A 113626-nucleotide genomic window follows, 5' to 3' on the forward strand; every position below is an offset into this window, starting at 1 on the left:
CGATGGCCAGCGGGTGACGCGTCGCCTCCGCCATCGCCATGCCGCCGTTGAGCTGCCATGCCGCGCCGTGACCGAGGCGGCGCAGGCAGGCGGCGGCGCGCGCGCTGCGGTTACCGCTGCGGCAGAAAAAGACCAGCGGGCGCTGCGGCTGCTGCAACCATTCAGCCACCTGTCCCGCCAGGCGGCTCAGCGGTACGCTGTGCACGGCGCAACCCTCGAATACCGTGCCGGCGCACGCCGCGTGTTCATACGCTTCGCGCACGTCGACGAGGATGGCGTCGGGATGCTGGCGCAGGAAGGTCGGCAAAGCGGCCGCATCGAGCTGCAGTTCGCTTGTGGACGCTTCGCCTTCGCCGGCGACGCGCACGGTGCTGCAGAGGCGGCCGTCGTCGCTTGAGCTGCACAGCACGGTGTCTTGCGTCACCAGCGCCGCATCCAGCAAGGGTGTCAACGCCTCGGGCGCCAGCGCGCCGATGAAGGCAAAGCGCTGCTCCAGCAGATACACATGGTTTTCACCACACTCGACGCGTCGCAGGCGCTGCTGGCCCAGTGCCAGCTCACCGTCGATATCGATGCGGCCCACCTGTTCGATGGCGAGTTCCTGCAGTAAGGCCAGGCGCGCCACGCCATGGTCGGCCGGGGCGGCCGTGTGCACGATGGCGCGCAAGGCCAGGTGCTGGCAGCGGATGTAGGCGGCCAGGCGCGGCACCAGGGCGGCGACGGGATCGATGACGACGCAACTGGCGCTGGCAGCGTCGCTGAGCAGCCAGGTGCACTGGCCATCGACGCTCAACTGGATTATGCCGTCCTGCGGCGATGGCGCCAGCGCCGATGGCAGCAGGCAGCTGCTGCGCAGCGCTTCGCCGCAACGCTCGATGCGCGCGCAGGCGGCCGTCACCGTCGCCGCGTCGATCAGGGGGCCGAACGACAAACGGATGGCCGAGCTGGCACGCCATTGCGGCACGCGCATCGCTTCCAGCACATAGCTGGGGAGCGCCTTGGCGGCGGAACAGGCGCTGCCCGAGCTGACGCGTACGCGCGCCGCGTCGAACAGGTCCAGCAGCTCTTTCGAGGACAAGCCGGGCACGGAAAAATTGAGCGTCGTCGGCAGCGACAAGTCAAACGGCATATTGAAGACGATGCCGGGGAAAGCGCGTTCCAGGCTGGCCACCAGCTGCTCGCGGAAGGCAGCCAGGTCGGCGTGGCTGCGGAAAGTCTTGCCATCGTCGAGCGCGGCCAGCACGGCGCCCAGCGCGGCGATGCCGGCCATATTTTCCGTGCCCGAGCGCAGGCCCGCTTCCTGGCCGCCGCCCATCATCAGGGGGGTGAACGGCGCGCCGGCGCGCACATACAGCATGCCGATGCCCTTGGGCGCATACAGCTTGTGGCCGGAAAACGGCGCGTAGTCGATGCGCGTGGCGGCCAGGTTCAGCTTCAGCTTGCCCAGCGCCTGCACGCAATCGACCATCCAGTACGCATCGGCACCCCGTTCCTGCAGCAGCTGGGCGATGGCGGACAAGTCGCTGACGACGCCCGTTTCATTATTCGCCGCCATCGTGCACAGCATGGCCGCGTCGCCGATCAGCGCATCGAGCGCCTGCAGATCGTGGCGCCCCTGCGCATCGACAGGCAGCTTGCGCACTTCCAGGTTCAGGCCCAGGAGCCGGTTCCAGTGCGCCAGGCTTTCCGGCACCGCCTTGTGCTCGGTCGCGCCATACAGCAGCAGGCTGCCGATGCGCTTGCCCGCGTCGCGCCGTTCGCGCAGCGCGCACAGGGCCGACAGCACGGCCGTCTGGATGCCTTCGGTGGCGCCGCTGTTGAACATCAACCGGCCTTCGCCCACGCCCAGCAGGCCACTGGCGCGCTGGCGCACGCCGTCCATCATGGCCTTGGCCTGCAATCCCGTCGCGTGGGTGCTGCTGGGATTGCCATAGCCCTGCTCCATCGCTTGCCGGGCGGCGGCAACGGCGGCGGGCAGCACGCAGGTGGTGGCATTGCTGTCGAGGTAGATTTCTTTCATGATGGCAGTCCGGGGATTCTATAAATAAAGGGGCAGCACCTGCGGCTGGAACGTATGAACAGTCTACCGGCACCCGCCCGTAAAGATATGCCAAAAGACACTGCAAACACGGTAATATGCAGCATGTTCATGCCATAAAAACAGGAATAGTAAAATGCATTCACCAAACAGCCCGCTCGACAAATTCGACTGCGCCATCCTGGCCGCCCTGCAGCAGGATGGCACCTTGTCGATCGCCGCCCTCAGCGAGAAGATCGGCTTGTCGAGCACGCCGTGCTGGAAACGGGTCAAGCGCCTGGAGGAGGAGGGCTATATCGAGAGCCGCGTAGCCATCGTCAACCGGCAAAAAGTGGGGTTGCCCGTGACCGTCTTCGTCAGCGTGCGCACTGGCCAGCACGATGAAAAATGGCTGCGCCGCTTCGCCGCCGCCGTCATCGTCTTGCCCGAGGTGCAGGAATTTCACCGCATGAGCGGCGATATCGACTACCTGCTGAAAGTCGTTACCACCGACATCAAGGGCTACGACACCTTCTATAAAAAGCTCATCAAGGCGGTGCAGCTGACGGGCGTGTCGTCCGCCTTCTCCATGGAACAAATCAAGTGCAGCACGGAATTGCCGCTGGAATTGATCGCCCACGGCTTGCCTGCCTGACCCATTTTCCCCGCATGGCGAACAAGCATGAAAAATCGGCATGATTGCCTGCTTCTTGCGTTGCTGCATTGCAACATAAATAGCCTGAAAGCAGCAATGGTGCAGTGAAACGCACGGCCCGGCCGGTATACTGCAGGCTTGCCTGCCCGCTTTTCTGCCGATTGTGCAGGCCATCATTCAAGGTCTTCCATGTCACTGCTCCGCCGTCTCTCCATCCAGAAAAAACTCCTGTTCAGCATGGGCTTGTGCCTGCTGCTCTTCATGGCGATCTCGTCCTTCCTCAGCGTGCGCATGAGCAGCGATTACGTGCGCGAACGCGTCGTCGGTCAGGAATTGCCGGCGCAGGTGGGCGAGATCCGCAACGACGTGCTGCGCCAGATCAGCCAGCCCCTGTCCGTGGTGCAAACCATGGCCAACGATGTCTACCTGCAAGACTGGGAAGACGCCGGCTTGCCCGACAGCGGTATCGCCACCTTCCAGCGCTACGCTACCGTCGTCAAGGAAAAGAACAAGGCGGCCTCGATCAACTGGGCGTCGGCCGGCACGGGCAAGTATTTCACCACGGAAGGCTTGCTGCGCACCCTGGACAAGAACCAGGCCGCCGACCAATGGTTTTATGGCTTGCTGGCCGGCGACAAGGCCTATACGCTCGACATCGACAAGGCGGAAAACTCCAGCGACCTGATGCTGTACCTGAATGCGCGCGGCCAGACGGCGGGCGGCAAGCAGATCGCGGCCGGCCTGGGCCTGTCCATCAATGCATTGGCCGACACCATCCGCAGCTACAAGATCGGCCAGACGGGGCATGTCTACCTGGCGCGCGCCAACGGCGTGCTGCTGGTGCACCGCGACACGGCCCTGGCCGACGGCAAGCATCAACTCAAGGATTTGCCCGGTTTTAGCGATACCCTGAGCAAAAGCCTGCTGACAAGCAACAAATACGCGTACGCCATCTACGACGCGCCGGCGGGACGCCAGTTCGTCGCCGCCTCCTTCGTGCCGGAACTCAATCTGTATGTGATGGCCGAAGTGCCGGAAGCGGAAGTGCTGGGCAATGTCACGCGTTCGGCCCTGATCGCCGCCCTGATCGCCGGCCTGGTGGGGGGCGGCATCGCCCTGTGCATCATTTATGTCATCAGCCGCGCCATCGCTGCCCCCGTCGCGCGCGCGGCCGACATGCTCAGCGAGATCGCCAGCGGGAATGGCGACCTGAGCCGCCGCATGCGCGTCGAATCCGAAGACGAGGTCGGCGCCCTGGCCGCCGCCTTCAACCGCTTCGTCGCGTCGCTGAATGTGACGATACGCGAAGTTCGCGACAGTACCGGGGCGATTGCCAGCGCATCGAGCCAGATCGCGTCGGGCAACCTGGATCTGTCGGCGCGTACGGAAGCCCAGGCGTCAAGTCTGGAAGAGACGGCGGCGGCCATGGAAGAGCTGACATCGACCGTGAAACAGAACGCGGACAACGCTCGTCAGGCAAACCAGCTAGTGGTGTCGGCTTCAAGCCACGCCGTCAAGGGCGGCGAAGTAGTCGGACAAGTCGTGCAAACGATGGGCGCGATTACGGAGAGTTCACGCAAGATCGCAGATATTATCGGTGTGATCGACGGCATTGCCTTCCAAACCAATATCCTCGCGCTGAACGCAGCGGTCGAGGCGGCGCGCGCGGGCGAACAGGGACGCGGCTTTGCCGTGGTGGCAACCGAGGTGCGCAACCTGGCGCAGAGGTCAAGCCAGGCGGCGAAGGAAATCAAGGACTTGATCGTCGACTCGGGCAGCAAGGTGGACGCGGGCAGCAAGCTGGTCGACTCGGCCGGCGCCACCATGCAGGACATCGTCGTCTCCGTGCAAAGAGTCGCCGACCTGATGGGAGAAATCGCTTCGGCCAGCCAGGAGCAAAGCCAGGGTATCGCGCAAGTCAATGCCACGGTCACGCAGATGGATGACGCCACCCAGCAAAATGCGGCCCTGGTGGAAGAAGCGGCGGCGGCGGCCCAGTCCCTGCAAGACCAGGCTGGGCGGCTGGCGCAGGTGGTCAGCGTCTTCAAGCTGGAAGAAACCGGGCATGCCGCGCAGCAGCCGGCCGGCAAGCCGGCGCTGCCCAAGCCGGCCCGCCCGGCACTGGCCAAGGCAGCGGCACCCGCAGCGCGCCCGAAAGCGCCGGCCAGCGATGCGTGGGAAGAATTTTAAAGGTGTTGGAAAACGCTTAAATCGCCGGCGCTTTCACGCTCGCCGCTTGCTTGAAGAAATCATAAATGCCGCTCTCGCTCATGCGGCGCGCATTCGCCAGTTCGCCGCCCTTGGTGGCGTACAGCACCTGGTTGTTGTCGCTCGATACGAGCACGGCAGCGGGAATGCCTTTCTTGAGCGGATTGCCATAGGCTTGCGCCACATCAAGGTTATGGTCGAAGTTACCCACGTCGACCTTGACGACCTTGAACTGCTGTTGCATCAGCTCGGCATTCTTGCCTTCCTTCAAGGCCTTGTCGAGCGCGCGGCAATCCTCGCACCAGTTGGCGCCAAAGATCAGCAGGACAGGCACGTGCGCCGCCTTGGCCTCGGCCAGCGCGCGGGCCACGTCGGCCTTGGCGTCGGCCGCCGCGTTGTACGGCAAATGCGGCGTGGCGACAGGGTTGGCCGGTGTGGGGGCGGCGGCAACGGCGGTGCCGGCAAGCAGCAGGCTGGCAAAGAAAAGGGAAACGAAACGGGAAACGCGCATGCGGGACTCCTGAGAGAGATCGTGAAGCCAGCTGAACAGCTGCCAGCGGGCGTGATTGTCTAGAATATGCGTACCTGTAGGAAATATCCACCATTTAATTGCACTGTGCTTATGCGAAAAACGTATAAGCACGCCAAGGATAAGCCGCTTGAACATGCCAGACAGCCTGCCGCCAACGCTATCCGGCGCCGCGCGCATGCTGTGCAGCGCCTATCCCAGCGGCATGCCAGACACGGCATATTTCGCCGTGCTGGCCCTGCTGCATGAACACTTTTCCGACCGCAACCTGGCCGAGCTGATGGCCGCCGTCACGGTCAAAGATGCGGCGACGGTCCTCAATGACATCTATGCCTGCGCCAGCAGCAAGCGGGAGCCGGCTGCCATCGCGGCTGCCAGAAACTTGCTGGCGCGGCACGGCCTGCACGCCGTCTGCGCCGGGGATTAATGCCCGCAGGCAGCGAAATGGAACGCATGGGATAATATCGGGCTCACACAGAGCAACGCGGCCCGAACGCGCCCTCCCCATGACGACTTCTTTCCTGGCACGCTGGCTGCCGCAACCAAACAACGGCAGCCGCCGCGAACAATTGCGCGCCTGCGCGGGCGCCATCTGCGGTCTGTTGCTCACTGGACTCATCTGCCATTTCCTGCTGGCTCCCGACAGCGCCAGTGTCTACCTGATCGCGCCCATGGGCGCCTCCGCAGTGTTGCTGTTCTGCCTGCCAGCCAGCCCGCTGGCGCAACCGTGGTCCGTGGTGGGCGGTAATGTCGTCTCCGGCCTGGTGGGCATGGCTTGCGTGAAGTGGCTGGGATCGAGCGTGGGCGTGGCGGCGCTGGCCGCCTGCCTGGCCATCGGCGCCATGTTTGCCCTGCGCTGTTTGCATCCGCCGGGCGGCGCCGTGGCGCTCACCACCGTGGTCGGCGGCGCCAGCGTGCATGCGGCCGGCTTTGAGTTCGTCTTCATCACCGTGCTGTTCAATTCCGCCGTGCTGGTCGCTTGCGCCGTGCTGTACAACAATCTGACGGGGCGTCGTTACCCGCACATCCAGCAACTGGTGGCACCGCATCCGCACGCCACCCGGGATGACGTGCCCAGCAACCGCCTGGGCTTTTCGCCGGATGACCTCGATGCCGTCTTGCGCCAGCACAGCGAAGTGCTCGACATCAGCCGCGACGATTTGCAAGCCATCTTCCTGCAAACGGAAATGCGCGCCTACCAGCGCCGTTTCGGCGTCGTCACCTGCGCCGACATCATGTCGAAGGATGTGCTCAGCGTGGAATTCGGCACGCCGCTCGATGTTGCCTGGCGTACCATGCGCGAGCACCAGGTGGGCGCCCTGCCCGTGCTGAACCGGGCGCGCCGCGTCATCGGCATCATCACGCAGACGGATTTCCTGCGCCATGGCGGCCTCGACGATTATCAAGGCATGCGCCAGCGGCTGCGCGGCTTGCTGCAGCGCAGCGGCCTGTCCCACGGCGACAAGCCGGAAGTGGTGGGCCAGCTGATGACGCCGTCGCCTCACACGGCCCGCCTGGGCACGCCCATCATCGACCTCGTGCCCCTGATGGCCGACGCCGGCTACCACCATATTCCCATCCTCGACGAGGATGAACGCCTGGCCGGCATCATCAGCCAGTCCGACCTGATGGCGGCCCTGTACGAAAGTCGCTTTGCCGAGGCCGCCGCATGACGCCATTCCAGGCACTGCTGACCGGTCCTGATGGCGGCCCGGCTGGCACGCCCGTCAGCGCACATTTCTTTGGTGCCCAACTGGCCATCGATGCGCCCGGCCACGGTGTCGACGTGGCGCAGCTGATCGTCAGCGTCGGCGGCGTCGACGGACCGGAACTGTTCCTGAACTGGCTCGACGAACAAGGACGGCAAGCGTCGCTGAAGCCGCTCGGCGCGCAGGACATCGCCATCGTCTTGCGCGAAGCGCCGGCGGCGCTGCAGCCGCAACTGCAGCGTTTGTGGGGCGAGCGCCAGCGCAACCAGCGGCAGGTGTCGGGCTGGCTGCTCGGTTTGACGGGCGCCACCGTCGTTGCGGCCGCCCTGCTGTGGTGGCAAGGCGGCCATGCCGTCGGCGCACTGGCGGGGCTGATTCCCCTGTCCACGGAAAAGCAGCTGGGCGAATTGGCCCTGGCGCAAGTGCGCGCGCAAGGCGGCATCAGCGAGAGCGGCGTGGCGCAGCAAACAGTGCAGGAAATCGGCCGCCAGCTGACGACCGGTTCGCGCTACCAGTACCGCTGGCTCGTCAAGCAGGACGACACGGTCAACGCGTTTGCCATGCCGGGCGGCATCATCGTTGTGCATACGGGCTTGCTGCGCCAGGCGGGGGATCCGGGCGAGCTGGCCGGCGTGCTGGCGCATGAAGTGCAGCACGTGGAGCAGCGCCATTCGCTGCGGCAAATGATCAGCAGCCTGGGCTGGGGCGCCCTGGTGGGCGTGACCATCGGCGACATCAGCGCCGTGGCCGCCATGCTGGCGCACCAGGCCGGCACCCTGTATTTCAGCCGCGACATGGAGGAAGAGGCGGATCGCCTGGGTTTGCTGGCCTTGCAGCGCGCGCAGATCCGCCCGGACGGCATGCTGCGCTTTTTCCAGAAACTCGACGACAAGGACAAGGCCAGCGTACCGGGATGGATTTCCTCACACCCGCAAACGGCGGCACGCGCGCAACAGATCCGCAGCCTGATCGCCGCCACGCCCTGCCCTGCCTGCGTCCCCTTGGCCAGCCAGCACTGGCAGGCGATGAAAGCCCTGGTCGCGTCAGCGGACAAATAGCAACATTTCTCCCGCACAATTTGTCCAAACGCACTGGGCAATGGCGTATGCTTACGCCCCGGCTGTTCCTTCTTGAATGGCCACCCCCGACCCCGCCAAGAACGCCTATCAAAACCTACTGCGCGTCGTAATTTGCGGTCTGCGATGCTCACTGTACCTTCGTACAGTTGCGCTTCTCGACCACAACTTCCTTCCGCTCACTACGGTTTTATTAGGCGTTGTAAGCCTCCGTTCATTCCCTCCTTACAAAGGATCTCGCGCATGAAGCATCGTTTTGCCGCCGGCACCCTCGGCACCCTGGCCATCTCCCTGTTGCTCGCCCATGCGCCCATGGCGCAAGCGGCCCAGCCCGCAGCCAAAACCGTGGCCGTCAGCGCGCCCAAAGCGAAGCAGCAGCTGAAAGTGCTGGCCGACCAATACTACGATGCGCTGGCCCGTTTCGAGCCGATCAATGCCACCGAGAGCGGCGACAACCGTTTTGACGACCAGATCGGTTCAGCCATCGTGCCCGCCGCGCGCGCAAAACAATTCGCGCTGTACCGCCAGTACCAGAAGACCCTGCGCAGCATTGCCCGCGCGCAGCTGTCGCACCAGGACCAGATCAACTACGATATCCTCGACTATGAACTGGCCACGGCGCTGAGCTTCGAACGCTTCCCCGAATACCTGTTGCCCTTGAACCAGATGGACAGCATGCCCGTCACCCTGGCCAATTATGCGGGCGGAGAGGCATCGCAGCCTTTGACCACGGTCAAGGAGTATGACGCTTACCTGAGCCGTATCGGCCAGTTGCCGGGCTGGATAGACCAGGCCATCGCCAACATGAAAGTCGGCATGCAAAAAGGCATCGTGCTGCCGAAGGCGCTGACGGAATCGGCCTTGCCGCAATTCAAGAAACTCGTCAGCGCCACGCCGCAGGACAGCGTCTATTACACGCCCATCAAGAACTTGCCGGCCAGCTTTTCCGATGCGGACAAGGCGCGCCTGACGCAAACCTACACCGTCATCATCGAGGCCAAGCTGATGCCTGCGCTGCAGCGCCTGTCCACCTTCATGGAACGCGATTACCTGCCGGCCGGCCGCACGAGCAGCGGCTGGAGCGCCCTGCCCGATGGCGCTAGCTGGTACCAGGCACGCGTGGCCAGCAGCACCACCACGGATTTGAAACCGGAGCAAATCCACGCCATCGGCTTGAAGGAAGTGGCGCGCATCCAGGAACAATACGCGATCGTGGGCCCGAAGATGGGCTACAACGGCCCGGCGGCCGGCTTGCCCGTGTGGGTGTCGGAACAGGCGAAATACCGCCCGTTCAAGACGGAGCAGGAAGTGCTCGACGTCTACCGCAAGCTGAACGTGCTGCTGGACAGTAAATTGCCAGCCCTGTTCACCCTGGTGCCTAAGGCGCCGCTGGACTTGCGCCTGGAACCTGAACTGAGCCGCGACACGGCCGCCGACCACTACACGGCGCCGGCCGCCGACGGTTCGCGCCCGGGCGTGTTCTGGTCCGTCGTCACGGATCCGAAACTGTATGGCGACACGGGCATGACCACGCTGTTCCTGCACGAAGGCAAGCCAGGCCACCATTTCCACCTGGCGCTGGTGCAAGAGATGGATTTGCCGAACTTCCGCCGTTTCGGCGGCAACAATGCCTTCACGGAAGGCTGGGCCCTGTATGCGGAAACCCTGGGCAAGGAAATGGGCCTGTTCGACGATCCGGCCCAGTATTTCGGCCACTTGAACGACGAAATGCTGCGCGCCGTGCGCCTGGTGGTGGACACGGGCTTGCACACCAAGGGCTGGACGCGCGAGCAGACGATCAAGTACATGCGCGACACCCTCGGCTATGACGCCGTGGCGAAAAGCGAAACGGAACGCTACATGGCCTGGCCGGGCCAGGCGCTGGGCTACAAGATCGGTTCGCTGAAAATCGTCGAACTGCGCCAGCGCGCGCAGCAAGCGCTGGGCGACAAGTTCAGCCTGCCGAAGTTCCACGAAGTGGTACTCGGCGACGGCACCCTGCCCCTGAAGCTGCTGGAAGCCAAGGTCGACCGTTGGATCGCGCAGCAGAAATAAGACGCAGCGCCTGAAGGCAAAACGGCAGCGCCCCGGTGGCGCTGCCGTTTTTTTTCGCCGCCGGCGTTTCCAGCTACACCAGCAGCGCGGCGCTCATCGAGTGCACTTCCTCGGCCGATTCGGCCAGGATGCTTTGCAGGGTCTCGTTGTCGATAATGAAATCGATGACGGAATCGGACGGCGTGAGCATTTCCACGTACGTCAGCTGCAAGGGCGACGGCACGGGCGACAGTTGCTTGGCCAACAACAAGGTATCGAGCAGGGAGTCGGGCGGGATGGACAGCAAGCCATCGCGCAAGCCTTCGATGGCTTCGCTCACGGCCAGCGGGATCAGCAGCTTCTTCATGACTTCGCGGGAAATGATCTCTTCAGCGGACTCCATCCAGTGATCCGTATCATCGTCGAGCAAGCCGGGGAACTCGTCGGCACGCGACAGCAAATAGAAGCCTCCCACCTCATGCACGATACCGGCGAACAGCGCCGTGTCGGCATCGACGTGCGTCACGCGGCGGGCCAGCACGTGCGCCAGCGCCGCCACGTGGGCCGTGTGCTCCCACAGCTGGGTCGCCTTCTGGCGCAGGACGGGGTCGATGATCTTGCTGCCGAACTGGCGCACCACCATGGCCGCCACCAGCGCGTACAGATTGCGGTACCCCATGCGCATGACGGCGGCGCGCACGCTGGTCACGGGCGCCGCATCGCCGCGGCTGTACACGGCCGAGTTGGCCAGCGCGACCGTGCGCGCCGCCAGCAAGGGTTCGCCCAGAACCAGCTTGATCGCATGGTCGATATGGCAGTCAGGTTCAGCCAGGGCCAATTGCAATTGCAATGCGGAATTAACACTCGTGGGAAACGTTAATTCTCCCCGTACTGCCTGGGAAACAATTAAACCAAAAGCCTGTAGTTTATTCATCATACGATCAATCCGCCTCAGATATTTTTCCAGCCAAAAATTTCATATGTCAGAAATTAAATGCCAGGCCCGGCCTTTAGAATACAGATGGCGTGTCATTCGCCTGCATGGAAGAATCTGGCAATGCCAGCGCATGCAATTGCGATTCATCGCCGATGACAAACAACTTCGGCTGCTGTAATACCTGCAGCAGAAATGGCTGGCCTTCACGCAGACGCCGGCGATAATCAGCCAGCGTATATAAGTTGGGATTGATTTTACGCCTCAAGGTTCGCTCGGCCGGCGCCAATCCCGTCAACAGATCGCCATAATTGGCTTCTTCGCCCACCAGCAGCAAATCGATGGCGCTGCCAGGCATGTCCTGTCCCTTCGCCGTGGCACCCGACACGAATGCCAGGTGCAACTGGGCACGCAAGGGCGCCAGAGTCATGCTGAGGACGCCAACGATGCCGAAAGTTTTCTGCACCAATCCGCTCAATTCCGGATACACGAGGCTTTCCTTGTTGGGCCAAAAGCGCCGCACATTGCCGATCCGCTCCGACGTGATCAGGCCGGACTCATGCAAGCGGCGCAGTTCCCGTTGCGCCGACGCGCTACCAAGGCCGGTCAGACGCATGATCTCGTTCAAGTGAAAGCCTTCATTCACGCGGACAAACAGCAATCCCAGCAGTTTCTGCTGGGCGGGAGTAAACAGGGCTTGGGCAATCATGCGCCAAATCTTAGCATGAATAAACTGATAATTGGCGTGGCCCGCCATGCCCGGACATTTGCGCAACACGTGTGCCGGCCGCGACCAGTGGCGGCCGTGCTGACGGCACTCGGTATCGCCAGACACGCCACGGCACGCCCCGTAACGGCGCCGAGGAGGAGAATCAATGTGAGTGCTTACTGCAAAGCGAACAGGGAAACAGTAAAAATTTGGGGAAAAAGGAAGGTGATTGAATATGCCCGGCCATCAAAATATATGGATGCCGGACAGATTAATTATATATACCTTGATTCGTTTTAATTTTTTCCCGCAAGCCGATCATAATCAAATCGAGACCCGCATTAAAACGGTCGTCGATTTCCGCATTAAAGATGGCATCCATAGAGGCGAGCACGTGCGGATAATGGTCGGCCGCCATGGCGGCGAAAGCGGCACGCCGGTTCGATAATGCATGCATCGCGGCACTTCCCGGTCCCGTACCTTGCGCTTCCATGACAAAACCGAGCACATAATAGAGCAGCGTAAATGCGCTCCAGCTGGCCAGTTTCTCCGATGCCCCGGCTGCACGCATCGGGCCGATTAACGCTTCGGCGACGCGAAACACGTTTTCCGATATCACATAGGTACCGCCAAAGACGCGCACGCCATCGCGGCGGGCCGATAACGCCGCGCGCAGTTGCGCCGCCACCTGGCGCAACTGCGCTTCCCAGTCCGCATCCGCATCGACGTTCCTTGCCACGTCTTCGATCAGCACGTCGGCCATGCCATCAAGCAAAGCCTGCTTGTTCGCAAAATGCCAGTACAGCGAAGCGGCCTTGATGCCCATCGCGTCGGCCAGGCGGCGCATGGTCAAGCCTTCGATACCCACTTCGTCCAGCAGCTCGAGCGCCCTGGCCACCACGGCTTCGCGTTGAATTTTCATTTTCCTGTCATTTCCCTTGAAACTCTAACGTCGTTAGTTTACCATTTTGCGCAGACTAACAACGTTAGATTGAGAGCGACATGCACAATAGCGATATCGAAGTCATCATCGTCGGAGCCGGCCCCGTCGGCCTGACCCTGGCCTGCGAATTGCGTCTGGCCGGCATCCGCGTGGCCATCCTGGAACGGCGGCCGCAACGCAGCGCGCATTCGCGTGCGCTGACCATCCATGGCCGTACCCTGGAAATGCTGGGCTTGCGGGGCCTGGACCAGCGCTTTGTTGCGCTGGGCACGTCCTTGTCCAGCGGCCACTATGCGGGGCTCGATACCCGGCTCGACTTTTCCGGCTTCGACACGCCCCACCCCTACACCTTGTTCCTGCCGCAAAACACGACGGAACGCCTGCTGGAAGAGCAATTGCTGGAAGACGGCGTGGCAATTGTTCGCGGCGCGCTCGTGGAACAGACACAGCAGGATGACGATGGCGTCACGGTGGCCGGCACGCACGATGGCGCCCCATTCTGCCTGCGTGCCCGTTACCTGATCGGCACCGATGGCGCTCGCAGCCTCGTGCGCCAGCAGGCGGGCATCGCCTTCGACGGCGTGGCGGCCACGTGCAGCATGCTCATGGGAGATGTGCGGCTGCGTCATCCGCCCGCGTCACCGATGCTGTCCCTGACGAACGCGGCGGGTAGCCTGATGATCGTGCCGCTGGGGCAAGACCGCTACCGCGTCATCACCCTGAATGCGCGCCGTCCCCAGGCTGCGGCGGCGGAAGCGGCCACCGTGGAGGAGTTGTCGCAGGCCAGCACGGCCATCGCGGACTACGATTTCAGCCTGCATGACGCCAGCTGGCTGTCGCGCTTCAACGACGAAACACGGTTGGCCCGGCGCTATCGCCAGGGACGCGTCTTCCTGGCCGGCGATGCCGCCCACATCCACATGCCGGCAGGCGGCCAGGGCATGAACGTGGGGATGCAGGACGCGATGAACCTGGGCTGGAAGCTGGCCGGCGTGCTCAAGGGTTATGCACCGGACAGCCTGCTCGACAGCTACCATGCGGAGCGCCATCCCGTTGGCGTGTCGTTGCAGCACAATACCCTCGCGCAAACGGCCATGCTGACGCGTTTTGACGCGCGCACCCTGGCCCTGCGCGCCACCATCAGCGACATGCTGGCGCAACCGGACGTCAACCGCGCGCTGGCCAGCGAGTTGTCCGGCTTTGGCGTGCGCTATCCCATCTCGCTGGGCTCTGACGCGAGCACCGGCAGCGCAGACTGGATCGGCCGGCGCGTGCCCGACTGGCTGCTGCGCCTGGCCGACGGCACGGCCGTGGGCATCCATGAACTGCTGCACGCGGGAAAATGGCTGCAGTTGGTCGTTGGCAATGCCGCGCACGCAGCACAACCGTACCGTTTCGATGCGGCCTGGCTCACTTCGTTGACCATCAAACCCGGCTGCCAGCCACTGGCCGGCATCAAAAGCCTGCTGATCCGGCCCGACGGCTATGCGGACCACGCGGTCTGATTGACTTATCTCAAGACGAAAAAAAACGGCACCCGAAGGTGCCGTTCTTGTCAGCTAGCAGCGCAGATTACGCTTCGTCGCCGTGGTGTTGCTGGGTTTCGATATCCTGCAGCGCTTCGGCAGCTTCGCCAGCCATCGAGGCTTTCTCGGCCAGCAGCAGTGCTTGACGCTCTTCCACTTCCCACGCTTCTTTCTCTTTGCGTGCGCGGTGGAAGGCCAGGCCCGTACCGCCAGGAATCAGACGGCCGACGATGACGTTCTCTTTCAGGCCGCGCAGACCATCGCGCTTGCCCATGATCGCCGCTTCGGTCAGCACGCGGGTGGTTTCCTGGAACGATGCGGCCGAGATGAACGAATCGGTCGACAGCGATGCCTTGGTAATACCCAACAAGACGTTTTCGTAGGTCGCTGGAATCTTGTTCTCAACGGCCATGCGATCATTCTCGTCCAGCAGTTCCGAACGCTCTACCTGCTCGCCAACGATGTAGTTGGTGTCGCCGGCATTGACGATCTGCACACGGCGCAGCATCTGACGCACGATCACTTCGATGTGCTTGTCATTGATCTTCACGCCTTGCAGACGGTACACGTCTTGCACTTCGTCAACGATGTAACGTGCCAGCGCTTCGATACCCAGCAGGCGCAGGATGTCTTGCGGATCGGCCGGGCCGTCCACGATCATCTCGCCCTTGTTCACGACTTGGCCGTCATGCACCAGCACTTGTTTGTCCTTGGTGATCAAGAACTCATGCTTGTTGCCGTCCATGTCCGTGATTTCCAGACGCTGCTTGCCCTTGGTTTCTTTACCGAACGCAACCGTACCCGTGACTTCCGCCAGCATACCGGCATCTTTCGGCGAGCGCGCTTCGAACAGTTCCGCAACGCGTGGCAGACCACCGGTAATATCGCGCGTTTTTTGCGATTCAGTAGGAATACGTGCCAGCACTTCACCAACCGATACCTGTTGACCGTCCTTGACCATGATCAGCGCGCCGACCTGGAAGCCGATCGCCACCGAGTGTTCGGTGCCGGCGATCTTGACTTCTTCGTTCGCGTCGTTGATCAGCTTGACTTGCGGACGCAACGTTTTCGTCAACGAACCGCGACGTTTCGCATCGATCGCCACCAGAGTGGACAGACCGGTCACTTCGTCGACCTGACGGGCTACGGTGACGCCTTCTTCGACGTTCTCGAAACGCACTTGACCGGCGTATTCGGTAATGATCGGGCGGGTCAGCGGATCCCACGTTGCCAAGGCCGTACCGGCCTTGATGACCATGCCGTCCTTGACGATCAGGGTCGCACCGTACGGTACTTTATGACGCTCACGCTCACGGCCATGGTCATCGGTGATCAGCACTTCGCCGGAACGGGAAATGACGATTTGCGCGCCCTTGCCGTTCGTCACGTAACGCATGGTTGCCGTGAAGCGGATGGTACCGTTCGACTTGGCTTCCACCGACGATGCCACTGCTGCACGCGATGCCGCACCACCAATGTGGAACGTACGCATGGTCAGCTGGGTACCAGGCTCACCAATCGACTGCGCTGCCACCACACCGACGGCTTCGCCGGCGTTGACCAGCATGCCGCGGCCCAGGTCGCGGCCATAGCACTTGGCGCACAGGCCGAAGCGCGTGTCGCAAGTCAGTGGCGTGCGAACCTTGACTTCATCGATGGACAGACGTTCGATCTCTTCGACCATGTCTTCGTCCATCAAGGTGCCGGCTTCGTACAGCGTTTCCTGGGTTTCAGGATTGACGACGTCATGCACCACCACGCGGCCGAGGATACGGTCACGCAACGGTTCGATAACTTCACCACCTTCGACCAGTGCCTTCATGACGGCGCCGTTCATGGTGCCGCAATCGTCCTCGATCACCACCAAGTCTTGCGTCACGTCAACCAGACGACGCGTCAGGTAACCGGAGTTAGCCGTTTTCAGCGCCGTATCGGCCAGACCTTTACGCGCACCGTGGGTCGAAATGAAGTACTGCAAAACGTTCAGACCTTCGCGGAAGTTCGCGGTAATCGGCGTTTCGATAATCGAGCCATCCGGTTTGGCCATCAGACCACGCATACCGGCCAACTGACGAATCTGGGCTGCGGAACCGCGCGCGCCGGAGTCGGCCATCATGTAAATGGCGTTGAACGATTCTTGCGTCGACTTGGTGCCGTCGCGGCGGATCACGTCTTCGACTTTGAGCTGGTCCATCATGGCCTTGCCGACTTCATCCGAGGTCTTGCCCCAGATATCGACTACCTTGTTGTAACGCTCGCCGGCGGTCACGAGACCCGAGGCGTATTGCTGTTCGATCTGCTTGACTTCCGATTCGGCCGTCGCGATCAGGGTCACTTTTTGAGGCGGTACCAGCATGTCGTCGACGCAGATCGAGATACCGGCGCGTGTCGCCAGGCGGAAACCCGATTGCATCAGTTTGTCTGCGAACACCACGGTGGCGCGCAGGCCGCACTTGCGGAACGACGTGTTGATCAGCTTGGAAATTTCTTTCTTTTTCAGCGCGCGGTTCAGGACGGAGAACGGCAGGCCTTTAGGCAGAATTTCCGACAGGATCGCACGGCCGATCGTCGTTTCGTAGCGGGTAACCGTTTTCTCGAATTCGCCCGTTTCGGCGTTTTTCGGGTATTCGGTAATACGCACGGTAACGCGGGTCGTCAGTTCGACTTCCTTGTTGTCGTAGGCGCGGATCACTTCCGATACGTCAGGGAACATCATCCCTTCGTTCTTCGCATTGATCGCTTCGCGGGTCGCGTAGTACAGACCCAACACGATATCCTGGGAAGGAACGATCGATGGTTCGCCGTTCGATGGGAACAGGATGTTGTTCGATGCCAGCATCAAAGTGCGTGCTTCCATCTGCGCTTCGATCGACAGAGGAACGTGGACCGCCATTTGGTCACCGTCAAAGTCGGCGTTGAATGCGGCGCAGACGAGCGGATGCAACTGGATGGCCTTGCCTTCAATCAGGACTGGTTCGAACGCCTGGATACCCAGACGGTGCAAGGTAGGTGCGCGGTTCAACATGATCGGATGTTCACGGATCACGTCTTCCAGGATGTCCCACACGACCGGCTCTTGAATCTCGACCAGCTTTTTCGCCGCCTTGATCGTGGTAGCCAGACCCATCAGTTCCAGTTTATTGAAAATGAATGGTTTGAACAGTTCCAGCGCCATCAGTTTCGGCAAGCCGCACTGATGCAGTTTCAATTGCGGGCCCACGACGATGACCGAACGACCGGAGTAATCGACGCGTTTGCCCAGCAAGTTTTGACGGAAACGGCCGCCCTTGCCCTTGATCATCTCTGCCAGCGATTTCAGCGGACGCTTGTTGGCGCCGGTCATCGCTTTGCCGCGACGGCCGTTGTCCAGCAGCGAATCGACCGCTTCTTGCAGCATGCGCTTTTCGTTGCGCGTGATGATCTCTGGAGCACGCAGCTCCATCAGGCGTTTCAGACGGTTGTTACGGTTGATGACGCGGCGATACAGATCGTTCAGATCCGAGGTCGCGAAACGGCCGCCATCCAGCGGTACCAGCGGACGCAGTTCCGGCGGCAGCACTGGCAGCACTTCCATGATCATCCAGTCAGGCTTGATGCCCGAACGTTGGAACGCTTCCAGCACTTTCAGGCGCTTCGCGTATTTCTTGATCTTGGCTTCGGATTTCGATTCCTTCAGTTCCACGCGCAGGGTTTCGGCATCGCGGTGGATGTCGATCGAGCGCAGCAGTTCACGGATACCTTCGGCGCCCATGAAGGCGGTGAAGTCGTCGCCGTACTCTTCGTACTTGGCGGCGTAGTCGTCTTCCGACATGATCTGGCACTTCTTCAGCGGGGTCATGCCTGGATCGGTCACGACGTATGCTTCAAAGTACAGCACGCGTTCGATGTCCCGCAGGGTCATGTCCAGGACCATGCCCAGACGCGACGGCAGCGACTTCAGGAACCAGATGTGCGCGGTAGGCGAGGCCAGCTCGATGTGGCCCATGCGCTCGCGGCGCACCTTGGCCAGCGTGACTTCGACGCCGCACTTTTCGCAGATCACGCCGCGGTGTTTCAGGCGCTTGTACTTGCCGCACAGGCATTCGTAATCCTTGATCGGGCCAAAGATCTTGGCGCAGAACAGGCCGTCGCGCTCAGGCTTGAAGGTACGGTAGTTGATGGTTTCCGGCTTCTTGACTTCGCCGTAGGACCACGAACGGATTTTCTCAGGCGAAGCGAGACCGATCTTGATTGCATCGAAGGTCTCGTTGGTCTGTACTTGCTTGAATAGATCGAGCAGTGCTTTCATGTATCACTCCAGAGGTGATTAAATTTCTATATTCCTGAGACTACATTGCCCGGCGTGGTTTCCCAGCCGGGCTTTGTGTTTCCCAAACCAAATGACAGGTGGCTGTCTTTTAGTTGCGTTCGAGGTCGATATCGATACCCAGCGAACGGATTTCCTTGACCAGCACGTTGAACGATTCCGGCATGCCGGCGTCGATCACGTGGTCGCCCTTGACGAGGTTCTCGTACACTTTGGTACGGCCATTCACGTCATCGGACTTGACGGTCAACATCTCTTGCAAGACATACGACGCGCCATACGCTTCCAGTGCCCAGACTTCCATCTCACCGAAACGCTGACCACCGAACTGGGCTTTACCGCCCAGTGGCTGTTGCGTTACCAGCGAGTAAGGACCGGTCGAACGCGCATGCATCTTGTCATCAACCAAGTGATGCAGTTTCAGCATGTGCATGACGCCGACAGTGACCTTGCGCTCGAACGCTTCACCGGTGCGACCGTCATACATGGTCACCTGGTTTTTCGAAGCGGTCATGCCCAGGTTCTTGGCGATGTCGTCCGGATACGCCAGGTCCAGCATGCGGCGGATCTCTTCTTCATTGGCGCCGTCGAACACTGGCGTGGCGAATGGAACACCTTTTTTCAGGTTTTCCGCCAGCTTCATGATCTCTTCGTCGTCGAAGTCGTTCAACTCTTCGGCACGGCCGTTGTCGTTGTAGATCGTCGTCAGGTACTTGCGCACTTGCTCGACCTTGGTTTGCGCCTTCAGCATTTCGCCGATGCGGATACCCAGACCCTTGGCAGCCCAACCCAAGTGAGTCTCGAGAATCTGACCAACGTTCATCCGCGAAGGAACGCCCAGCGGGTTCAGCACAACGTCGGCTGGCGTGCCGTCGGCCATGTATGGCATATCTTCCACAGGAACAATACGGGAAACCACACCCTTGTTACCGTGGCGACCTGCCATCTTGTCGCCCGACTGCAGGCGGCGTTTCACGGCCAGGTACACCTTGACCATTTTTTGCACGCCTGGTTGCAGCTCATCGCCTTGCGTCAGTTTCTTGCGCTTCTCTTCGAAGGCCAGATCGAACTGGTGACGCTTCTCGTTGATCGATTCCTTGATCGCTTCCAGCGCTACTGCTGCATCGTCGTCCGCAGGGCGGATGTCGAACCAGTGGTATTTGTCCAGATCGGCCAGGTATTCCTTGGTGATCTTGGCGCCTTTGGCCAGCTTTTTAGGGCCGCCGTTGACAACTTTGCCGATCAGCATTTTTTCCAGACGCTGGAAGGCATCGCCTTCAACGATACGCATCTGGTCGTTCAAGTCCAGACGGAAACGTTTCAGTTCGTCATCGATAATTTGCTGGGCACGCTTGTCGCGCACGATGCCTTCACGGGTGAAGACTTGCACGTCGATCACGGTACCGATCATGCCCGAAGGCACGCGCAGCGAGGTATCTTTCACGTCCGACGCTTTTTCGCCGAAAATCGCGCGTAGCAGCTTCTCTTCCGGGGTCAGCTGGGTTTCGCCTTTAGGCGTTACCTTACCGACCAGGGTGTCGCCGGCTTGTACTTCCGCGCCGATGTAGACGATACCGGACTCATCCAGACGAGCCAGCTGGTTTTCAGCCAGGTTCGAGATGTCGCGCGTAATTTCTTCCGCGCCCAGTTTCGTGTCACGGGCAACAACCGACAACTCTTCGATGTGAATCGAGGTGTAGCGGTCGTCCTTGACGACGTTTTCCGAGATCAGGATCGAATCTTCGAAGTTCAGACCATTCCATGGCATGAAAGCCACGGTCATGTTCTGGCCCAGCGCCAATTCACCCAGGTCGGTCGATGCGCCGTCGGCGATCACGTCGCGCTTGGCAACACGGTCGCCCACTTGCACGATAGGACGCTGGTTGATGTTGGTGTTCTGGTTCGAACGGGTGTACTTGATCAGGTTGTAGATGTCGACGCCCACTTCACCAGCGGTTGCTTCGTCATCGTTAACGCGAATCACGACACGGCCCGCATCGATGTAATCGACGATACCGCCACGCAGCGCTTGCACGGTGGTGCCCGAGTCGACCGCAACGGTGCGTTCGATACCGGTACCGACCAGCGCTTTTTCCGGACGCAAGCAAGGCACAGCCTGGCGTTGCATGTTGGCGCCCATCAATGCACGGTTCGCATCATCGTGTTCGAGGAACGGGATCAGCGAGGCAGCGACGGAAACGATCTGGCCTGGCGCCACGTCCATGTACTGGATGCGCTCTGGAGAGACCAGAATGGTTTCGCCGGCTTCACGGGCCGAGACCAGTTCATCGGACAGCATGCCTTCGTCGTTGATGGTCGCATTCGCCTGAGCGATGATGTAGCGGCCTTCTTCGATGGCGGACAGGTAGTCGATCTGATCGGTAATCTTGGAACCTTCGACCTTGCGGTACGGGGTTTCCAGGAAGCCGTATTCATTCAGGCGGGCATACAGAGCCAGCGAGTTGATCAGACCAATGTTCGGACCTTCCGGTGTCTCGATCGGGCAGACGCGGCCGTAGTGGGTCGGATGCACGTCGCGCACTTCAAAGCCGGCGCGTTCGCGTGTCAGACCGCCGGGTCCCAGAGCCGATACGCGGCGCTTGTGGGTAATTTCCGACAGAGGATTGGTTTGGTCCATGAACTGCGACAGCTGGGACGAACCGAAGAACTCGCGAATCGCGGCCGAAATCGGCTTCGAGTTGATCAGGTCGTGCGGCATCAGGTTGTCCGCTTCGGCTTGGCCGAGGCGTTCCTTGACGGCGCGTTCAACACGCACCAGGCCGGCGCGGAATTGATTCTCGGCCAGTTCGCCCACGCAACGTACGCGACGGTTACCCAGGTGATCGATATCGTCGACTTCGCCGCGGCCATTGCGCAGTTCCACCAGGATCTTGATCACGGCCAGCACGTCTTCGTTCGACAGGGTCATGGCGCCCGTCAGTTCATCGCGGCCAATGCGGCGGTTGAACTTCATGCGGCCCACGGCCGACAGGTCGTAACGGTCCGAGTTGTAGAACAGGCCATTGAACAGCGCTTCAACGGAATCTTCCGTTGGCGGTTCGCCTGGACGCATCATGCGGTAGATCGCCACTTTTGCAGCCATCTGGTCGGCGGTGTCGTCGATACGCAGGGTTTGCGAGATGTAGGCGCCCTGATCCAGGTCGTTGGTGTACAAGGTCTGGATTTCGGAAATGTTGGCATCGCGCAAGCGACCCAGCAAGTCTTCCGTCAGCTCATCGTTCGCGGACGCGACGACTTCGCCGGTGTCGCCATCGACGATATTCTTCGCCAATACGCGGCCCAGCAGGTAGTCTTCCGGTACGGAAATGTGCTTGATGCCGGCAGCTTCGATATCACGCACGTGTTTCGCGTTGATACGCTTGTCTTTCAGCACCAGGGTCTTGCCCGACTTGTCGACGATGTCAAAGCGCGCCACTTCGCCGCGCAGACGTTCGGAGACGAATTCCATTTCCGCGCCTTCGGAGCGCAGGTTGAAATTGTCGAAGACGAAGAAGTTCGCCAGGATTTGCTCATGCGACATGCCGATGGCTTTGAGCAGGATCGTCACTGGCATCTTGCGGCGGCGGTCGACGCGGAAGAACAGGATGTCTTTCGGGTCGAACTCGAAGTCCAGCCACGAACCGCGGTAAGGAATGATACGCGCGGAGAACAGCAGTTTGCCCGACGAGTGGGTCTTGCCGCGGTCGTGCTCGAAGAACACGCCAGGCGAACGGTGCAACTGGGAAACGATAACCCGCTCCGTGCCATTGATGACGAACGAACCGGTGGTCGTCATGAGCGGCAATTCGCCCATGTAGACTTCCTGTTCTTTCATTTCCTTGACGACAGGCTTGGTTGGCGATTCCTTGTCCAGGATCACCAGGCGCACTTTCGCGCGCAGCGGCGACGCGAACGTCAGGCCACGTTGTTGACATTCTTTGACGTCAAAGGCAGGATCGCCCAGAACGTACGACAAGAATTCGAGACGCGCAAAACCATTGTGCGAAACGATAGGGAAAATCGAAGTGAAAGCCGACTGCAGGCCATCATTCTTGCGGCCGGACGGTGCTATGTCCTCTTGCAAGAAACTATGATAAGACTCGAGCTGGGTCGCCAGCAGGAACGGAACGTGGTGAACGTTGGCGCGCTTCGCGAATGATTTGCGAATGCGTTTCTTCTCAGTAAATGAGTAGTGCATGGACACTCCGTGAGTGACAGAAAGGATAGAAAATTCAGGTTTTGCAAGTGTTCGTTTGCACCGCTGCGTGTGACACAGACGAAACCTCAAGGCTCTGCTTTCCGGCTTGAATCGAACAAAACTGCTGCTACAAATACGATACAGACGACAAAGGAGCCAAAGTCGGATTTCCCCCCTTGCGAGGGGAAACCTCAGACTTTGACTCGGGCGCTAACTGACGCCGGTACAGATATTACTTCATCGAAGCGGTTGCGCCGGCTTCTACCAGTTTCTTAACTGCTGCTTCAGCATCAGCTTTCGACACTGCTTCTTTCACAGTTTTTGGTGCGCCATCGACCAGGTCTTTAGCTTCTTTCAAGCCCAGGCCGGTGATTTCGCGAACTGCTTTAATGACGCCAACTTTGTTTGCGCCGAAGGTGTCCAGAACAACGTTGAACTCGGTTTGCTCTTCAGCAGCAGCTGCTGGGCCTGCTGCAGGACCGGCCGAAGCCATCGCTGCTGCGGACACGCCGAATTTTTCTTCGAATGCTTTAACCAGGTCGTTCAGGTCCATTACGGACATGGCGCTAACTGCTTCCAGGATATCGTCTTTGCTAATTGCCATTTTGAAACTCCTAAATTTATTACGTTAGTTACATCAGATTGGTACTGAGAGAAAAAAGCGCGCGCAATTAAGCGGCTGCTGGGGCTTCTTCTGCTGCTGCTTCTGCAGGAGCTTCGGCGCCTTCGCCTTTTTTCGCTGCCAGGGCAGCCAGACCACGTGCAAAGCCCGAAACCGGAGCCAGCATAACGCCCAACAACTGCGAAATGAGGACTTCACGGCTAGGAATGCTCGCCAACGCGGTGACAGCAGCTGTATCCAGCGGCTTGCCTGCGTAGTTACCTGCTTTGATGACCAGTTTGTCGTTGGTTTTAGCGAAGTCAGCGATGACTTTAGCTGCTGCAACGGCATCGGCCGAGATCGAGTAGATCAACGGGCCGGTCATGGCATCTGCCAGGCTGGCGAATGCGGTACCTTCAACGGAGCGACGAGCCAGAGTGTTTTTCAACACACGCAGGTACACGCCTTGGGCACGCGCTTTAGCACGCAGTTGCGTCAAGTGACCAACCTGGATGCCACGATATTCGGCCACGACGATCGTTTGCGCATTTGCTACTTGTGCGGAAACTTCGGCGACGACGGCCTTTTTGTCATTCAGATTGAGACTCACGGTCAACCTCCTTAAATGATGTTCGGCAATCACAACCGAGTGGTTGAGCGCCTTGCATCGGTTCGAACACGGCGTCCGAAGTCAAGAAGTACTAAACTGAGCGGATGGATTCACGCAGCATGAGGACTACAAAACTTGTTCGGGTACACCATCTGCGTTGGGCACTTGCCGTTGCCGGCAAGCCTATTAACCTTCTGCATGTGCAATCGCAGTCGGCCCAACGGTCTTTGATTGTCTGCCTGCCTGGTGCGAACACCGGGCAGACAGCCCAAAGATGCGCCCGCAGCGCCCGAAGGCGCTACAGGACTTGATTCTGTTACTTAAGCTGCCAGGCTAGCCTGGTCAACACGGACGCCAGCGCCCATGGTCGACGACAGCGAAACTTTGCGCAGGTACACGCCTTTGCTCGATGCTGGTTTGGCTTTGTTCAGTGCGTCGATCAGTGCGACCAGATTCGACTTCAGATCTGCGTCAGCGAACGATTTACGGCCGATGGTAGCGTGGATGATACCGGATTTGTCGGTACGGTACTGAACTTGACCGGCTTTCGCGTTTTTCACGGCGGTAGCGACGTCAGGAGTAACAGTGCCAACTTTCGGGTTAGGCATCATGCCGCGTGGGCCCAGGATCTGACCCAGGGTACCAACGATACGCATGGTATCTGGCGAAGCGATAACGATATCGAAAGGCATGTCGCCGGCTTTGATCTGCTCAGCCAGGTCTTCCATACCAACGATGTCGGCACCAGCTGCTTTAGCAGCTTCAGCTTTTTCGCCCGACGCGAATACTGCCACGCGTACGGTTTTGCCGGTACCAGCTGGCAGCACGACGGAGCCGCGCACCACTTGGTCGGATTTCTTAGGATCAACACCCAGTTGTACCGATACGTCGATCGATTCATTGAACTTGGCCGTTGCGCACTCTTTGATCAGAGCGACAGCGTTGTCGAAAGCGTACACTTTGGTACGGTCGACTTTGGCTTTCAAAGCCTTGATACGTTTGGATAACTTAGCCATTATACAACACCTTCCACCGTGATACCAATCGAACGAGCGGAACCAGCGATGGTGCGTACAGCAGCATCCATGTCGGCAGCGGTCAGATCAGGGGTTTTCAATTTAGCGATTTCTTCAGCTTGTGCGCGGGTCAGCGTACCGACTTTGTCGGTATGTGGCTTCGGCGAACCTTTGGTGATCGCAGCAGCTTTTTTGATCAGGTAGGTTGCTGGAGGCGTCTTCATCACGAACGTGAAGGACTTGTCCGCAAATGCGGTGATCACGACTGGAATCGGCATGCCTGGCTCCAGACCTTGGGTCTGTGCATTGAAGGCCTTGCAGAATTCCATGATGTTCAGACCACGTTGACCCAGAGCTGGACCGATTGGTGGGGATGGGTTTGCTTTACCAGCTGGCACTTGCAGCTTGATAAAACCAATGATTTTCTTTGCCATGATGGCTCCTATCTTGGATTGAGTAGTAGCGCCCCGCCGATCCTACCCTGGCGGGGCTCCTCTGACCGGATTTCGCTGAGACTGCCGCGACGCTCCTGGTGGCGCTTGATAATACTTAGACTTTTTCGACCTGGCCGAATTCGAGCTCTACCGGAGTAGCGCGACCGAAAATGGTGACCGAGACGCGCACTTTGGATTTCTCGTAGTTGACTTCTTCGACATTGCCGTTGAAGTCGGTAAACGGACCATCCTTGATGCGGACTTGCTCGCCCACTTCGTACAAGGTTTTCGGACGGGGCTTTTCAACACCCTCCTGCATCTGCTTCATGATGCCGTCGATTTCGCGCGCGGAGATCGGCGTCGGCTTGTTCGACTTGCCACCAATGAAACCGGTAACCTTGCTGGTGTTCTTGACCAAGTGCCAGCTTTCGTCCGTCATTTCCATTTCAACCAGCACATAGCCAGGATAGAAACGACGTTCGGTGACGGACTTGACGCCATTCTTGACTTCGACCACTTCTTCGATCGGCACCAGGATCTGGCCGAACTGGTCTTGCATGCCCGCGCGCTCGATGCGCTCGGTCAATGCGCGCATGACGCTTTTTTCCATGCCGGAATAAGCATGCACGACATACCAGCGCTTGCTGCTCACTGGCACGCTCAGCGCTGCACCAGTGTCCGCTACCGGAGCGTCGCCCGGAACGGACTCGTTCGCCGCTTCATCATGCACATTTTCGCTCATTATTTTTTCCAACCCAGAATTACGTCATACAACAAAAACTCGAGCAATTTATCCGTGCCCCACAGGAAAATCGCCATGACCAGCACAAAGGCAAACACGATCGCAGTAATCTGCGTGGCTTCTTTGCGGGTAGGCCAAACGACTTTCTTGGTTTCGCGCACAGCTTCTTTGGCGAAATTGAGAAATTCACGGCCGGTCGTCGAGACATACAAGAGCGCAACAGCAATAACCAAACCAGCCACAAGCGCGCTTGCACGCACCAGAGCTGGTTGGCCTGCCAGGTAATAAAACCCGACTACTCCTGCAATCGCAGCCACTATTGCCAGCGCGACTTTTATCTTGTCACTCGACGTGCTAACGGTTTGCACGGATTGATTTGACATTTTTCTACTTTCGGTGCCCTGCACCTTGACGGTGGCAGGGACGGAGGGCATCGAACCCCCAACCTTCGGTTTTGGAGACCGACGCTCTGCCAATTGAGCTACGTCCCTACGTAAAACTTTCGAGGAGTGCTATTCTACCACCCAGGACGCCCCGGGTGGAAGCATAACATTTCCTTATGCGATGATTTTTGCAACCACGCCGGCGCCGACGGTACGGCCGCCTTCGCGGATAGCGAAGCGCAGACCCTCTTCCATCGCGATCGGGTTGATCAGCTTGACGGTGATCGACACGTTATCGCCTGGCATGACCATTTCTTTGTCTGCTGGCAACTCGATCGAACCGGTTACATCCGTCGTGCGGAAGTAGAACTGTGGACGATAGTTGTTGAAGAATGGCGTATGACGGCCGCCTTCGTCTTTCGACAGAACATAGATCTCGCCGGTGAAGTGAGCATGCGGCTTGATCGAGCCTGGTTTTGCCAGAACTTGACCACGTTGCACGTCTTCACGCTTGGTGCCGCGCAGCAGCAGACCAACGTTGTCGCCTGCTTGACCTTGATCCAGCAGCTTGCGGAACATTTCCACGCCGGTGCAAGTCGTTTTGACGGTATCGGTGATACCGACGATTTCGATCTCTTCGCCGACTTTAACGATGCCGCGCTCGATACGACCGGTCACAACGGTACCGCGACCCGAGATCGAGAACACGTCTTCTACTGGCATCAGGAAAGCACCGTCAACAGCGCGCTCTGGCGTTGGGATGTAAGCATCCAGCGCATCGGCCAGACGCAGCACTGCGTCAACACCCATTTCGCCTTCTTTGCCTTCCAGCGCCATACGTGCCGAACCTTTGATGATTGGCAGGTCGTCGCCTGGGAATTCGTACTTCGACAACAGCTCGCGCACTTCCATTTCAACCAGTTCCAGCAGCTCTGCGTCGTCGACCAGGTCGCACTTATTCAGGAACACGATGATGTATGGAACGCCAACTTGACGGGCCAGCAGGATGTGTTCGCGGGTCTGCGGCATTGGGCCGTCAGCTGCGGAGCACACCAGGATCGCGCCGTCCATCTGGGCAGCACCGGTAATCATGTTTTTGATGTAATCGGCGTGGCCTGGGCAGTCAACGTGCGCGTAGTGACGCGTTTCCGTTTCGTACTCGACGTGGGCGGTGTTAATCGTGATACCGCGCGCTTTTTCTTCTGGAGCTGCATCGATCTGGTCGTATGCTTTAGCTTCGCCGCCGAATTTCTTCGACAGAACCGTTGCGATTGCAGCGGTCAGCGTGGTTTTACCGTGGTCGACGTGGCCGATGGTGCCGACGTTGACGTGCGGCTTGGTCCGTTCGAATTTACCTTTTGCCATTTTGAACTCCTAATGATTTGATTAGATTGCTCAGGCACACGCCCGACGGTCTGGTTTGAATTGCTTCTGTGCTGCCTGCTGCGAATTCTGGTGCCCTTGACGTGGATCGAACACGTGGCCTCTCCCTTACCAAGGGAGTGCTCTACCACTGAGCTACAAGGGCTGTAATTTGTTGCATGCGATGCATCAAGCATCTGAACGGAAACTGGAGCGGGTGAAGGGAATCGAACCCTCGTCGTAAGCTTGGAAGGCTTCTGCTCTACCATTGAGCTACACCCGCGAGGTATCGTTCACTTTATCTTCACTTACTTTTGCTACTACCCAGTTTTCCTTGCAAAAACTTGGTGGAGGGGGCTGGATTCGAACCAGCGTACTCATAGAGAACAGATTTACAGTCTGTCGCCTTTAACCACTCGGCCACCCCTCCGCGGGAACCGCAGAGTATGAAGCATCTACTCACAACTGTCAACCTTATTTGCTGATGCCTGACTGCTGCATTTGCTTATAAAGAAGAAGTTGGCTGCTTCGGGGCGTGATTATAAGCTCCCGATTTGAGAATGTGCAAGGGTTGGCGCGAAAAAGTCTGCTTTTTTTGGATTTTTTTTATCCCCCCTGCTGGGAAGCCGCATTTTCCCGTCATTTCTCTCTTTTACCGGGCGTCAGGCGGATGCATCCAGGAGTTGCCGAGGGGCTTATATTTACGCAACAACTGCTGATGCAGGCCCGACAGCACGGGCAATTTGGGATTGCGCGGGTCCAGGCGGCGCACGCCGGCGATAAACGTCAGCGCCTGCTGTCCCATGCGCTCATCCCAGCCTTCGTGTTCCAGGCACTTCAGCACGGCCACGGCCGCATTGAACACCACTTGCGGATTATCGGGCAGGCGCGTGACGGCTTCGCCCATCAGATCGACGGCGCCACGGAAATCGCCCTCGCCCGCCCTGGCGGCGCCGGCCGCCACCATGTCGGCCACTTCCTGGCGGCTTTGCCGTGCCAGCGCCTTGGCCAGCTCTTCGCGCCCGGCATGCTCGAACACGGCCATGGCGCGCGTCATGGCGGCGCTGTCGGGCGCGTTGCGCATCACTTCGCGCATCACCTCGGCGGCGCCATCTTCGCGCCCATGCGCCAGGCAGTGGCGCGCCAGTTCGGTTTTCAGCATGTTCGAACCGCCCACGCTGTGGCGGTTGGCGGCCAGCGCCGCGTCCAGCGATTGCTGCAGGCGCTCCTCGTTGCCCGTATGCGCATGCAGCATGGCGCTGCACAGCGCACTGCACAGTTCTGCATTCTTTTGCCCGCCCATCGACTTGTCGAGGTCGCGGATCACGGCGCCCACCTGCAGCGGGTCGCCCTTGCGCACCAGGGTCTGCACCAGGCGCACGTGGTCTTCCGGATCGCGGAATTCCGAATACTTGGCCTTGCTGACCACCAACTTCAGGGATTTTTCCGCCATCTCGATATCGTCGGCCGCCAGGGCCGCCTCGCCCAGGCGGCGCAAGCGGCGCACGGCGTGCGGCGACAGGGCCACCGCTTCGCTCAGGGCGGCCTGCGCCAGTTCCGGCTTGCCTTGGGCCAGATGCGTGCGCGCCAGCCAGTCATATGCGTCGAGAAAACGCCTGTTGTTTTCCAGCAATCCCTCCAGGGTGCCTTGCGCCGCTTCGTACTCGCCCAGCAGGAACTGCGTCTTGGCCTGCCCCAGGCGCGCCCAGCCGATGGACTTGGCTGCGTACAGGCCCGCGTAGATCGGCTCGGCGTCGGCCGCTTCGCCCAGCAGCAGGTGCAATTCCGCGCGCAAGCGCAGAAAATCAGTGGCGTAACGGGGATACAGGCTGGCGCCCTCCGCGCAGGCGGCAATCGCCGCGCGCTCGTTGCCCACGTCGATCAACTCGTACACGGGCACGAAGGCGTTGCGCTTGTCCAGCGCGCGGCCGATGCGCTCGAGCATGTTGTCAGCGGTGAAAGGTTTCAGGATGTAATCGGTGGGCAACAGCTCGACGGCGCTGACCACCTTGGCGAAGCTGCCTTCGCCCGTGACCATGAAAAACATGGTCGATGCGTGCATCAATTTGTGGTGGCGCAAGTCTTCCAGCATCTGCTGGCCATCCTGCCCGCCATCGAGATCGTATTCGCACAGGATCAAATCATACGATTTGCTGCCCAGCATGCGAATCGCCTGGCCCGAGCTGGCCGCGTCATCGATCTTCGCCAGGCCGCACAGGTTGAGCATATTATGCAGGCTGGCGCGCATGCCCGGATGCGGCTCGATGATCAGTGCGCTAAGGCCCTTGAGTTCTTTCATGTCGTGATGTCCGAAAACTCCGCGGCGCGCCACACTGGTGCGTGGCGCCAGCCAGCATGAGGCTGCCGAGTATATGACGGCGCCGCGCGCAAGGGAATGGCGACGTGCCGAAAAATGCCGACGAAGTTGCTACTCAAGCGACGGCGCGCTCCGGATGCCACAGTTGCGGCTCATGGTCGATCAGTTCCAGCAGCGCCGTCACCACTTCCGGATCGAACTGGCTGCCGCTGCGCTGCTCGATGTATTCGCGCACCTGCGGATACGGCCACGGCTCCTTGTAGGGCCGCTCGTGCAGCAAGGCATCGAAGACGTCGACCACGGCAACGATGCGCGCGGCCACGGGAATGTTGCGCCCTTTCAAGCCATTCGGATAACCGGCGCCATCGAAGTGTTCGTGGTGGCCGCCGGCGATCTGCGCGCCATACGTGAGATAGCTGACGCCGTCGACCATGTTGGCGGCCCGCTCGAGGATGGTGCGTCCGACGCTGGCGTGCAGCTGCATCTGCGCCCGCTCCTCGTCCGTATGCTTGCCGGGTTTCAGCAGCACGGCGTCCGGCGTGGCCACCTTGCCCACGTCGTGCAGGATGCTGGCCAGGCCGATCATGTCGAGCAACTGCGGGGTCAGCTCGTCGGCATACACGCCGCGTTGCTGCATGCGCCGGGCGATGGCGTCGGACAACAACTGCACCCGCCGCACGTGGCCGCCCGTGTCGCTGTCGCGGAACTCGGCCAGGTCGGCCAGCGCCACCACGGTCGCTTCCTGCGCCTTGCGCAGCTGGCCGAACATGTACAGGTTGTCGAAGGCGGCGGCGATGCGCTGGCAAAACACTTCCAGCAAGTCGCGCTGGATCTGCGCCAGCGGCCACGGCGGCGTGACGGAGATGGCCAGCTCGCGGTTGCCTTCCGTATGGATGAACAGCACATTGGCCGGATGCTCGAACTGGCTGCGCTTTTCCGCGAATGCCTTGTCGATGGTGGACGTGAGGGCATGGTCGGCCGGCATCGCTTCGGACTCGGCCAGCACGGCATACGTGCCCGTGGCGGCCACCACTTCGGGCCGTCCGGCGCCGCCCTGCATCAGGCACAGCACGCCGTCGGCGCCCACGTCGAGGATGGCGCTGACCTGATTCAGCACGCCGGAAGCGAATTCGCGCAGGGAATGGATCTGGTACAGATTGGTGGCGCCGGCGAGGATCTTGCCCAGGCCGATGCGGCTGCGTTCAAGCATCATCAGGCTCTCGTAGGCGCGCAGGGCCGAGATAACGGTGGTAAACAACTTTTGCGTCGTCAGTTCCGTCTTGGCCTTGTAATCGTTGATGTCGTATTCGATGATGACGCGCTGCTCGGGCGCCTGGCCCGGCTGGCCCGTGCGCAGCACGACGCGCACGATGGAATTGTTCAGGTCGGCGCGGATGCGCTTGGCGAGGATCAGGCCGGCGTCATCCGTTTCCATCACCACGTCGAGCAGCACCAGCGCGATATCGGGCGTGTCGCGCAGGATGTCGTACGCCTCGCGGCCGCTGTAGGCGGAAAACAGTTCCAGTTCGCGGCCCTTGAAGCTGACATTGCGCAGCGCCAGCCGCGTGACCGCATGCACGTCGACGTCATCATCGACGATCAGGACACGCCACAGGCGCTGGTCGGGCGCGGCCAGCCCGGCAGGACTGGCCACCGGCTCATCTTCGTCGAGCAGCCAGTTATCATCTGCATCGGCCTTGAGGTCGGTCATGAATACTCCTAATGGATAAGTTCGATGTGGACGCTGCGTTGACGCATATCAAGCATAATCAGATTAGATGCTGCTTACAACAGGATTCTGCGTACCGCCTTCGCTGGCGGACGGCGACGACGCCGGCGCCGAGGCACCGCTGCGCGTGGCGCCGCCACAACTATCCTGGCCCGGCCCCACGGCCTGGTAGCGCACTTCATACTTGCCCGCGCTGAGCTGCTCCACCAGCAGCTTGTCGTACGCGAGAATGTACAGGTAGCGCACGTTCGAGCGCCGCTCCGTGTCAAACAGCTTGACGAACACGGGCGCGGCATTGCTGCTGTTGTCGATGCTCACGGCCAGCTCATCGCCCTTGTTACCGATCGGGAATCCATCGACATAGCCGGAATGGGCCGGCCATGGTTCGCCATTCGGCGCCACCAGCGATGGGGACTCGGCCTTGCCTGCCCCATCGCAGGCGGGCTGGATGCCTTTCAGGCTCAGCTGGGACACGGCCAGCACGCGGATCTCCGGCGTCTTCGCTTGCGGCGGCTCGGGCGCATACGGCTTGCCCACGGCCCAGCTGTCGACTGCCACCGCCTCGCCTTTCGATGGCGGCGCGGCACCGGCCGCCGGCGTGGCCGCTTCCGCATGGGGCTTGGCGCCGTCGCGGGCCAGGCCGCTCCAGGCCGACGCCAGCGCGGCAGGCACGGGCTGCGACGTGTCGAGCATCAGCAAGGCGCCCAGCCAGCCCAGCAACAGGCAAATAAACAAACTCAGCCACCAGCGCCAGTTGCGCCAGACGGGTTGCAGGCCGCGCCGCGGCTTGCCCTTCGGCGGCGGCACATCCTGCGCCCAGGCGTGTTCATGCGGCTGGGCATGGCCTTTCGCGCGGCCATCGCGGCTCTTGCCTTCTTCCTGGTGGGTGCTTTCCAGCCATTCGATTTCCCATTCCTCGGCGGCGATCCACTCGTCGTGTTCCTTGCGGCGTTGTGGATCGGACAAGGTGCCATAGGCGCTGTTGAGGATCGCCATGATGCGGGCGGCCTTTTCGTCGCCGGGATTCTTGTCCGGGTGGTATTTCTGGCTGAGGGCTTTGTACGCGGCACGTATGACTTCCTGCGGCGCCAGGCGCGCCACCTTCAGGTTGTCATAGTGTGTATGTATCTTTCCCATCGTTCTATCTTGAAATCGGTGCGCGGCGACGGGTTCTTGCAGGATGGAACCGTGCTGTGTCGGTCATCATATACGATATGACAAGATAATAACCACCGGCGGACAGGAAATTGCAGGGCGATACTGCCCTGCCTTGATATTGCAGGCGCTTACAAGCGGTGACTGCGGTCGCTGGACAACAGCGCTTCCGGCAACTCCACGCGGTGCCCCACTACCAGCACCTTGAACAATTCCCCCATCTCGGCGGGCGACACCAGCTTTTGCACGGCGCTCGCTTGCGGCAAATAGGTCTTGATCTGCTCCGGATCGGTGCGCAGCAGCAAGTCGCCGAGACCCGCGCCCAGCAGGAAGGACGCCTGGTTCATGTAGGCAAGTACATCGAGGCCCGCCTCCTGCGCCGCCACCGCCATCGCCGTAAAATCCACGTGGGCCGTGATGTCCTGCAAGCCGGGCAGATAAAACGGTTCCGCGTGGGCGTGATGGCGGTAATGGCACATCAGGGTGCCCGTGGCGCGCAAGTCCAGGTAATACTCATGCGCAGGGAAACCATAGTCGAACAGCACGGCCGCGCCGCCCTTGCCATTGGTCAGCATGCGCGCCAGCGAGCGCATGAAACCGCAGGCGACGCCGTGAATTTCCGTGACATAGCCGACCGGCAAGGCGTCCTCCTCGGGCACCTGGGCGGCGATCTGCGCAGCCACGTCGGCGCCGGCCGGGCGTTCGACAAACACGAACTGGCCGTCGGCGATGCTGACGTCGAGTTCGCACCAGCCGGCGGGCGTCTTGCTGATCAGGTTGACGGGCATGGCGTCCAGCACTTCATTGCCGAACACGGCACCCTCGAAACTGTCGGGAAAGCCGTCGAGCCACACCACTTGCGGGAAGGCTGCCAGCGCCAGCTCCTGGCGCGCGCGCAATTCGCCGGACAATTCGACGATCGCATACTGTTCGACATGGATGCCGGCATTCGCCGCTTCCGTCAGGATATCGCAGGCCAGCTTGCCCGTGCCGGCGCCGAATTCGAGGATGCGCGGGGCCGTTTGCGCCATAATAGCGGCTGCCACATGGGCCAGCGTGGCGCCGAACAGGGGCGAAATCTCCGGCGCGGTTGTAAAATCGCCATCTTTGCCCAGCTTGGCGGCGCCGCCGCTGTAATAGCCGAGGTCAGGCGCGTACAGCGCCAGCTCCATGAAGCGGACAAAGGGAATGGCGCCGTCATTGCGCGCGATTTCGGCGGCAATCTGGTGCTGCAAGGCATGGGACGCGGCCAGCGCGTCGCTATCGGGTGCGGGAAGAGACATTCCCGCATTGTAGCGAATCGGCGGCGCATGCCGCCAGTGTGGCGTCCACCGAATATCTCAACCATAGCAAAGACATGACAGAAGCAACGACAACGCCATTCGACAGCACACCCCGCGTCGCCCTCGTCACGGGCGCGGCGCGCCGCATCGGCCGCGCCATCGCGCTGGGCCTGGCGCGCGACGGCTGGGATATCGCCGTGCATTACCGCGACTCGCGCGACGAGGCGCTCAGCCTGGTCGCGGAAATCACCGCGCTGGGCCGCCGCGCGCAAGCGTTCCCCTGCGACCTGGCGCAGGAAGCGGCCGTACGCCAGCTGTTGCCGCAGGCACAGGCGGCGCTGGGGCCGGTTACTTGCGTGGTCAACAACGCATCGTTGTTTGCATACGACAATGCGGGCGATTTTTCCGTCGCCGCGCTCGACGCCCACATGCACGCCAACCTGGCCGCCCCCATCCTGCTGGCGCAAGCCCTGTACCAGGCCACCCCGGCAGGCGGGCAAGCCGTGGTCATCAACTTGCTGGACCAAAAACTGTACAATCTCAATCCTGATTTTTTGTCGTACACCCTGTCCAAGGCGGCGCTGCTGTCGGCGACCACCATGCTGGCCCAGGCGCTTGCGCCGAAAGTGCGCGTGGTGGGCATTGCCCCCGGCATCACCATGGTCTCCGGCGAGCAGACGGAAGCGAACTTTGCCAAGGCGCATGAAAACACGCCGCTGGGACGTTCCAGCACGCCCGAGGATGTGGCCGACAGCGTCTGCTACGTGGCCGGCGCGCGCGCGCTGACGGGCACGACCCTGCTGGTCGATGGCGGCCAGCATTTGATCGGCTTGCCGCGCGACGTCATGTTTTTGACCAAATAATCAGCAGCCCTACCAAACAACCAGCACTCCAGCATTCCCTAAAAGGTAAAACTATGTCGTCCGCCCTGTCCCACCCTCGCCTGGCCGATTGCCGCCGCCTGTTCCTGCGCAATTACGAAGTCCTCATCAACATCGGCGTCTACGACTTCGAGAAAAAGGGCGAGCAGCGCGTCCTCATCAACGTCGACCTGTACATTCCCCTGGCCCTGTCGACGCCCAAGGATGACCAGCTGGAAGAAGTGGTCGACTACGACTTCATGCGCGAAACCATCGCCAAACGCATGGCGCAAGGCCACGTGCAGCTGCAGGAAAGCCTGGTCGACGACGTGCTGGCCGCCATGCTGGCCCACCCGCGCGTGCGCGCCGCGCGCGTATCGAGCATGAAACCGGACGTGTATCCCGACTGCGAAGGCGTGGGCGTGGAAGTATTCAAGATCAAGGATGAAGCATGAACAACATGAATGACACCGCCGTACTGGAAACGATGACGGCCGCCGTGGAAGTGCCGGCCAATGTCGAAGCGCAGAAACTGGCACGCAAGAAGGCGGAAAAGATCGCCCTGGAAAACAACAAGCTGCACAAGCGCTTGTGCCGCCTGGTGGGACAAGCCATCGGCGACTTCAACATGATCGAAGACGGCGACAAGGTGATGGTCTGCCTGTCCGGCGGCAAGGATAGCTATGCGCTGCTGGACATCTTGATGACCTTGCGCGAACGCGCGCCGATTCACTTCGATATCGTCGCCGTCAACCTGGACCAGAAACAGCCGAACTTCCCGCCGGAAATCCTGCCCGCCTACCTGACGGAACTGGGCGTCGCCTTCCACATCGAAAACCAGGACACCTACAGCATCGTCAAGCGCCTGATCCCGGAAGGCAAGACGACCTGCTCGCTGTGCTCGCGCCTGCGCCGCGGCATCCTGTACCGCGTGGCCGACGAGCTGGGCGCCAACAAGATCGCCCTGGGTCATCACCGAGATGATATTTTGGAAACATTCTTCCTGAATATGTTCTTCGGCGGCAAATTGAAAGGCATGCCGGCCAAGCTGCAGTCGGACGACGGCAAGCACATCGTCATCCGCCCGATGGCTTACGTGAAGGAAGAAGACACGCAGCGCTATGCGGAAGTCAAGGGCTTCCCCATCATTCCATGCGACCTGTGCGGTTCGCAGGAAAACTTGCAGCGCAAGCAGATCAAGGGCCTGATGCGCGAATGGGACAAGAAATTCCCCGGCCGCGTGGAAAGCATCTTCTCGGCCCTGTCGAACGTGGCGCCATCCCACCTGATGGACCCGAAACTGTTCGGCTTCAAGGATTTGAAGGCGGACGGCGTGGCCAACCCCATGGGCGACATCGCCTTCGATGAAGAGCCATGCTCGACGCCGACCACGTTCGGCACCATCGCGCTGCAACCTCTGTAAAAACCTCCTGTTGTTCCGCCGCCACCGTCCAGGTGGCGCGCGGTATCTTCCCTCCGCCTCTTTCCCCCCGCGTCCATTTGAGGTACCGTAGTCAGCTCTGCCGGTACGCGGTGCGTCACGCGCGCATCCCTGCACGGCGGTCAGCACGCATTCTTCCGACAACCTCACTGGAATGAACCATGACGCCATCCGCGCTCAAGCGCCCCCTGCTGTTTTCCCTGCTCGCTCTCGGCCTCTCCTCTGCCTTCGCCGCGCCTGCCGCTGCGCCCGTCGACCGCCAGGCTGACCGCTGGGACCTGACGGCGCTGTATCAAGACGACGCCGCGTTCGATGCCGACGCGAAAAAGCTGTCGGCGCAGCTGCAGCAACTGGGCGCCTGCAAGGGGCAGTTGAAAGCGTCGCCGGCCCGCCTGAAAAGCTGCCTGGACCTGTACGCCGAGGCGCGCAAGCGCGTCAACACGCTCACCACCTATGCGGCGCAGTATTACGACCAGGATACGGGCGACAGCAAGGGCAACCAGCTGAACCAGCGCGCCGCCCTGCTGGGCAACGACTTCTCCCAGGCCACAACCTTCCTGCAACCGGAAATCCTCGCCCTGGGCGGCAAGCGCATCGATGCCATGCTGGCGAAAGACAAGGGTTTGCAACTATATCGTTGTCAATTGAGCAACATGCTGCGCAGCGCGCCGCACACGCTCGACGCGGCTGGCGAACAGCTGGTGGCACAGTTCGGCCTCGCAACAAGCTCGGCCGCCAGCGTCTACCGCACCCTGGCCAATGCGGAAATCCCGTGGCCCACCGTGAAACTGTCGGACGGCAAGGAAGTACGTCTCGACCAGGCGGCGTACACGAAATACCGGGGTGACGACCAGCGCGCCGACCGCAAGCTGGTGTTCGACGCCTTCTTCGGCAAGTGGAAGGAATATGAACGCACGTTCGGCGAAACCCTGTACGGCCAGCTGAAGACGGACGCCGCGTATGCGAAAGTGCGCCGCTATGCCGACTCGCAAAGTGCGGCGCTCGACGCCGACCATCTGCCGCCCGCCGTCTACCAGACCCTGATCGCGCAAACCAACGCCAACCTGCCCACCTTGCACCGCTACTTCAAGCTGCGCGCGCGCATGCTGGGCGTCAAGGACCTCGCGTATTACGACATCTATGCGCCGCTACTGAAGAGCGACCGCAGCTTCCCGCTGGCCGACGGCAAGCAGATGATGCTCGATTCCGTCGCGCCGCTGGGCCCGGACTACGTCAAGGCCCTCACCGCCGCCGTGGACGCGCGCTGGATGGACGTGTACCCGCGCCCGCGCAAGGTGGCGGGCGCCTACATGAATGGCGACGCGTACGACGTGCATCCGTTCGTGCTGCTCAACTACACGGACAACTACGAAGCCGTCAGCACCCTGACGCACGAATGGGGCCACGCCATGCACTCGGTGCTGGCCAACAAGGCGCAGCCATCGATCTATGCGCCGTACAGCATCTTTGTCGCGGAAATCGCCTCGACGACGAACGAGGCGCTGCTGCTCGACGCGCGCCTGAAGCAGGCCAAGGACGATGACGAGCGCCTGCTGTACCTGGGCGCGGCGCTGGAAAACCTGCGCGGCACCTACTTCCGCCAGGCCATGTTCGCCGAATTCGAAGCGGCCATCCACGGCAAGGTGGATAAAGGAGAAGCGCTGACGGGCGAAGAGATCACGGCCATCTATGCCGGCATCCTCAAGCGCTACCATGGCGAGGCGCAAGGCGTCATGACCATCGATCCCGCCTACGCGCTGGAATGGGCCTACGTGCCGCATTTTTATCACGGCTTCTATGTGTTCCAGTACGCCACCTCAATCGCCGCGGCGCAGGATTTCGCGCAGCGCATCCTCGACAAGGAGCCGGGCGCCCTGGCCGCCTACCTGAAGATGCTCAGCTCCGGGGGTTCCGCGTATCCGTATGAGCTGGTGAAAGCGGCCGGCGTCGACCTGGCCTCGCCAAAACCTTACCAGGCGCTGGCGGCGCGCATGAACGGCATCATGGACCAGATCGAGACGATTGAAGCGAAGCGGGGGAAATAATGCTGGGGTCAGACCCCCTCGATTGTTAGCACAAGCCTTCGCGTTAACGGTGTTGAGGGTCTGACCCCGGTTCTCCCGCTTGCTCCGAGGCAAACGCCGCCGCATCGCTCTCGAACATGTCTTCCAGTTCCTCGCGCGCCTGGCGCGTGAGGGACATGACTTTTTGCTGGTCCTGGAAGTGCGGCGCCACTTCCAGCAGGGTTTTCAGGTTATGCCGGCCAAAGATGCCGGCCGCGCGCTGCGCCCGCTCCGGGCTGAAGCCCACCTGCTGCAAGGTCTGCTCGCCCAGCAGCAGCGCCGCGGCGAACGTTTCGCGTTCGATCAGCGTCACGCCCCGCTTCATCAATTCATAGTAATGCGTGACGTTGCGCGCACGCGCCAGAATCGTCAGTTGCGGCAGGCGCAGGCGCACGGCGTCGACCAGGGCCAGGCTGTCGTCCACATTGTCGATGGCGATCACCAGCGCCCTGGCCTTCTCGATGCCGGCCGCCACCAGCAGGTCCACGCGCGTGGCGTCGCCATAAAACACCTTGAAGCCGAACTTGCGCAGCAGGTCGATCTGGTCCGGGTCGTGATCGAGTACCGTCACGCCGATCTTGTTGGCTGCCAACAGGCGGCCGATGATCTGGCCAAAGCGGCCGAAACCGGCGATGACGATGGGATTGTCCTGCGCCTCGATATGGTCGTCGGGGCGGCGCTTCTTCTCGCCTTGCAGGCGCGGCGCGACAAATTTGTCGTGCAACAGCAGCAGCAAGGGCGTGGCCACCATCGACAGGGTCACCACCACGACCAGCAACGCGGCCGTTTCCGGCGCAAACACGTGCGCGGCCTCGGCGGCGGCAAACACGACGAAGGCGAATTCGCCGCCTTGCGACAGCAGCAGCGCAAAGAACAGCTGCTGGCCGCGGGGAATGTCGACAAACTTCGACAGCACGTACAGCAAGGCGATCTTCACCGCCAGCAGGCCCGCCACCAGGGCCAGGATCAGCAAGGGCTGGGCGCGCAGCACGCCGAAATCGACGGACATGCCCACGGCGATGAAAAACAGGCCCAGCAGCAGTCCCTTGAACGGTTCCAGGTCGGAAATGAGTTCATGGCGGTATTCGGAATCGGCCAGCAGCACGCCCGCCATGAAGGTGCCCAGCGCCATCGACAGGCCCACCGATTCCATCAGCACGCAGATGGCGATCACCAGCAGCAGGGCAAAGGCCGTGAAGATTTCGCGCAAGTCCGTCCTGGCGATGAAGCGCAGGATGGGATTCACCAGGAAGCGACCGCCGATCACCAAGGCCGCCAGCACGGCGGCCAGCTTGGCCACGCGCAGCCAGCCCGGCTCGCCACTGTGCGTGACCAGCCCGCCCAGCAGCGGCACCAGCGCGATCATGGGAATGGCGGCGATATCCTGGAACAGCAAAATGGAAAAGCCGGCGGAACCGGCCGGCGTGCTCATCAGCTTGCGTTCGCCCAGGGTGGCCAGCACGATGGCCGTCGACGACAGCGACAGCCCCAGCGCGCCGACCAGCGCCGTGCGCCAGTCCACGCCAAAGGCCATGGCCACGGCGCACAAGCCCGCGCTGACGACGCCCACCTGCGCCCCGCCCCAGCCAAAGATGGGACGGCGCAGCAGCCACAAGCGCTTCGGCTCCAGCTCCAGGCCAATTAAAAACAGCAGCAGCACCACGCCGAATTCGGAAAAGCTGAGGATCACCTCGACATTCTTGATCAGGCCCAGGCCCCAGGGACCGATGACGACGCCGGCCACCAGGTAACCCAGCACGGCGCCCATGCCCAGGCGCTTGGCCAGCGGCACCATGATGATGGCGGCGACCAGGTAAAACAGTATGTTGATGAGAAAGCTGTGGTGTTCCATGCGAATTCCGGAAAAACGTGACTGGAATCGCAATCATGCCTGAAGTGGCGCGCCAGCGGGGTATCAGGGTTGCGGCGCATCGATACGTGCGCGTAGTTCGTCGACATTCACGCGCTGGAGGTAGCTTTCGATATTCTTCCACACGGCGTGGTAGCCGTAACCGCCATTTTTCAGCTCGTCGATCGCCTTTTCGCGCGGCCAGCCCTGGTACAGCATGCGGTACATGGCGGCCATCATGCCCGTGCGGTCGGCGCCGTGCAGGCAATGCAGCAGCACGGGACCCTGCTGTCCGGCGGCGCGGATGGCACGCATGGTGTCGATCACATGGCGGTCGCGGATGGCCCAGGTATTGATGGGAATGCGGACGGCGCGGATGCCGCTGCCTTCCAGCACCTGCGTATCGGAGTGGAAGGAGCGCAGGCTGATCACCGTCTTCACGCCCAGCGCCTGCAGCTGGGCCACGTCGGCGCTATCCAGCCTGGCGCTGCGGTACAGGAGGGGCGTGACTTGGTGCAGGTTCGACACCTGCGGCAGCGGCGTGGCCCAGTCCGGATGGCGTGGCGGCGATGGTTGCGCCCCGGCCGGCGCGGCGGCCAGCCCCAGGGCAAGGGTCAACAGTACGACATGCAGCATCATGGTTTCCTGGTTATTGAAGAACGGCGCCGGCGCGCAGCACCTGCGCCAGCACGTCCTGGGCGGCGCGCGGGCGGCCCAGGGCCAGCGCCTTTGCGCGCATCGATTGCAACTGCTCGGGATGCTCGAGCAACAGGCGCACCCGGTATTCCAGGGTGACGGCATCGAATGCCTTCAGGGCCACGCCCTGCTCCAGCAGATAGTCGGCATTGCGCTCTTCCTGCCCCGGAATCGGCGAGTTGACGATCATGGGCAAGCCCAGCGCCAGGCATTCCGAGGTGGTCAGCCCGCCCGGCTTGGTGATCACCAGGTCGGCGCACGCCATCAGGCGCTCGACTTCGCTGGTAAAGCCTTGCGCCAGCAGGCGGCCCGGATACTGGCCGGCCAATGCCTGCAACGCCGCCAGCGCGGCGGTGTTTTTCCCCGCCAGCACGATCAGCTGGAAGTCGCCCGGCAGCGCCAGCAGGCGCGCGGCGACCGTTTCAAGGCTGCCCAGTCCCGCCCCGCCGCCCATCAGCAGGATCGTCGTGCGCCGCGGGTCGAGGCCAAACGCCTGCGCGCACGACACGCGGTCGGGCGCCTGCGCGAACGCGGGCATGATGGGAATGCCCGTCACGTGGATGCGCCCGGCGGGGATGCCTTCGTGGCGCATGCGGAACGCCACTTCGTCAGTGGCGGCGAAATAGCCCTGCATCTGCTCGTGCACCCACATGCGGTGCAAGTCGAAATCCGTGACCTGCACCCACACGGGGCAAGCCAGCTGCTGCTGGCGCAATGCGCGCGACAGCAATTCGGCCGGCAGGAAATGCGTGCAAATGATGGCGTCGGGCTGGAAAGCGGCGATCCGCGCCATCAGCGCGCGCGTGTTGAGGCGCTCGACGGCGCGGCGCAGGCGCTGCATCGAGCCGTCGCGCGGCGCATCGTGGGTGGCGTGATACAGATAGCCCCACAGCGCGGGCGCCTTGTTGACCAGCTTGATATACAAATCCGTGTACAGCTTGCGGAAGGCGGGCGTGACGAAATCCATCACGTCGAGATGCAGAGCCAGCGCCGCTGGGCCGCCGTCATCGCGCGCCGCATACGCCTCGATGGCTTGCGCCGCGCGCATGTGGCCGGCGCCGGCCGAGACGCTCAGGAGAAGAATTTTTTGTGTCATGAAAAACCGATGCGTGAACAGGTTGCGCGCGGACGCGGAAGATGCATTAGCAGGATAACATCGCTGCAAGCTGGCCGGTTTGATCTGGCCACGCGCGCTAGCCAATGACGGGGACGGGCAAGGCCGACACTTTCCAGCTGCCTTTGAGCTTGCGTTCGATCAAGGCCGGCAAAGTGCTGGCGTCGGGCGCGCCTTTTTTGGTGAACTTCACCGGCACCAGCAGATGGATGGTGACCTTGTCGTCGTCGGCAATGTCCTCCTCCGGCTCCGGATTCCAGCGCTTGTCGATGGCCAGCAGCGCGTCGACGCCGTCCGGCCAGGCCAGGTCCGCCAGGTGCGGATCGTCGCGCCGCAGCAGCTCGCCCGCCGCCAGACTGGCCCGGTCGAGCGTGCGCGGTCCCAGGCGTGCCAGCAGCGCCACCGGAAAGCGCCAGGGGCTGTGCTGCGCGAAACCGTGGACCGTCAGCGGCCAGCGGCCAGGCAGGCAGATGGCCAGTTCGGTCATCGGGGATTGCTGGAACAGGCCGGCCGTAAACAACAGCTTGAAATCGCTCTTGCCGCCGATGCAGCTGATCCCCAGCGAAAAGCGCACGTCGCCGCTTTCCGGGCTGAACACGGCCGGCAATACCCAGCCGGCGCTGTTGTGCATGAAGGTGCGGATCGATTCCTGCGGCGAGGCGGCCGCTTGCTGCGGCACGTCGAGTATGCTGACGCCGCCAGCGGCAGCGAGCAATTGGGCGATCGCGGGAAAGCCCCAGCCGCTGGCGATATCGACCGGCGCCTGGTTCCAGCGCGTATGCAGGCGGTTCGGATTGGCGCCCCGCTGCAGCAGCAATGCCACCACGCCCTCGTGGCCGCCCACGCAGGCGCTGTCCAGCGGCGACAGTATATTGTCCGGCAAGCCATCGACGGCAGCGCCCTGCTCGAGCAGCCAGCGGCAGGTATCCAGATGGCCATGGCTTGCCGCCGCGTCCAGCGGCGTATGGTTGCGGTAGCCGGGCAAGGGCAGGTCGATGTCCAGGCCCAGCGACACGAGCAGGACGCAGACGTCGCGGCTGCCGCCGGCCGCGGCCAGATGCAGCAGCGATTCGCCGTCATCCATGTTGTAGCGGCGCAAGGTCAACAGCAGCGGCGTGGCTTCGAGCAGGCTGCGCACCTGTTCCACCTGATTTTCGCCGACGGCGTCGCAGAGGTGAAAAAACGTCTCCCGGTGCTGGTTATACAGTGTCTTGTTGCCCATTCATGGTCTCTGCTCGTGGTGGCGGCGCCATCATCGAGCGGAGAATAGCATTTTCTTTCGATTAATCTGCGCGATTTGATAACTTCGGTGTGCGCGTCGGCGGCAATGCCAAGCCGGCCGGCGCCACATCCGTGCGCAGCACCGGATACAGGTTCAGGCGTTCATCCCAGGAAGCGTGGCGGCGGGCGAAGAATTCCAGGCGCGCGGCCGGGCTCTTGGCAAATGCGGGATCGCTGGCCAGCTTCTGCTGGAACTGCGCCGCCAGCGCCGGGTCGGCCGCCAGCTGCGCGCGCGCCACGTCTTCGGCCACGTATTCTTCCATGTACTCCTTGCGCTCGAAGGCCGTATTGAAACTGCCCCAGGCCAGCAGGGAATCGGGCGCGCGCGGTTCGAGCAGGGCCACGACCAGGCGCGCCTTGGCCTGGTTGACGGGCACGTACAGTGCGCCCGCACCGACCACGCGCGCCTCTTTCTGCCACTCGCCCTGCACGGCCGCCGTCTGGCGTCCCTCGAACGACTGCGCACCGAATTTCACCATCGTGGCGCGAAAGGTCTCGACCGGCAGCTTGCCCGGCGCGCCAGCCAGCACCTGGTACGACACGCCATGCTGGCGCAGCTTGGCCGCCACCATCTGCGCCTGCGCGGCGGGCACCAGATAGCCGGCATGCGGCGCGGCATGCTGCAAGTCAGGCACGATTTCGTCGCGCAGCGGCACGTTCCAGATCTGCGGCGTGGTTTCATCGTAGCGCGTCATCAGCGCGCCCGACACTTCGGACGGCGTACGCGTGTAGGCGTAGCCGCGAAACGCGATCATGCGGCTCTTCTCCGTCGTCTTGTAGGTGAGCGGCAGGGTGGTGCCGGCCAGCTGCGCGGCGCGCGCGTCCGCCTCGAGCGCCGTTTGCCGCCACTGCGCGCCATGCTGCGCCACTTGCGACAGCAGCGAGACGATGGTGTTGCGGGTGATGCGCACGCGGGTCGGATAATCCTTCCACGAATGGGTTTCCACCAGCATGCCGAAGCGGTTACGCAGCTGGAAATAGCCATGCGAGAAGCGGGGATTCGGCGCCGAATCGACAAAACCCGATTGCGGATTGTCGTTCTCGGCAAACGAAATATAGAACGGTTTCGGGTCCGAACCCTGGCTGGCCAGGTCGGCCAGCACGCCGTCGCGCAGCGCCGTTCCCGCCACGCGCAGGGCCGCATCGCCCGCATGCACGGGTTCGACCTGGATCGAGATATCGGGTTCGAACTGGGCGCCGTCGGTGACGTGCAGGTCGACATACGCCAGCGGGTCCCAGGCGTTCACCAGCGCCAGCATGTGCTGCATCTCGGGCGTATCGGCCTTCATGTATTCGCGGTTCAGATTGTAGTTTTGCGCCGTGCTGCGCCAGCCCATTTCCACGGGACCGCGCTGGTTCGGACGGTTCCACTGGCCGAAGCGCTCATGGCCATCGACATTGAAGACGGGGACGAACAGCAGCACCTGCTTGTCCAGCGCGCCGGGCGCCGCCTTGCCCTCCAGGACTTCGCGCAAGGCCAGGAAGCCCGCATCCTTGCCATCGATTTCGCCCGCATGGATGCCGCCCTGCACCAGCAGCACGGGTAGCTTGCGGCGCGCCGCTTCGGCCGGCGTCAGGGCGCCCGTACTCGTCACGGCCAGCGCCAGCATGGGGCGGTTTTCCGGCGTGCGGCCGAACTCCACGCAGCGCACCTGCTTCGGATAGCGCGCCTGGAACTGGCGGCACAGGGTTTCCACTTCCGCGTAGCGGCCCGTATGCAAAAAGCCCGAGCGCTCGGCCACCGTCGTCAGGACGGGAGCGGCGTGTGCGCTGGCGGCAAACACGGTCAACAGGGCGGTGGACAGCAGGGCGTGGCGTAGCATGGGTCAAACTCCATCGAGAGAGGACAAGCGGGCAATTATAGAGTGGCGGTCGGATAAAAACGCGCCGGAAAATAAAAAAGCCGGAACAGCGTCAGCTGCTCCGGCCTTGCTCTGGCAAGCGTGAATTACGAGCCAAAATGGTAGTTGAACTCGATCCACCCCTGGCGGCCTTGCGGGCTGTAGTTGCCGATCGGGTAGTACGGCCAGCCGTTGCTGGCGTCGCGCTTGATCTTGTCGAACACGTTGTTGACGATCAGCGAAACGGTGGCGCGGTCGTTGATGCGGTAGACGGTGCTGATGTTGGCCAGCGCCGTCGGCGTCAGGTAAGCCTTGCCGGCGGCATTCGGCAGCTTGCCGTAGCGGCTGACCAGCAAGGTATTCGACCAGTCGCCCGCAGCCCAGTTGACGCTCAGGTTCAGCTTGTCGGGCCAATCCATGTTGGTCATCGATTTGGTTTCATCGGTCTCTGCATCGCCGGCGAATTGCTGCGATTTCTTGCTCAGCACCCGGGCGTAGTTGGCCTTGAAGGCGAAGCGGCCATAATCCGTCGTGCGCAGCAAGTATTTCAGGCTGACGTCGATGCCGCTGCTGCTTTTCTTGGCCGCGTTGATCGGGTTGACGGTGATGGTCTTGATCTCGCCCGCCTTGTTCAAGGCATTGGCCGCGTAGCGCTCGATGCGGCCCAGGGTATCGATACAGGTCGGCGAGCCGATATCGGCCTTGCCGAGGCGGCAATCGGATTCGTCGCGCAGCAGCTTGTCGGCGTCCAGATTCGTCACCAGGTCGTCGATCTTGATGTTCCAGTAATCGACCGAGACGTCGAAATTGGAACTCGGCGACCAGACGGCGCCCACGCCGAAGGACTTGCCCTTTTCCGACTGCAGGTCGCGGCTGCCGTTCTGCACGTAATCGGCACCCGGCGATTTATTGGCATACTCGCAGCCGTCGATGGCCTTGCCCGCAGCATCGCAACGGTAATAGTCGGTGGTGCTCGAATAATAGCCTTTGCCGCGTGCCTGGTAGATGTAGTTCATGTCCGGCGCGCGGAAGCTGGTGGCATAGTTGGCGCGGAACAGCAGGTCCGGCGCCGGGCGCAGTTCGAGCCCGCCGTTGTAGGTGAACTTGCCTTCCTTGCGGCCGGCAAAGCTGTAGCGGTCATAGCGGCCGGCGACGGTAGCGGTCAGCTTTTCATGCAGCGGCACATTCAACTCCGCACCCAGCGCATAGCGCGAACGGGTGCCGGCCGTGACGCCCGAACCGGTGGCGACATTGAAATAGCCCTGGTCGATGCGCGCATCGGGTTCGTTGCTGAAGCCCTGCTTGCTCGCTTCGGCAATCGTGGCGATTTTCACCGTGCCGGCGGGCAGCTGGAACAGGTCGCCATTCGTGGCCAGGCTCAGGGTATTCGTCCAGGCCTTGTCCTTGCTGTCGCTGTAGCCGCTGATGCTGTCGAATTCGGCCGGCGTCAGGCGCTGCGACAGGCGCGCGGGATCGGGGGCGTAGATGGCCACGCCATTCGCGTCCGTGCCCAGCTTCGGTCCCAGGAAGAAGCTGTCGATGTTCGAGCGCAACTGCGGCCGGTGGGCTTCGCTCGTGTAGACCGAGGCGTTGTAGTTCGCCTCATATTGCCAGGCGCTGCCCGGAATGCGACCCTTGGCGCCCAGCGAGATGGCCGTGGCCAGGTCGTCCCAGCTGCGGTTATAGCGCTGCACGCCGCCGATTTCCTCGGGCGAGATAAAGCGCGTCCACTCTTCGTAGGCGCCGCTGTTCTGGTTCAGGAAGGAATTGCCGTTCAGCGAAGCGGAGGTCCACGACGGGCCGCGCGTATTGTTGACGGTCTTGTTCTTGCCGATCAGGATATCGGCAAACAGGGTGGTGTCGGCATCGAGCTCGTAATTGGCGCTGCCGAACACGTTCTGGCTCTGGTTCTTCGTCTGCGTGGTCCAGAAGGTCGGGCGGGCTTTCGGGCTGGCGCAATAGCTGCCGTTTGCCGCCGTGTACTTGCTGACGCTGCCGCCGAACATGTCGCCGAACTGGCCGCAGGTGTCGCCCAGGTCGACATAGTTGCCGGCCTTGCCTTTCACCAGGGTGCGGCGCGCGGCGATCGTCGTCGGCACGCCGGAGCGGCTGGTCATGAAGTCGCGGTCCATGCTCCACAGCGGGTCGCGCTGGCTCAGTTCCACGCTGAACAGGGTATGCAGCTTGTCGAAATTGCCGCCGCCCGTCAGCTGCACGCGCTGGTTGCCGGCGCCGCCGCGCGAGGTGCCGCCCAGCTTGACGTTGATATCGAAGCCGTCCGTCTGTTTTTTCAGGATCACGTTGACCACGCCGGCGATCGCGTCCGAGCCATAGATGGCCGAGGCGCCGCCGTTGAGGATTTCGATGCGGTCGACAATGCTCGACGGGATGTTCGCCAGGTTGGTGAAGTTGACGGCGCCGTCATAGGCGATGGGGAAGTCGGCCAGGCGGCGGCCGTTCAGCAGGATCAAGGTATGGTTCGGGCCCAGGCCGCGCAGGCTGATGGTATTGGCCGACGGCGTGAAGGTATTGCCGTAATCCTCGCCCTGCGTAAAGCCGCTGTTCTGCACCTGGCTGGTCAGCGCGTCGAAGACGTTCTTGTAGCCCTGCTTGGTGATTTCGTCGCCGGTCAGGACGGTGACGGAAGACGGGCCTTCCAGGCTGGCGCGGGGAATGCGCGAACCGGTGACCACGACGGCTGGCGGGGTGGCCGCCTGCTGATCCGCTGCGGGCGCTTGCGTTTGCGCGTGCGCCTGCCATGCGGTGCCGCCCAGGATGGCCAGTACGCCAAGGCTGAGCGGTGTTAACTTGAACTGTTTCGACATCGTTGCGCTTCTCAAGGTGGGAGAAAAGCGGCAAGATAGCAAAATGTCAGTCATTCCAGAACGAATGGATTCATCTTTCTATATATCAAAATTGTTATATAGAAATATTCATGAGCAGGAAAACGCCAGGCGTCCTCGCTAGCTCATGGCAGGAACATGCGCGCTAACGGCGCATGATGGCAATTTCCTTGTAGGACGGTCGCAACAGGCGCGTGGCCGCGTCGGCCGGACTCTCCATCGAACTCAACAGCCTGGTGGCCCCCATGGGCGGCGTGCAGCTGCCGCTGCTGCGGTAGCGCAGCGCCGCTGCCAGCATGCCTTCCGCCGCGTCGCCCAGCGCATGCTGGTAATCGTCCGCCACGTCGCAGGTCGGCGCCATGCCATCGGCAAAGTCGCCAAAGCCCTTGGCGTTGACGCCCTGGAATTGCACGGCGAAATACGTGGTGCCGCAATTCGGCGCGGGATAGAAACCGTAGGGCTTGCCGCACGTCGTGCCGCCGATCAGGTTGACTTGCACGTCCACGCCGCGCAAGCCGTTGATGATCGCTTCGCTGGCCGAGCAGGTGTTGCCTGTTGTCAACAATGTCACCCGCTTGAGCCCCAGCGAAGGCAGCGGCGTGCCCTTGGGCAGGGGATTCTGCGCGGGAAAGCCCTGACTTTGCGCATGGAATGGCACGGGCGCTTCCGGCCGCGTCTTGTCATTGAAGAGCACCTGCTCGAAGGTCTTGCCGGTAGTGACTTGCGGACCGGCGATCATGTAAGCGAGTTCGCTGGCGACATCGAGGTAACCGCCGCCGTTGTAGCGCACATCGAGCACCAGGTCGCTGATGCCGGCCGCCTGGAAGCGGCCCATGGTCTCGACCAGCTGGCGTTCGGCCACGTTGTTGTGCGTATTGAAGGTCAGGTAGCCCACCTTGCCCGTGGGCGTGTCGATGATGCGCTCGTTCTGCACGGCGCTGGTGCTCACGTCCACCGCCGTCAGGCTCACCGACAGGGGCGCGCCGTTACGGCTGAATCCCAGCGTGTGCGCGCCTTGCGCCTTGGGGAACAGGCCGGCGTTGAGGATAGCCACGCTGGCCGCGTCGGGGACATTGACGAAATCGACGCCATCGACGGTTTGCAGCACGTCACCGCGCCGCAAGCCCGCCAGTGCCGCCGGCGAGCCTGGCTCGACGATCGAGATCACCGCCTTGCGCGGCGGCGTGGTACGCGTCAGCGCCAGCAGCATGCCGTAACCCAGTTCCACGCCATTGAGCGAAGCTTCCCATTCGGCCGTCGTGTACGTGAAATGGAACTGATCCTTCGGCTTGCCGGACGCCGCCGTGGCCGTTGTTTTCAGCACATCGAAGTACGCGACGGGCGTGGCGAAGCTTTGCGCCTGGTAAGTGGTCGGCACTTCGCGGTACCACAGATACGTTTCATCGATCCAGCTGCGCACCCACGTCAGTTCATCGAGCAAGGTGCCCGGCTTGTCGATGCTGCTGCCGCCGCGCGGCGCCGCGCAGCGGTTCGCGACCGTGGACGAAGCGACCAGCGCCGCCGGACCCGCCGGCGTCACGGGCGGCACGACGGGCGCGCTGTCGCTGCCGCCGCCACCTCCACCGCAGGCACTCAACAACAATACGAGAGGAACCGCCAGGGCGGAAAAGCGCAGGGAAGACATGACGAACTTTCCGAAAAGAAATTATCGAAAAATTATAAGACGTTTTACAAACAGGCGTTGTTTTCTTTGATACAAAAAAATGGCGCCCGCAGGCGCCATTGCTACAGCGTGGAGTTCACCCCATCACGCCACGGTGGCCGCCACGGGTGCCGCCACGACGGGCGGCAGCGGCGTCGGCGCATTGAAGGCGATCAGCAAACTGGCTTCCTTCTCTTTCGCCGCCTTCAGATGACGCTCCTTCACGTGGCCATAGCCGCGGATGTCTTCCGGAATGCTGGCAATCGCCACGGCTTGCGCCAGCTTGGCCATCGTCAGTTTCGGCAGCAAGCCACCCACCGTCGTGCGGTACTCGAGTATCAGCGCCCGTTCCATCTTGCGCTCGGCCGTATGGCCGAACACATCGAAGGCCGTGCCGCGCAAGCCCTTGAACTTGGCCAGCACGCCAAACGCCTTCAGCATCCACGGGCCATATTCCTTCTTGATCAAATGGCCATGGGCATCCGTTTTCGCCATGATCGGCGGCGCCAAGTGGAACTTGAGCTTGATGTCGCCCTCGAACATGGCGGCGATCTTCGCCTGGAAGGCGCCGTCCGTGTACAGGCGCGCCACTTCGTATTCGTCCTTGTAGGCCATCAGCTTGTAGAAGTAGCGGGCCACGGCTTCCGTCAGGCGCAGGTGCGGGCCATTCAGCGCGCTTTCGGCGGCGCGCACCTGGCCGACGAAGTCCAGGTATTGCTGCGCATACGCGCGGTCCTGGTAAGCCGTCAGCAGGGCCACGCGCTTTTCGATCAGGTCGTCGAGCGTTTCGATGCGCTTGAATTCCACCACCTTGGCTGGCGTCGTCATGCGCACCAGGCTGGCCGCATCGTGGGCGCCGGCGCGGCCCCAGTTGAAGGCGGCCTTGTTGAACGCCACCGAGACGTTGTTCAAGTCGATGGCCTTCATGATGGCAGCTTCCGACAGCGGCACTTTGCCCTTTTGCCAGGCGTAGCCGAGCATGAACATGTTCGTCGCGATGGAGTCGCCCATCAGCGCCGTGGCGATCTGGCCCGCGTCGATGAAGTCCACGTGGTCGCTGCCGCACGCCTTTTCGATTTCCATGCGCGCCGAGGCGCCGGGGAATTGCCAGTCCGGGTTTTTCACGAACGCGGCCGTCGACGAGCTGGTCGAGTTGATCATGGCCCAGCTGCGGCCCTCTCCCATGCGCGACAGGGCGTCGCGGCTGGCCGTGACGATCAAGTCGCAGCCGATGACGAGGTCGGCCGCACCGGTACCCACGCGCGTCGAGTGGATATCTTCCTGGCGGTCCGCCAGGCGCACGTGCGACATCACGGGGCCGCCCTTTTGCGCCAGGCCGCTCATGTCCAGCACGGAACAGCCCTTGCCTTCCACGTGGGCCGCCATGGCCAGGATCTGGCCGACGGTGACGACGCCCGTGCCGCCGATGCCTGTGACCAGGATGCCGAACGGCTCGGCCGTCGACGGAATGACGGGCGTCGGCAAGGCCGGCGCCGCTGGCGCGTCCTTGTCGGCAGCCGCCGCCTTCTTCGGCTTTTTCAAGCCGCCGCCTTCCACCGTCACAAAGCTGGGGCAGAAACCCGTCGTGCACGAGAAATCCTTGTTGCAGGACGACTGGTTGATCTGGCGCTTGCGCCCCAGTTCCGTTTCCAGCGGTTCCACCGACAGACAGTTCGATTGCACGGAACAGTCGCCGCAGCCTTCGCAGACGGCTTCATTGATGACGGCGCGCTTGGCCGGGTCCGGATATTCATTGCGTTTCCGGCGGCGGCGTTTTTCCGAGGCGCAGGTCTGGTCGTAGATCATGGCCGATACGCCGGGCATGTCGCGCAGTTCGCGCTGCACGTCCATCAGTTCCGAACGGTGGCGCACGGTGACGCCTTCGGCCCAGGCGTAATCGTCCGGGTACTTTTCCGGTTCATCCGTGACGACGATGATGGGACCGACGCCTTCGGCGGCGATCTGGCGCGAAATGATGGCCGGCGACAGCGGGCCGTCGAATTCCTGGCCGCCCGTCATGGCCACCGCATCGTTGAACAGAATTTTATAAGTGATGTTCACCTTGGCCGAGACAGCCGCGCGGATGGCCAGGATGCCCGAGTGGAAATACGTGCCGTCGCCGAGGTTGGTAAACACGTGCTTTTCATTCGTGAACGGCGCCTGCCCCACCCACGTGACGCCTTCGGCGCCCATGTGGGTAAACGTCGACGTTTCGCGGTCCATCCACAGCACCATGTAGTGGCAGCCGATGCCGGCCAGCGCGCGCGAGCCTTCCGGCACCTTGGTCGAACTGTTGTGCGGGCAGCCGGAGCAGAAGAACGGCGTGCGGTCCTTTTGCGGATCGGGTTTCACGCTGATGGCCTTGAGGACGTTTTCCTTCGCTTCCAGGTAGGCGATGCGTTCCTTCACGCGCTGCTCCACCGGGTGGCCGGCGTAGTAGCGCGAAATGCGGCTGGCAATGGCGCGGGCGATCATGGCCGGGTTCAGCTCATACGTGGCCGGCAGCAGCCAGTCGCCGTGCCCCGTGCCCTTCTGGTTGCTCCATTCGCCCGTGTCGTCGAACTTGCCGACCACGCGCGGACGCTCGCCGTCCTTGAGGTTGTACAGCTCTTCCTTCAACGCGTATTCGAGGATTTGCCGCTTTTCTTCCACCACGAGGATTTCGTCGAGGCCCTTGGCGAATTCGTGCACGCCGTCCGCTTCCAGCGGCCAGGTCATGCCGATCTTGTACAGGCGGATGCCGATGTCGGACGCCGTCTGTTCGTCGATGCCCAGGTCGGCCAGCGCCTGGCGCGTGTCCAGGTAGGATTTGCCGGCCGTGATGATGCCGATGCGCGCCTTCGGGCTGTCCCAGATGATTTTATTGAGCTTGTTGGCACGCGCATACGCCAGCGCCGCATACCATTTGTAGCTATTCATGCGTACTTCTTGTTCCAGCACCGTGTCGGGCCAGCGGATGTTCAAGCCACCGGCCGGCATTTCGAAGTCGGTCGGCAGGGTGATCTGCACGCGGTCCGGGTCGAAATCGACGGCGGCGCCCGACTCGATGATGTCGGTCACGCATTTCATCGACACCCATAGCCCCGTGTAGCGGCTCATGGCCCACGCGTGCAAGCCGTAGTCGATGTATTCCTGCACCGACGACGGGTACAGCACGGGGATGCCGCAAGCGTTCAGGATATGGTCGGACTGGTGCGCCGTGGACGAGGATTTCGCCGCATGGTCGTCGCCGGCCAGCACCAGCACGCCGCCATGCTTGGCGGAGCCGGCGTTATTCGCGTGTTTAAAGACGTCGCCGCAGCGGTCGACGCCGGGGCCCTTGCCGTACCACATGCCGAACACGCCGTCGTATTTCGCGTCTTCGAACAGATTCGTTTGCTGCGTGCCCCAGACGGCCGTAGCGGCCAGGTCTTCGTTCAGGCCCGGGTGGAATTTAACGTGGTGTTCATCGAGGTATTTCTTGGCCTTGATCGCCGTCATGTCGACGGACGTCACAGGCGAACCGCGGTAACCGGTGATGTAGCCGGCCGTATTCAAGCCAGCCTTCAAATCGCGCTCGCGCTGCAGCATGGGCAGGCGGATCAGCGCTTGCGTGCCCGTCATAAAGGCGCGGCCGCGCTCCAGCGTGTATTTGTCGTTCAGGGAAATTTCGGACGCGTGCGCGCCCGGCTCAAGACTCGAGCCCTTGATTGGTGCATTCATTACTTGTCTCCATTATTCTCTGTGCTACGCGTGCAAAGTCGGTTGAACTCACACGTACCGGCTGTGCCTTGTGGACAATGCCGGTGCGGAAAAATGACTTGTTTGTCGTAGACTACCACAGGAATGCGCGCAGTTCTTTGCTGCGCTGCACTCCCGGGCGGGTACCATTTTCACTACTATTTGTTACAGAGCAACATTACGCGGCGTTCGTATCTTTCAGCACGCCGCGCTTGATCTGGTCCAGCTCGATCGATTCGAACAGGGCGCGGAAATTGCCTTCGCCGAAGCCCTGGTCGCCCTTGCGCTGGATGATCTCGAAGAAGATCGGGCCGATCACCGTCTGCGTGAAGATTTGCAGCAGCAGCTCGCGTTCGTTTTCCGTGCTGTGGCCATCGATCAGGATGCGCAGGCGGCGCAGTTCTTCCAGCTGCTCGCCGTGGTTCGGCAGGCGGCGGTTGACCAGCTCATAGTAAGTTTCAATCGTATCCTGGAAATCGATACCCGTATCGCGCATGCCTTGCACGGACGCGTAGATATTGTCCGTGCCCAGCGCGATGTGCTGGATGCCTTCGCCATGGTACTGGTCCAGGTATTCGGCGATCTGCGACTTGTCGTCCGACGATTCATTGATCGGAATGCGGATCTTGCCGCACGGCGAAGTCATGGCCTTCGACTTGAGGCCCGTCAACTTGCCTTCGATGTCGAAATAACGCACTTCGCGGAAGTTGAACAGGCTTTCATAGAACGTCGCCCATTCCTTCATGCGGCCACGGTGCACATTGTGCGTCAGGTGGTCGATATACGTCAGGCCATGGCCGACGGGGTTGGCGACGGCGCCGGGAATGGCGACGAAATCGACGTCATAGATGCTGATGTCGCCGATGCCGCCAGGTGCGGCCGCGTCCGGCTTGTCGGCGCCCTTGCCGCGCCAGCGGTCGACGAAGTACAGCAGGGAATCGCCCACGCCCTTGATGGCGGGGATATTCAGCTCCATCGGGCCCGTTTTATTGTCGAACCCCCAGGCGCCCAGTTCCAGCGCGCGGCGGTACACGAAGGCCGCGTCGTCGACGCGGATGGCGATGGCGCACACGGACGGGCCGTGATGGCGGGCAAAACGCTGCGCGAACGAATCTTGTTCGGCATTGATGATGAAATTGATGTCGCCCTGACGGTACAGGGTCACATCCTTGTGGCGGTGGCGCGCGATGGCCGTGAAGCCCATGTTCTCGAACAGCTTGCCCAATGCTTTTGGGTCTGGTGCTGCATACTCGACGAACTCGAAACCATCGGTACCCATCGGGTTATCCCAAGGCTGAAATTGCATGATGTCTCCTCCAAGAAGTAGCGCACAGTATAGGCGCGGTCTGTGGGCATTAAATGCCAAAGATCTCCCGAACAATCATGATTTGCGCAATAATATTGCGTGAAAGTCGAACCACCGGAGGAAGCATGAGCAAAATTACGCTGGATAAAACGGATCGCAAGATCCTCGCCGTCCTGCAGGCCGATGGCCGCCTGTCGAACCAGGACGTGGCAGAGCAGGTCAGCCTGTCGCCGTCGCCATGCTTGCGCCGCGTCAAACGGCTGGAAGAAGCGGGCGTGATCCGCCAGTACGTGGCCCTGCTGGACCCGGAAAAGATCGGCCTGGGCTTGCTCGCCTACGTCAATGTGCGGCTGGAAAAGCACAGCGACGCCACGGCGCACAGCACGGCGCGCGTGCTGGCGCCGAATCTGGTGACGAATACCTCGCCGCGCGCCGACTTTGCCGTGGCCGTGGCGCAATGGCCGGAAGTGGTGGCCTGCTATGCGATGACTGGGGAAATGGATTATTTACTGCGCGTGCACGTGGAAGACATGGAGCACTTTTCGCGCTTCATGATGGCGACCCTGCTGCGCCATCCGGCCGTGCTGGACGTGAAATCGAGCTTTGCCTTGCAGCGCATCAAGGATACGACGGCCCTGCCCTTACTGTGACGGCGGTGACGGCGGTCCGGGCTTCTTCTTGCGCCCCGGCAAGCGATCCCACAATTTGAACGCGGCGCGCGCATTGGCCTTGAACGTGTAGTCGAACATGGCGAACTGTTCCTGCACGGCTTCCTGCAGCATGCTGGTCGGGTTCGGCGGCAACAGTTTCAGATATGCATCGGCTTCGCCATAGTCGCGCTGGATTTCCATGCCCGCCTTCTTGGCGATATGCATCATCGTCTTGTTCGACGACAAACAATGCATATACAGGGTATCGACATCGTTGTTACGGCAGTGAATCGCCGCCCGCTCGAACAGTTTTGAACCAACCCCCATGCCGCGCATGGATTTTGACACGGATACGCCAAACTCCGCCACCTGCTCCTTGTCCGTCACCACGCTTTTCGCCGGCGACTGATCCTTCGGCGCAAACGCCAGGTGCCCCACGCCCACCAGCTTGAACAGGCTGTTGTAGACGCCGTAGATCATGTCGCGCGAAAAATCCATCTTTTGCACGTACTGGGCCACGAGTTCATCGGGCAAGGCGCTGCCGAAGCGCAGCAGGCGGTCGCTTTTCTCGAGCGACAGGAAATGCTTCATCATGCGGCGCCGGTCGCGCTCGTGCAATTGCTTGACGAGCACGGTCGGACGCCCGCCACCGCTACGGCTGAGCCAGCGGCGAAACGGGTTTTGAAACAGCTTGGGTAAGGTCACGTCGACTCCTGGGGGCGGTGCTGCGGCACGTCAGGCCGGCATTGTGCAGTGCAACATTGTGGCGCCATTGTAGCCTATTCCCGCCACTCAAGCCTGGGCCAGGAACGCTTGCACGGCCGCCACCCGCGCCGCGTGGATGACTTCGGGGATGCGTTTCGGCTCCGCACAGCCTTGCGCCAGCGCACCCGCATTCACGGCGCGCGCCGCATCCAATCCCCCCTGCAGCCGCGCCGCCGGCGCAAAGTCGCCAGTGACCAGCCCGTCGCAAGCCACAGCTTGCAGCAGTTGCGCAAAGCGCTGCGGCTTGCGCAAGCCGTCGCAGCGTTCGCACAAGCTCACCACGGCTTCGGCGCTCAGCGCCAGCGCGCCATTGATATGGTCCCGTTCGCGCGCCGCCATGACGGCCAGCTCGCGGCACTCGTTGGGCACGCGCAAGCGCTCGCTCAGTTGCTCGATGGCATCTTTGCTCATATGCAGCATCAGGGCGGCGAAACGCACGGGCAAGTCATGACCTTGCGCGGCGGCATGGTCGACGACCTGCAGCAAGCGCTCGCTCAGCGCGATTTCGCCCATGATGCGCGCCAGGGCGCCGCATTCGTGCAGCACCGTCAGCATGCGCGAAGGATGGCTTTCCATCAGCCCCTTGGCCACTTCCTGCCACACCCGTTCGGCTACGAGGGCGTCGACTTCGCCGTCGGCCACCATGCGGCGCATCAAGGTCAGGGTAGCGGGCGCGACAGTAAAAGTATGAAAACGGGCGGCAAAGCGGGCCAGGCGCAAGATGCGCACGGGGTCTTCGCCGAACGCGTCGGAGACGTGGCGGAAGATTTTATTGCGAATATCCTCGATACCGCCGAACGGATCGGTCAACGTCCCATCCTCGGCCCGGGCGATGGCGTTGATGGTCAGGTCGCGGCGCACCAGGTCGTCTTCCAGCGTGACGTCGGGCGCCGTGTGGAAGACAAAGCCCCGGTAGCCGGGCGCCGTCTTGCGTTCCGTGCGGGCCAGGGCGTATTCTTCCTGCGTCTTCGGGTGCAAAAACACGGGGAAATCCTTGCCGACGGGCCGGAAGCCCTGGCGTAGCATGTCTTCCGGCGTGGCGCCCACGACGACGTGGTCGTGGTCTTTCACGGGCAAGCCCAGCAGTTGGTCGCGCACCGCGCCACCGACCGTGTAAATCTTCATAACACTCTTTTCTTATTCAGGTAATTCCGCGTCGTGCTTGGCAGCGACTTCCGTTTCCGCCAGCGCTTCCGCGATCCAGCGGGCCACGGCCGGGTGCGCCTGCACGCGCTCGCAATACGCGTTCAGGGCCGGCGCCAGGCTCACGCCATACGTGCGGAAACGCATGACGACGGGGGCGAAATACGCGTCGGCGATGGAAAAATCGCCAAACAGGAACTGGTGGTGGCCAAAGCGAGACAGGCACTCTTCCCAGATTTCGCTGATGCGGCCGATGTCGGCCTGCGCGGCGGCCGTGCGGCCACGTCCCGGCAATTTTGCCTTGATATTCATCGACATATCGGTGCGCAAGCCGGTAAAGCCGGAATGCATTTCCGCGCAGATACAACGCGCCATGGCGCGCGCGGCCACGTCTTGCGGCCACATGTGTTTATCGGGAAACTGCTCGGCCAGGTATTCGCAGATGGCCAGGCTGTCCCAGATCGTGATCTCGCCCGCCAGCAACACGGGAACCCGGCCGCAGGCCGAATATTCGGCGATCTTGGTGGCCGTGTCGCTCTGGTCGAGCAGCACGCGCACTTCCTGGAACGGGATGCCGAAGGCCGTCATGGCCACCCACGGGCGCATCGACCACGATGAGTAATTCTTGTTGCCGATGATGAGGGTCAGGCCCGGCTCGCGCGCGGCGGCCAGGGTTTGCGTCAGGCTGGGATCAAGGATGGTCGTTTGCATGGTCGGCGGACTTTAGTTGGATGATGGCAAATCGGCGGAAACGGCGCTGTTTTTCGGTCCCACGGTGCCCAGGCGCGCCTTCAGCGACTGCGGGCTCTTCTCGAACAGGGCCGCGTAATAGGTGGCGTTGGCCATCACGTTTTTCACGTAACCGCGCGTTTCCGTGTACGGAATGATCTCGGCAAAGACGGCGCCTTCCAGCGGACGCGTCATGGTGGCGCGCCAGATGCGCAGGCGCCCAGGTCCCGCGTTGTAGGCGGCGCTGGCCAGCACTTGCGAACCGTCAAGACCGCCAAGCACCATGTTCAGGTAATTCGTGCCCAGCAAGACATTGGTGCGCACATCGCTCAAGGTTTCCGTGACGAAATCGGTGAGGCCGATCTTCTTGGCAACATAGCGGGCCGTCGACGGCATGACCTGCATCAAACCGGACGCGCCCACGTGCGACTGCGCATCCATGATGAAGCGTGATTCCTGGCGGATCAAGCCATACACCCAGGCCTTGTCCAGGCCCAGGGTTTGCGTGGCCGGATGCATGACGTCGTCGTGCGGCGTCGGGTAGCGCTGCGTATAGTCCACTTCCAGGCGCGTGCGGTCCGAGGTATTGACCATGCGGTCGAGCACATTGTTTTGGCGCGCAAATTCCGCGGCCGCCAGATGCTGGCGGTCCGTCATCGAACGCAATTCCCAGTTCCACTCGCGCGTGCCTTCGAAGCGCAGGCGCATGTTGAAAAATTTCAAGGCGCGCTGCAAGCCCGGATTGGCGGCCATGGCGGCGATTTCCGTCGGGCTGACGGGCTGGCCCGGCGGCGGCAAGACCAGATGGTTGCCCAGCTCTTCATTGGCCAGCAAGCCATAGAAATTCGATTGGTCGGCAATCGTGCGGTACAGGGCGTCCGCCTGCGGATTCGGGCGGCCCGGCGTTTCCGCCTGCTGCGCGCGCGCCAGCCAGTACACCCAGGTGGGATCCGTGCGCAGGGACGCCGGCATGGCCTGGATAGCGGCCTTCACCAGTGGCCAGTTGCCTTCACGCAAGGCGATACGCGCCTTCCATTGCATCTGCTCCTGGGTCAGGGGCACGCCATTGGTTTTTTGCCAATATTCGAACGCTTCCGGCGCCAGCGCATACGACGCTTGCAGGGCCAGGCTGGCCCAGCCGATGGCCTGTTCCTGCGGCGTCAATTGCGCGCTCGCCTTTTGCAAGGCCACCACGCCCAGTTTCAAGGTGCTTTTCGCCATGCGGCCGACGGCCACCAGGTACATTTCGTGATCGGCACGGCTGGCGCCCGCGCCCTTGGCCAGCACCAGCGCCGGCAAGTCGATGGCTTGCGCCATCTTCGCGTCGGAGGCGCCCAGCAACAGCGCGATGCGGCGGGCCGGGCCCGTGGCATTGGTCTGGCCCGCCAGGCGGATCTGCGCCCACAGGTCATTCGTGTCGAACTGGCCATTTTGCGCCAGTGCCGCGATCAGGCTGCCGCACGCTTCGCCATAGCCGGGCGGCGAGACGAGCAGGTTGCGCGCCTCGGACGCCACATTCTGCCCCTTGGCGGCGCGCGACATCAGCGCGTAGCACTTGAGCTGGGTGTCGTCGTCGAGGGCGAATTGCGGGTATTGTTCATCAAACACGACCCAGTCGCGCTTGCGGCCCAGTTCCAACAGCCAGTCGTTGCGGAAACGGTCGGCGATGGCGCTGCCCTTGTAGCGGTTCAAGTAATCGCGAAATTGTGCCTCGGTCAACTGTTTGATGCGCGGTTTCAGCCGATAATAGTCGACATACGAGGGAATCTGGTAATTCGTCAGGCGCCCCGCATAAAAGTCGGCTTTTTCGACGTCATCCTTGCGCGCGGCGTCGCGCAGCAGCAGGAAGGCATCGTCCTCGCTGCGCGTGTCGGGAGCGGCAGGCGTTACGGTGGCGGACACCTGGGCCAGGGCGGCCAGGGGAGACAAGGCCGATGCAACACACAGCATCGTGCCGGCAATCCATTTCAGTGGGGAAATCAATGTACGACTCTCAATCTTAACTTGATGGTGATATGAATAGCGACCCTAGAATAACATGCGATCCGGCTGCACGGCCACCCATTGCGCCACAGGAAAAAGCCGGCTTGCGCAAAGCCTTGCTGGCGGCCCGGCGCGCCCTGCCCGCCGCCACGCGCGCGCAGTGGGATGCGGCCATCGCGCAGCGCCTGCTGGACTGGTGCGCGCAGGAAAACGTCAAGGAACTGGGCGTGTACTGGCCCCTGCATGGCGAGCCGGACCTGCACGGCGCGTATGCGCAGCTGGCCGCGCGCGGCGTGCAATTAAGCTTGCCGGTGGTGCTGGAAAAGCATGCGCCGCTGGCATTCAGCGACTGGCGGCCCGGAGAAGCGATGGTCAAGGATGGCATGGGCGTGGCCGTGCCCGCCGAATTGCGCCTGCGCCCGGCGCCCGCCACCCTGCTGGTACCTTGCCTGGGTTTTAATGGGGAACGGTACCGGCTCGGCTATGGCGGCGGGTATTACGACCGCACCCTGGCGCAACTGCCCCGACCGCGCACCGTGGGCATCGCCTATACCTGCCTGGCGGCAAGCTTTCCCAACGGCGAATACGACATCGCCCTCGATCACATCGTGACCGAGGGAGATCTGCTCTGAAAGCACCTAACATAACCTACTGCGCGTCGCGACGGTTTTGTTAGGCGCTATAACTGCAAGGAATTACTTGACCAGGCGCTGCCACAGTGCGGTCGTGGGCGCCGCCTGGTTCATGCTATAGAAATGTAAGCCTGGCGCGCCGCCTTCCAGCAGGCGTTCGCACAAGCCCGTCACCACGTCCAGGCCGAAGGCCTTGATGGACGCGCTGTCGTCGCCGAAGCTGGCCAGTTTCAGACGCACCCAGCGTGGGATTTCCGCGCCGCACATGTCCGAAAAGCGCATCAATTGCGTGTAATTCGTGATCGGCATGATGCCGGCCACGATGGGCACGTTGATGCCCATCTTCTGCGTCTGCTCGACAAACTGGAAATACGCGTCGGCATTGTAGAAGTACTGGGTGATGGCCGCATCGGCGCCGGCCTGCACCTTGCGCGCGAACGCGTTCAGGTCGTCCTGCGGCGAACGGGCTTGCGGGTGCACTTCCGGATAGGCAGCCACTTCGATATGGAAATGGTCGCCCGTCTCGGCGCGGATGAATTCCACCAACTCGTTGGCGTAGCGGAACTCGCCCGAGGCGCCATAGCCGCTGGGCAAGTCGCCGCGCAAGGCCACGATGCGGTTCACGCCGGCCGCCTTGAAGTCGGCCAGCACGGCGCGGATCGATTCGCGCGAACCGCCCACGCAAGACAGGTGGGGCGCGGCCTGTTCGCCGGCCGCCAGGATCTCGCGCACGGTGTCCAGCGTACCCTGCTGCGTGGTGCCGCCGGCGCCAAAGGTCACCGAGAAATACTTCGGATGCAATTCAGACAACTTGACACGCGTGGCGCGCAGCTTTTCCGCCCCTTCCGGGGTTTTCGGCGGGAAAAACTCAATACTGAAGTTATGCTTTTCCATCGTCGTTGCTCAAAAGTAAGGTCGACAAGGCCCAGGAAATGATGCTGTACAGAATGGCACCGCCCACGGCAGACCAGAAACTGGCGACATGGAAACCAGCGATCATCTGCGCCACCAGCCAGAACATGAAGCCGTTGATGATCAAAATGAACAGGCCCAGCGACAAGAACGTCACGGGCAGGGTCAGCAGGATCAGCAAGGGACGGATCAGCGCATTGACCAGCCCCAGCACGGCAGCGGCCAGCAGCGCGGTCCAGCCGCTGCTCATCGTCACCGAGTGCATCAGGTATGGGACGGCAAACAGGGCCGCCGCATTGATAAACCAAATCAGTAGCAAGCGCATTTCTCTAGCCTGTCAAAAGTGATAATCGACCGGCAACGGCCGGACTTTTAAATTACACAAGTGAGCCTTGTTGCCTCGCGAACCGTAGCGAGCGGATGCGCGGCGTGGCCGAGAAGCGCAGCTGTACGAAGGTACAGCGAGCATCGCCGGCCGCGCCCCGCGCCGCGCAGTAGGTTCCCGAGGCAAGCAACCGATTAGTAGCGGTAGTGGTCGGGCTTGTATGGACCTTCCGTGCGCACGCCGATGTAGTCGGCTTGCTCTTGCGTCAGTTCCGTCAGCTGCGCATTCAACTTTTTGAGTTGCAAACGAGCGACTTTTTCATCGAGGTGTTTCGGCAAGGTGTACACGCCGACCGGGTAGTTGGCCGTGTTCGCGTACAGCTCGATCTGGGCGATCGTCTGGTTGGCGAACGACGAGCTCATCACGTACGACGGGTGGCCCGTGCCGCAACCGAGGTTGACCAGGCGGCCTTCGGCCAGCAGGATGATGCGGCGGCCCGACGGGAAGATGATGTGGTCGACTTGCGGCTTGATGTTTTCCCACTCGTATTGTTTCAACGAAGCAACGTCGATTTCATTGTCAAAGTGGCCAATGTTGCAGACGATGGCCTGGTCTTTCATGCGCGTCAGGTGATCGTGCGTGAGGATGTGGTAGTTGCCGGTGCAGGTGACGAAAATGTCGCCGTGTTCGCACGCGTAATCCATGGTCACGACGCGGTAGCCTTCCATCGCCGCCTGCAATGCGCAGATCGGATCGACTTCCGTCACCCACACTTGCGCCGACAGGGCGCGCATGGCCTGGGCCGAACCTTTACCTACGTCACCGTAACCGGCGATGACGGCGACCTTACCGGCGATCATCACGTCGGTGGCGCGCTTGATGCCGTCGACCAGCGATTCGCGGCAGCCATACAGGTTGTCGAATTTCGATTTCGTGACGGAATCGTTCACGTTGATCGCAGGGAAAGCCAGCTTGCCTTCCTTGTGCATTTGATACAAACGGTGCACGCCGGTGGTGGTTTCTTCCGTCACGCCGAGGATTTCCGGCAGACGCTTCGAGTACCAGGTCGGATCGGCCAGCAAGTGCTTCTTGATCGAGTTGAACAGGCAGATTTCTTCTTCCGAGCCTGGATTGGCCAGTACCGACAGGTCGGTTTCCGCGCGCACGCCCAGGTGCAGCAGCAGGGTGGCGTCGCCGCCATCGTCGAGGATCATGTTCGAGTAGACGGCCTTGCCGTCCACGTTCGGCCATTCGAAGATGCGGTGCGTGTATTCCCAGTAGTCGTCCAGCGACTCGCCCTTGACGGCGAACACAGGCGTGCCGGCGGCAGCGATGGCGGCGGCGGCATGATCTTGCGTGGAGTAAATGTTGCACGATGCCCAACGCACTTGCGCGCCCAGTGCTTCCAGGGTCTGGATCAGCACGGCGGTCTGGATGGTCATGTGGATGGAACCGGTGATGCGCGCGCCTTTCAGAGGCTGCGCTGCCGCGAATTCTTCGCGGATGGCCATCAGGCCAGGCATTTCCGTTTCAGCAATCTTGATTTCTTTGTCGCCCCATGCGGCCAAGGTGATATCGGCGATGGTGTAGTCGTGTTGCGATTTGAGTACGGCGTTCATCACGCCCTCCTTTCAGTTGTTGAAAAAGGTACGTGAGCGCAGTTGCAGGATATTCCGAGCCTGGCGAATTTCTTCGTCGCAACGCTCCTCGGACACGGGATTTTATCATTGTCAAGGCCGCCGCGCCAGCCTGTTTGCACGGCATTGCCACGTAACAACACATAAAAAAAGCGCCCGCGGCCAGCAGGCCGGGGCGCTTTTCTTGCAAATCCGACTAGATTACTTCAGGCCGGCAGCGTCGCGCAGCAGGGCGACCTTGTCCGTGCGCTCCCACGTGAATTCCGGCTCTTCGCGGCCGAAATGGCCGTAGGCGGCGCTCTTCTGGTAGATCGGGCGCAACAGGTCGAGCATTTGCACGATGCCTTTTGGACGCAGATCAAAGTGCGCCAGCACCAGCTTGGCGATTTCCGCGTCGGGAATGACGCCTGTGCCTTCCGTGTAGACGGTGATGTTGATCGGCTTGGCCACGCCGATGGCGTAGCTGACCTGCACCTGGCATTGGCGCGCCAGGCCGGCCGCGACGATGTTTTTCGCCACGTAGCGGGCCGCGTAGGCTGCCGAACGGTCGACTTTCGACGGATCCTTGCCCGAGAACGCGCCGCCGCCGTGCGGGGCTGCGCCGCCGTAGGTGTCGACGATGATCTTGCGGCCGGTCAAGCCGCAATCGCCTTGCGGACCGCCGATGACGAAACGGCCCGTCGGGTTGACGAGGAATTTGGTCTCCGTCAGCCATTCGCGCGGCAGGATCGGCTTGATGATTTCTTCGATGACGGCTTCTTCGATCTGCTTGTGCGAGATTTCCGGCGCATGCTGGGTCGACAGCACGACCGTGTGCACGCCGACCGGGCGGCCATCGACGTAGCGCAACGTGACTTGCGATTTCGCATCCGGACGCAACCATGGCAAACGGCCATCCTTGCGCAGTTGCGACTGGCGCTCGACCAGACGGTGCGCGTAGTGGATGGCGGCAGGCATCAGCTCGGCCGTTTCATCGCAGGCGTAACCGAACATCAAGCCCTGATCGCCAGCGCCTTGATCCAGGTCAATGCCAGCACCTTCATCGACGCCTTGCGCGATGTCCGGCGATTGCTTGTCGTAGGCCACCAGCACGGCGCAACCCTTGTAGTCGATGCCGTATTCCGTGTTGTCGTAGCCGATGCGTTTGATGGTTTCGCGCGCAACTTGAATATAATCCACATTGGCGTGCGTGGTAATCTCGCCAGCCAGCACCACCAGACCGGTGTTGCACAGGGTTTCGGCAGCCACGCGGGCGGCTGGATCCTGGGTCAGGATGGCGTCAAGGATGGCGTCGGAAATTTGATCGGCAACCTTGTCGGGATGGCCTTCCGAAACGGATTCGGAAGTGAAGAGATAGTCGTTTGACATTGCAAGCTCCTGTTTACTATGTGAATGTTCTGTCGCAGTAAAGAGGATTTTGCCTGCGACGCTTTAGCGAGATTTATATTCCGCATCGCAAGTTGTCTATTAACTCAGCGGTTACTGCATACGTGGTATTTTACGCTTCTTAAAAAATTTTGGCACGGCAACACGCCATTCCTGGAAACCGCTTATACATGTTAGTCCCAATTTTCCGCTTCTTATCGATCTTTCCCCTGCCCGTCCTGCATGGTCTGGGCGCTGCGCTCGGCTGGGTAATTTACGCCATTTCCCCGTCCTACCGCCGCCGCATGCGCGAGAACATGCAAGGTGCGGGGTTTTCGCAACACTTGCACACGGCCGTGGCCGAAGCGGGCAAGAGCGTGCTGGAACTGCCCTTCATCTGGTGCGCGCCAGCCGAACGCGTGGCGCGCCATGCGACGGTGGAAAACTGGGAACTGGTGGAAAAAGCGCTGCAGCATGGCCGCGGCATCGTCTTCCTGACGCCGCACCTGGGCTGCTTTGAAATCGTCGCCCAGCAAATCGCGCTGCGCACGCCGCTCACCGTGATGTACCGCCCGCCCAAGCGCGCCGCATTGAAGCCGCTGATCGAAGGCGCGCGCGCGCGCGAAAACCTGATGCTGGCGCCGGCCAATATGTCGGGCGTGCGCATCTTCGCCAAATGCCTGAAAAAAGGCCAGCCCATCGGCCTGCTGCCCGACCAGGTGCCGCAGGAAGGCGAAGGCGTGTGGGCCGATTTCTTCGGCCGCCCCGCCTACACCATGACCCTGCCCGCCAAGCTGGCACAGATGGGCGGCGCCGAAGTCATCATCACCTACGCGGAACGCCTGCCGGGCGGGCGCGGCTATGTCGTGCATTTCGTGCCTTTCACCGAGTCCCTCGACAGCACCTCGGCGGAACAGGCGCGCACCATCAATGCGGCCATGGAACAATTGATCGCGCGCAGCCCGGCGCAATACCTGTGGAGCTACAATCGCTATAAAGTGCCGCGCGGCGCGCCGCCGCCCACGCCCGCCGCGCCGGATGCCGCCGGGGAGCAGGCATGAGACTGCTGATCGCCTTCATGTGGCTGCTGCACTGGCTGCCCTTGCCCATCCTCGGCCGCTTCGGCGTGGCCGTCGGCAGCCTGCTGTTCATCGCCATGCCCACGCGGCGTAAGATTGCCCTGACGAATCTGCGCCTGTGCATGCCGGAATTGACGGAAGCCCAGCGCGTGGCGCTGGCGCGCCAGCATTTCCAGGCGTATTCGCGCAGCGTGTGGGAACGCAGCATCCTGTGGTGGTCGTCGGAAGCGCGCCTGAACCGCCTGATCAAAAAGGTGCCCGCCTTCCCGGGCCAGCAGATCGCGGCCAAGCCGACCATCCTGCTGTGCCCGCACTTCGTCTGCCTCGACGTGGCCGGCGCCGCCACGGCCATGGAAATTTCCGCCTCGTCAATGTATGTGCAGCAAAAGAACGCCGCCTTCGACCAGGCCTTGCGCAACGGCCGTTCGCGCTTCAAGCCGCCCAAGCTGTTTACGCGCCAGGACGGCATCAAGACGATCCTGCGCGCGCTGCGCGACGGCTTGCCGTATTTCATGCTGCCGGACATGGATTTCGGCGAAAAGGATGCGGAATTCGTGCCCTTCTTCGGCGTGCCCGCCGCTACCCTGACGGCCACGGCGCGCCTGGCGCTGGCCGCCAAGGCGCAAGTCATTCCCGTCATCGCCACCTTCCTGCCCAACTACCAGGGCTGGCAAGTGACGTATTACCCGGCGTGGGACGATTATCCGGGCGACGACATCACGGCGGCCACGCGCCGCATGAACGAATTCATCGAAGAGCGCGTGCGCGAAGCGCCGGCCGAGTATTTCTGGACGCATAAGCGCTTCAAGACGCGTCCGGAAGGCGAAGCGTCGTTCTATAACCAGCACAAGTGATACGGCAGACCATGAAACTCCAATTTACCAAAATGCATGGCGCCGGCAATGACTTCATCGTCATCGACGCCATCCATCAAGAGATCGACTTCACGCCGGCCCAGTGGCAGCGCCTGGCCGACCGCCGTTTCGGCATCGGCGCCGACCAGATCCTCGTGGTGGAAAAGCCGCGCCTGCCCGGCTGCGACTTCCGCTACCGCATCTATAACAACGATGGCGGCGAAGTCGAGCAATGCGGCAACGGCGCACGTGCCTTCGTCAAGTTCGTCAGCGAAAAAGGCTTGTCCGACAAGACCAGCATCCGCGTGGAAACCATGGCCGGCATCATCGCGCCGCGCCTGGAGATCGACGGCAGCATCACGGTCGACATGGGCGCGCCCGTGCTGGAGCCAAAGCTGGTGCCGTTCGATGCCAGCGGCCTGGACGGCATAGCGCAAGGCAAGGACACCGTGTGGCCGCTGGACCTGGCGCTGCCGGGCCAAACGTCGCCCGTGCTGGTGTCCGTCGTGTCGATGGGCAATCCGCACGCCGTGCAAGTGGTCGACGATGTCGATGCGCAAGACCTGGACGCGACGGGCCCGCGCATCGAGCACCACCCGCGCTTTCCCCGCAGGGTCAACGCCGGCTACATGCAGATCGTCGACCGCCAGCACGTGAAACTGCGCGTGTTTGAACGGGGCGCGGGTGAAACCCTGGCGTGCGGCACGGGCGCCTGCGCCGCCGCCGTGGCGGGCATCTTGCGCGGCTTGCTCGATTCCCCCGTGCGCATCAGCGCGCGCGGCGGTGAACTGTCGATCGCCTGGCAAGGTCCCGGCCATCCCGTCCTGATGACGGGCCCGGCCGTGACCGTGTTCGAAGGCACGATCGAACTGTAAGCCAGTAAAAGTCAGGCCGCCAGGAACTGCTGTTCCTGCGCAACATCAAGTTCGGCCAGGTAGCACTTCAGGCGGTACAGGCGCTGCCGGTAATTGCCTTCCGGACCCGCCACGCCGCAATCGACGCGCTCGAACAGGCGCACCGCCTGGTCCAGCAGCTGGCGCTCCTGCGCCGTGCGGATCAATGCCAGGCGCCGCTTGCCGCGTCCATGCGTGGCGCTGATATCGATCAACAGACAATGCCCCTGGTCGGCCGCGTGTATATCGAGCAGCAATGCCTCGGCACGCGACAGATGAAAACAGCGCGCCAGGGCCAGCCGCATCGCCAGCAGGGGATGGCTCTGGTCCAATTGCCGTAAATGCCCATCGGCCTGCATGGCGGCGCACTGGCCCCAGTCGCCGGGTTCGCCGTGCGGCGCGATCTTCGCCAGCGCCGCCTCCGCCTCACGGCTGCCTTGCGCCTGCGCCTGCAGCAGCCAGTACGCGGCCCGCACATCGTTGTTGACGCCGTCGCGGCGATTACGCCAGGCATGCATGCCGCACTCGAGCTGGGCCGGGCCATGCCCCAGGTCGGCGGCACGCTCCAGGCAGGAATGGGCTTCGACCACATTGCGCTGGGAAAATTCCGGTTTCGTATAGATGCGCGACAGCACGAACCAGGCTTCGGCCAGTCCCTGCTCGCCAGCCTGCGTCAGCCAGCGCACGGCCCGCTTGAAATTGGCCGCGCCGTTGCGCGTGGCCAGCCGCTGGCCATGCGCATCCATGCGCGCATAGCCGAGTCCCAGCTCCAGCTGCGCCGTGCGGTCGCCGCCATGCGCGGCCAGCTCGCAACACTGCCAGCCCTCGGCATCGCCGCCAGGCGCCAGGGCCTGGGCGCAACGCGACAGCAGCAACACCTGCTGCGCATCGAGGGCGATGGTGCGCGCCCCGGCCGCCGCCTGGCGCTGCAGCAGCTCGCGCGCCAGCGGCAAGCCTTGCGACAGGAAGCCCGCATGGTTGCCTTGGCTCCAGGCCTGCTCCAGCCACGAGTACAGCGGCGCGTCGCCATCGAGGACTTGCTCGCCAGCAAGGCTGATGTCCGCCCCGGCAGCGGCAAGCGATCCTTCTTGCATGGACAACAACCATTGCGCATCGGGCAAGCCGGCCCGCACGGCCGCGTCCAGCGCCACGCGCGCCTTGGCGCGCAAGGCTTCGCAATGGCTGGCGGCATTGCCCAGCACCAGTTGCGCCAGCACCAGGCCCGCCTGCACCAGGCCCGCATCGAACGCCTGCGCGTAATAGGGAATCAGCGCCTTGGCTGCCGGCTGCGCCACTTCGAACGGCACATGCGTGCCAATCAGCAAGCACGCCTCCTCGCTATCTTCCTGGGCCGCCCGCGCCAGCCAGTGCAAGGCCGTGGGCAAGCTTTGCGGCACACCCTGTCCAAACAGATACACCCGTCCCAACGCCAGCTGGCAAGCGACATCGCCCGCACGTGCGCCCTTGATCAATCCTAATGTTTCGCGATTTGCCATCGATTCTCGATATTGAGTCAATGATTCTAATAATAGTGAGCCGTCTCCAGGCCCATCAACGCAGGCCGTCCCTTAGTGTACCGTCCTTGTGTCATAAATCCGCCAAAGCGGCCTCAAGAACTTGATTCAACGCAACAATGACCTGGCGCGGACATGCCAATATGGCAAGGCATCGCTAGCGTGGCGGTGGGAGAACGCTGCCCCTCGGCGCGGGCTCGGCAAAAACCGCGCGTTACAAAAATACAACAGGGGCATGCAGTTATGCCGCTTTTCACCAATCTTTTCACGCACATTTGACCAATCCCGCACGTCTTGCGCGCCGACGAATTAAGGTTCATTCATCGAAACGCGACAGTTAGCGCATTTCAATCTGCTCGGATCTCGGACGGAACTCACTTTTAATAGGGAATAAGACATGAAAAAATCACTCGTTGCCCTCGCACTCTTCGGCGCCTTTGCCGCCACAGCACAAGCGCAGTCGTCCGTCCAAATCTACGGCACGATCGATGCAGGTCTGGGCAAAACGACGGGTTCGACCACCGCCGTTACCAAGCGCGACAACAACAAACTGGGCTTCAAGGGCACGGAAGATCTGGGCAATGGCTTGAAAGCTATTTTCCAACTGGAAATTCGCTATGAATCCGACACGGGCACGCTGGAAAACAACGCCCGTCCGCTGTTCCAGGGTCAAAGCCGCGTCGGCCTGCAAGGCGACTTCGGTACCGTACGCCTGGGCCGTGGCCTGACCGCCTTCCAGGAAACGAGCACCGCATTCGAACCATGGTCGGGCATGCCGACGAAAGCCGGTTTCCAGACCGACCTGACCGTCGCCGGCTACACCAGCGATCCGCTGAGCGCACCGGGTAACTCGCAGAACCGCTTCTCCAACGCCGTGTTCTATAACTCGCCAGTCATCAGCGGCTTCCAGTTCAACGCCACCGTGGCTGCCAAGGAAGCGAACAACAACGCCGCCGTTACCGCCACCGTGCGCAACCTGACGACGAATGCCACCGGCAACTTCGCCCTGCCAGCCAATGTGGTGCCAGAATCGAATCCGTACTCGGTGTCGGCAACGTACAACAATGCCCAGTTCGCCGCCATGGCTGCCTACGAGCGTAACGGCCTGCAAGCCAAGCTGTGGTCGGTCGGCGCATCGTTCAATCCGATCGCGGAATTGAAACTGATGGCAACGTACCAACATCAGGATGACGGCAATTTCAAAATCGTCAACACCGACACCAAATCGTGGGTGCTGGGCGCCAACTATGACGTCGGCCCAGGCAAGATCCGCGCTGGCTACGGTCAAAAAACGCCGGATGGCGTCGCCAAGACCAAGCAAGCATCGCTGGGCTACGACTACAATCTGTCGAAGCGTACCTACCTGTACGCAGATATTTCGAACAAGAAATCGGCCAGCCTCACCAACTACAACAACACCACCTCGGTCAGCTACATCGGCCTGGGCTTACACCACAACTTCTAATGCCCGGCCGGTCACCCTTCACGGGTGATTGCTGAGCTAAGAATGCAAGGCGGCATGGGCAACCATGCCGCTTTTTTCATGCGTGCGCGGAAAATGCATAGACGCCGTCCCCTTTGCGCCTATGCCGCCGCACTCTCGGTTAGAATGAAGTGTTCAACTTTCACTGACAGATATTCTCAATGACCGCCACACTCGATTCCAGCACCGTCGCCCAGTACCTGAGCGAGCACCCGAATTTCTTCGAAGAGCATACCGCCCTGCTCGGTGAGGTCAAGCTGAGCAGCCCGCTGACGGGACGCACCATCTCGCTGCAGGAGCGGCAGATGGAAGTGATGCGCGACAAGTACAAGGCGCTGGAACTGCGCATGTCCAAGCTGAGCCGCCTGGCCGAGGAAAATGGCGACATCGCCAGCAAATTCCACGGCTGGAACCAGGCCATGCTGCAAGTGCGCAACGATGCGGACATGCCGCGCGTGCTGGTCGACGCCTTGCAAAGCAATTTCGACGTGCCCTGCGTCAGCCTGCGCCTGTGGCAAGTGTTGCCGGAACACGCCAACGGCTGGTTCACGGAAGATGTGACGGCCGACGTGCGCATGTTCGCCAACAGCCTGCAAGCGCCGTACTGCGGCAGCAACCGCGATTTCGAAGCCGTGCACTGGTTGCAGGCCGACAAGATCGAATCGACCGTCATGATCGCCCTGCGCGCGCCGAACACCACAGGCACCTTCGGCTTGCTGGTGCTCGGTTCGCCCGACAGCGAACGCTTTACCTCGAGCATGGGCACGGACTTCCTCGTGCATATCGGCGCCACGGCCAGCGCCGCCCTGGCCGCGCTGCGCGCCGGCACGCCTGCCTGAGCAAGCCATGGAGGCGCGCGGCAAGGCTGACTGGCTCGACGCCTATCTGGCGCAGCTGGCCATGCAGCGCAAGCTGTCGCCGCATACGCTGGACGCCTACGGGCGCGACTTGCGCGCCTTGCTGGAACTGAGCGGCAGTACGCCGTGGACGGCGCTGGCGCACAACGAAGTGCGCCGCTACACGGCCAAGCTGCACGCCGGCGGCCTCGACCCGCGTTCGATCGCCCGCAAGCTGTCGTCGTGGCGGGGCTTTTTCAACTGGCTCAGCGGGGAAACCCCGCTCGACGCCAATCCCGTCGACGGCATCCGCGCCCCCAAGCGGGCCAAGACCTTGCCGAAAGCCCTGTCGGTGGACGATGCCGTGCGCCTCGTGGCGCCCGCGCAACACCAGCAAGGCGCCGCCGAACCGGAACAGCTGTGCAACCGCGCCATGTTCGAACTGCTGTACTCGAGCGGCTTGCGCGTCTCCGAACTGACCAGCCTGGACACCCATTACTGCAAGGCCGACGGCGGCCAGCCCGCCTCGCTGGGCTGGCTCGACATGGCCAGCTTCGAAGTCATCGTCACGGGCAAGGGCAACAAGATGCGCAAGGTGCCCGTCGGCAAGGCGGCCCTCGTGGCCCTGACCGCCTGGCTGGGCGTGCGCCCGCCAGCCAAGGATGGCAGCGCTGCCTTGTTTTTAAGCACGCGCGGCACGCGCATCTCGCCCCGCGTGCTGCAGCTGCGCCTGAAGGCGCACGCGCTGGCGACGGACATTCCCGCCAACGTGCACCCGCACGTGCTGCGCCACTCGTTCGCTTCGCACGTGCTGCAATCGTCGGGCGACTTGCGCGCCGTGCAGGAAATGCTGGGCCATTCCAGCATCACCTCGACCCAGGTCTACACGGCCCTCGACTTCCAGCACCTGGCGCACGTGTACGACCAGGCGCACCCGCGCGCCAAGCTCAAGTAGGCAGCGGCGCCGGTGGGGCAGCCTGATCCATATCAAGCGGATGGGCGCGCATTTGCAAGCTTTTGCAAAATTCCGGCATAATCGTCCGCATTCTTCCGCTTGCGCGGCGGCACCACCGATTACAAGGCATCTCTCATGGCACTGATTCCAACCACCATCCTCACCGGTTTCCTGGGCGCAGGCAAAACCACCTTGCTCAACCGCATACTGCAGGAAGAGCACGGCATGCGCATCGCCGTGATCGAAAACGAGTTTGGCCAGGAAAACATCGATAACGAGATCCTGGTGCAGGATAGCAACGAACACATCATCGAGATGAACAACGGCTGCATCTGCTGCACCGTGCGGGGCGACCTCATCGTGGGCCTGACGGAACTGGCGCGCAAGCGCGACGCCGGCTTGCTGGCGTTCGACCGCGTCGTCATCGAAACGACGGGCCTGGCCAATCCCGGTCCCGTGGCGCAAACCTTCTTTGTCGATGAAGAAGTGGGCAGCCATTACATGCTCGACGCTATTATCACGGTAGTCGATGCCCGTCATGCCATGAAGCAACTAGACGAATACGAGGAAGCCCAGCGGCAAGTGGGCTTTGCCGACAAGCTGCTGCTGTCGAAAACCGACCTCGTCAGTGAAGACGACGTGGCCGTCCTGACGCGCCGCCTGAAACGCATCAACCCGCGCGCGCCCATCGCCAAGGTCGATTTCGGCCGCGCGCCGCTGGCCGAGGTGCTCGACATCCGCGGCTTCAACCTGAATGAAAAGCTGGAACTGGACCCGGATTTCCTGGCGACCGAAACGGCGCACGTCCACGACCACGATCACGCGCATGAGCACGCAGATGAGCACGGCCACGGGCACAAGCATAGCGACGCCTGCGCCACCGATTGCGGCCATGCCGACCATCACCATGCGCAGCACAGCGACGATATCGCCGCCTTTGTTTTCAAGAGCACGCAACCGTTCGACAGCGCCAAGCTCGACGAGTTCCTCGGCGGCCTGGTGCAAGTGTATGGCCCGCGCATGCTGCGCTACAAGGGCGTGCTGCTGATGCAGGGCGCGGAGCGCAAGGTGGTCTTCCAGGGCGTGCACCAGCTGATGGGCAGCGACCTGGGCGCCAAATGGGGCGAAAATGAAGTGCGCGGCAGCAAAATGGTGTTTATTGGCAAGAATCTACCAAAAGACATTTTTATTCGCGGACTCGAACAATGTTTGGTATAAACTAGCCGGGTTTTGCAAAGTATCCGTTGCAAAGCAGAAACAAAAGGGAAAGTTAAGCACGCTTTCCCGCTGTCTGACACCCGTCTTGCTGGCATAAACCAACAAGTAGCCGTTTCTGATCGGCTAGTCAACAAATCGGGATGGCAATATAAAGCAAAGCGTGCCAAAATCAGCGACGAAAACGGCCCATGTCGTTCGCCTGTCATGAAATGCTGGCAAACTGCCGCTGGCCGCATGCCAGGCATGCAACCGATCCACCCAACACGCCTGTTGACGCGCGCATAGCGCGACTGGCATAGAGCGGTAAAAAGTTATCAACATGGCACCTTAGCCGGCCGGTAGTCCTGGCTTTCGCCGGCAAGCCAAGGTCGCACGCAGTACAGCGGGACAGCAATGCCAAGCGGAACCTGTACAGTTGCTCGGTATCGCCGCATCAACTGATCAATTTGAAAACTCTGTCGTATCGAAGGTAAGCGAAGTTATGACCAAAACTAATAAATCGACCCCGGCCGCCAACCAAGACATCCCTCTCATCAGCGAAGACCAAATTCGCGCCATGAGCGAAGATGACTACATGAATCCGGCACAACTGGCATTCTTCAAGGCGCGCCTGCAGCAGCTCGAAAAAGACTTGCTGAAAAACGCCGGCGAAACCACGGAACACTTGCGTGAAACCGTGCTCGTACCGGACCCTGCCGACCGCGCCACCATCGAGGAAGAGCATGCGCTGGAACTGCGCACGCGCGACCGCGAACGCAAATTGCTGAAGAAAGTGCAGCAATCGATCGCCAGCATCGACGCCGGCGACTATGGCTGGTGCGAAGAAACGGGCGAGCCTATCGGCATCCCGCGCCTGATCGCCCGTCCGACCGCCACCCTGTCGCTGGAAGCCCAGCAACGGCGCGAACTGAAGCAAAAGCTGTACGGCGACTGATCGCCCTCCCCTTGCGCGGCCGCCCCGGCGGCCCGCAATGGCGAATAAAAAAGCACACGACCTCCGGTTGCGTGCTTTTTTTTCGTCCCGCGCCGACTACACTGAAGCAAGCACGGCAGTGGAAAGTGCCGCTTGCAATTGCCTTTTCCATCCCCACTTTTGAGCCATGGGCGCGCAATCGCATGGCCTTGCACGCATCGGCACGAATCTTTTGAGGTCACTATGGAACAATTTCACGGCACCACCATCCTCTGCGTCCGGCGCGGCAAGCAAGTCGCCCTGGGCGGCGACGGCCAGGTAACGCTGGGCAACATCGTCATGAAGGGCACAGCCCGCAAAGTGCGTAAGTTGTATCAGGGCAAGGTCCTGGTCGGCTTTGCCGGCGGCACCGCCGACGCGTTCACCTTGCTCGACCGCTTCGAAGGCAAGCTGGAAAAACACCAGGGCAATCTGCTGCGCGCCTCCGTCGAACTGGCCAAGGACTGGCGCACCGACCGCGTGCTGCGCCGCCTGGAAGCGATGCTGCTGGTGGCCGACAGCGAATCGACGCTGGTCATCACGGGCAATGGCGACGTGCTGGAACCGGAAGACGGCATCGGCGCCATCGGCTCGGGCGGCACCTACGCCCAGTCCGCCGCCAAGGCGCTGCAGGAAAACACGGAGCTCTCGCCGGCCGAGGTGGTCAAGAAATCGCTGACCATCGCCGCCGAGCTGTGCATTTACACGAATATGTCCCACATCATCGAGACCTTGGACTAAGAGTCCCCGAGAAAACGCCCATGGCTGCGTTGCATGGCCTGGGCGTACAAAAAGGTACTGCCTGCGGCCAAGCGCCTTGCCCTGAACGTTTTTCGGGCACTCTACGCAAAAGAAAGATAGAAAGCCAACTATGATCATGAACATGACCCCGTCGGAAATCGTCACCGAACTCGACAAGCACGTGGTGGGCCAGGCCAAGGCCAAGCGCGCCGTCGCCATCGCCCTGCGCAACCGCTGGCGCCGCCAGCAGGTGGCCGAGCCCCTGCGCCATGAAATCACGCCCAAGAACATCCTCATGATCGGCCCCACGGGCGTCGGCAAGACGGAAATCGCCCGCCGCCTGGCCAAGCTGGCCGAGGCGCCGTTCATCAAGATCGAAGCGACCAAGTTCACGGAAGTGGGCTATGTGGGGCGCGACGTCGACACCATCATCCGCGACCTGATCGACATCGGCATCAAGCAGACGCGCGCGCTGGAAATGAAGAAAGTACGCACGCGCGCCGAAGATGCGGCCGAAGACCGCGTGATCGACATCCTCGTGCCGCCGGCGCGCGACTTCGGCTTCACGCCGAATACGGCGGCGGCCGTGGACACGGGCAGCGGCGACAGCACGCGCCAGACCTTCCGCAAACGCTTGCGCCAGGGCGAGCTCGATGACAAGGAAATCGAGATCGAGCTGGCCGAGGCGGGCCCGCAGATGGAAATCATGGCGCCGCCGGGCATGGAAGAAATGACGGAACAGATCAAGTCCATGTTCTCGGGCGTGGGCGGACAGCGCAAGAAGGCGCGCAAGGTCAAGATCCGCGAAGCGTTGAAACTGCTGGTCGAGGAAGAAGCGGCGAAGCTGCTCAACGAAGATGAGCTGAAACAGAAAGCCATCCAGAACGTCGAGCAGAACGGCATCGTCTTCCTCGATGAAATCGACAAGATCGCCTCGCGCTCGGAGTCCGGCGGCGCCGACGTCTCGCGCGCGGGCGTGCAGCGCGACCTGCTGCCGCTGGTCGAGGGCACCACCGTCAACACCAAGTACGGCATGATCCGCACGGACCACATCCTGTTCATCGCCTCGGGCGCGTTCCACCTGTCGAAACCGTCGGACCTGATCCCGGAACTGCAGGGGCGCTTCCCCATCCGCGTGGAACTCGAATCGCTGTCGATCTCGGACTTCGAACGCATCTTGACGAGCACGGACGCCTGCCTGACGATGCAGTACGAAGCCTTGCTGGCGACGGAAAACCTGAAGCTGCAATTTGCGCCGGAAGGCATCACGCGCCTGGCGGAAATCGCCTACTCGGTGAACGAGCGCACGGAAAACATCGGCGCGCGCCGCTTGCATACGGTGATGGAAAAACTGCTGGAAGAAGTGTCGTTTACGGCCAGCGAAGGCAGCAGCAGCACGGAAAACCTGCTGGTGATCGACGCCGCGTATGTCAACGAACGCCTGGAAGCGCTGTCGGTCAACGAAGACCTGTCGCGCTACGTGCTGTAATCAGGGAGGGGACCGATGGCAAACAAGGCATTGGCGACGCGGCAAAAAATGCAGTTCCGCGTCGAACCCTCGCAAAAACCGCGCAACCCTGTCGCCACTGCAGCCCTGCAGCGCGCCGCCGGGGCGCACGTCAAGACCGTGTCAGGCCAGCGCCAGCAGGAAAAACGGCTGCTGGCGAAATTGCTGTTGAAAGTCGAAATAGGCAAATAGGCCGCCCGCGGACACCCCGGTCAGGGGCGTCCGCCATCAGGCCACTCTCTGCCGCAGCAGCGCCCCCTTAGAAACGGTAGGACGCGCCCAGCGAAAACATGTCGACCTTGGTCGTCTGCTTGCTGCTGTACTTGACCGGCACGCGGTCCCAGTCCAGGTGCAGCGCCCAGTTCTTGTTCAGCGCATACGCCGCGCCGATACCGTAGGTCAGGCCGATCTTGTCCTTCTTGTCCGAACCGCCGCCCAGATAATCGACCTTGCCCTGTGTGTAAGCTGCACCCAGGCGGCCGCTCAGGGTGAACGCGTCAAACTGGTAGCCGAGCACGCCCTGCATGCCGAGGCCCGTGAACTTGCCGCGGCCCGCGCGCCGGCCGGCGCCCGTGTCGAAGCCGGACTTCACTTCGCCGCCCATATACCCCACCAGCTCAATCGAAGGCAGGGCCACGCCGCCCTGAAACGGCAGCGCGTCGAAACTGTAACCCACGTAGGCCTTGCCGTTGCGCTTGCTGCTTTTGTCGCAATCGTTTTGTCCCGGCACGCAGTCGAGGCCGGTACTGGCGCGAAAGCCATAGCTGGCGCCCATGTAGATGGGGCCCGGCGCAGGATCGGCTGCCGATGCATGCAAGGGAGCGATGGCGGCCAGCGCCAGCAGCGCTGCGGGGAAACGTAATTTGAAGGACATGAATAACCTCTACAAGTGGATGAGTTGCCTGGTTGTAGCGCGCCGTGCGAGCCACAAGCGGGAGTGTCATCTCTTTTGCCGTAAAGTACTATCACCTTGTGCAAAGTGCCATTAAGGGCTACATTCGGTACCGTTACCCGCTACCAAACTTATCAAAAAGGATATCCGTGAGTTCACCCGAACTGGTTTTGCGCGTGCTGCGCACGCAACTGCGCGCCGCCGGCATCACCTACAAAGTGCTGGCCGAACGCATCGGCATGAGCGAATCGAGCGTCAAGCGCATGTTTGGCCAGCACGACATGTCGCTGTCGCGCCTGGCCCTGATCTGCAAGGCCTCGGGCATCGCCATGGAAGACGTGCTGCGCGGCGCGGCCGACATCACGCCGCATGCCGACACGCTCACCCTGGTGCAGGAAAAGTCGCTGGTGGCGCATCCGCGCCTGCTGCTGGTGGCGATCTGCTGCCTCGGTCACTGGAGCCTGGAACAGGTGGTGGAAACGTATGCGCTGACGCAAGCCGAATGCATCGGCTGCCTGGCGGAGCTGGATCGCCTGGGCTTGATCGAGCTCAAGCCGCTGAACCGCTATAGCCTGCGCGTCTCGAACGCCTTCCACTGGCTGGCCGACGGCCCGGTGCAGCAGTACTTCCGCGAACACGTGGTGGCCGATTATTTCAGCGGGCATTTTGACGGCGCCGGCGAAACCCTGATGTGCATCCCGGCGCGCCTGTCGCTGTCGAGCGCGCAGGAGCTGGTGCAAAAGATCCGCCAGCTGGCCGAGGAACTGGCGCGCCTGCACCAGAACGACCGCCGCCTGGCCCCCGCCGAGCGCGACGGCTTTACCCTGCTGCTGGGCTTTCGCTCATGGGAATTTGCCGCCTTCACGGCCCTGCGCCGCAGTACGGCGTCCGCCGCGCCCTACCAGACCGGCCCCAGGAACAGGTAGAGCGTGCTCTCGCCGCCCTTCGATGCGCCCGACGCCACGTACACCGGACCGAAGCGCGTATCGACGGAGATGAAGGCGCTGCTGGCCTGCGTGAATTTGGTGGATTTCCAGTGCTCGCTCTGATCGAAGCCGCCGCCCATTTCCAGCGAAAAGCCGGCCCGCACGGCGCCGCCCAGGGTGCTGGGCAGGGAACCGATGCGACGCGCCATCACGAAGCGCGCCAGGGCCACGCTGCGCCCCGTCACCGATTCGAACTGCGTGCCGGACAGGCGCAGGAAGCCGCCCAGGCTGAGTGGCGCCTCGCCCCGCTGCGCGCGCGCCCATTCGCCATACACATGGCCGGCCCAATTGCCGCGGCCAAAGGCCTTCAAGCCCGTGATGGCGGAACGCCCCAGGCCCGTCTCGCCCGAACCCGTGGTCGAGGCGCGCGTCCAGGTGGCGTCAAACAGCACGCCGCGCGTGGGGAAACCGGGCGAATCGAGCGTATCGACGCGGAACTGGACGAACTGGTTGGTGCCCAGCGCCCGCTCCTGCGGGTAGGCCGGGTCGGCCGGGATGCTGACGCCGGCCTTGACTTCGCTGCGCGAGACGCCGAACTGCAGGTCGCCCCAGAAGCCGAACTGGCGTCCCAGCACCAGGCTGGCGCCCTGGCCGCTGTAGGCGACGCGCGCGCTGCGCCGTCCCTTGTCGAACAGGTCGACCGCCTGCGAGCTGTACTGGATCGACGGCGCGATATACCACGGGTTGCCGGCGCCCAGCGGTTGCCAGTACTGCACCCCGAAATTGCGCGTGGTGCCGATCTGCGCCATGCTGCGCAATTCGCCGCCCCAGCTGTTCAGATTCGAGCGCACATGCAGCAGCTTCAGGGCAAAGGTATTGCTGTCCCTGAAATCGCTGCCCACTTCCAGGCCCACGCGCAGGCGGCTGCTGGCCCACGGCGCTTCGACGGCCTTGATGGTGACGGCGCGCTGGTCGCCGGAATCGACCACTTCCGTCTCCACGCGCGCCACGTCGCCGCGGCCATACAGCTTGGCCGCCGCCTTGAGCACATCTTCCTGGCTGATCGACTGCCCTTCCACCAGGCCCGATTGCGCCTGCAGGATGCGCGGATTGATATCGCCTTCGCTCTCCACGGCCAGGCGCGTGAGCGGCAGGGCCACGTCCAGCAGGGCCGGCGCGGCCAGGCGCAGCTGCTCGCGCGCCGCATACTGTTCCGGCGGCAGGGCCAGCGGCGCCAGGCGGGCGGCCAGGGCCTGCGCCGCCTGCTCGCCGGCGCGCATGGCGCGCGCATAGTTTTCAAAGTCGAGGAAACTGACGCCCGTCAAATCCGGCGCCACCAGGATATCCTGCGGCTGCAGCTCCTTGAGCGAGCGCTGCACATTCTGTTCCGTGAGGATTTGCAGCATCTGCTGCGCCACGCCGATGGCGCTGCCCAGCTCTTTTTCCGGCGCCAGCGGCGTGCCCACGTTGACGGCGATGATGATGTCGGCGCCCATGGCGCGCGCCATGTCGACGGGCAGGTTGCGCACCAGGCCCCCATCGACCACCAGCCGGTTATTCACGCGTACGGGGGCAAACACGCCCGGCACGGCCAGCGAGGCGCGCATCGACAGGAACAGGGGTGTATCGACCAGTTCCACCAGTTCGCCATTGACCAGGTCCGACGCCACCGAGCGGAAAGGCAGCGGCAGCTGGCTGGCGGGGCGGTCGCGCATGCCGGCCGGCAGCAGCCGGTTCAAGGCCATTTCCAGCGCCGCATTGCTGGCCGCCGACGGCGGCGTGGAAATGCCGTTGCGGCTGGTGCCAAACTCGATGCGCGACGGCAGCAACAAATCTTCCTCGCGGCGGCGGAACGCCAGTTCGTCGCGCGGCGGCCGGTCGGCCACCACGCGCGCCCAGTTGGTCTCGCGCGCCATCTTTTCCAGGTCCGCCACGGAGGCGCCGGCCGCATACGCGCCGCCCACCACGCCGCCCATGCTGGTACCGACCACCATGTCGATCGGCACATGCAGCTCCTGCAGCACTTTCAAGACGCCGATATGCGCCAGGCCGCGCGCGCCGCCGCCCGACAGCACCAGGGCGATGCGCGGACGCGCCGCGACGGGTGCGGAAACGGCCGGCGTGGCGGTGGAGGCGGGGGTAGTGGCGGCGGGAACATCGGCGGCGGCAGCCGGCGGCAAGGCGCACAGCGCCGCCACGCAGCCCGCCAGGACGGCACGAATCGAGAACATGAAGACTCCTGTGGCGATGGCGGCATGGCGCCATCGGCAAAATACGATAAAAACAGCGTTAATTCGGCGGCGGCACGCTGCTCACTTGCGGCGCCGGCATCATGGTCGCCGGCCGCTGCTGCTCCATCGGCAGCGGCGGCGGCACCAGGTTCGTGACCGGCGCAGGGGCCGCGGCCGGCGTCGGGGTGGCGGACACCTGCCCCGGCAAGGCCAGCGCCTTGTCGTCGGCCACCAGGTCGATGCGCTTGCTCACGCCGCCGTCGCGCAGCAGCACGTGGCGCGCATGCACTTCCAGCACCGTCACGCCGGGCACCACTTCGGCTCCTTCCGGCAAGGCCACGGAGGGCTTGCCATCGGTCGAGATGATGGCCACGCTGCCGCGGCCATTGCCGGCGGCCACCACGCCCTTGAGCTGGTAGTTGCTGGCCGTGGCCACGCTGACCTGGCCACCGAACAGCGAGGCGCCCGCCTCCACGCTGGCATCCTGCACCACCGGATTGGGGGGCGGATTGATGGGACGCTGCGGCGCCTTAAACAGCTGCATGGCCCAATAGGCCAGCGACACGGACAGCGCCACGACGGCGAGCAAACTTGTAACTTGAGGCAAACGCTTCATGGCTTCCTTGGATACTTATCTTACAAGCTGATTGATTTCGATAATCGGCATCAGCACGGCCAGCACGATCAGCAGCACCACCACGCCCATCGCCAGGATCAGGGCCGGTTCCAGCAGGCCGGCGATGGTGAGCGTGCGGCGTTCCAGGTCCTGCTCCTGCGCGCTGGCGGCGCGTTCAAGCATGGCCGGCAGCTCGCCCGTGATTTCGCCCGCGCGTATCATGTGGATCAGCATGGGCGGAAAATGCTTTTGCGCCGACAGCGCGCGCGCCAGGCTGACGCCCTCGCGCACGGCGCCGCTGGCGTCAGCCACCAGTTCCTGCATCGCCACGTTGGTGAGCGTGTCGCGGCTCGTGTCGAGCGCGCGCAGGATCGGCACGCCGGACCCCGTGGTGATGGCCAGGGTGCTGGCGAAGCGCGCCGTGTTCAGGCTGCGCTCGAATTTCCCATACAGGGGCGCCGTCAGCAGCCAGGTATGCCAGCGCCGTTTCAGGGCCGGCTGCTGCAGCGCGCGGCGCCAGGCGAACCAGGCGCCGGCCAGGATCACGGCCACGACGAGGCCATAGTTGCGTACGAAGTCCGACAGCGCCAGCATGATCACCGTCAGCATGGGCAGCTTCTGCTTGGTATTGGCGAATACGGAAACGATCTGCGGCACCACATAGGTGAGCAGGAAAATCACGATGGAAAACGCCACCACCGTGACGATGGCCGGATACGTGAATGCCAGCTTGACCTTCTGCACCAGCGCATTGCGCCGCTCGATATAGTCGGCCAGGCGCGAGAGCACGCGCGACAAATGGCCGATCTGCTCGCCCGACGCCACCAGCGCCCGGTAAATTTCCGCGAAATCGCGCGGATGGCGCGCCAGCACGTCGGAAAACGCGGCGCCGCCGATCACTTCCGAGCGGATCGAGGCGATCAAATCGCGCAGATACGGCCGCTCGGCCTGTTCCAGCAGCGCGGAAAACGCCTGCTCCAGCGGCAGGCCCGCTTCCAGCAAACTGGCCAGCTGGCGCGTAAACAGGGCCAGCTCGGTGCTCGACAGGCGCTCGCCGAAGCCGCGCCGTTTGGTCACGCCGGCGGCGTCGACCTGCGCGGCGATCGGCTCGACGGCCAGCGGTACCAGGCCTTGCACGCGCAACTCGGCGCGCGCGGAACGGGGACTGTCGGCATTGAGCACGCCCTTGCGGGTGGCGCCTTGCGCGTCGACGGCTTCATAGCGGAATGCGGGCATGGTGGCGGGCCTAGTCTTTGGTCACGCGCAGCAACTCGGCCTGCGTGGTGGTGCCGTCGCGCAGCCAGCGTTCGCCGTCGTCGCGCATGCTCGTCATGCCGTCCTGCAGGGCCACGGCGCGCACTTCCGCTTCCGAGGCGCGGTTGTGGATCTGCGCGCGGATCTGCTCCGTCGTGCGCAGCAGCTCGTACACGCCCACGCGGCCCTGGTAGCCCGTCTGGCCGCAATGCTCGCAGCCGACCGCCTGCCAGTACTGGCCGTCGAAGGTCTTGCAGGAACCGCACAGCTTGCGCACCAGGCGCTGCGCCAGCACGCCTAGGAGCGACGACGACAGCAGGAACGGCTCGATGCCCATGTCGAGCAGGCGCGTGACGGCTGCCGAGGCGTCGTTCGTATGCAGGGTCGCCAGCACCAGGTGACCCGTCAAGGATGCCTGCACGGCGATCTGCGCCGTTTCCAGGTCGCGGATCTCGCCGATCATGATCACATCTGGATCTTGCCGCAAAATCGCCCGCAGCGCCTTGGCAAATGTCATGTCGATGCGCGGATTGACCTGCGTCTGGCCGACGCCGGCCAGGTCGTACTCGATCGGGTCTTCCACCGTCAGGATGTTCGTCGTGGTGGCGTTGAGCATCGACAGCGCCGCGTACAGCGTCGTCGTCTTGCCCGAGCCGGTGGGGCCCGTGACGAGCACGATGCCGTGCGGCTGCGTGATCAGGCCGTCGAACTGTCCCAGCATGGGCGCGCTCATGCCCAGGTGCTGCAGGTCGAGGCGCCCCGCTTCCTTGTCCAGCAAACGCAGCACGGCCCGTTCGCCATGCCCGGTGGGCAGGGTCGAGACGCGCACGTCGACGGGCTTGCCGCCCACGCGCAGGGTGATGCGGCCGTCCTGCGGCAAGCGCTTTTCGGCGATGTCGAGCTGCGCCATGATCTTGATGCGCGAAATCAGCGAACCGTGGATGGCTTTCCTGGGACGCACGACGTCGCGCAGGCTGCCGTCGATGCGGAAGCGCACGACGGACGTCTGCTCGAACGGCTCGATGTGGATATCGGACGCGCCTTCGCGCAGCGCCTGCGTGAGCAGCGCGTTGATCATGCGGATGACGGGCGCGTCGTCGGACGATTCGAGCAAATCCTCGATGGCCGGCACGTCCTGCAGCAGTTTTGTCAAATCCAGGTCGGCATCGAATTCATCGGCCATCTGCGACGCGTCGCCGCCGCCGCCCGCGTAGGCGCCGGCAATGGCCGCATCAAGGTCGCCGCGCGGCAGCACCGTCAGCTGGATCTGGCCGAAACGGCGCGACACTTCGGCAATCGCCGCCGGCGCCGTCGATGCGGCCACCAGCACCTCGACGGGGGCGCCGTCGACGGCACCGGGCCGGGCCAGCAAGCCGAAATCGCGCGCGTAGGCGTAGGGAAGCAGATTACTCATGACTGTCCCATCACTTCTGCGGCTGTTGCTGCGGTTGTTGCTGATATTGCTGCAACAGCGACTGCGGCGGCGTGGCCGCGTTGGCCGGAGCGCCTGGCGGCGGCGTCGGCGCCGGCGGCACGGGGCGCGTCACCATGCTGCCGCCCACCGGCTGGCCATCCTGCAGGGCCGGCAGCACGGGCGTGCCCAGGTCTTTCAGCATCAGATTGCCCGACGCCGGCACGGCGGCCGTCTCGGCCGAACGCATGTAGTCGTAGCGGTCGGCCGCCAGGCTGCCGCTCTGCTCCTTGTTGCGCACGATGACGGGGCGCAGGAAGATCATCAGATTGGTTTTCTTGCGCTCGCGCGTCTGGTACTTGAACAGGTTGCCGATCAGGGGAATGTCGCCCAGGCCGCGCACTTTTTCCGCGTTGTCGCCCGTGCTGTCCTCGATCAGGCCGCCCAGGACGATGATCTGGCCATCGTCGGCCAGCACATTGTTTTCGATCACGCGGTTGTTGATGGTGATGCCGCTGACGGCCGTCGAGGTGGACTTGTCCACGCTCGACGTCTCGTGATAGATGCCCAGCTTGATCGTGCCGCCTTCGGAAATCTGCGGACGCACCTTCAGGGTCAGGCCCACCTCCTTGCGGTCGATGGTCTGGAACGGGTTCGTGTTGGTGCCGGCCGTGCTGGTGTACTGGCCCGTCAGGATAGGCACGTTCTGGCCCACCTTGATGGTCGCCAGCTCGTTGTCCAGGGTGATCAGGTTCGGCGTCGACAGGATGTTCGCGTTGCCGTCCGATTCCAGCGCATGCGCCACGGCGCCCAGGCCCAGCGCGCCGTTGATCTGCTTGAAGATGCCCAGCGTCAGGCCGCCCGTCGGCAGCACCTTGCCGCCGCCCAGCGCCAGCTTGGCGATATTGTTGTCGGTGCCGCCGGCGAACGACTGCAGCGCGCCCACGCGGTAGCTGCTGCTGCTGTCGCCGGAAAGCCCCAGCCACTGCACGCCGAACTCGGAGGCCTTGGCCGACGTCACTTCGACGATCAGCGCCTCGATGTAGACCTGGGCGCGGCGCACGTCGAGCTGGTCGATCACGGCGCGCAGGTTGCGGTAGACGGCCTCGTTGCACGTCAGGATCAGGGTATTGGTGGAAGCGTCGGCCTGGATGAAGCCTGCCGCGCCGCCCGAGGACAGCTGCTGCGGCCCGTTGCTCAGCGAAGCGCCGCCCGTGGTGCCGCTTTGCGTATTGCCGCCCAGGCCAGTGGTGTTCATGCCGCCGCCCTGGTTGTTCTGGTTATTCGTATTCAGGCTGTTGTTGCCCGGCTGCTGCGCCGAAGCGGCCGTGCCGTCCGACGTCACCACCGAACGCAGGGTTTGCGCCAGCTTCGTGGCGTCCGCATTTTTGAGGTACACCACGTGCACGTTGCCCAGCTGCGTGGTGGGCTGGTCCAGCTTGGAAATGAGCGACTTGGCCAGGTTGGCGCGCGCCGCCGATGGCGCGCGCAGCACCAGCGAATTGGTGCGCGGGTCGGCCAGCACGGATACCTTGCCCGCGTCGGCCCCTGCGGCGCCGCCCGCATTGCCGCCTTCCATCAGTTTATTCACCATCGAGGCCAGGTCGGAAGCGATGGCATAGCGCACGGGGATCACGTCCAGGTCCGTCGAGGCGGGCACGTCGAGCGCGGCGATGATCTTCGCCAGGCGCTTGAGGTTATCCGCGTAATCGGTGATCACCAGCGAGTTGTTGCCAGGGTTGGCATTGATCGTGTTGTTCGGCGAAATCAGGGGGCGCAGCACGGCCAGCAGGTTGGCCGACGATTCGTAGTTCAGGTAAAACACCTGGGTGGCGATCTGGTCGCCCTTCACCTGGCTGCTGCCGTTGCCCACCTGGGTCGGCACGGATTGCAGTTTGGCGTCCGCTTCCGGCACCACTTTCGCGTAGCCGTCGCCGGAAACCACCGCATAGCCCTGCAGGCGCAGGGCCGAGGCCAGCAGCGCGAAGGCTTGCGTCTTGCTGATCGATTTTTCCGACACCAGCGTGATCGTGCCCTTGACGCGCGGGTCGATGACGAAATTGATGTTGGTGTAATGGCCCACGGCCTTGATCACGGATTCGATGTCGGCGCCGACGAAATTGAGCGCCGCTTCATCGCCGGGCGCGGCCCAGACGGGCGCCGGCATGCCGGCCACGGAACAGCACAGCAAGGCGGCGGCCGACAGGCGGCGCAGCGAAAAGGAGAAGGTATGGGGGCTCACGGATGGTTTTTTCATTGTCTGAACTCTAAGGCGATGATGTTTTTTTCGCTATTGCTACGGCGCTGTCCCAGCAAATTCAACAAACTCGCCAAGGTCTCTTCATATCCTGCTGCGGCCTGGGCCTGGCCGGAAAACTGCATGCGCCCCTGTTGCAGGCTGCCGCTGCCGTCGAGCAGCAGCGGTCCTTTGATGGAGCGCAAGGTCAACGTCGCCTGCTGCCCCTGCCAATCGAAATCGAGCTCGTAACTGCCCAGCGGACGCAAGGACGACAGGCGCGAAGCCATGTCCGTCATCTGCAGGGTCGTGCGGCCGATGGCGGAAAACTGCTGTTTTTCCAGCGCCAGCTGCAAGGTGCTCCACGACAGGCGCATGCTGCCCGTCGGCGCCACGGTATTCAAGGGCGCGCCCAGGCCGCCCAGGCCGTCGGCCGGCAGCAGCAGGGCCGCCGGGCTGACTTGCCAGTGCGACCACGAGCCGCGCAAATTGACGGCCTGCGACAGCGCCTGCGCATTCTGCAATTCCACGTCCACCGATCCCCACAGCACGGAGGGCGAAATGCGCCAGCTGAAGCGCCCCGGCAGCAGCGGCGTCACGGCGCCATTCGCGCTGGCCGCCCCGCCGATAAAGGCCGAGCCGCGCCACAGGGTACCTTGCGCGTCGCCCAAGGTCAAACGTCCGCCCGTCTGCTTTTCCACGAGACTGGCGACCCAGCCGGCCGGGAAAAACACCAGCAGGGTGACGCAGACGCTGACGATGATGGCCAGCAGCCAGCCTAGCAGGCGCATCATCGCGCCGCGCCCGGGCTCTGGTGCAGGGTCAGGCTGGCGTCGACCAGCCCCGCCTTGCCCTGCGCCGTGATCTTCGCTTCCTGCACCGCCACGCGGCCTTCGCGGCGCAAGCCGTCGAGCCACAGCATGACGCTGGCGAACGGCACGCCGTTCAATTGCACGCGCGCGTACTCTCCCGTCAGCGACAGCGATTGCGGCGCCAGGCCGCGCGCCTTCAGGGACGCGTCGAGGCTGTCACGGCTCATGGGAGCGACCTGCACGGGCGCCTGGCGCGCCAGCTCGCCCGCTTCGCGCGCCAGCGCCTGCAGCTGGGCCGCGTTCTGGCGCAGCTCGGGCAAGCTCTTTTGCAAGGCGATGCGGCCCGTCCAGGCCGGCTCGAAGAATACGGCGTAGACGAGGGCCAGCCCCGCCACCACGCCGCCGATGCTCAAGAGCTTGCGCTCCTGCGGCGTGCGCTCGGCCCAGAAGGCCTGCACGGCCTGCTGCTGCCCCGCCCAGGCGGCGCGCGCCTTGTTGACTGCTGTACTCATGTTTTTGCTCCCGTGGCCGGCGTGATCTTCCACACGCCCGGCGCCGTTTCATTCAAGGCCAGCTTGCGCGCGGCCAGGCCGTCGCGCACCTGCGCCTGGGCGCTGGCGTCGACCATGTCCGGTTTCAGCTTGACGATCAGGCTGCGCTCGCGGTATTCCAGCGAGGCCACCACGCCGCGCCCGGCCAGGCCGCCCAGCGCCTCGCCCAGCGCCGCGCTCATGCTGGTGAAGTCATCCATGCTCGCTTGCCCGCCCTGCAGGCGGGCGGCGGCGATATTGCGCCGCATCTGCTCTGCTTCCAGGCCATACACGGGCGTTTCGTTCGGATACGCGGCCTTGAAGGTTTGCTGCATCGAGGTGCGCACGGTGGCGGCCTCGCGCTTCAAGCGCATCCATTCGATATTCATGCCGGCCAGGTTGACGATCACGGCCAGCAGCGCCAGGCGCAGCGGCCAGCGCCAGCGGCGCCATTCGGTGGCCGAGCCCGTCGCCGTACCCAGGGAAGCGGCCAGGTCCAGTCCCGCGCCCCTGGCGCCGGCGATCCAGTGCGCCCAGTGGTCCGCTTCCACCGTCACGCCGTCCATGCCGGCGGCCAGTTGTTGATATTGCGCAAGCTCGGCCTGCGCCACGTAGACCGTCAGGGGCACATCGCCGGCAAACGCGCGCGTCGTCAGCAAGGCCTGCTGCGGCTGGGCCGGCAACACCAGCCCCAGGCCCTCTTGCGGCGCCTGGCGCAAGGCCAGTTCCAGGCCATCGCCGCTGGCTTGCAGGGCAGCCGTCACGCTGCCCGGCTGCAAGGGCAGGCACAGCTGCGATGGCAGCAGCGCCACCTTGCGCGCACCCTGCGCCAGCAAGGCTTTCACGAGTACCTCGGCCCAGGCGCGCTGCGCCACGGCCACCGTGCGCATGCCGGCAGCGTCGGGCGCGCCGGCGGCCAGCAGGCAATCCTGGGTGTCGCCGAGAATGTGTTCTTCCACCAGGCCCGGCAAGGCCGCGCGCAAGCGGGCGCCGGCCAGCGGCGGCGTTTTCAGGCGCAGCAGGGTCACGTCGGCCGCCGCCAGCAGCAGCACCACCTGCTTCGCGCCGGCGATCAGCTGGCCCAGGCTGCCCAGCGGCGCGCTGCCCTGCTGCAACAGGGCGCCGCCGTCGCCGGCCAGCACGAAGGAGCAGGCCGGCGCGCTGTCGGTGGAGGCCTTGGCCGGGTGACGGATATACAATATTGTCAAAGTGACTCGCTTTCAGCTGTTAATTTTCCCGCAACCAGACCAGGCTGGTGGTGCGCTGCGGATCCGTTTTTCGATTGATGAGCGCCACGGCATCAAGGGCGGCACGATCCAGCCGCACGCGGATGACGGTGAGGAAGTAGCGGCTCTTCACGTCAAGCTCGATACCTTCAATCACTTGCTTCGCATCAATATTATTCTTGAAGTTTGCCAAATCAACAAATTTTTTGCGCGGATTGCTCAAAGTCAGGGCGCTGGCCTCGGACAGCGACATCATCGTCACGGCCGCCAGCACCTCGGCCGGCGCCGTGTTCACGTTGACCCCCGTGATTTCGGGCAAGATGATGACGACATCGCGTAGTTGCTCGATCATTTGCGGCGTATAGCCGGGCACGGCCAGCAAATCCTCGACTTGCGTGAACGCCACCGGCTCGCTGCTGCCGCCCGTGGCGGGCGTGGCAGCGGGCGTCTTGCCGTCGGTGCCGCTGGCGGTGCGCGGCTTCGGCCGCGCACGCAGCACGGCGTCGGCCGTCGCTTGCGCCAGACCGCTGTCGAGCTTCATGTTGGACAATAAACGCTGGTAGGCCAGCACCTGCTTCGGATTGATGGCGCCCGTGACGTCGACCAGGTTGGTGATATTGAAGCGCGCCTGCGCATCGAGCGCGCGGCCCGAGACGGTGGCGTCGAATTTTTCCGTGTCGACCTTTTCGCGGTCCACGTAATCGTCGAGCCGAGCTTCCTCGATGGGCGTGGCCCATACGCCATCAAGCGCCGTCAGCATGGGATTGTCCTGGCGCAACCAGAAGCGGGCAAAGTCGACCATGCCGCGCATGGCCCACTGCGTCTGCAGGCGCAAGCGCTGGTTTTCCATCGAGCGCACCTGCACCTGCTGCTGCCAGAACAGGCTGGCGACGACCGTGATGGCCAGCGCCGTCAGCAGCAAGGCCGTGATGACGGCCACGCCGCGCTGGCGCGAGGGGAACTTGAAGCGCGTCATCCCGGTCCCAATAAAAAGACTTTGGACAGGCCCGCGTCCTGGCCCGGCATTTGCAAGGTCACTTCCAGGCCCGGCACCTGGGTGGAGATGGTGGCGCCCGCCGTCAGCACGTTCCAGGCGCCATTGCTCCAGCCCCGCATGACCATGCTGTCGACGCCCTGCATCAGGGCCACGTCGGCGCTGGAGGTATCGGTATCGTCGCGCGCCGCCTGCCACAGGGTGTCGAGCACGGCCAGGTCGCGCGTGCCGTTCGACTCGCGCCGCGTCAGCACGCCGCCGCGCAGCCGGTAAGTGACCACTTGCAACTGTTGCGGCTCCTGCTCCGAGGCAGCCAGGCGCACCAGGGTCAGGCGGTCGTTTTCCGCCGACAGATTGATGCGGCCGTTCAGCAGGCTGTTGTTCAGCCCGGCGCCAGCCAGGTGGTCGCAATCGCTCTGCATCTGGGCAAACGCCAGCTGCATGCCGCGCGCCTGCTCCAGCTGGCTGGTCAGCACTTCGCGCGAGCGCATGATGCTGTCCAGGCCGCGCCAGCCCAGCATGGCGACCATGGCCAGGATGCCGATCGCCACGAGCAGCTCGATCAGGGTGAAACCCGCGGCAGGGACAGGACGGCGCAGCATCAGTCGTTAAAGGAAAGCAAGACCAGGCGCACGATGCGCCGGGCCGGGTATTGCGCGTCATAGACGTTGACGCGCACTTGCCGGATGCGGGGATTCGGCGTCGCCACCACTTCTTCCTCGCAGATGAGTTTTAAATCGCCCTGCGGGCAGTCGACCGTGCGCTTGCCCGTCTGCGGAAAGGTTTTTGCCAGGCGCAGGCGCACCAGGTGGTTTTCCGCCGACCAGGTGGCCATCATGGCGCTGCGCAAGCCGTCGCTGTTCTGCGTCAGGCTGCCGACGGCGCGCAAGGACGCGCCCAGGGCCGTGCCGACGATCACGAGGGCGACGAGCACTTCCAGCAAAGTGAAGCCGCGCTGGCGGCCATGACGTGGGAGCCGCATCATTGCTCGACCGTGAAGTGGCCGATGCCGTCGGCGCGGATGGCCACGCTGCGCTCGCCGCTGGCCAGGGTCAGCACGAAAGGCTTGTCGACCGGTTCGCGGCCGAAGATGATGCGCAGCGGCTGGGCCACGCTGTTCGAGGGCTGCACGCTGAGCAGCATGGGCGTGTTGGCAAACGCGCGCTCGCGCAGCAAATCGTCCTGCGTCACGGGTTGCCACAGCTTTTCATTGAGGACCAGGAAACGGTATTGATTTTCGTCAGCCTCGAACGCCACCTGCCGGCTGCGCACGATGGCTTCATCGCGCGCCAGCTGCAGCAGCAGGGCGATGCGTTCGGCTTCCTTTTGCAAGGCTTGCTGGCCATTCGGCATGGCGTTCAGCGACACCAGGCCCAGGGTCACGCCGATGATGACCATCACCACCAGCAATTCGATCAGCGTGAAGCCGCTGGCGCGTGGCCGGGGCGGTGCGCGACCGGTGGTCATGGCTGGCATGCAATGGAAAACTTACAGTTCCCAGGAACCGATATCGGCATCGTCGCCGCTACCGCCAGGCTGGCCGTCGGCGCCCAGCGAAATGATGTCGACTTCGCCTTTCACGCCCGGCGACAGGAACTGGTACGGGTTGCCCCATGGGTCCTTCGGCATCTTTTCCAGGTAGCCGCCCGCCTTCCAGCCATTCGCGGCCGGTCCCGTGGTCGGTTTCTCGATCAGCGCCTGCAAGCCCTGTTCCGTGGTCGGGTAGCGCTGGTTATCCAGGCGATACAGTTTCAAGGCTTGCATCACGGTAGCGATATCGACTTTCGCCGCCGCCACTTTCGACTCGCCCGTGCGGGCGATCAGCTTGGGCACCACCAGCGACGCGAGGATACCCATGATCACCACCACGACCATGATTTCGATCAAAGTGAAGCCGCGCGCGCGGCGCTGGCGTATCGGATGGTTTGCTGCGTTTTGCATAAGAAAGAGAGAAGAAGGTGAGTAATGAGTGCAGAGTATAAAGCGGAAATATGACAAAGCCTGTCATATAGGGAAAAATTTGTGCGGGGGCTGTCAGGCCGGCAAGACCACTTCGCCGCAAACGGCGCAGCCGGGGTCGCGCGCGACGCGCATGCTGCTCCATTCCATGTGCAAGCCGTCGAGCAGCAGCAGCCGGCCGGCCAAGGATTCGCCCACGCCCATGATCAGCTTCAAGGCCTCGGCCGCCTGCATGGCGCCCACCACGCCCACCAGCGGCGCGAACACGCCCATGGTCGAGCACGCCTCGTCCGTGAACTGCTGTTCCTGCGGAAACAGGCAGGAATAGCACGGTTGCGTGCCCGTGCGCGGGTCGAACACGCTCACTTGCCCGTCGAAACGGATCACGGCGCCCGACACCAGCGGCACCCTGGCCGCCACGCAGGCGCGGTTGACGGCGTGGCGCGTGGCGAAGTTGTCGGTGCAGTCGAGCACCACCGTGGCGGAGCAGACCAGTTCGGCCAGACGCGCGCCGTCGAGGCGCTCCTGCAAGGCGACGATATCGATCTCGGGATTGATCCCGGTCAAGGTTTCGCGCGCCGACAGCACTTTCGGCTGGCCCACGCGCTGCGTGGTGTGGGCGATCTGGCGCTGAAGATTGGTCAAATCGACCGTGTCGTCATCGACCAGGGTCAGCTTGCCGACGCCGCTGGCGGCCAGGTACATGGCCGCGGGCGAGCCGAGTCCGCCCGCGCCGATCACCAGCACATGCGTGTCCAGCAAGGCTTGCTGGCCTTCGATGCCGATCTGGTCCAGCAGGATGTGGCGCGAATAGCGCAGCAGCTGATTGTCGTTCATGGCGGCGACTACGGTTTTTGCACAGGAATCTTCTTGTCGTCCGCCTTGATGTCGGAAGCGATTTCCGGCTTGGCGCCGATCTTCTCCACCTTCGCATCGGCCTTGGCCAACTGCACCGGCAAGCCCTGGAAGTGGTTCAAGGCTTGCTGCAGCTGGAAATCGTCCTTGGCGCCGTATTCGAGCGGCTTGCGTTTTTTCGCCGTGGCGATCAGGCGCTGCTCTTCTTCCAGCTGATCCTGCATGCCTTCCATGGTCGGCTTGGCCGCTTCCGGCTTGCCATCGTTGCTGCTCAAGTGTTTTTCCAGGTCCGCCTCGCGGATGCGCAGGCTGTTCCAGCCATCGCCTTCGGCCGTTTCATCGACCAGCAGGTCGGGCACGATGCCGCGCGCCTGGATGGCCCGGCCTTTCGGCGTGTAGTAGCGGGCCGTCGTCAGTTTGACGGCCGTGTCGGCCGTGATCTGGCGCAAGGTTTGCACGGAACCCTTGCCAAACGTCTGCGTGCCGATGACGGTGGCGCGCTGGTAATCCTGCAGGGCGCCGGCGACGATTTCCGAGGCGGACGCGGAACCGGCATTGACCAGCACCACCAGCGGCACGGTTTTCAGGGCGGCCGGCAACTTGGCCAGCGGGTCGGCCCTGGTGCCCGGTGCGGCATAGAATTCGCGGCGGCCGTAAAACACCTGTTTCGACTCGGGCAACTGGCCCTTGGTGGAAACGATCACGGAATTGCCCGGAAGAAACGCTGTCGCCACGCCGATGGCGCCCGGCACGACGCCACCGGGATCGTTGCGCAAGTCCAGCACCAGGCCCTTGAGCTTGGGGTCTTGCGCATACAGCGCGTTGATCTTTTTGACCATGTCATCGACGGTCGGTTCCTGGAACTGGGCGATGCGCAGCCAGGCATAGCCGGGCGCGACCATCTTGGCCTTCACGCTTTGCACGCGGATTTCCTCGCGCACGATGGGGAAGACCAGCGGCTTGCTTTCGCCCTTGCGCGACATCGTCAGCACCAGCTTGGTGCCCGGCTGGCCGCGCATCTTCTTGATGACCTCTTCCAGCTGCAAGCCTTTCAGCGGGATATTGTCGAGGCGGGTGATCAGGTCGCCCGCCAGGATGCCGGCCTTGGCGGCAGGGCTGTCCTCGATGGGCGAGACGACTTTCACGTAGCCGTCTTCCATGCTCACTTCGATGCCGATGCCGACAAACTTGCCCTGCACGCTTTCGCGCATTTCCTTGAAGGCATTTTTATCCAGGTAGACAGAATGCGGGTCCAGCGACGAGACCATGCCGGAAATGGCTTCAGTCAAGAGTTTCTTGTCTTCCACCTTCTCGACGTAATCGGACTTGATCAAGCCGAAGACGTCGGACAGCTGGCGCAGCTCGTCGAGCGGCAGCGGGGCATTCGTGATTTTTTGCGCCACGGCCGGGAACTGCAGCGACATGCCGATGCCGGCCAGGACGCCCAGACCGATCAGGCCGATACTTTTGACTTTGATACCCATGTATTCTTCGCAATCTACAAATTCGCTGCCGCAGCAATGGTGGGAACTGAATTAAAACTTCACCCAGGTGGCGGGGTCGAAGGCGCGGCCCTGATGACGCAATTCAAAGTATAGCCCCGATTCCTCGTTGCCGCCGCTGTTGCCCGCGCTGGCAATGGCCTCGCCGCCCTTGACGGCGTCGCCCACGCGTTTCAGCAGCGACTGGTTATTGCCATAAATACTCATGTACTGGCCGCCGTGGTCGACGATGATCAGATTGCCGAAACCGCGCAGCCAGTCGGAAAACACGACCCGGCCGCCGGCGATGGCGTGGATTTCGCTGCCTTCGCCCGTGCGGATGAACACGCCCTTCCAGCTGGGGCCGTCACCGCGCTTGCTGCCGAAGCGGGCGGCGATCTTGCCCGCCACGGGGGCGCGCAGCTGCCCTTTCATGCTGGCGAAGGCGCCGGCCGGCGCGGCCGGGCCCAGGCTCGGGCGGTCCGGTTCCGGTTCCGGCTTGGGTTCCGGTTTCGGCGTCACCTTGGCCACTTGCGGCGGCTCGTCGTCGTCGATCGGTTCCAGTTTCACGGGCGGCGGTGGCGGCGTCTGCGGCTTGATCTTGCCCGATTTGTTTTGTTGTTCTTTCGCAAGACGTTCGCGTTCGGCCTGCGCCTGGGCGGCCTTGGCGCGCGCGGCCAGCAGGCGTTCGCGTTTTTCCGCCGCGATCCTGGCGTCGGCGGCCGCTTTGGCGGCGGCGCGTTGCTCGGCCAGCAATTGCTGGCGTTTCTTTTCGGCCGCGGCGGCGGCGGCCTGCTCTTCGATCAGTTTTGCCAGTTTGTCGACCAGGTTGCCCATGCGCTGTTCGTCGCGCTCGACATTGCCCACTTCCTTGCGCTGCGCCACCAGGCGCTGCGACAAGCTCGTCAGCAAGGCGGCGCGGCGCGCCTTCTCCTGCACCAGCAGGGCCTTCTGGTCGCGCTCTTCCTGCGCGATTTCTTCCAGCTCATCCTTGGCGTTCTGCACCTCCGCCTGGTTTTTCTCCACGGCAAGCAAGTTGGCGCGCAAGGCTTCCAGCAGGCGCGCCTGCGCCTGCGACACATACGCCATCAGTTGCAAGTCGCGGTTGATGCGGTTCGGGTTATCGCCCGACAAGAGCAGCTTGATGCGGTCTTCGTTGCCGGCAACATATTGTTCACGCAGCAACTTCGACAGCTGCGTCTTCTGTTTTTCGACGGTGGCCGTCAATTGCTGGTGCTCTTGCCCCAGCGCATTGAGTTTCACGCCCGTCTCGCTTTGCTCCTGCGCCAGATCGCGCAAGGCGCGGTTGGCGTTGGAAATCGCCTCTTCCGACTCGGCCAGGGTATCGGCCGCGTCATCCTTGGCGCTTTCCGTGCGGCTGATGTCGCGCTTGAGCGCCGTCAGCTTTTGTTGCAATCCAGCACGTTGTGCTTCCGCGGCCGCCTTCTGCTTGCTGCGTTCGGTGGGCTTGGCGCCCTGCGCGGCACCGCTGGAAAGCAGCAGCGCCAGGCACAGCATGGCACCGGCGCGCCACGCCGGCAGGGGTCGTTCAGCAGAGGGGGCGATGGCTGTGCCGCGGAAGAAAGACGACAAGTTACTTGGCCTTCCCTTGGTTCGCCACGGCAGCTTGCGCTGCCGCAATCGCTGCCGGGTCGCCCAGGTAGTAATGACGGATCGGTTTCAGGTCGGCGTCCAGTTCATACACGAGCGGCTGGCCGTTCGGGATGTTCAGGCCGACGATATCGCTGTCGCTGATGCCGTCGAGCATCTTGATCAGCGCGCGCAAGCTGTTGCCGTGGGCCGAAATGATGATTTTCTTGCCGGCGCGGATGGCCGGGGCGATTTCCTCGTCCCAGGCCGGCATCACGCGCGCCACGGTGTCTTTCAGGCATTCGGTCAGGGGAATCGACGCTTGCGGCAGGCCGGCATAGCGCGGATCGTTGAACGAGGCGCGGTCATCGTTCGCTTCCAGCGGCGGCGGCGGGGTGTCGTAGCTGCGGCGCCATACCAATACTTGCTCGTCGCCATACTTGGCGGCTGTCTCGCCCTTGTCCAGGCCTTGCAGGGCGCCGTAGTGGCGCTCGTTCAAGCGCCAGTCGTTCTTGATCGGCAAATACATCATGTCCATCTCGTCGAGCGCCAGCCACAGGGTGCGGATGGCGCGCTTCAGGACGGAAGTGTAGGCCACGTCGAACGTAAAACCTTCCTGCTTGAGGATCTGGCCGGCGGCCCTGGCTTCGTTGACGCCCTTTTCCGTCAGATCGACGTCGGTCCAGCCGGTGAAGCGGTTATCGAGGTTCCAGGTGGACTCGCCGTGACGCATGAAAACGATTTTGTACATAGTTCTATCTTCTCAAGGGGTTCAAATCAAAAAAGCAAAACGTAAAAAGACCTCGTCCAGCTTCTATTTTATAATGCGCGGATTGACTTAAACCATTGGACCCTACGTGAAATTCATTATCGACCACATTTTTCTGTTTGCCATCGTCATTATTTCCGGCGGCGCCCTCCTCTGGCCACTGCTGTCGATGCGCGGCAAGCGCGCGACCGTGCTGGAAGTCACGCAACTGATCAACCGTGGCAAGACTGTCATCGTCGACGTGCGCAACGCGGAAGAATTCGCCACGGGCCACTTGTCTGACGCAAAAAATATTCCGCTGCCGGAACTGGCAAAACGCGTGGGCGAGCTGGAAAAATTCAAAACGCGCCCCATTGTAGTGGTTTGCCAGAAAGGTTCGCGTTCGGCAACCGCCGTCGGCCTGCTGGGCAAAGCCGGTTTCGCTGAGGCAACGAGCCTGGAAGGCGGCCTCGACGAATGGAAAAAGCAAGGTTTGCCCTTGAAAACCTTGTCGCTGGCGAAATAAGCCGGCCTTAACTGAAGGAATCATCATGACCGTACCCGTTATTGTTTACAGCACCGCCGTGTGCCCGTATTGCGTGCGCGCCGAGCGCCTGTTGGAAGCCAAGGGCGTCGCCGTGCAAAAGATCCGCGTCGACCTCGACCCGGAAGAGCGCATCAAGATGATGGAACGCACGGGCCGCCGCACGGTGCCGCAGATCTATGTGGGCGATACCCACGTGGGCGGATTCGACGATTTGTATGCGCTCGATCAAGCTGGCAAGCTGGACCCCTTGTTAAATGGCACGGCAGCCTGATATAAAGCGGGTTCGAGAAATTGCTTGGTTTTTTGTCGTATTGTTTTGATACAATTGCCCTCGCACCTGATCTGGCCGCGCCTATCCGGCGCGGTTTGAATACCGCAAGCACCATATTTGAACGGTGTGCCGTTCTTGTCCTTTACAACGAAAGCGTTCCATGTCTGACGAAAATCTGCAACCAGTCTTCCAAATCCAACGCGTCTACCTGAAAGACATGTCGCTGGAACAACCAAATTCCCCAGCTATTTTCCTGGAACAAGAAGCACCAGCCATCGAAGTGGCACTGGACGTGGGCGCTGCGCCTCTGGCCGACGGCATCTTCGAAGCCACCGTGACCATCACCGTCACCGCCAAAGTCGGCGAAAAAGTCGCTTTCCTGGTTGAAGGCAAGCAAGCCGGTATCTTCGAAGCACGCAACATTCCTGCTGATCAACTCGATCCACTGCTGGGAATCGGCTGCCCGAACATCATCTACCCTTACCTGCGCGCCAACATCGCCGACGTGATCACCCGTGCCGGCTTCCCGCCAGTGCACTTGGCCGAGATCAACTTCGAAGTGTTCTACCAACAACGTCTGCAAGCTATTGCTGACGCCGCAGCAGCTGCCCCGGCAGCCGACGCGACGACGCACTAAGCTTCAGGCAAGACCCCGCCAGCCGTCAAGGCTGGCCTGACACGGCGGCCTGGCCGCCGTGTTTCGTTAAGGTTCAAAAATATCATGTTGAAAAGTGCGCTCTTGAGCAAGTTCCGCTGGATGGCCGGCGCCGTGCTGCTGCTGGCGACCGCCGCCAGTCACGCCGTCGATTTCAAAACGGTGGGCGCGGCTCCCGTGATCCTGTACGACGCGCCATCCGCCAAGGGCGGCAAGCTGTACGTGGCGCCACGCGGCATGCCGCTGGAAATCGTGCTCAGCTACGGCGAATGGGTCAAGGTACGCGACGCCAGCGGCGAAATGGCCTGGACGGAAGCCAAGGGCCTGTCCGCCAAGCGCAACGTCGTGGCGCGCGCCGCGAACCTCAAGGTTCGCGCCAGCCCCGACGACACCGCCTCCCCCATCATCCTCGTCGACAAGGGCGTGCTGCTGGAAATGAGCGAGCAGCCGAGCTCCAACTGGGTCAAGGTCCGCCACAAGGATGGCCAGAGCGGCTACGTCAAGACCAGCGAAGTGTGGGGCCTGTAAGCACCGCCAGATTCATCCGGGCAGCGGCCAGCCGCGCCGCGCCCCTCCCCCTGCCAGACTGAGGTCGCATGCAAGTTTCTCCCGATACATCTCCCGCCGCCACGGCGCTCCCCCGCAAGATCACCATCCTCGGCGCCGGCGCCTGGGGCACGGCCGTGGCCATGGCCCTGGCCGGCCGCCACGACGTGCTGCTGTGGGGCCGCAACGGCGACGCCATGGCCGCCATGGCCGCCAGCGGCGAAAACAGCTATCTGCCCGGCTTCCCCTTGCCGCCGCAACTGCGCATCAGCGCCGATTTCGACGCCGCCGTCGCGCATGCCGGTGGCGAACACGGCATCCTGATCGCCGCCTGCCCCGTGGCGGGCTTGCGGCCCATGCTGCAGCAATTGAAAGACAAGGCCATCGGCAACCTGGTGTGGCTGTGCAAAGGCTTTGAAGGCGGCACGGGCTTGCTGCCGCACCAGATCGTGCAGGAAGTACTCGGCGACAATATCCCCGGCGGCGCCCTGTCCGGCCCCTCGTTCGCGCAGGAAGTGGCGCGCGGCTTGCCGTGCGCGCTGACCATCGCCTCGCACAGCGCGGCCTTGCGCGCCAGCGTCGTCTCGGCCTTGCATGGCGGCACCATCCGCGTGTATGCGAGCGACGACCTGGTGGGCGTGGAAGTGGGCGGCGCCGTCAAGAACGTGCTGGCGATCGCCACGGGCGTGGCCGACGGCCTGGGCCTGGGCTTGAATGCGCGCGCCGCGCTGATTACGCGGGGCCTGGCGGAAATCACGCGCCTGGGCACGGCCCTGGGTGGCCAGACGGAAACGTTCATGGGCTTGACGGGCATGGGCGACTTGATTCTGACGTGCACGGGCGACCTGTCGCGCAACCGCCGCGTCGGCTTGGGCCTGGCGCAAGGCAAGGCGCTCGATACCATCGTGGCCGAACTCGGCCATGTGGCCGAAGGCGTGCCGTGCGCCAAGGCTGTGCGCGAACTGGCGCGCCGCATGGGCGTCGAGATGCCGATCACCAACGCGGTGGCCGGCGTGCTGTTCGATGGCGATTTGCCGCACGTGATGGTGCAGCAGCTGCTGTCGCGCGATCCGCGCGCCGAAGCGGCTTGAGCGCCAGAAAAAACCTAACGTCCCGCCTTGTGCATGAGTATGGTCAGCAACAATAAACTGTCTTCGCGCGCTTCCAGGGCGTGCGCCTGGCCGCCGAGCAGGTACAGCATCTGCCCCGGCCCCAGCAGGTGCACGCCGCCATGCGCCGTCACCGCCACCTGCCCTTGCAGGCACAGCAAGGTGATTTCACCGAGCACATGATGCTCGGGCATGGTCTTGCCCTTGGGCATGCACATGCGGATCAGTTCCAGCTCATCCGTCTTGGCCAGCGCGATGGCGGAAAACTGCGACAGGTCGTCGCCGTCCCTGCGCAGCACCTCGATCACCTGTCCTGAACTTGCGTGTTCCAGTGCCATCATGTGCTCCTTCCGCAATTACTCGGTGACTTCCTCCGGCTCTTTCGCGCCGCGCATCCACTCGACCAGCGGCCACGCATCCTTCAAGCCTTCCGCCAGGGTCGGCAGCAGTTTCTCGGGGTCGTTCACGGGCAGCGGTATTTCGGTCCAGACAAAAAAGCTCTTCAGCTTGATGAATTCGATATGTTCGGCGTCCGCCTCGAAGCCCTTGGGCGGGCGCTGCAGCTTGCCCTCGTTCTGGATGGTGCCGAAACGGGCTTTCAAACGCTTATTTTTCAGCACTTTGGAAAACCCTGGCGCGTCGTTGACCATGTGCTCGCGCAGCGCCTTCAAGCGGCCGGGCGGCGGCATGTATTCGCCGGCGCCGAACAGCAAGTTGCCTTGCCCATCGATCTGCAGATAATACGTGGGGCCGCCCGCCTTGCTGGGACGGCGCATGTCGTTCGGCGCGATGGCGGCCGAAAAGCGCGTTTTATACGGGCTTTTATCGTGCGCGAAACGCACGTCGCGGTTGATGCGGAACAAGGCCTTCTTCGGATTGCAGTACTTCACGGCCGGATCGAACTTGCCCAGTTCGCCTATCAGCGACGTCACCAGCGCGAGAAATTCCTCGCGCAGGATGTCGTAGCGGGGCTTGTTCATGACAAACCAGGGACGGTTGTTGTTGTCGCTCAGTTCACGTAAAAATTGGGTCAAATCACGCACATGCATGTGTCAAATTCCGATCAGCAACTATTTGGAAAGCTCTTTCGGGATGGGGCGCTTGCCCACCATCACGTCGAGCGCCGCTTCGCGATTCTTGCGCAGCACCGTCATTTTAGCTTTTCCGCCGGGCGGCAGTTGGGCGATCAGGTTCAGCATTTCCGTCGTGTCGCCGACGGGCTTGCCTTCCACCGTCAGCAGGATGTCGCCGGGCACGATGCCCGCCTTGTCGGCCGGGCCGTTGCGCACCACGCCGGCGATGATGGCGCCGCTGCTGCGCTGCAAGTTGAAGCTTTGCGCCAGCTCGGGCGTGATGTCCTGCGTTTCCACGCCGATCCAGCCGCGCACCACGTGGCCATCCTTGATGATGGCTTCCATCACGGTTTTCGCCGTCGAGACGGGAATGGCGAAGCCGATGCCGACGGAACCGCCGCTTTGCGAGTAGATCGCCGTATTGATGCCGATCAAGTTGCCGCGCGTATCGACCAGGGCGCCGCCCGAATTACCGAAGTTAATCGCCGCATCCGTCTGAATGAAATTTTCAAAGCTGTTGATGTGCAGATTGTTGCGGCCCAGGGCGGAGATGATGCCCATGGTCACCGTCTGGCCCACGCCGAAGGGGTTGCCGATGGCCAGCACCACATCGCCCACACGCGCCAGTTCCGACTGGCCCAGCACGATGACGGGCAGCTTGTCGAGGTTGATCTTGATCACGGCCAGATCCGTTTCCGGATCCAGGCCCACCACCTTGGCGGGCGCCTTGCGGCCATCCGTGAGCACCACTTCGATTTCGTCGGCGCCTTCGACCACGTGGTTGTTGGTCAGCACATAGCCTTCATGGCTGACGATAACGCCCGAACCGAGGCTGTTTTTCAAGTCGTCGTCATCCTCGCCGTCCGGGTCGCGGTCGCCGAAGAAACGTTTGAAGAAGGGATCGCGCGCCAGCGGATGGGCGCCGCGCTTGGGTACTTGCAGGGTGAGGATGTTGACGACGGCGGGCATGGCGCGCGCCGCCGCGTCGCGGTAGGAACCGGGCGCCAGGCTGCTGGACGCCGTTTCCACCACGGGCACCGGCTTGGCAGGAGAGCCCAGTTGCTGTACCCGGCTGGCCGGGCGCAGCGCGCCGTACACAAAGTACAGCGCCAACGCGATCGTCACGGTTTGCGCAAACAATAACCAGAATCGTCGCATAACACTCCACCCAGGTCAGCCGGCCGGTGCCGGAACGACTTATTTTGCCAGATCGTTGCTATTCTGTCCGTTCTTCTGCAGGGAGTCGCGGATTTCACGCAGCAGCACGATGTCTTCCGGCGTGGCCGGTGCCGGTGCCGGCGCGACCGGTTCGCTGCGGCGGGCCTTGTTCATCAGGCGCACCATCTGGAAGATGATGAAAGCCAGAATGACGAAGTTGAGCAAAATGGTGAGGAAATTACCGTAGGCCAGCACGGCGCCCGCCTTTTTCGCTTCCACCAGGGTCAGGGTCGTCGCCTGGCCATTCAGGGGCAGGTAGTAATTGGCGAAATCGAGGCCGCCGAAAATGCGGCCGATGGGCGGCATGATCACGTCTTGCACCAGGGAATCGACAATCTTGCCGAAGGCACCACCGATAATGACACCGACCGCCAGATCGACGACGTTACCCTTCATTGCAAATTCTTTAAATTCTTGCATCATTGCCATGAAATTTCTCCTTCGGATATGTATAAAAAACATGCCGATCATACTATTGATTCCCGGGCACACCAACTTGTGGTTGCCGGCGAGACCAATTCCGGCACAGCCGCGCGCATCTAGTTCGAAAGAACTAGCCACCTCCTGCAAAAGTATATAAATTATGGTACAAGCAACGTTTTTGTTTTATTCGTTGTTTGCTTCACTTATAATTTGCGGTTGCCAGAAGCGGCTTTTTCGCTTCCGGATAATCAACAAGAAACTGGCATGGGCTGCGCCATAGTCCGAAGTTCCGCAGGGATGTTGCCACTTTACCGTACAAAGATGCGGGTTGCGGCAATCAGTGGGAAAGAGCTTCGGCGACGGGTTTTTCGCGGCTGCCACTCATAATAAAGATTCGCATTTTGACTGATTGGGGTTTGCATGAGTAACGAAAAGCAGGTCGATTCAGGCCGTCGCGGCTTGCTCGTCGCCACGTGCGCGGCGGGCAGTGTAGTTGGATTGGCAACCGCGGGAGCCTTGGTAAGCACCTTCCAGCCGTCGGAGCGCGCGAAAGCGGCTGGCGCGCCGGTCGAAGTAGACATCACCACCTTGCAACCCGGCGAAATGCGCACCGTCGAATGGCGCGGCAAGCCGGTCTGGATCCTGAAGCGCACGCCGGAAATGATCGCGTCGCTCAAGCAAACCGATGGCAAGGTCGCCGATGCCAATTCCCAACGCAATCCCGCCGAATTCACGCCCGAATACTGCATGAACGAGGCGCGTTCCATCAAGCCTGAAATTCTCGTCGCCGTCGGCATCTGCACCCACCTGGGCTGCTCCCCTTCCTCGAAATTTACCCCCGGCCCGCAACCGTCGCTGCCCGATGACTGGGAAGGCGGCTTCCTGTGCCCTTGCCACGGCTCCACCTTCGACATGGCTGGCCGCGTGTTCAAGAACAAGCCGGCGCCGGACAACCTGCAAGTGCCGCGCCATATGTACCTGAGCGACACCAAATTGCTGATAGGTAAAGACGAGAAAGGCGAGGCTTGATCATGGCTGCTTTCAAAGAAACGAAATTCCCGGCGGACGCTCCCGTCGCCGAAAAAGCGCTGGGCTGGGTCGATGACCGCTTTCCCCTGACCAAGCTGTGGAACGACCAATGGGGCAAGTACTACGCCCCGAAAAACTTCAACTTCTGGTACATCTTCGGTTCGCTGGCCATGCTGGTGCTGGTACTGCAGATCGTCACCGGCATCTTCCTGACCATGCACTACAAACCGGATGCGGCCCTGGCCTTCAATTCCGTCGAGTACATCATGCGCGAAGTGCCGTGGGGCTGGCTGGTGCGCTACATGCACTCGACGGGCGCCTCGGCCTTCTTCATCATCGTCTACCTGCACATGACGCGCGGCCTGCTGTACGGCTCGTACCGCAAGCCACGTGAACTGATCTGGCTGTTCGGTTTCGCCATCTTCCTGTGCCTGATGGCCGAAGCGTTCTTCGGCTACCTGCTGCCATGGGGCCAGATGTCGTACTGGGGCGCCCAAGTGATCGTCAACCTGTTTGGCGCCATCCCGCTGATCGGCCCTGACCTGTCGCTGTGGATCCGCGGCGACTACGTCGTTTCCGACGCGACCCTGAACCGCTTCTTCGCCTTCCACGTGATCGCCATTCCGCTGGTACTGCTGGGCCTGGTTGCAGCGCACTTGATCGCTTTGCACGAAGTCGGTTCGAGCAATCCGGACGGCATCGAAGTGAAGGAAAACCTGGGCGCCGACGGCCACCCGGTCGATTCGATTCCTTCGCATCCGTACTACACCGTGCACGATTTGTTCGGCGTCTCGATCTTCCTCGTCATTTTCAGCGCCGTCGTCTTCTTCGCGCCGGAAATGGGCGGTTATTTCCTGGAATACAACAATTTCCTGCCAGGCGATTCGCTGAAGACCCCGCTGCACATCGCGCCAACCTGGTACTTCACACCGTTCTACTCGGTGCTGCGCGCCACCACGGCCGACTTCATGTACGTGCTGATGGGTGTCGTGGCTGCCTACGTGGTGTTCATCTGGCTCAAGTCGCGCCTGTCGACGACGGTCAAGTCTGCCATCGCCGGCATCGCCATCGTCGCCATCATCGGCATGCTGCCGCAGGTGCTGGACGCGAAATTCTGGGGCGTGGTGTTCTTCGGCGGTTCCGTCGTGATCCTGGCCTTCCTGCCATGGCTCGACCATTCCCCGGTGAAATCGATCCGCTACCGTCCGAACTGGCACAAATATGTGTACGCCATCTTCGGCCTGTCGTTCCTGATCCTCGGCTACCTCGGGACCCAGGCGCCAACGGATACGAAGACCATCGTGTCGCAAGTGTGCACCCTGATTTACTTCAGCTTCTTCCTGTTGATGCCATGGTGGAGTGCAATGGGCAAGTTCAAGACCGTGCCGTCGCGTGTGACGTTTCACCCGCACTAAGCCGCTCTCACGCCACGCTCAAAGGACATACATCATATGAAGATTGCAAAAAAACTGCTCGCCATCCTGGCCTTCGTGCCCGCCATGGCTCTCGCCAGCGAAGGCGGCTTTCCGCTGGACAAGGCTCCTGACCGCCAGACCAACATGGCAGCGCTGCAACATGGCGCCAAATTGTTCGTCAATTATTGTCTGAATTGCCACGCCGCCGTGTCGATGCGCTACAACCGCCTGCGCGACCTGGGCTTGACGGAAGACCAGATCAAGCAGAATCTGTTGTTCTCCGGCGATAAAGTCGGCGACTTGATGACGACGAGCCTGGCACCGCAGGACGCCAAGGCCTTCTTTGGCGTCGTACCGCCGGATTTGTCGGTAATTTCGCGCGCGAAATCATCTTCCGCTGGCACAGGCGGCGACTACCTGTATACTTACCTGCGTACGTTCTATAAAGACGACACTCGTCCGACCGGCTGGAACAACATGGTCGTGCCGAATGTTGCCATGCCGCATGTATTATGGGAATTGCAAGGTGTCCAGTCTGCCAAGTTCGTGGAAGAGAATGATCCGCACGAAGCTGGCAAGAAGATCCACAAATTTGCCGGCTTCGAGCAGGTCAAGCCAGGTACGTTGAACAAGATCGAGTATGACAATGCGGTAGCCGACCTGGTCGGCTACATGGAGTGGATGGCCGAACCGGCACAGCAAACACGCAAGCGCCTGGGCGTGTGGGTGCTGCTGTTCCTGTCGGTCTTTGCTCTGCTGGCATGGCGCCTTAACGCGTCGTTCTGGAAGGAAGTCAAATAAGTGAGGCGCCGGCCATAGGCCGGTTTATGCCTGTTTCTGCGTTGTCCGCATGAGTGGACAAGCGACCTGGGGTGAGCCGTTCGCGGCTTCACCCCCTTTGTTTCTAAGGAACTATAAAAAATGATGGTTCTCTATTCGGGTACAACCTGCCCATTTTCGCAACGCTGCCGCCTGGTCCTGTTTGAAAAAGGCATGGACTTCGAAGTGCGCGACGTCGACCTGTTCAACAAACCGGAAGACATTTCGACCATGAATCCGTATGGCCAGGTGCCTATCCTGGTCGAACGCGAACTGATCCTGTATGAATCGAACATCATCAACGAGTACATCGATGAGCGCTTCCCGCATCCGCAACTGATGCCGGCCGATCCGCTGATGCGCGCCCGCGCGCGCCTGATGCTGTTCAATTTCGAAAAAGAACTGTTCGTGCACGTGCACGTGCTGGAAAGCGAACGCGCCAAGAGCAACGACAAGGCCCACGACAAGGCACGCGCGGAAATCCGCGACCGCCTGACGACCCTGGCGCCGCTGTTCCTGAAAAACAAGTACATGCTGGGCGACGAATTCTCGATGCTCGACGTGGCTGTCGCGCCGCTGCTGTGGCGCCTGGACCACTACGGCATCGAACTGTCGAAGACGGCCGCACCGCTGATGAAATACGCCGAACGCATCTTCTCGCGTCCTGCGTACATCGAAGCGCTGACCCCTTCCGAAAAGGTCATGCGCCGCTAAAGATAATCCCGGCAGGCCGCGCCTGCCGGGATATCTTGGGGCATGTGGTAAAGTTATTTTTGCGCTGTCCCAGTCTTTTGAACTACCGGTGCGCCCGCCTCATGCTGACGGGGGCGCTCCCGCCTCACCGTGCCTACCATGTCTGAAATCTCAACCAAACCTTATATGCTGCGCGCCATCTACGAGTGGTGCACCGACAGCGGCTACACGCCTTATCTCGCGGTCAAAGTCGATTCGCGCACCACGGTACCGATGGAGTACGTGAAAAAGGGCGAAATCGTGCTCAACATCAGCTTCGGCGCCACCAGCGGCCTGAAGATGGACAACGACGCCATCCGCTTCCACGCCCGCTTTGGCGGCGTCTCGCGCGAAATCTACGTGCCGGTCGACAACGTGATGGCCATCTACGCCAACGAAAACGGCCAGGGCATGGCCTTCGAGCCCGTGCTGGGCAACGATGACCCGGACGCGCAACCGACGGACAGCCCGGCCTCCGCCGACGTCCCGCCGCCCGTGCTCGCCCCCGCCGCCAGCGGTCCCACCCTGTCGTCCGTGCCGACCAGCTCCCCCGAACAACGCGACAACGCCACGCCTGGCGACGACGAGCCACCAAAAAAAGGCGGCCGCCCGACCCTGACACGCATTAAATAGCGTATAATTCGCAACGCGCAGTTTTTGCCGACTTAGCTCATTTGGTAGAGCAGTTGATTTGTAATCATCAGGTGGCCAGTTCGAAACCGGCAGTCGGCACCAGAATTCAGCAGTAAATCAAAGGGTTACCCGCTTCGGCTGGTAGCCCTTTTTTCTTTTCCCACGCCTGCGGAAGCCATCCGGAACACTGACACGCATCGTCATCCAGGTTGACGCATTGCTGCACCGCGCAATGACGTCCTGCACATTTAGGCGCAAGATGAGCACGTGCTTGCGCAAAGCAGGCTCCCGATGTCTGGCTTGCCTATCTGGGGAAATATCATGTCCGCACACACTTACAAGCTGATCGAACTGGTCGGCACGTCGACCGAGAGCAGCGATCAGGCGATACGCGATGCCATTGCCAAGGCGGCGCTGACGGTCAAGCACATGGACTGGTATGAAGTGACCGATTCGCGCGGCCATATCGTCGATGGCAAGGTGGCGCACTTCCAGGTCACGCTCAAGGTCGGCTTCCGGCTCGAATAAAGGGATCGAGTAAGGCAGGCGGCGCGCTCAGCGCCGCCCGGCCGCTCCCCGACTCTCCAGCCACTCCCGGCCGCCGGCCTCCAGCGCGGTCTCGATGACCTTGTCCGGCAAGCTGTAGACGGTCGCCCAGCTGGCGCGGCCATCCTGCGTGTTGGCGGGAAAACTGTGCGTTTCGATCGGCCAGTGGTATTTGCGTTTCAATGCCTTGACGATGGCGGCCAGCGAGACGCGGCCTTGCAGCGGTTCGGCGCCGGACTGGTCGCGGTTCGACAGCAGCACGGCCAGGACCTGGCCGCGGCCCGTGCGCGCGCCGGGGAAGGTAGGGGTTTTGTTTGCCATGGCCTATTTTACCGGGCAATGATCGGACGAGAGGCGATGTGCCGCACCTTTGATACGGCGCAAGCGCCGCAGCGGCTTTGCGTCCACGATGGGCATTTCGCCAGGCGTGCCGGCGCCCCTCCGGCAGCCTGGGCCTATCATCATGGGGCACAGGAGCCTATCATGCACAGCCTGAACATCCACGCCATGCAATGGCAACCCGTCGCCGATATTTCCGCCGTCAATCCGCTGCTGCCCGACGATCTCGCCTGCTTTCGCGAGCTGCGCGACGTGCTGCAACGCTACGGCGCGCTCGACCGCTTCGGCATTTCCCTGATCCACCGCCATTTCGACATCGCCGACGACGAAGAGCTGATGGAGTACACGGATGCGGAAGCACGCATCTTGACGGTCAAACCTGTCAAGAAAAGCGACATCGACTGGAATCACACGACGATTACCAACTGGAAATTGACGGAAGGCGAGGAAGTGGCGCGCATCGGTTGCGGCTGCGCACGCAATTCGGGCGGCCACCTGGGCTATCACCGGGGCACCTGAGGCTGGCCGACGGCGCCCGCCAAGCGGCGTCGGCCTTTCTTACACTTCACTTCATCCAGCTCAGTCCGCTTTGTGCAAGCACTTGATTTCTTGTGATATTTTTGTGTGGCACGCAAGCTGCTTATCCCTGTCTACGAGATGAATCCAGGCAAGTCATTCTGGATTCTTTGTCCCCCGGATTTTCCGAGACTGACCACGACAAGAGGCTGCGATGAACGTTGATCACACACGAAGCAAGACCCTGGGCTGGCTGGGCGCACTGGCGGCGGCGAGCCTGCTGGCCAGCGGCCAGGCACAGGCCGGCGCGTACGGCCTGGCCGTCAATGAGTTGAACAATTTCCGCATCACCACCAGCGCCGGCGCGCTGTCGCTGGCCGGCGCCAACCGCAATGCCAGCGACAGCGCTTTTTTCGAAGGCGGCGTGGCCGTCAATCCGCGCGCCGTCAATACGGGTCCGGCCGCCAACGCGGACGTGCTGCAAGTGTGCTCGGGCGGCGGCTGCAGCGGCTTGCCGCAAAACCACTACGCCCCCAGCCCCAGTTCCACCCTGGAATTTGCCCGCGGCGATGCGCATGCCTTCGGCAACATGCTCAATGGCGGCGCCAGCGTGAGCGCCGTGGCGGAAGCACAGCGCAACACGATCGGCGCCGCCACGGCCACGGCCGGCGACACGCTGACCGGCTCCGTCAACCTGACCCTGTCGAGCGCCGGCTTCATCACCTTCAGCTTCATGGGACGGCGCGACCTGCGCACCAGCGTGACGACCATGGGCGACAAGTCAAACGTGTCGATCATGGATATCTTCAATATCTCGTGCAACAGTTCCAGCCCCACCGGCTGCCTGTCGCACGCGAACGCCGATGGCGTGATCTTCCAGTTCGCGCCCGATGGCGATGCCAACAATGGCAGCGACATCAATGGCAACCATGGCGCCGGCAGCCTCGACCCGTTCAGCCTGAACATGACGGCCGGCACCAACGACCCGGCCACGGGGCGCGCCTTCACGAATGGCTTCGCGATGTTTTCCCTGACCTCGAATTTCGCCCTGCCGGCCGGCAGCTATACCTTGAATTTTTCCAAGTCCACGCGCACCGATATCGTCGTCATCGATCCGCCGCTTGCGGTACCGGAGCCGGGCACGCTGTTCCTGCTGGGCATGGGATTGGCGGCCCTGGCTTTTACGCGGCGCCGCCAGCCGCAATCATCCGCAGCATGAAAAACACGCGGCGCCCGCAAAGGCGCCGCGTTTCTTATGCCGGTCAAGACGTGTTAACCGAGCCGCGCCAGCGCCTGGCGCGCCAGCTGCAATTGCTGCAGATAATAGCGGTGCAGCATGGCCGGATCGCTCAGGTCGCGCCCCAGTACCAGACGCAGCTCGCTGGCGGGGCAGTCGCCGGCCTGGGTTTCTACTGGGGTTTGCACCTGCGTCCCCAACTGACGCGCCAGCTGGCGCGCCGCCTGCTCCTGCGCGGGCCGGTACTCGACGCGCGTGCGCGCCACCTGGAAGCCGGTTTCATTGGCCAGGCGCACCACTTGCACGGGAGCGCCGGCCAGGCTGCGCGCCAGGGCGGCGGCCAGGCCAGGCACGCCGTTGCCATTCACAATTTCCAAACGCGGGCGGGGCACGGCAGGAGCCGGCATGGACCGCCCGGCCGTGACAGCGGGCATGCTGCGCGCGGCGGCCGGCACGCGCTGCAAGCGGGCCATGCCGTCGCCTTGCGTGATCTCGATGCGCGCCATGGCGGGCGCATCCGGCAGCGGCGCGGCCACGGGCACGCCCTGCGGCGGCGCCGCGTTGCGCAAGACGGCCATGTCGCTCCGTAAATCGTGTTCCTGCAGGCTCTGCGCCTGGCGCCGCATGACGGCCGCGCGCGCGTGCTGTCCCAGCCGTTCGAGCACTTGCGCCAGGTGCTGCCAGGCCAGCGCATTGAGCGGATCGAGCAGACACGCCTGTTCCAGCGCAGTCAACGCTTGTGCATCGCGCCCGCGCAAATAGTAGGCGCGACCGAGATTGCTGAACAGATACGCCTGCCACGGCTGCGGCGCACCGGCTTCCTGCGTCAGGGCCAGCCACTGGGCGATCGCCGCATCGTGCTCGCCCCGCTGCGCATGCAGCACGGCCAGGCCGTTGCGCGCATTCACATGGCGCGGCGCGGCGCGCAAGGCTTGCGCATAGGCCGCTTGCGCGGCCGGCAGGTCGCCCCGCTCGAAATGCTGGCGCCCCGCCGCATAGGCGGCATCGGCGTCCGGCCACTGCGGCAGCGGCGCGTGGGCCGGCGGCGTGGTACAGGCGGCCAAGCCCAGACAGGCGCAGGCGGTGGCCAGGCGGGAAATCGTCAAGCGCATGGTAGCTCCTTTCAGCGGTTGGCCATGGCCGGCACGAGCACGCGATAGACTTCGATCACGGCCGGCCCCATGAGCACCAGCATGAGGGTGGGAAAGACACAAAAGATCAGCGGGAACAGCAGTTTCAGGGCGATCTTCGCGGCCGCCTCCTCGGCCAGAAGGCTGCGCTTGCCGCGCAGGTTTTCCGAGTGCACGCGCAGCGAGTCGCCCATGCTGGTGCCGAAGCGTTCCGACTGGATCAGCATGGCGACGAGGGTGTCGACATCTTCCACGCCGCTGCGCAAGGCCAGGTTGCGCAGCGCCTTTTCCTTGGAAAAGCCGGCGCGCATTTCCATCAGCACCAGTTGCAATTCCTGCGCCAGCACCACGCTTTTGATGTGGATTTCGCCCGACACCTTCACCAGCGCGCGCTCCAGGCTCAGGCCCGCTTCCACGCACACGGTCAGCAAGTCGAGCGCGTCGGGGATGTTTTCAAAGATGTCGCGCTGGCGCCGCTTGGCCGTGCTGGCCAGCACCAGATTCGGCAGGTAATAGCCGACGGTGGCGCTGACGCACAGCAGCAGCAACAGCACGCTGCGCAACTGCGCCGCCATGGCGCTGGCCGCATACAGCCCCAGCACGGTGGGAAACAGCAGGGCCAGCACGGTTTTCGCGGCAAAGTACAGGGCTGGCGCGCTGGCCTGGCGCCAGCCCGCGTTCATGAAGCGCGTGCGCAGCGGCGAGCGCTCCCAGCCCTCTTCCGGCAGCGACAGCTTGCTGAACGGCTGCGCCACACGCGCCACGCGCTCCACCCAGCCCGTATCGGCCACCGCCTCGCTGACGGCAGGCGCCATGGCACCGAACAGGCGCTGGCGCAAGGCGCCGGGAAAGAAGATCAGCCACGCCAGCAGGGCCAGCGCCACCACCACGGCGAAGACGATCAACAGGAACAGCAGTTGCGGGCCAGTCATGGCATTTCCTCCGATTGATCGACTGACAAAACGTTCAGGGCTAGGCGTGTCGCCGAAGGCAGTACGACAGTACGACAAGGCGACGCAACAACGCCATGGACTTTTTTTCAGGCGATCTCTTAGATGCGGATGCGGATGACGTTGCGCATCCACACGACACCCAGCGCCACCATGCCGGCCGCGTACCACAGCAGCTTGATGCCGCTGGGATCCGTCCACAGCAGGCTGATGTATTGCGGGTTGACCAGCGCCATCACGCCGATCATCACCACCGGCATCAGCCCCAGCACCCAGGCCGACATGCGCCCCTCGGCCGACAGCACGCGCACCTGCCCCAGCAGCTTCAGACGGGCGCGGATGATGCGCGCGATGCTGACCAGCACTTCGGCCAGATTGCCGCCCGATTCGCGCTGCACCAGCACGGCGATGACGAGGTAGCGCAAGTCCGTCAGCGGAATGCGCGCAGCCAGGTTTTGCAGCGCCTCGTTCATCGGCACGCCGTAATTGATCTCTTCGTGCGCCATCTTGAATTCGCCGCTGATCGGCTCATTGAGTTCATCGCCCACCATCTGCAGCACGTTCGAAAACGAGTGCCCGGCGCGCAGCGCGCGGGCCAGGAAATCGGCCGCTTCCGGCAATTGCGCCTCGATCTTTTTCAGGCGCGCCGCGCGCGCGCGCAGCACGACCATGCACGGCCCGCCGCCCGCCACGCCCAGCAGCAGCAAGGCGCCCGGCAGCGGCATGGGCCAGATGGCCAGCCACAGCAGCGCCAGCAGCAGCAAGCCGCCCGCGCCGCCCAGGAACTGCGCCACCGACCAGGACAAGCCCGATTGCAGCAGCAGGTGGTCGAGCTTTGCCGCCTGCGGCAGGCGCCGCAGCCAGCGCTCCAGGCCAGGCGAGCGCGCATAGCGGCGCTGCTTGAGGATGGAAACCCGCTCGCCGCCGGCCTCGCCGCGCGCCGCCATCAGCCGCAAGCGCCGGTTGATGCGCCGCGCCGCGCTGCCGTGCGTGCCCGCCCACCACAGCCAGGCGCCTTCCACCATCAGGATGCAGGCGGCGAACAGCAGCACGGCAAAGCCGTAGAACACCAGGTCCATGATGCTTCCTTTATTCGTAGATGCGGTCAGGATCAAACACCGTATCGGGCACGGGCGCGCCGAACATGCGCAAGCGTTCCGTGAAACGGGGCCGCACGCCCGTGGCGCAAAAGTGGCCCAGCACCTTGCCCGCGGCATCGACGCCCGTCTGCTCGAAGCGGAAGATTTCATGCATGGCGATGATGTCGCCCTCCATGCCCGTCACTTCCTGCAGGCTGACCAGCTTGCGCGCGCCGTCCGTCAGGCGCGACACTTGCATCACCACCGTCACG

General features: G+C 62.5%; 101 protein-coding genes, 5 tRNA genes and 1 riboswitch (2 of these 107 only partly in view). Of the genes, 39 read left to right on the forward strand and 67 right to left on the reverse strand.

Features of this window, described 5'->3' with window-relative positions; translation table 11 throughout:
• Positions 1-2020, reverse strand: partial view of an aminotransferase class V-fold PLP-dependent enzyme gene (locus tag OX459_RS16275; RefSeq protein WP_289905821.1) — the 5' portion only. Its footprint begins 8 nt before the window's first position; 2020 of the gene's 2028 nt are visible here — the first part of the coding sequence; its start codon is at positions 2018-2020; its stop codon lies off the left edge, out of view.
• Positions 2021-2174: 154 nt separating this feature from the next.
• Here OX459_RS16275 and OX459_RS16280 point away from each other — a divergent pair, with 154 nt between their 5' ends.
• Both OX459_RS16280 and OX459_RS16285 read left to right on the forward strand, forming a co-directional pair.
• Positions 2175-2672, forward strand: a complete 498-nt coding sequence (locus tag OX459_RS16280) for an Lrp/AsnC family transcriptional regulator (RefSeq protein WP_289905822.1) — start codon at positions 2175-2177, stop codon at positions 2670-2672.
• Positions 2673-2861: 189 nt separating this feature from the next.
• Positions 2862-4862, forward strand: a complete 2001-nt coding sequence (locus OX459_RS16285) for a methyl-accepting chemotaxis protein (protein WP_289905823.1) — start codon at positions 2862-2864, stop codon at positions 4860-4862.
• 16 nt (positions 4863-4878) lie between these two features.
• Here the strand turns inward: OX459_RS16285 and OX459_RS16290 are convergent, their stop codons facing one another.
• A complete protein-coding gene (locus OX459_RS16290; RefSeq protein WP_289905824.1) occupies positions 4879-5391 on the reverse strand; it encodes a thioredoxin family protein in 513 nt (170 codons plus the stop codon).
• Positions 5392-5539: 148 nt separating this feature from the next.
• On the opposite strand from OX459_RS16290, the gene OX459_RS16295 reads away from it, so the two are divergent.
• The 4 genes from OX459_RS16295 to OX459_RS16310 all read left to right on the forward strand — a co-directional run bounded on the left by OX459_RS16295 (position 5540) and on the right by OX459_RS16310 (position 10249).
• A complete protein-coding gene (locus OX459_RS16295) occupies positions 5540-5836 on the forward strand; it encodes a DUF3349 domain-containing protein (RefSeq protein WP_289905825.1) in 297 nt (98 codons plus the stop codon).
• A 79-nt stretch (positions 5837-5915) separates the two neighbouring features.
• On the forward strand, positions 5916-7082 hold the full coding sequence (locus tag OX459_RS16300) for an HPP family protein (RefSeq protein ID WP_099665761.1): 1167 nt from the start codon (positions 5916-5918) through the stop codon (positions 7080-7082).
• On the forward strand, positions 7079-8176 hold the full coding sequence (locus tag OX459_RS16305) for a M48 family metallopeptidase (protein ID WP_289905826.1): 1098 nt from the start codon (positions 7079-7081) through the stop codon (positions 8174-8176). The genes OX459_RS16300 and OX459_RS16305 overlap by 4 nt, the downstream gene beginning before the upstream one ends.
• A 261-nt stretch (positions 8177-8437) precedes the next feature.
• Entirely contained in the window at positions 8438-10249 is a 1812-nt protein-coding gene (locus OX459_RS16310) for a DUF885 domain-containing protein (RefSeq protein ID WP_289905827.1), read from the forward strand.
• 73 nt (positions 10250-10322) lie between these two features.
• On the opposite strand, the gene OX459_RS16315 is transcribed toward OX459_RS16310, so the two are convergent.
• The 3 genes from OX459_RS16315 to OX459_RS16325 form a co-directional block, all read right to left on the reverse strand.
• Positions 10323-11162, reverse strand: coding sequence for an HDOD domain-containing protein (locus tag OX459_RS16315; protein WP_099668278.1), 840 nt, complete (start codon positions 11160-11162; stop codon positions 10323-10325).
• Between the two features lie 76 nt (positions 11163-11238).
• Positions 11239-11997 (reverse strand): ArsR family transcriptional regulator, encoded by a 759-nt coding sequence (locus OX459_RS16320; RefSeq protein WP_289905828.1) that lies wholly within the window; start codon positions 11995-11997, stop codon positions 11239-11241.
• 145 nt (positions 11998-12142) lie between these two features.
• Positions 12143-12793, reverse strand: coding sequence for a TetR/AcrR family transcriptional regulator C-terminal domain-containing protein (locus OX459_RS16325; protein WP_289905829.1), 651 nt, complete (start codon positions 12791-12793; stop codon positions 12143-12145).
• Between the two features lie 80 nt (positions 12794-12873).
• Here OX459_RS16325 and OX459_RS16330 point away from each other — a divergent pair, with 80 nt between their 5' ends.
• Positions 12874-14319 (forward strand): FAD-dependent monooxygenase, encoded by a 1446-nt coding sequence (locus tag OX459_RS16330; RefSeq protein WP_289905830.1) that lies wholly within the window; start codon positions 12874-12876, stop codon positions 14317-14319.
• A 67-nt stretch (positions 14320-14386) separates the two neighbouring features.
• Here OX459_RS16330 and rpoC read toward each other — a convergent pair whose 3' ends face one another.
• The 17 genes from rpoC to OX459_RS16415 form a co-directional block, all read right to left on the reverse strand.
• Positions 14387-18628 (reverse strand): DNA-directed RNA polymerase subunit beta', encoded by a 4242-nt coding sequence (gene rpoC, locus OX459_RS16335; RefSeq protein WP_034753138.1) that lies wholly within the window; start codon positions 18626-18628, stop codon positions 14387-14389.
• Positions 18629-18737: 109 nt separating this feature from the next.
• On the reverse strand, positions 18738-22844 hold the full coding sequence (gene rpoB / locus OX459_RS16340) for a DNA-directed RNA polymerase subunit beta (protein WP_077398780.1): 4107 nt from the start codon (positions 22842-22844) through the stop codon (positions 18738-18740).
• Positions 22845-23076: 232 nt separating this feature from the next.
• Positions 23077-23448: a 50S ribosomal protein L7/L12 gene (gene rplL, locus OX459_RS16345; RefSeq protein WP_070223390.1), complete on the reverse strand. Its 372-nt coding sequence runs from the start codon at positions 23446-23448 to the stop codon at positions 23077-23079.
• 67 nt (positions 23449-23515) lie between these two features.
• Positions 23516-24055: a 50S ribosomal protein L10 gene (gene rplJ, locus OX459_RS16350; RefSeq protein WP_034753621.1), complete on the reverse strand. Its 540-nt coding sequence runs from the start codon at positions 24053-24055 to the stop codon at positions 23516-23518.
• Between the two features lie 320 nt (positions 24056-24375).
• Positions 24376-25071 (reverse strand): 50S ribosomal protein L1, encoded by a 696-nt coding sequence (gene rplA, locus OX459_RS16355; protein ID WP_034753134.1) that lies wholly within the window; start codon positions 25069-25071, stop codon positions 24376-24378.
• On the reverse strand, positions 25071-25505 hold the full coding sequence (gene rplK, locus OX459_RS16360; RefSeq protein WP_034753131.1) for a 50S ribosomal protein L11: 435 nt from the start codon (positions 25503-25505) through the stop codon (positions 25071-25073). The genes rplA and rplK overlap by 1 nt, the downstream gene beginning before the upstream one ends.
• 115 nt (positions 25506-25620) lie before the next feature.
• Entirely contained in the window at positions 25621-26247 is a 627-nt protein-coding gene (nusG, locus tag OX459_RS16365; RefSeq protein WP_077398778.1) for a transcription termination/antitermination protein NusG, read from the reverse strand.
• Positions 26247-26630, reverse strand: a complete 384-nt coding sequence (gene secE, locus OX459_RS16370; protein WP_010394308.1) for a preprotein translocase subunit SecE — start codon at positions 26628-26630, stop codon at positions 26247-26249. The genes nusG and secE overlap by 1 nt, the downstream gene beginning before the upstream one ends.
• 32 nt (positions 26631-26662) lie before the next feature.
• Positions 26663-26738, reverse strand: a tRNA-Trp gene (locus OX459_RS16375).
• A gap of 66 nt (positions 26739-26804) precedes the next feature.
• On the reverse strand, positions 26805-27995 hold the full coding sequence (gene tuf / locus OX459_RS16380) for an elongation factor Tu (protein WP_077398776.1): 1191 nt from the start codon (positions 27993-27995) through the stop codon (positions 26805-26807).
• A gap of 88 nt (positions 27996-28083) precedes the next feature.
• Positions 28084-28158 (reverse strand) — tRNA-Thr (locus tag OX459_RS16385).
• 43 nt (positions 28159-28201) lie between these two features.
• Positions 28202-28275 (reverse strand) — tRNA-Gly (locus OX459_RS16390).
• Positions 28276-28337: 62 nt separating this feature from the next.
• A tRNA-Tyr gene (locus tag OX459_RS16395) sits at positions 28338-28422 on the reverse strand.
• 222 nt (positions 28423-28644) lie between these two features.
• A complete protein-coding gene (locus OX459_RS16400; RefSeq protein ID WP_289905831.1) occupies positions 28645-30291 on the reverse strand; it encodes a tetratricopeptide repeat-containing response regulator in 1647 nt (548 codons plus the stop codon).
• 133 nt (positions 30292-30424) lie between these two features.
• Positions 30425-32020 (reverse strand): DUF3369 domain-containing protein, encoded by a 1596-nt coding sequence (locus OX459_RS16405; RefSeq protein WP_099665767.1) that lies wholly within the window; start codon positions 32018-32020, stop codon positions 30425-30427.
• Positions 32021-32083: 63 nt separating this feature from the next.
• Positions 32084-33175, reverse strand: a complete 1092-nt coding sequence (locus OX459_RS16410; protein ID WP_289905832.1) for a DnaJ domain-containing protein — start codon at positions 33173-33175, stop codon at positions 32084-32086.
• A 149-nt stretch (positions 33176-33324) separates the two neighbouring features.
• Positions 33325-34476 (reverse strand): SAM-dependent methyltransferase, encoded by a 1152-nt coding sequence (locus OX459_RS16415; protein ID WP_289905833.1) that lies wholly within the window; start codon positions 34474-34476, stop codon positions 33325-33327.
• A 74-nt stretch (positions 34477-34550) separates the two neighbouring features.
• Here OX459_RS16415 and OX459_RS16420 point away from each other — a divergent pair, with 74 nt between their 5' ends.
• From OX459_RS16420 to pepF, 4 genes are all read left to right on the forward strand, one after another.
• Entirely contained in the window at positions 34551-35339 is a 789-nt protein-coding gene (locus tag OX459_RS16420) for an SDR family oxidoreductase (RefSeq protein ID WP_289905834.1), read from the forward strand.
• 53 nt (positions 35340-35392) lie between these two features.
• Positions 35393-35791: a dihydroneopterin aldolase gene (locus OX459_RS16425; RefSeq protein WP_046682033.1), complete on the forward strand. Its 399-nt coding sequence runs from the start codon at positions 35393-35395 to the stop codon at positions 35789-35791.
• A 32-nt stretch (positions 35792-35823) separates the two neighbouring features.
• Positions 35824-36759 (forward strand): tRNA 2-thiocytidine(32) synthetase TtcA, encoded by a 936-nt coding sequence (ttcA, locus tag OX459_RS16430; protein WP_251349712.1) that lies wholly within the window; start codon positions 35824-35826, stop codon positions 36757-36759.
• A 179-nt stretch (positions 36760-36938) separates the two neighbouring features.
• Positions 36939-38822, forward strand: coding sequence for an oligoendopeptidase F (pepF, locus tag OX459_RS16435; RefSeq protein WP_289905835.1), 1884 nt, complete (start codon positions 36939-36941; stop codon positions 38820-38822).
• Between the two features lie 43 nt (positions 38823-38865).
• Here the strand turns inward: pepF and kefC are convergent, their stop codons facing one another.
• The 9 genes from kefC to hppD form a co-directional block, all read right to left on the reverse strand.
• The gene (gene kefC, locus OX459_RS16440) at positions 38866-40692 is read right to left on the reverse strand and encodes a glutathione-regulated potassium-efflux system protein KefC (RefSeq protein WP_289905836.1); all 1827 of its coding nucleotides are present in this window, start codon (positions 40690-40692) and stop codon (positions 38866-38868) included.
• Between the two features lie 63 nt (positions 40693-40755).
• Positions 40756-41325: a dual specificity protein phosphatase family protein gene (locus tag OX459_RS16445; protein ID WP_289905837.1), complete on the reverse strand. Its 570-nt coding sequence runs from the start codon at positions 41323-41325 to the stop codon at positions 40756-40758.
• 13 nt (positions 41326-41338) lie between these two features.
• The gene (locus OX459_RS16450) at positions 41339-42481 is read right to left on the reverse strand and encodes a glycosyltransferase (protein WP_289905838.1); all 1143 of its coding nucleotides are present in this window, start codon (positions 42479-42481) and stop codon (positions 41339-41341) included.
• A 97-nt stretch (positions 42482-42578) separates the two neighbouring features.
• Positions 42579-43721 carry an ankyrin repeat domain-containing protein gene (locus tag OX459_RS16455; RefSeq protein WP_289905839.1) on the reverse strand — a complete coding sequence of 381 codons (1143 nt, stop codon included), beginning with the start codon at positions 43719-43721 and terminating at the stop codon, positions 42579-42581.
• A gap of 61 nt (positions 43722-43782) precedes the next feature.
• Positions 43783-45603, reverse strand: coding sequence for a M14 family metallopeptidase (locus tag OX459_RS16460; RefSeq protein ID WP_289905840.1), 1821 nt, complete (start codon positions 45601-45603; stop codon positions 43783-43785).
• A gap of 125 nt (positions 45604-45728) precedes the next feature.
• Positions 45729-48446 carry a TonB-dependent receptor gene (locus OX459_RS16465; protein WP_289905841.1) on the reverse strand — a complete coding sequence of 906 codons (2718 nt, stop codon included), beginning with the start codon at positions 48444-48446 and terminating at the stop codon, positions 45729-45731.
• Positions 48447-48609: 163 nt separating this feature from the next.
• The gene (locus OX459_RS16470; RefSeq protein WP_289905842.1) at positions 48610-50109 is read right to left on the reverse strand and encodes a S41 family peptidase; all 1500 of its coding nucleotides are present in this window, start codon (positions 50107-50109) and stop codon (positions 48610-48612) included.
• A gap of 123 nt (positions 50110-50232) precedes the next feature.
• Complete coding sequence (locus tag OX459_RS16475; RefSeq protein WP_289899557.1) at positions 50233-53829, reverse strand: indolepyruvate ferredoxin oxidoreductase family protein; 3597 nt, start codon at positions 53827-53829, stop codon at positions 50233-50235.
• 196 nt (positions 53830-54025) lie between these two features.
• Positions 54026-55153 carry a 4-hydroxyphenylpyruvate dioxygenase gene (gene hppD / locus OX459_RS16480; protein WP_099665780.1) on the reverse strand — a complete coding sequence of 376 codons (1128 nt, stop codon included), beginning with the start codon at positions 55151-55153 and terminating at the stop codon, positions 54026-54028.
• 125 nt (positions 55154-55278) lie between these two features.
• Between hppD and OX459_RS16485 the strand changes: the two genes are divergently transcribed.
• Complete coding sequence (locus tag OX459_RS16485) at positions 55279-55803, forward strand: Lrp/AsnC family transcriptional regulator (protein ID WP_034753092.1); 525 nt, start codon at positions 55279-55281, stop codon at positions 55801-55803.
• Here the strand turns inward: OX459_RS16485 and OX459_RS16490 are convergent.
• The 4 genes from OX459_RS16490 to OX459_RS16505 all read right to left on the reverse strand — a co-directional run bounded on the left by OX459_RS16490 (position 55795) and on the right by OX459_RS16505 (position 60390).
• Positions 55795-56508 carry a GNAT family N-acetyltransferase gene (locus tag OX459_RS16490; RefSeq protein WP_099665781.1) on the reverse strand — a complete coding sequence of 238 codons (714 nt, stop codon included), beginning with the start codon at positions 56506-56508 and terminating at the stop codon, positions 55795-55797. The genes OX459_RS16485 and OX459_RS16490 overlap by 9 nt on opposite strands.
• A gap of 87 nt (positions 56509-56595) precedes the next feature.
• Positions 56596-57693 carry a multifunctional CCA tRNA nucleotidyl transferase/2'3'-cyclic phosphodiesterase/2'nucleotidase/phosphatase gene (locus tag OX459_RS16495; RefSeq protein WP_289905843.1) on the reverse strand — a complete coding sequence of 366 codons (1098 nt, stop codon included), beginning with the start codon at positions 57691-57693 and terminating at the stop codon, positions 56596-56598.
• Positions 57694-57705: 12 nt separating this feature from the next.
• Positions 57706-58422, reverse strand: a complete 717-nt coding sequence (locus OX459_RS16500; protein ID WP_251349439.1) for a glutathione S-transferase family protein — start codon at positions 58420-58422, stop codon at positions 57706-57708.
• 12 nt (positions 58423-58434) lie between these two features.
• Positions 58435-60390 carry a lytic transglycosylase domain-containing protein gene (locus tag OX459_RS16505; RefSeq protein WP_289905844.1) on the reverse strand — a complete coding sequence of 652 codons (1956 nt, stop codon included), beginning with the start codon at positions 60388-60390 and terminating at the stop codon, positions 58435-58437.
• A 137-nt stretch (positions 60391-60527) separates the two neighbouring features.
• Here OX459_RS16505 and OX459_RS16510 point away from each other — a divergent pair, with 137 nt between their 5' ends.
• On the forward strand, positions 60528-61055 hold the full coding sequence (locus OX459_RS16510) for a 5-formyltetrahydrofolate cyclo-ligase (RefSeq protein WP_289905845.1): 528 nt from the start codon (positions 60528-60530) through the stop codon (positions 61053-61055).
• 63 nt (positions 61056-61118) lie between these two features.
• On the opposite strand, the gene metF is transcribed toward OX459_RS16510, so the two are convergent.
• From metF to metK, 4 genes are all read right to left on the reverse strand, one after another.
• Positions 61119-61949, reverse strand: coding sequence for a methylenetetrahydrofolate reductase [NAD(P)H] (metF, locus tag OX459_RS16515; RefSeq protein ID WP_034783533.1), 831 nt, complete (start codon positions 61947-61949; stop codon positions 61119-61121).
• On the reverse strand, positions 61936-62292 hold the full coding sequence (locus OX459_RS16520; protein WP_099665786.1) for a phage holin family protein: 357 nt from the start codon (positions 62290-62292) through the stop codon (positions 61936-61938). The genes metF and OX459_RS16520 overlap by 14 nt, the downstream gene beginning before the upstream one ends.
• 194 nt (positions 62293-62486) lie before the next feature.
• Positions 62487-63911 carry an adenosylhomocysteinase gene (ahcY, locus tag OX459_RS16525; RefSeq protein WP_034783536.1) on the reverse strand — a complete coding sequence of 475 codons (1425 nt, stop codon included), beginning with the start codon at positions 63909-63911 and terminating at the stop codon, positions 62487-62489.
• 27 nt (positions 63912-63938) lie between these two features.
• A riboswitch (S-adenosyl-L-homocysteine riboswitch) is annotated at positions 63939-64007 on the reverse strand.
• Between the two features lie 123 nt (positions 64008-64130).
• A complete protein-coding gene (metK, locus tag OX459_RS16530) occupies positions 64131-65297 on the reverse strand; it encodes a methionine adenosyltransferase (protein WP_034783537.1) in 1167 nt (388 codons plus the stop codon).
• 188 nt (positions 65298-65485) lie between these two features.
• Between metK and OX459_RS16535 the strand changes: the two genes are divergently transcribed.
• Genes OX459_RS16535 through dapF form a run of 3 tightly spaced genes read left to right on the forward strand, consistent with a single transcriptional unit; the run spans position 65486 to position 68102 of the window.
• The gene (locus tag OX459_RS16535) at positions 65486-66355 is read left to right on the forward strand and encodes a lysophospholipid acyltransferase family protein (protein WP_077398736.1); all 870 of its coding nucleotides are present in this window, start codon (positions 65486-65488) and stop codon (positions 66353-66355) included.
• Positions 66352-67227, forward strand: coding sequence for a lipid A biosynthesis acyltransferase (locus OX459_RS16540; protein ID WP_077398734.1), 876 nt, complete (start codon positions 66352-66354; stop codon positions 67225-67227). The genes OX459_RS16535 and OX459_RS16540 overlap by 4 nt, the downstream gene beginning before the upstream one ends.
• Before the next feature lie 11 nt (positions 67228-67238).
• Positions 67239-68102, forward strand: a complete 864-nt coding sequence (gene dapF / locus OX459_RS16545) for a diaminopimelate epimerase (protein ID WP_289905847.1) — start codon at positions 67239-67241, stop codon at positions 68100-68102.
• A gap of 11 nt (positions 68103-68113) precedes the next feature.
• On the opposite strand, the gene OX459_RS16550 is transcribed toward dapF, so the two are convergent.
• Entirely contained in the window at positions 68114-69616 is a 1503-nt protein-coding gene (locus OX459_RS16550) for a hypothetical protein (protein WP_289905848.1), read from the reverse strand.
• 415 nt (positions 69617-70031) lie between these two features.
• Between OX459_RS16550 and OX459_RS16555 the strand changes: the two genes are divergently transcribed.
• From OX459_RS16555 to OX459_RS16590, 8 genes are all read left to right on the forward strand, one after another.
• Entirely contained in the window at positions 70032-71099 is a 1068-nt protein-coding gene (locus OX459_RS16555) for a porin (RefSeq protein WP_289905849.1), read from the forward strand.
• Positions 71100-71278: 179 nt separating this feature from the next.
• Complete coding sequence (locus OX459_RS16560; protein ID WP_099665791.1) at positions 71279-71956, forward strand: DUF484 family protein; 678 nt, start codon at positions 71279-71281, stop codon at positions 71954-71956.
• A gap of 7 nt (positions 71957-71963) precedes the next feature.
• Positions 71964-72908: a tyrosine recombinase XerC gene (locus OX459_RS16565; RefSeq protein WP_289905850.1), complete on the forward strand. Its 945-nt coding sequence runs from the start codon at positions 71964-71966 to the stop codon at positions 72906-72908.
• A 135-nt stretch (positions 72909-73043) separates the two neighbouring features.
• Positions 73044-74126, forward strand: a complete 1083-nt coding sequence (locus OX459_RS16570; RefSeq protein ID WP_289905851.1) for a GTP-binding protein — start codon at positions 73044-73046, stop codon at positions 74124-74126.
• A 481-nt stretch (positions 74127-74607) separates the two neighbouring features.
• Positions 74608-75060, forward strand: a complete 453-nt coding sequence (dksA, locus tag OX459_RS16575) for an RNA polymerase-binding protein DksA (protein WP_034753066.1) — start codon at positions 74608-74610, stop codon at positions 75058-75060.
• 222 nt (positions 75061-75282) lie between these two features.
• On the forward strand, positions 75283-75819 hold the full coding sequence (gene hslV / locus OX459_RS16580; protein ID WP_099665794.1) for an ATP-dependent protease subunit HslV: 537 nt from the start codon (positions 75283-75285) through the stop codon (positions 75817-75819).
• A gap of 136 nt (positions 75820-75955) precedes the next feature.
• Entirely contained in the window at positions 75956-77308 is a 1353-nt protein-coding gene (gene hslU / locus OX459_RS16585; RefSeq protein ID WP_289905852.1) for an ATP-dependent protease ATPase subunit HslU, read from the forward strand.
• Between the two features lie 15 nt (positions 77309-77323).
• The gene (locus OX459_RS16590) at positions 77324-77518 is read left to right on the forward strand and encodes a hypothetical protein (RefSeq protein WP_289905853.1); all 195 of its coding nucleotides are present in this window, start codon (positions 77324-77326) and stop codon (positions 77516-77518) included.
• Between the two features lie 67 nt (positions 77519-77585).
• On the opposite strand, the gene OX459_RS16595 is transcribed toward OX459_RS16590, so the two are convergent.
• Positions 77586-78200, reverse strand: a complete 615-nt coding sequence (locus OX459_RS16595) for an outer membrane beta-barrel protein (RefSeq protein WP_099665796.1) — start codon at positions 78198-78200, stop codon at positions 77586-77588.
• Positions 78201-78367: 167 nt separating this feature from the next.
• On the opposite strand from OX459_RS16595, the gene OX459_RS16600 reads away from it, so the two are divergent.
• Positions 78368-79144 carry a helix-turn-helix transcriptional regulator gene (locus tag OX459_RS16600; protein ID WP_180278646.1) on the forward strand — a complete coding sequence of 259 codons (777 nt, stop codon included), beginning with the start codon at positions 78368-78370 and terminating at the stop codon, positions 79142-79144.
• Here OX459_RS16600 and OX459_RS16605 read toward each other — a convergent pair.
• The 17 genes from OX459_RS16605 to gpmA all read right to left on the reverse strand — a co-directional run bounded on the left by OX459_RS16605 (position 79117) and on the right by gpmA (position 97090).
• Entirely contained in the window at positions 79117-81375 is a 2259-nt protein-coding gene (locus tag OX459_RS16605) for a patatin-like phospholipase family protein (RefSeq protein WP_289905854.1), read from the reverse strand. The genes OX459_RS16600 and OX459_RS16605 overlap by 28 nt on opposite strands.
• Before the next feature lie 58 nt (positions 81376-81433).
• Positions 81434-81991, reverse strand: coding sequence for a type II secretion system protein N (locus OX459_RS16610; RefSeq protein ID WP_289905855.1), 558 nt, complete (start codon positions 81989-81991; stop codon positions 81434-81436).
• A gap of 15 nt (positions 81992-82006) precedes the next feature.
• Complete coding sequence (gspF, locus tag OX459_RS16615) at positions 82007-83227, reverse strand: type II secretion system inner membrane protein GspF (RefSeq protein WP_099665799.1); 1221 nt, start codon at positions 83225-83227, stop codon at positions 82007-82009.
• 10 nt (positions 83228-83237) lie between these two features.
• Complete coding sequence (gene gspE, locus OX459_RS16620) at positions 83238-84659, reverse strand: type II secretion system ATPase GspE (RefSeq protein WP_077398708.1); 1422 nt, start codon at positions 84657-84659, stop codon at positions 83238-83240.
• Positions 84660-84669: 10 nt separating this feature from the next.
• Complete coding sequence (gene gspD, locus OX459_RS16625) at positions 84670-86913, reverse strand: type II secretion system secretin GspD (protein ID WP_289905856.1); 2244 nt, start codon at positions 86911-86913, stop codon at positions 84670-84672.
• Positions 86910-87686 (reverse strand): type II secretion system protein N, encoded by a 777-nt coding sequence (locus OX459_RS16630; protein WP_099665801.1) that lies wholly within the window; start codon positions 87684-87686, stop codon positions 86910-86912. The genes gspD and OX459_RS16630 overlap by 4 nt, the downstream gene beginning before the upstream one ends.
• Positions 87683-88216, reverse strand: coding sequence for a type II secretion system protein M (locus OX459_RS16635; protein ID WP_289905857.1), 534 nt, complete (start codon positions 88214-88216; stop codon positions 87683-87685). The genes OX459_RS16630 and OX459_RS16635 overlap by 4 nt, the downstream gene beginning before the upstream one ends.
• Positions 88213-89442 (reverse strand): type II secretion system protein GspL, encoded by a 1230-nt coding sequence (gene gspL, locus OX459_RS16640; protein WP_289905858.1) that lies wholly within the window; start codon positions 89440-89442, stop codon positions 88213-88215. Before gspL ends, OX459_RS16635 begins: the two co-directional genes overlap by 4 nt.
• A 19-nt stretch (positions 89443-89461) precedes the next feature.
• Positions 89462-90436 carry a type II secretion system minor pseudopilin GspK gene (gene gspK, locus OX459_RS16645; protein WP_289905859.1) on the reverse strand — a complete coding sequence of 325 codons (975 nt, stop codon included), beginning with the start codon at positions 90434-90436 and terminating at the stop codon, positions 89462-89464.
• Positions 90433-91056 carry a prepilin-type N-terminal cleavage/methylation domain-containing protein gene (locus tag OX459_RS16650; protein WP_289905860.1) on the reverse strand — a complete coding sequence of 208 codons (624 nt, stop codon included), beginning with the start codon at positions 91054-91056 and terminating at the stop codon, positions 90433-90435. Before OX459_RS16650 ends, gspK begins: the two co-directional genes overlap by 4 nt.
• On the reverse strand, positions 91056-91436 hold the full coding sequence (gene gspI, locus OX459_RS16655; protein ID WP_240317643.1) for a type II secretion system minor pseudopilin GspI: 381 nt from the start codon (positions 91434-91436) through the stop codon (positions 91056-91058). Before gspI ends, OX459_RS16650 begins: the two co-directional genes overlap by 1 nt.
• Positions 91436-91930 (reverse strand): GspH/FimT family pseudopilin, encoded by a 495-nt coding sequence (locus OX459_RS16660; protein ID WP_051959291.1) that lies wholly within the window; start codon positions 91928-91930, stop codon positions 91436-91438. Before OX459_RS16660 ends, gspI begins: the two co-directional genes overlap by 1 nt.
• Before the next feature lie 12 nt (positions 91931-91942).
• Positions 91943-92395, reverse strand: a complete 453-nt coding sequence (gene gspG / locus OX459_RS16665; RefSeq protein WP_035823835.1) for a type II secretion system major pseudopilin GspG — start codon at positions 92393-92395, stop codon at positions 91943-91945.
• A 93-nt stretch (positions 92396-92488) separates the two neighbouring features.
• The gene (moeB, locus tag OX459_RS16670; protein WP_289905861.1) at positions 92489-93250 is read right to left on the reverse strand and encodes a molybdopterin-synthase adenylyltransferase MoeB; all 762 of its coding nucleotides are present in this window, start codon (positions 93248-93250) and stop codon (positions 92489-92491) included.
• Between the two features lie 8 nt (positions 93251-93258).
• Complete coding sequence (locus OX459_RS16675; RefSeq protein WP_289905862.1) at positions 93259-94752, reverse strand: S41 family peptidase; 1494 nt, start codon at positions 94750-94752, stop codon at positions 93259-93261.
• 51 nt (positions 94753-94803) lie between these two features.
• Complete coding sequence (locus OX459_RS16680; protein WP_289906100.1) at positions 94804-96267, reverse strand: peptidoglycan DD-metalloendopeptidase family protein; 1464 nt, start codon at positions 96265-96267, stop codon at positions 94804-94806.
• A 76-nt stretch (positions 96268-96343) separates the two neighbouring features.
• On the reverse strand, positions 96344-97090 hold the full coding sequence (gene gpmA, locus OX459_RS16685) for a 2,3-diphosphoglycerate-dependent phosphoglycerate mutase (protein WP_035823826.1): 747 nt from the start codon (positions 97088-97090) through the stop codon (positions 96344-96346).
• 106 nt (positions 97091-97196) lie between these two features.
• On the opposite strand from gpmA, the gene OX459_RS16690 reads away from it, so the two are divergent.
• The 5 genes from OX459_RS16690 (at position 97197) to OX459_RS16710 (ending at position 100197) form a co-directional block, all read left to right on the forward strand.
• The gene (locus OX459_RS16690) at positions 97197-97613 is read left to right on the forward strand and encodes a rhodanese-like domain-containing protein (RefSeq protein WP_289905863.1); all 417 of its coding nucleotides are present in this window, start codon (positions 97197-97199) and stop codon (positions 97611-97613) included.
• A 25-nt stretch (positions 97614-97638) separates the two neighbouring features.
• Entirely contained in the window at positions 97639-97905 is a 267-nt protein-coding gene (grxC, locus tag OX459_RS16695; RefSeq protein ID WP_070220900.1) for a glutaredoxin 3, read from the forward strand.
• Between the two features lie 160 nt (positions 97906-98065).
• Complete coding sequence (gene secB / locus OX459_RS16700; RefSeq protein ID WP_077398684.1) at positions 98066-98542, forward strand: protein-export chaperone SecB; 477 nt, start codon at positions 98066-98068, stop codon at positions 98540-98542.
• Positions 98543-98626: 84 nt separating this feature from the next.
• Entirely contained in the window at positions 98627-99088 is a 462-nt protein-coding gene (locus OX459_RS16705) for an SH3 domain-containing protein (RefSeq protein ID WP_099665810.1), read from the forward strand.
• 68 nt (positions 99089-99156) lie between these two features.
• Positions 99157-100197 carry an NAD(P)H-dependent glycerol-3-phosphate dehydrogenase gene (locus tag OX459_RS16710; RefSeq protein WP_289905864.1) on the forward strand — a complete coding sequence of 347 codons (1041 nt, stop codon included), beginning with the start codon at positions 99157-99159 and terminating at the stop codon, positions 100195-100197.
• A 14-nt stretch (positions 100198-100211) separates the two neighbouring features.
• Here OX459_RS16710 and OX459_RS16715 read toward each other — a convergent pair whose 3' ends face one another.
• From OX459_RS16715 to mscL, 4 genes are read right to left on the reverse strand one after another with little or no spacing between them, the layout of a single operon-like run.
• On the reverse strand, positions 100212-100556 hold the full coding sequence (locus tag OX459_RS16715) for a cupin domain-containing protein (RefSeq protein ID WP_289899575.1): 345 nt from the start codon (positions 100554-100556) through the stop codon (positions 100212-100214).
• Between the two features lie 15 nt (positions 100557-100571).
• Positions 100572-101264, reverse strand: coding sequence for a DUF2461 domain-containing protein (locus OX459_RS16720; protein WP_289905865.1), 693 nt, complete (start codon positions 101262-101264; stop codon positions 100572-100574).
• A gap of 21 nt (positions 101265-101285) precedes the next feature.
• Positions 101286-102446: a Do family serine endopeptidase gene (locus tag OX459_RS16725; RefSeq protein WP_077398676.1), complete on the reverse strand. Its 1161-nt coding sequence runs from the start codon at positions 102444-102446 to the stop codon at positions 101286-101288.
• Between the two features lie 39 nt (positions 102447-102485).
• Positions 102486-102935, reverse strand: coding sequence for a large conductance mechanosensitive channel protein MscL (mscL, locus tag OX459_RS16730; RefSeq protein ID WP_046681989.1), 450 nt, complete (start codon positions 102933-102935; stop codon positions 102486-102488).
• A 414-nt stretch (positions 102936-103349) separates the two neighbouring features.
• Here mscL and petA point away from each other — a divergent pair, with 414 nt between their 5' ends.
• The 7 genes from petA to OX459_RS16765 all read left to right on the forward strand — a co-directional run bounded on the left by petA (position 103350) and on the right by OX459_RS16765 (position 108085).
• Positions 103350-103958 (forward strand): ubiquinol-cytochrome c reductase iron-sulfur subunit, encoded by a 609-nt coding sequence (petA, locus tag OX459_RS16735; protein ID WP_034783594.1) that lies wholly within the window; start codon positions 103350-103352, stop codon positions 103956-103958.
• Between the two features lie 2 nt (positions 103959-103960).
• Positions 103961-105373: a cytochrome bc complex cytochrome b subunit gene (locus OX459_RS16740; protein WP_099668284.1), complete on the forward strand. Its 1413-nt coding sequence runs from the start codon at positions 103961-103963 to the stop codon at positions 105371-105373.
• Between the two features lie 36 nt (positions 105374-105409).
• On the forward strand, positions 105410-106174 hold the full coding sequence (locus OX459_RS16745) for a cytochrome c1 (protein WP_099665814.1): 765 nt from the start codon (positions 105410-105412) through the stop codon (positions 106172-106174).
• Positions 106175-106294: 120 nt separating this feature from the next.
• Positions 106295-106906 carry a glutathione S-transferase N-terminal domain-containing protein gene (locus OX459_RS16750; RefSeq protein WP_010394154.1) on the forward strand — a complete coding sequence of 204 codons (612 nt, stop codon included), beginning with the start codon at positions 106295-106297 and terminating at the stop codon, positions 106904-106906.
• A 138-nt stretch (positions 106907-107044) separates the two neighbouring features.
• The gene (locus OX459_RS16755) at positions 107045-107557 is read left to right on the forward strand and encodes a ClpXP protease specificity-enhancing factor (RefSeq protein ID WP_034783599.1); all 513 of its coding nucleotides are present in this window, start codon (positions 107045-107047) and stop codon (positions 107555-107557) included.
• Between the two features lie 26 nt (positions 107558-107583).
• A tRNA-Thr gene (locus OX459_RS16760) sits at positions 107584-107659 on the forward strand.
• Positions 107660-107878: 219 nt separating this feature from the next.
• A complete protein-coding gene (locus OX459_RS16765) occupies positions 107879-108085 on the forward strand; it encodes a dodecin (RefSeq protein ID WP_071325761.1) in 207 nt (68 codons plus the stop codon).
• A gap of 27 nt (positions 108086-108112) precedes the next feature.
• Here the strand turns inward: OX459_RS16765 and OX459_RS16770 are convergent, their stop codons facing one another.
• Positions 108113-108424: a hypothetical protein gene (locus OX459_RS16770; RefSeq protein ID WP_077398664.1), complete on the reverse strand. Its 312-nt coding sequence runs from the start codon at positions 108422-108424 to the stop codon at positions 108113-108115.
• A gap of 162 nt (positions 108425-108586) precedes the next feature.
• On the opposite strand from OX459_RS16770, the gene OX459_RS16775 reads away from it, so the two are divergent.
• Positions 108587-108961, forward strand: a complete 375-nt coding sequence (locus OX459_RS16775; protein ID WP_099665817.1) for a hypothetical protein — start codon at positions 108587-108589, stop codon at positions 108959-108961.
• A gap of 211 nt (positions 108962-109172) precedes the next feature.
• Positions 109173-110177: a PEP-CTERM sorting domain-containing protein gene (locus OX459_RS16780; RefSeq protein WP_289905867.1), complete on the forward strand. Its 1005-nt coding sequence runs from the start codon at positions 109173-109175 to the stop codon at positions 110175-110177.
• Between the two features lie 53 nt (positions 110178-110230).
• On the opposite strand, the gene OX459_RS16785 is transcribed toward OX459_RS16780, so the two are convergent.
• The 4 genes from OX459_RS16785 to OX459_RS16800 form a co-directional block, all read right to left on the reverse strand.
• Entirely contained in the window at positions 110231-111307 is a 1077-nt protein-coding gene (locus OX459_RS16785) for a tetratricopeptide repeat protein (protein ID WP_289905868.1), read from the reverse strand.
• Positions 111308-111318: 11 nt separating this feature from the next.
• Positions 111319-112257: a type II secretion system F family protein gene (locus tag OX459_RS16790; RefSeq protein ID WP_289905869.1), complete on the reverse strand. Its 939-nt coding sequence runs from the start codon at positions 112255-112257 to the stop codon at positions 111319-111321.
• Positions 112258-112376: 119 nt separating this feature from the next.
• Positions 112377-113354 carry a type II secretion system F family protein gene (locus tag OX459_RS16795; RefSeq protein ID WP_099665821.1) on the reverse strand — a complete coding sequence of 326 codons (978 nt, stop codon included), beginning with the start codon at positions 113352-113354 and terminating at the stop codon, positions 112377-112379.
• A 10-nt stretch (positions 113355-113364) separates the two neighbouring features.
• Positions 113365-113626: the end of a CpaF family protein gene (locus OX459_RS16800; RefSeq protein ID WP_099668285.1), read on the reverse strand. Its footprint extends 1085 nt past the window's final position; 262 of the gene's 1347 nt are visible here — the last part of the coding sequence; its start codon lies off the right edge, out of view; the stop codon is at positions 113365-113367.

It is taken from the genome of Janthinobacterium sp. SUN026, from assembly GCF_030397625.1.
In the GTDB taxonomy this organism is placed as follows: Bacteria; Pseudomonadota; Gammaproteobacteria; order Burkholderiales; family Burkholderiaceae_D; genus Janthinobacterium; species Janthinobacterium kumbetense.

What these genes read in the sequence shown, in the direction of transcription:
- gspG (WP_035823835.1), bottom strand. Translation starts at nt 92,395, where the DNA reads ATGCAAAACGCAGCAAACCATCCGATACGCCAGCGCCGCGCGCGCGGC.
- moeB (WP_289905861.1), bottom strand. Translation starts at nt 93,250, where the DNA reads ATGAACGACAATCAGCTGCTGCGCTATTCGCGCCACATCCTGCTGGAC.
- tuf (WP_077398776.1), bottom strand. Translation starts at nt 27,995, where the DNA reads ATGGCAAAAGGTAAATTCGAACGGACCAAGCCGCACGTCAACGTCGGC.
- mscL (WP_046681989.1), bottom strand. Translation starts at nt 102,935, where the DNA reads ATGGCAATGATGCAAGAATTTAAAGAATTTGCAATGAAGGGTAACGTC.
- OX459_RS16285 (WP_289905823.1), top strand. Translation starts at nt 2,862, where the DNA reads ATGTCACTGCTCCGCCGTCTCTCCATCCAGAAAAAACTCCTGTTCAGC.
- OX459_RS16650 (WP_289905860.1), bottom strand. Translation starts at nt 91,056, where the DNA reads ATGCTGCGCCGTCCTGTCCCTGCCGCGGGTTTCACCCTGATCGAGCTG.
- OX459_RS16710 (WP_289905864.1), top strand. Translation starts at nt 99,157, where the DNA reads ATGCAAGTTTCTCCCGATACATCTCCCGCCGCCACGGCGCTCCCCCGC.
- OX459_RS16310 (WP_289905827.1), top strand. Translation starts at nt 8,438, where the DNA reads ATGAAGCATCGTTTTGCCGCCGGCACCCTCGGCACCCTGGCCATCTCC.
- OX459_RS16420 (WP_289905834.1), top strand. Translation starts at nt 34,551, where the DNA reads ATGACAGAAGCAACGACAACGCCATTCGACAGCACACCCCGCGTCGCC.
- OX459_RS16570 (WP_289905851.1), top strand. Translation starts at nt 73,044, where the DNA reads ATGGCACTGATTCCAACCACCATCCTCACCGGTTTCCTGGGCGCAGGC.
- pepF (WP_289905835.1), top strand. Translation starts at nt 36,939, where the DNA reads ATGACGCCATCCGCGCTCAAGCGCCCCCTGCTGTTTTCCCTGCTCGCT.
- OX459_RS16500 (WP_251349439.1), bottom strand. Translation starts at nt 58,422, where the DNA reads ATGCAAACGACCATCCTTGATCCCAGCCTGACGCAAACCCTGGCCGCC.
- gspF (WP_099665799.1), bottom strand. Translation starts at nt 83,227, where the DNA reads ATGCCCGCATTCCGCTATGAAGCCGTCGACGCGCAAGGCGCCACCCGC.
- OX459_RS16740 (WP_099668284.1), top strand. Translation starts at nt 103,961, where the DNA reads ATGGCTGCTTTCAAAGAAACGAAATTCCCGGCGGACGCTCCCGTCGCC.
- OX459_RS16450 (WP_289905838.1), bottom strand. Translation starts at nt 42,481, where the DNA reads ATGACACAAAAAATTCTTCTCCTGAGCGTCTCGGCCGGCGCCGGCCAC.
- metF (WP_034783533.1), bottom strand. Translation starts at nt 61,949, where the DNA reads ATGGAAAAGCATAACTTCAGTATTGAGTTTTTCCCGCCGAAAACCCCG.
- ahcY (WP_034783536.1), bottom strand. Translation starts at nt 63,911, where the DNA reads ATGAACGCCGTACTCAAATCGCAACACGACTACACCATCGCCGATATC.
- OX459_RS16785 (WP_289905868.1), bottom strand. Translation starts at nt 111,307, where the DNA reads ATGCGCTTGACGATTTCCCGCCTGGCCACCGCCTGCGCCTGTCTGGGC.
- OX459_RS16315 (WP_099668278.1), bottom strand. Translation starts at nt 11,162, where the DNA reads ATGAATAAACTACAGGCTTTTGGTTTAATTGTTTCCCAGGCAGTACGG.
- dapF (WP_289905847.1), top strand. Translation starts at nt 67,239, where the DNA reads ATGAAACTCCAATTTACCAAAATGCATGGCGCCGGCAATGACTTCATC.
- OX459_RS16495 (WP_289905843.1), bottom strand. Translation starts at nt 57,693, where the DNA reads ATGAAGATTTACACGGTCGGTGGCGCGGTGCGCGACCAACTGCTGGGC.
- rplK (WP_034753131.1), bottom strand. Translation starts at nt 25,505, where the DNA reads ATGGCAAAGAAAATCATTGGTTTTATCAAGCTGCAAGTGCCAGCTGGT.
- OX459_RS16630 (WP_099665801.1), bottom strand. Translation starts at nt 87,686, where the DNA reads ATGATGCGCCTGCTAGGCTGGCTGCTGGCCATCATCGTCAGCGTCTGC.
- OX459_RS16755 (WP_034783599.1), top strand. Translation starts at nt 107,045, where the DNA reads ATGTCTGAAATCTCAACCAAACCTTATATGCTGCGCGCCATCTACGAG.
- OX459_RS16765 (WP_071325761.1), top strand. Translation starts at nt 107,879, where the DNA reads ATGTCCGCACACACTTACAAGCTGATCGAACTGGTCGGCACGTCGACC.
- OX459_RS16555 (WP_289905849.1), top strand. Translation starts at nt 70,032, where the DNA reads ATGAAAAAATCACTCGTTGCCCTCGCACTCTTCGGCGCCTTTGCCGCC.
- gpmA (WP_035823826.1), bottom strand. Translation starts at nt 97,090, where the DNA reads ATGTACAAAATCGTTTTCATGCGTCACGGCGAGTCCACCTGGAACCTC.
- OX459_RS16505 (WP_289905844.1), bottom strand. Translation starts at nt 60,390, where the DNA reads ATGCTGTGTGTTGCATCGGCCTTGTCTCCCCTGGCCGCCCTGGCCCAG.
- OX459_RS16750 (WP_010394154.1), top strand. Translation starts at nt 106,295, where the DNA reads ATGATGGTTCTCTATTCGGGTACAACCTGCCCATTTTCGCAACGCTGC.
- OX459_RS16325 (WP_289905829.1), bottom strand. Translation starts at nt 12,793, where the DNA reads ATGAAAATTCAACGCGAAGCCGTGGTGGCCAGGGCGCTCGAGCTGCTG.
- OX459_RS16660 (WP_051959291.1), bottom strand. Translation starts at nt 91,930, where the DNA reads ATGCCAGCCATGACCACCGGTCGCGCACCGCCCCGGCCACGCGCCAGC.
- OX459_RS16455 (WP_289905839.1), bottom strand. Translation starts at nt 43,721, where the DNA reads ATGGGCAACAAGACACTGTATAACCAGCACCGGGAGACGTTTTTTCAC.
- OX459_RS16425 (WP_046682033.1), top strand. Translation starts at nt 35,393, where the DNA reads ATGTCGTCCGCCCTGTCCCACCCTCGCCTGGCCGATTGCCGCCGCCTG.
- OX459_RS16610 (WP_289905855.1), bottom strand. Translation starts at nt 81,991, where the DNA reads ATGAAGCGTTTGCCTCAAGTTACAAGTTTGCTCGCCGTCGTGGCGCTG.
- OX459_RS16290 (WP_289905824.1), bottom strand. Translation starts at nt 5,391, where the DNA reads ATGCGCGTTTCCCGTTTCGTTTCCCTTTTCTTTGCCAGCCTGCTGCTT.
- OX459_RS16330 (WP_289905830.1), top strand. Translation starts at nt 12,874, where the DNA reads ATGCACAATAGCGATATCGAAGTCATCATCGTCGGAGCCGGCCCCGTC.
- OX459_RS16550 (WP_289905848.1), bottom strand. Translation starts at nt 69,616, where the DNA reads ATGGCAAATCGCGAAACATTAGGATTGATCAAGGGCGCACGTGCGGGC.
- gspI (WP_240317643.1), bottom strand. Translation starts at nt 91,436, where the DNA reads ATGCGGCTCCCACGTCATGGCCGCCAGCGCGGCTTCACTTTGCTGGAA.
- OX459_RS16540 (WP_077398734.1), top strand. Translation starts at nt 66,352, where the DNA reads ATGAGACTGCTGATCGCCTTCATGTGGCTGCTGCACTGGCTGCCCTTG.
- OX459_RS16770 (WP_077398664.1), bottom strand. Translation starts at nt 108,424, where the DNA reads ATGGCAAACAAAACCCCTACCTTCCCCGGCGCGCGCACGGGCCGCGGC.
- OX459_RS16680 (WP_289906100.1), bottom strand. Translation starts at nt 96,267, where the DNA reads ATGCTGTGCCTGGCGCTGCTGCTTTCCAGCGGTGCCGCGCAGGGCGCC.
- OX459_RS16400 (WP_289905831.1), bottom strand. Translation starts at nt 30,291, where the DNA reads ATGAAAGAACTCAAGGGCCTTAGCGCACTGATCATCGAGCCGCATCCG.
- hppD (WP_099665780.1), bottom strand. Translation starts at nt 55,153, where the DNA reads ATGCAATTTCAGCCTTGGGATAACCCGATGGGTACCGATGGTTTCGAG.
- OX459_RS16775 (WP_099665817.1), top strand. Translation starts at nt 108,587, where the DNA reads ATGCACAGCCTGAACATCCACGCCATGCAATGGCAACCCGTCGCCGAT.
- gspE (WP_077398708.1), bottom strand. Translation starts at nt 84,659, where the DNA reads ATGAGTAATCTGCTTCCCTACGCCTACGCGCGCGATTTCGGCTTGCTG.
- OX459_RS16725 (WP_077398676.1), bottom strand. Translation starts at nt 102,446, where the DNA reads ATGCGACGATTCTGGTTATTGTTTGCGCAAACCGTGACGATCGCGTTG.
- OX459_RS16305 (WP_289905826.1), top strand. Translation starts at nt 7,079, where the DNA reads ATGACGCCATTCCAGGCACTGCTGACCGGTCCTGATGGCGGCCCGGCT.
- OX459_RS16280 (WP_289905822.1), top strand. Translation starts at nt 2,175, where the DNA reads ATGCATTCACCAAACAGCCCGCTCGACAAATTCGACTGCGCCATCCTG.
- OX459_RS16300 (WP_099665761.1), top strand. Translation starts at nt 5,916, where the DNA reads ATGACGACTTCTTTCCTGGCACGCTGGCTGCCGCAACCAAACAACGGC.
- OX459_RS16485 (WP_034753092.1), top strand. Translation starts at nt 55,279, where the DNA reads ATGAGCAAAATTACGCTGGATAAAACGGATCGCAAGATCCTCGCCGTC.
- OX459_RS16465 (WP_289905841.1), bottom strand. Translation starts at nt 48,446, where the DNA reads ATGTCGAAACAGTTCAAGTTAACACCGCTCAGCCTTGGCGTACTGGCC.
- OX459_RS16520 (WP_099665786.1), bottom strand. Translation starts at nt 62,292, where the DNA reads ATGCGCTTGCTACTGATTTGGTTTATCAATGCGGCGGCCCTGTTTGCC.
- metK (WP_034783537.1), bottom strand. Translation starts at nt 65,297, where the DNA reads ATGTCAAACGACTATCTCTTCACTTCCGAATCCGTTTCGGAAGGCCAT.
- OX459_RS16445 (WP_289905837.1), bottom strand. Translation starts at nt 41,325, where the DNA reads ATGCTGCATGTCGTACTGTTGACCCTTGCCCTGGGGCTGGCCGCCGCG.
- OX459_RS16745 (WP_099665814.1), top strand. Translation starts at nt 105,410, where the DNA reads ATGAAGATTGCAAAAAAACTGCTCGCCATCCTGGCCTTCGTGCCCGCC.
- OX459_RS16470 (WP_289905842.1), bottom strand. Translation starts at nt 50,109, where the DNA reads ATGTCTTCCCTGCGCTTTTCCGCCCTGGCGGTTCCTCTCGTATTGTTG.
- grxC (WP_070220900.1), top strand. Translation starts at nt 97,639, where the DNA reads ATGACCGTACCCGTTATTGTTTACAGCACCGCCGTGTGCCCGTATTGC.
- OX459_RS16475 (WP_289899557.1), bottom strand. Translation starts at nt 53,829, where the DNA reads ATGAATGCACCAATCAAGGGCTCGAGTCTTGAGCCGGGCGCGCACGCG.
- OX459_RS16675 (WP_289905862.1), bottom strand. Translation starts at nt 94,752, where the DNA reads ATGGGTATCAAAGTCAAAAGTATCGGCCTGATCGGTCTGGGCGTCCTG.
- ttcA (WP_251349712.1), top strand. Translation starts at nt 35,824, where the DNA reads ATGACGGCCGCCGTGGAAGTGCCGGCCAATGTCGAAGCGCAGAAACTG.
- OX459_RS16565 (WP_289905850.1), top strand. Translation starts at nt 71,964, where the DNA reads ATGGAGGCGCGCGGCAAGGCTGACTGGCTCGACGCCTATCTGGCGCAG.
- OX459_RS16720 (WP_289905865.1), bottom strand. Translation starts at nt 101,264, where the DNA reads ATGCATGTGCGTGATTTGACCCAATTTTTACGTGAACTGAGCGACAAC.
- secB (WP_077398684.1), top strand. Translation starts at nt 98,066, where the DNA reads ATGTCTGACGAAAATCTGCAACCAGTCTTCCAAATCCAACGCGTCTAC.
- rpoB (WP_077398780.1), bottom strand. Translation starts at nt 22,844, where the DNA reads ATGCACTACTCATTTACTGAGAAGAAACGCATTCGCAAATCATTCGCG.
- hslU (WP_289905852.1), top strand. Translation starts at nt 75,956, where the DNA reads ATGAACATGACCCCGTCGGAAATCGTCACCGAACTCGACAAGCACGTG.
- hslV (WP_099665794.1), top strand. Translation starts at nt 75,283, where the DNA reads ATGGAACAATTTCACGGCACCACCATCCTCTGCGTCCGGCGCGGCAAG.
- nusG (WP_077398778.1), bottom strand. Translation starts at nt 26,247, where the DNA reads ATGAGCGAAAATGTGCATGATGAAGCGGCGAACGAGTCCGTTCCGGGC.
- gspK (WP_289905859.1), bottom strand. Translation starts at nt 90,436, where the DNA reads ATGACGCGCTTCAAGTTCCCCTCGCGCCAGCGCGGCGTGGCCGTCATC.
- OX459_RS16535 (WP_077398736.1), top strand. Translation starts at nt 65,486, where the DNA reads ATGTTAGTCCCAATTTTCCGCTTCTTATCGATCTTTCCCCTGCCCGTC.
- rpoC (WP_034753138.1), bottom strand. Translation starts at nt 18,628, where the DNA reads ATGAAAGCACTGCTCGATCTATTCAAGCAAGTACAGACCAACGAGACC.
- rplL (WP_070223390.1), bottom strand. Translation starts at nt 23,448, where the DNA reads ATGGCAATTAGCAAAGACGATATCCTGGAAGCAGTTAGCGCCATGTCC.
- OX459_RS16560 (WP_099665791.1), top strand. Translation starts at nt 71,279, where the DNA reads ATGACCGCCACACTCGATTCCAGCACCGTCGCCCAGTACCTGAGCGAG.
- OX459_RS16705 (WP_099665810.1), top strand. Translation starts at nt 98,627, where the DNA reads ATGTTGAAAAGTGCGCTCTTGAGCAAGTTCCGCTGGATGGCCGGCGCC.
- kefC (WP_289905836.1), bottom strand. Translation starts at nt 40,692, where the DNA reads ATGGAACACCACAGCTTTCTCATCAACATACTGTTTTACCTGGTCGCC.
- OX459_RS16795 (WP_099665821.1), bottom strand. Translation starts at nt 113,354, where the DNA reads ATGGACCTGGTGTTCTACGGCTTTGCCGTGCTGCTGTTCGCCGCCTGC.
- dksA (WP_034753066.1), top strand. Translation starts at nt 74,608, where the DNA reads ATGACCAAAACTAATAAATCGACCCCGGCCGCCAACCAAGACATCCCT.
- OX459_RS16790 (WP_289905869.1), bottom strand. Translation starts at nt 112,257, where the DNA reads ATGACTGGCCCGCAACTGCTGTTCCTGTTGATCGTCTTCGCCGTGGTG.
- OX459_RS16605 (WP_289905854.1), bottom strand. Translation starts at nt 81,375, where the DNA reads ATGTTCTCGATTCGTGCCGTCCTGGCGGGCTGCGTGGCGGCGCTGTGC.
- petA (WP_034783594.1), top strand. Translation starts at nt 103,350, where the DNA reads ATGAGTAACGAAAAGCAGGTCGATTCAGGCCGTCGCGGCTTGCTCGTC.
- secE (WP_010394308.1), bottom strand. Translation starts at nt 26,630, where the DNA reads ATGTCAAATCAATCCGTGCAAACCGTTAGCACGTCGAGTGACAAGATA.
- OX459_RS16780 (WP_289905867.1), top strand. Translation starts at nt 109,173, where the DNA reads ATGAACGTTGATCACACACGAAGCAAGACCCTGGGCTGGCTGGGCGCA.
- OX459_RS16460 (WP_289905840.1), bottom strand. Translation starts at nt 45,603, where the DNA reads ATGCTACGCCACGCCCTGCTGTCCACCGCCCTGTTGACCGTGTTTGCC.
- OX459_RS16405 (WP_099665767.1), bottom strand. Translation starts at nt 32,020, where the DNA reads ATGACCGACCTCAAGGCCGATGCAGATGATAACTGGCTGCTCGACGAA.
- OX459_RS16635 (WP_289905857.1), bottom strand. Translation starts at nt 88,216, where the DNA reads ATGAGTACAGCAGTCAACAAGGCGCGCGCCGCCTGGGCGGGGCAGCAG.
- rplA (WP_034753134.1), bottom strand. Translation starts at nt 25,071, where the DNA reads ATGGCTAAGTTATCCAAACGTATCAAGGCTTTGAAAGCCAAAGTCGAC.
- OX459_RS16595 (WP_099665796.1), bottom strand. Translation starts at nt 78,200, where the DNA reads ATGTCCTTCAAATTACGTTTCCCCGCAGCGCTGCTGGCGCTGGCCGCC.
- gspD (WP_289905856.1), bottom strand. Translation starts at nt 86,913, where the DNA reads ATGAAAAAACCATCCGTGAGCCCCCATACCTTCTCCTTTTCGCTGCGC.
- OX459_RS16410 (WP_289905832.1), bottom strand. Translation starts at nt 33,175, where the DNA reads ATGGGAAAGATACATACACACTATGACAACCTGAAGGTGGCGCGCCTG.
- OX459_RS16590 (WP_289905853.1), top strand. Translation starts at nt 77,324, where the DNA reads ATGGCAAACAAGGCATTGGCGACGCGGCAAAAAATGCAGTTCCGCGTC.
- OX459_RS16415 (WP_289905833.1), bottom strand. Translation starts at nt 34,476, where the DNA reads ATGTCTCTTCCCGCACCCGATAGCGACGCGCTGGCCGCGTCCCATGCC.
- OX459_RS16715 (WP_289899575.1), bottom strand. Translation starts at nt 100,556, where the DNA reads ATGATGGCACTGGAACACGCAAGTTCAGGACAGGTGATCGAGGTGCTG.